The sequence below is a fragment of the Ochrobactrum teleogrylli genome, assembly GCF_006376685.1.
Lineage (GTDB): Bacteria > Pseudomonadota > Alphaproteobacteria > Rhizobiales > Rhizobiaceae > Brucella > Brucella teleogrylli.
On the sequence record NZ_VEWL01000004.1, the window covers coordinates 113,437 to 228,779 of the forward strand.

Here is a 115,343-nt window from a genome sequence, read left to right on the forward strand (position 1 = left end):
GCGCGATAGGTCAAAAGTGCTGCGGCGTCGATATCGGTCGCCATGTCGCCAAGCGTGGCCTGCGTCAGCTGCAAGTCGGCCAAAGCGCCGCCGAACATCGGACGCGACCGCGCATGGGACAGCGCCTCGCTGGCTGCACGGCGCGCAAAGCCAAGTGCTGCTGCCGCAACCGATGCGCGGAAAATATCAAGCGTGCGCATGGCGATCTTGAAGCCTTCGCCCGGCGCGCCGAGGCGGCGCGAGGCCGGGATGCGGCAATTGTCGAAGCGGATCGTCGCCAGCGGATGCGGCGCGATCACATCGATGCGCTCCGCGATGGAAAAGCCGGGATCGGTGGCGAACACGACAAAGGCCGAAATGCCCCGCGTGCCGGGCGCTTCGCCGGTGCGGGCAAAGACGGTGTAGACATCGGCGATGCCCCCATTGGAAATCCAGGTCTTTTCACCGTCGAGCACATAATGGTCGCCATCAGCTTTGGCGGCGCAGCTCATCGCCGCCACATCGGACCCTGCCAGTTTTTCCGACAGGGCAAAGGCCGAAATCCATTCACCGCTTGCCACTTTCGGCAGCACGGCCTGCTTGAGTTCGTCCGATGCGGTGAGGCTGATCGCGCCGGTGCCAAGGCCCTGCATGGCAAAGGCGAAATCGGCGAGACCATCGTGATAGGCCAGTGTCTCGCGGGCAATGCAAAGCTTGCGGGAATCGATCCCTTCGCCGCCGGTCAGGCTGACGGCTGCTTCCAGCAGCCCGGCTTTGCCCAGCGCTTTCACCAAAGCGCGGCAGGCATTGTCCGTGTCGCTGTGATCGACATCGGCCAACGCCGGGCTTTGAGCAAAGGCATCCAGTTTTGCGCCCCAATCGGCATGAGCTTTGTCAAAAAACGGCCAGTCGAGATGCTCCCGCGTCAGCGGCAGTGCTGCGGAACTATCCATCGTCAGTTCCCCTCGAAAACGGGCTTCTGCTTGGCAGCGAAAGCCTCGAAGGCGCGGCGGAAATCCTGCGTTGCCATGCAGATCGCCTGCGCCTGCGCTTCCGATTCCACCAGTTCTTCAATGCCCATGGCCCATTCCTGATTGAGCATGGTTTTGGTCATGCCATGCGCGAACCATGGACCGTCGGCAATATTGCGCGCCAGCGCTTCGGCCTTGCCCAGAAGATCGCCCTGCGGGTGCAGCGCGTTGAAAAAGCCCCAGCGCTCGCCTTCGTCAGCGCTCATGAAACGGCCGGTATAAAGCAGTTCCGATGCCCGGCCCTGACCGATCAGTCGCGGGAGAATGCCGCATGCGCCCATATCTGCGCCTGCGAGACCGACGCGGGTGAAGAGGAAGGCTGTCTTGGCTTCCGGTGTTGCGATGCGCAAATCCGAGGCCATGGCCAGTATGGCGCCAGCGCCAGCGCAAATGCCGTCAACGGCGGCAATGATCTGCTGCGGACATTTGCGCATGGCCTTGACGACATCGCCGGTCATGCGCGTGAAAGCCAGAAGATCGGGCATTGTCATATGGGTCAGCGGTTCGATGATCTCGAACACATCGCCGCCCGACGAAAAGTTTCCGCCAGCGCCGGTCAGCACGATAGTGCGCACGTCGGAGGCATAGACGAGATTGCGAAACAGATCGCGCAGCTCGGCATAGCTTTCAAATGTCAGCGGGTTTTTCCGGTCCGGGCGGTTCAGGGTCAGCGTGGCAACGCGACCGTCTTCGCTTGTTTGCCATAGAAAATGCGTGGCCTGATAGTCCTTGAAAGGCTTCAGATTGCTCGCCATCGAAGTCGTGCCGTCGGTCATCCTGCCATTACCTCCCCACCGGCGATTGCAATCGCCTGTCCAGTTATCGATTGCGCGCCGGGCGATGTGAGCCACAGCACGGTTTCAGCCACCTCTTCTGGCTGTATCAGGCGTCCCTGCGGGTTCGCCTTGACGAATTCTGCCAGAACATCTTCCTCCGACCGTCCGGTCTTGGCGACAATGGCCGCAATCGAGCGTGAGATGATCGGCGTATCGGTAAAACCGGGGCAAACGGCGTTGACCGTCACGCCCTTGCGGGCGAGTTCCAGCGCCAGCGCGCGGGTCAGACCCACGACCCCGTGCTTTGCGGCGCAATAGGCCGAGACATAAGCATAGCCGCTCAGGCCCGCCGTGGAGGCGATATTGATGATGCGCCCGCCTTTGCCGCCCGCCTTGATGTCATCGAGGGTCGCCTGCGTCACATTGAAAACGCCTGTCAGATCGACATCGAGAACGCGGCTCCACATGTCGAGACTGGTTTTCTCAAACGGCGCGCTCGGTGCTTCTCCGGCATTGTTGATAAGAATGCTGACAGGCCCGAATGCGGCGCGCGCGCTGTCCAGCCCGGTTGCGATGGCTTCGCGGTTGGTCACATCGAACCCATCGGCAATAAAGCACCGTTGCCAGTCCAGAAGGGCGGCGGTTGCTTCCAGCGGTTCGCGGCGGCGACCCGCCAGGGTCACATTTGCCCCGGCGCGCGCAAGTCCGACCGCGATAGCGGCGCCGATGCCGCTACCGGCGCCGGTGACCAGCGCATGCTTGCCGGAAAGGGCAAGGCCAACAGCGGCATCGTTCATCGCAATCTCCCGTTACTTCGCACCTTGCGGCGCAGCTGCGGCGCGGGCGAGATTGGCTTCATACTGATATTTGGCGGAGCGATATTGCTTCGGCCATGCGATCGAGTTGATGCCGATTTTTGCCGCTTCATGCAATGCCCAGGACGGGTCGGCAAGATGCGGTCGGGCCACGGCGCAGAGATCGGCGCGGCCAGCCGCGATGATCGAATTGGCATGATCGGCTTCCGAAATCGCACCGACGGCAATGGTCGGAATGTGGATTTCGTTGCGGATCTTGTCGGAGAACGGGGTCTGGAACAGACGGCCATAAACCGGCTTTTCTTCCTTCCAGACCTGTCCTGACGAACAGTCGATCAGATCGGCGCCAGCAGCCTTGAACATGTCGGCAAAGATCGCAGCATCTTCCGGCGTGTTGCCGCCTTCAAACCAGTCGTGACAGGAAAGACGAACCGAGATCGGTTTGTCCTGCGGCCAGACTTCGCGGATTGCGTGGAAGACTTCCAGCGGATAGCGCGCGCGGTTTTCGTAACTTCCGCCATATTCATCCTCGCGCCGGTTGGTGAGCGGCGAGAGGAAGCTCGACAGAAGATAGCCGTGTGCACAGTGCAGCTCCAGCCAATCGACGCCCGCTTCTGCGGCGCGTTTGGTGGCAGCGACAAAATCCGCTTTCACCCGGTCCATGTCGGCGCGGTCCATCGCCTTCGGTGTCTGGCTGTGCTTCAGATAGGGGAGGGCGGAAGCCGACAGCAGTGGCCATGAACCCTCTTCCAGCGGCTGATCGATCCCTTCCCATGCAAGCTTGGTTGCGCCTTTACGCCCGGCATGGCCGATCTGCATGCCAACCTTCGCATTGCTGTTGCCATGGATGAAATCGACAACGCGCTTCCAGCCTTCGGCCTGCGCATCGTTCCAGATGCCGAGACAGCCCGGCGTAATCCGCGCATCGGGCGACACGCAGGTCATTTCGGCAAAGACCAGTCCCGCGCCGCCCATGGCGCGGCTGCCGAGATGCACCATATGGAAATCGTCGATCAGGCCATCGGTCGCGGAATACATGGCCATCGGCGACACGACGATGCGGTTTGGCAATGTCACGCCGCGCAGCTTGTAGGGCGTGAACATCGGCGGCAGGCAACGCTCGTCTTCCGTCACGTTCAGCCCCTGCTTGCGGGCGAACCAGCGCTCATAGCCTTCCAGCCAGCTCTTGTCGCGCAGGCGCAGATTTTCGTGGCTGATGCGTTGCGAGCGCGTCAGCATGGAATACATGAACTGTTCCGGCTCCAGCGTGTCGGCATAACGTTGGCCGACGACCTCGAACCATTCCATGGCGTTGCGCGCGGCGTTTTGAATGCGCGCGACATCGACCCGGCGGATTTCCTCGTAGGCATGCAGGACTTCAGGAATGCCTTCCTTGCCGTGACCGAGCTTCTGGAACTGGTTGGCCAGTTCAATCGCGTCGTCGATGGCAAGTTTGGTGCCCGAGCCGATGGCGAAATGCGCGGTATGGGCCGCGTCGCCCATCAGCACCACATGGGAATTGCCGTTGAAGTGGCTCCACTTTCCGCAAATCAGGCGGTTGAAGTTGAGCCAGGCCGAGCCGCGCATATGGCGCGCATTGGTCATCAGCGGCGCGCCTTCCAGCGTTTCCGCAAAAAGCTTTTCGCAGAAATCGATGGATGCGGTCTGATCCATCTGGTCCAGTCCATGCGCCAGATAGGCTTCCTCGGTAGTTTCGATGATGAAGGTCGAGGTCTTGTCGTCGAACTTGTAGATATGCGCCTGGAACCAGCCGTGATCGGTCTTGCGGAAATCGAAGGTAAAGGCGTCGAACAGCTTTTCCGTACCGAGCCAGATATAGCGATTGGGCCGCACGATCAGATCGGGTTCGAACACGTCCTCATAGCGATTGCGAATGCGGGAGTTCAGGCCGTCCGAAGCGATGATGAGATCGGCGTCCGGGAAATCGAGATCGCTTTCCACGTCGGTTTCAAACTGAAGCTTCACGCCCAGCGCTTCGCAGCGCAGCTGAAGAATGTTGAGCAGGCGCTTGCGCCCGATGCCGACGAAGCCGTGGCCGCTGGTGCGCTGGCGCGTGCCCTTGAACAGAACCTCGATATCGTCCCAGTGATTGAAGGCGTCCTGTATTTCAGCCGCACTTTCCGGGTCCCAGACCTTCATGGATTCCATGGTCGCGTCGGAAAACACCACGCCCCAGCCGAACGTGTCATAAGGGCGGTTCCGCTCCACGACCGTAATGTCATGTTCCGGATGAAGTTTTTTCATCAGAAGGCCGAAATAAAGGCCGGCCGGACCTCCTCCAATACACACGATACGCATGTTGAGTTCCCTTTCCGATATGCTGCCGACCGATATTTGCCGAACGGAGCCGGTTAATTATTTTAAGCTTAAAATATAATTAGGGGTTCTGGCGCGTCAAGCGAAAAAATCATAGTCTTTCCCACATCGCGTTTGGGAGGCGAGAAAATGCGCCCAAACAGAAATATGCAAATGCAATAATTATAATCGTTCTGAAAAGCGCTATTGACACAGTTTAGAATTGGAAAATATGCTGATGCAAATGAATTGATATTCCGGCGAACGGAAAAGGGGAATTGTCATGGCGGAGCGCTCATTCGCCCGTGAGGTCGAGGATCTGAAGCTCGGCGAAGGCGATATTTTCAGTGGCGAGGGCATTCTCGCCATCACCAAGGCGCTGTTGCAGTCAGGCGTGTCCTATGTCGGCGGCTATCAGGGCTCGCCGATTTCGCATCTTATGGACGTTCTCGCCGATGCGAAGGACGTGATGGAAGATCTCGGCGTCCATTTCGAATCGTCCGCATCGGAAGCTGCGGCTGCGGCCATGCTTTCCGCTTCCGTGATGTATCCGGTGCGCGGCGCAGTAACGTGGAAATCGACGGCTGGCACCAATGTCGCCTCCGACGCCCTGTCCAACCTTGCCTCCGGCGGGGTGACTGGTGGCGCGCTGGTCATTATCGGCGAGGATTACGGCGAAGGTTCCTCCATCATGCAGGAGCGCAGCCACGCCTATGCGATGAAATCACAAATGTGGCTTTTGACGCCACGGCCCAATCTGCCTTCGATCGTGGAAGCCGTTGAAAAAGGCTTCGAACTGTCGGAAGCCTCCAACACGCCGGTCATGTTGCAGGTGGGCATTCGCAGCTGCCATGTGCATGGTCAGTTTGTGGCGAAGGATAACAAGCGGCCCGCCCACACGCTGGCCGAAGCGCTGGAAAATCCAAGGCGCGATGTGAACCGCATCGTCCTGCCGCCTGCATCTTTCCTGCACGAGAAGGAAAAGCTCGAAAAGCGCTGGCCCGCAGCCGTCGAGTTTGTCAAAGCCAATCGTCTCAATGAATATTTCGGTCCGCAAGAGGGCGATGTCGGCATCATCCTTCAAGGTGGGCTTTACAACAGCGCTATGCGCGCCTTGCAGCAAATGGGGCTGGCCGATGTTTACGGCGAAAGCCGCGTTCCGCTCTATGTGATGAATGTCGCCTATCCGATGATAGACGATGAAGTCATCGACTTCGTCGCCGGCAAAAAAGCCGTGGTGATGCTGGAGGAGGGCGCGCCTGAATATATAGAGCAGGCGCTGCATACGCTGCTGCGCCGCCGTGATATCCAGACGAAACTGTCCGGCAAGGATGTGCTGCCGCTGGGCGGCGAATACACAACGCCCGTGCTTTTGAAGGGCCTGACGGCATTCTTTGATGCGCATGCGCCCCAATTGCTCGGCAACCGTCCGCCGCTGCCCGATCCATCGCCGGTTCTGGCTGATGAGCGCGTCAAGGCGCTGGCAGAAGTGGTGCCGCCGCGCCCCGCCGGTTTCTGCACCGGTTGCCCGGAGCGCCCGATCTTCGCCGCCATGAAGCTGGTGGAAAAGGAGCTGGGCGAGCATCACGTGTCTGCCGATATCGGCTGCCACCTCTTTTCCATTCTGCCGCCGTTCAATCTCGGTGGCACGACCATGGGTTATGGCCTTGGCCCGGCCTCGGCTTCCGCTTTCAATGTGCCTGCGGGCAAACGCTCCATTTCGGTGATGGGCGATGGCGGTTTCTGGCACAACGGTCTCGCCACTTCAGTCGGCAATGCCGTTTTCAACAAGCAGGATGGCGTCATCCTTGTGGTCGACAATTACTATTCGTCGGCGACGGGCGGTCAGGATGTGATGTCCTCCAGAGCGATCAATCCGCGCCGCAAGACCAACAATTCCATCGTCGATGCAGTCAAGGGAATTGGTGCGGGCTGGGTTCGCCAGATCGACCACACCTATGACGTTGCCAAGATGCGCGACACGCTGAAGGAAGCGCTGACGACGGAAGAAAAAGGCCCGAAGATCATCGTGGCGTCGTCGGAATGCATGCTCAACAAGCAGCGCCGCGTGAAGCCGCAATTCGCCAAGGCCGTCAAGGACGGCAAGCGGATGGTCAAGCAGCGTTTCGGCGTCGATGAAGATGTCTGCACCGGCGATCACGCCTGTATCCGCCTGTCGGGTTGCCCGTCGCTTTCGGTGAAGCATACCGACGATCCGCTGAAGGACGATCCGGTCGCGGCCATCGACAATTCCTGCGTCGGTTGCGGCAATTGCGGTGAAGTTTCGGAAGCGGCGGTTCTGTGCCCGTCCTTCTATCGCGCCGACGTCATTCACAATCCAACGGGTTGGGACAAGTTCATGCATCGCCTGCGCTCCGGTGTCATTGGCTGGCTGCAAAAGCGCCGCCGCGCGTCGCGCATAGTCTTTGCGGATTGAGGAACAGGCCATGGCCACACTGAATGCATCGCCGTCCGCTCTTCTTTCGCAGGACAAACCACTGTCAATTGCCATCCTCGCCATGGGTGGTCAGGGCGGCGGCGTTCTGGCCGACTGGGTCGTTGCGCTGGCGGAAACCAATGGCTGGGTCGCGCAGACAACTTCCGTGCCCGGCGTGGCGCAGAGAACCGGTGCGACGATCTATTATCTCGAACTGTTGCGGGCCCGCGAAGGGGCGCATCCGATCCTGTCGCTGATGCCGACGCCGGGCGACGTCGATATCGTCATTGCGGCTGAACTGATGGAAGCGGGGCGCTCGGTTCTGCGCGGTCTCGTGACGCCAGACAAGACCTTGCTGATCACCTCCACCCATCGCTCCTTTGCGGTGGGCGAAAAGGAAAAGCCGGGCGATGGCATCGGCAATCCGGTGGTCGTCGAGGACGCAACAGCCTTTGCCGCGCGCAAGACCATCGCCTTTGACATGGAAGCGCTGGCAACGAAAAGCGGCAGCGTGGTGTCTTCAGCTCTGTTCGGCGCGCTTGCCGCTTCCGGCGCTTTGCCCTTCGACAAAGCCGCCTTTGAAACGACGATCAAGTCTGGCGGCAAAGGCATAGAGGCCAGTCTCAGAGCTTTTGAAGCTGCCTATCAGCGCGCGCTTGGCGGCGCGAATGACAAGCTAGCGGCAACGCCCGCAAAGCGGCTCGACCCTCTGCCCGAACGGTCCGATCATCCAGCGCTGGATAGGCTTATCCAGCGCATTCGCAGCGAGTTTCCGGGTGAATGCCATCCGATGTTTTTCGCAGGCATCAAGAAACTGACCGAGTTTCAGGACCCGGCCTATGCGGATGAATATTTGACCCGCTGCGCCGCCTTGCTCAAGGCCGATCGCGATAATGGCGGTGCGGCGCATGGTTTTGCCTTCACCGAACAGGCGGCAAAATATGTCGCTGTCGCCATGGCTTATGACGATGTGGTCCGGGTGGCGGATATCAAGGTGCGCGGCTCGCGGTTCGAGCGGGTGCGCAAGGAAATCGGCCTCAAGAAGGACCAGATCGCCTATACGACCGAATATATGCACCCGCGCATGGAAGAAGTGTGCGGCACCTTGCCGAAAGGCATCGGCGCATGGATTGAAAATCGCCCCAAACTCTTCGCATGGCTCGACAAGCGTGTCAGCAAGGGTCGCCGGGTAAACACGGGAACGCTGTTCTGGTTCACCGGGCTTTATGTCGTTTCGGGCCTGCGTCGTTTCCGGCGCGGCAGCCTGCGCCATCAGCGTGAGGTCGAACATCGTGAAGCCTGGCTGGCACAGGCGCTGGCTGTCTTGCCCAAGAACTATGATCTCGCGGTCGAGGTTCTTGGTTGCCGTCGTCTGGTCAAGGGCTACTCCGATACGCATTCGCGTGGCCTGTCGAAATTTGACCGTGTCCTATCCGCCTTGCCTGTTCTGACTGAGCGGGACGACGGCGCGGCCTGGCTCCGGCGTCTGCGGCAAGCCGCCCTGCTGGACGAACAGGGCATCGCGCTCGATGGCGCGCTGAAGACAATCGCGACGCTCTGACAAAGAGCGCGCCTCTCCAATTCAAAATAAAAGGGGAAAGCTATGTCTCAAGCCCAGAGCATAGACGCGCCGGCTGTTGCCGGAAAGGAAATATCGGCAGGCAAAAGCCTGCTCGTCGTCGGCCTGTGCTGGCTCGCGATTTTCGCGGAAGGCTATGATGTCGGTGTCATCGGGGCCATTCTGCCCGCCTTGTCGGTCGATCCGGTCTGGCAACTAACGCCGATAGAGCTTGGCGCCATCGGCAGTTACACGGTGATCGGCATGCTGATCGGCGGCATTCTTGCTGGTACGTTGAGCGAGCTTCATGGACGCAAACCGCTGTTCATCGCCTGCATCACCCTGTTTTCGCTGTGCATGATCGTCAGCGCCATGGCGCCGTCCCCGTTCATCTTCGGATTGAGCCGGTTCATTTCGGGCATCGGTCTTGGCGGGATTATTCCGGTCGCAGCCGCGCTGACAGTGGAATATTCCCCGATCAAGAAGAAGAGCTTCAACTACGGTCTCATGTATTCGGGCTATTCAATGGGATTGCTTGCCGCAGCCTTGTGCGGTCGCGGTTTTCTTGAAGCGCATGGCTGGCGCACCATCGTGCTGATCGGCGCCATCCCGCTGCTGTTTGTCCCGATCTTCCTCGCATTCCTGCCTGAAAGCGTGGAATCGCTAGTCCAGCGCGGCAAGCACGATGCGGCCCGCAAGACGGCGGTACGCATGGGCGTCGGCGTTCCGGCGGCGATTGTCCGCAAGCATGGCAAGGTTGGCTGGCGCACGGTGTTCGGTGAAATCTTCTCCCCGAAAAAGGCGTTCGAAACCGCCTGCTTCTGGATCGCGCTCTTCATGGGTCTGCTGCTGGTTTATGGCCTCGCACAATGGCTGCCGCAGATCATGCGCAAGAACGGTTACGACCTCGGCAACAGCCTGCTGTTCCTCGCAGTCTTCAGTCTCAGCTCGGCAATCGGCGGTATTGTGCTTGGCACTTGGGCGGATCGCTTCGGTGTGCGCCGCACGGTCGCCTGTTCCTATGCGCTGGGTGCGCTCGGCATTGTGGCGCTTGCCTTCAAGGGTTCGTTGCTGATGAATTATGTGTTCGTGGCCATTGCCGGTTTCGGAACCGTTTCCGCGTCGCTGGTTCTCACCGGCTTCCTGGCCCAGCGCCTCGATTCCTCGATCCGGTCGGCCGGTACCGGCTGGGCATTGAGCTTTTCCCGTATCGGCGCCCTGTCGGGCCCGCTTCTCGGTGGACTGATCGCCAGCCTCAATGTCGGTCCGCAGTGGAACTTCTACATCTTTGCCATCGTCGCCGCTCTGGCCGCAGTGGCAACCGCGCTGATCCCGTCGCGTTCGACGGATTGATCGTCTGAAATGCCGGTTCGCCCAGGGCGGGCCGGCATCAAACTTCGTTTTTACGGATGTTTCGCAGCATTTTCTGCAAAGTGCCGACAAAGGCGCGATGTTCGTCCTCATCGATGCCTTCGAACAATTGCAGCAGCAGGTCGTACATCGCGGGCCAGGCTTCATTGAAGACGTTTCGGCCTTCTTCCGTCAGCGAGATGTCACGGATGCGCATGTCTTCGGCGCGGGCCTGTCGGCGGATGTAACCCTGCTCTTCAAGCGAATCCAGTGTGCGGCTCATCGTGGATTGCTCGGTAACGGTAAAGACCGCCAGTTCGTTGATCGTCGCGGAAGGCGTGACGCTCAAAACCGCCAGCGTTCGCAATTTCACCGTCGAGATCTGGCGATCTTTGAGCGATTCCGCGAGATTGGCATTATAGCGCGCCATTAGACGGTTCATCAGGTAGGGCGCAAAGCTGTTCAGGCCGATCTCGCCCAGCGAACGGGCGGGGTTATCCTCCTGATGCTCGGAAGCCAGAACCGTACCTGAGAAGCGTTCCTCCATGAATTCCCTCGTCATAGATCATGGTTGCAACAGTCATGCGCCGGATGCATTTTGGCATCAGGCGCAACAAGGCGCTCTCATCGGTGTTAATATCGGTTGCGGAAAGATGCCAGTGAAAAGCGAGCCTGAAACGACAATCGCATCGACCTTCCCGCCCAGATCTCTGAAAACACCGCCGGTTTGGCCGTCGGATCGCAGGTTGGTGTCAGGGGCAGAGAAATTGGACGGCGCGGCTTTCGGGATCGCAAAGCGTATCGATCACATTGCAATGATGCGTGCCGTCGATTTCCCAGGCGCTGGTCTCGATCCCCAATCCGTACCAGATGTTTGCCAGCAGCGCATTTTGCCGCCTGAATTCCATCAGCTCGTCGCCGCCGACACAGCAATGCACGGCGATGTCCGTACGCGGGCGCTGGAGAGCGGCGCTTTCCGCGACAGCTTCCGCGGCATCCATATGGAAAATATCGTTCATTGCGGTCTTGAGCAGCGGGCGCAGATCATGCAGCCCGCTGATGGAAAGGACACCTTTGATCCGCTCAGCCGTTGCGGCGGCTATGGGCGCGTTTTCGCAGGCCATGCGGCTGACCAGATGGCCGCCTGCGGAATGGCCGGTCAAGGCAATGTCGCCGTCCACTTCCTGCGCCAGATGGTCGAGGAAGCGACCGATTTCCAGCGTGATGCCGGAAATCCGCACTTCGGGGCAGAGCGTATAGCTTGGCATGGCCACGCGATAACCGCGCGCAAGCGCGCCTTGCGCCAGATGCGACCAGAAACTTTTATCCAACCCCTTCCAATAGCCGCCATGGACGTAAACAACGGTGCCCTTGGCCGAGCCGTCCGGCAGGAAAAGATCGTAGTGGTTGCGTGCGCCGTCGCCATAGGCAATGTCGGGTATCAAACGGCCCTGATCGCGCATTTTTTCGCGAAAGCTGGAGGCCAGTTCCGTCCAGCGCGGCGGATAGCTGGCGGAATCGCTGATAGCTTTCATATTGTCATAGGCGGTATCGAAGTCGTGAAGCACTGAATTCTCCTGCATATCCATGCGCAAGCCGCGTCAGGCGCGGGCTTCGCTAGCCGCCTGCGCACGCAGGGCGGATCGCTGCAATTTTCCGGATTCCGTCTTGGGCAGGCTGGAAACCCAGCATATCACGCGCGGATATTTATAAGGCGCGAGTTCGCTTTTGACATGGCTTTGCAGAGTTTCCTGCAAGTTCTGGTCGCCATTATAGCCCTCGTTCAGCACCACATAGGCTTTTACGATGCAGCCCCGTTCGTCATCGGGCGCTGCCACCACGCCGCATTCCGCCACGGCCGGATGCGCGAGCAGGCTGGCCTCGACCTCCGGTCCGGCAATGTTGTATCCGGCGGAAACGATCATGTCGTCATTGCGCGCCTGATACCAGAAATAGCCGTCCTCATCCATGACATAGGTATCGCCGGTGATGTTCCAGCCATTCTCCACATATTTGGTCTGGCGCGGGTCGGCCAGATATTTGCAGCCGAGTGGCCCGCGAACGGCAAGGCGTCCGGGCGTGCCGGGCGCGCATTCCTGCCCGTTGTCATCGATCACGCGCGCTTCATAGCCGGGGATTGGCTTGCCAGTCGCGCCGGGGCGAATATCCTTTTCCGGCGCGGAGATGAAGATATGCAGCATTTCCGTGGCACCGATGCCGTCCGCCAGCGAAAGCCCGGTCGCGCGTTTCCACGCTTCGAAAGTGGGGAGCGGGAGGGCCTCACCGGCTGAAACACATTTGCGCAGCGAGGACAGATCATATTGATCAATTTTCGAAAGCATGGCGCGGTAAGCGGTCGGCGCGGTGAAACAGACAGTCGGCTTATATTCGCCGATGGCGAGCGCCAGATCATGCGGTGCGGTCTTTGCCGGAAGCACTGTGGAAGCGCCAATTCGGAACGGAAACAGGACCAGCCCGCCAAGACCGAAAGTGAAAGCCAGTGGCGGCGAGCCAATGAAGATGTCGTCTTCAGTCGCGTCCAGAATGTGATGCGCATAGCAGTCACAAACGATCAGCAGGTCGCGGTGGAAATGGATGGTCGCCTTCGGCAGGCCAGTGGTGCCGGATGTAAAACCGAGCAGGCAAGGATCATCGCCGCGTGTCGCGACCGCCTCGAAATCGCTGGATGCATCGGCCAGCAATGCGCCAAGTTCTCCGCCTGCATTGCCTTCCCATGTCACCAATGTTTTGACGAAACCTGTCTGCGCCACAGCATTTTGCATTTCGCCGATCAGAGCATGATCGCAAAAGGCAATGCTGATTTCGGCCTTGTCGATGATCTGGACCAGCTCGCGGGCGCGCAACAGCGGCATGGTCGCGACCACAACGCCGCCTGCCTTGATGATCGCCAGATAGAGCGCAATCTTGGTCGGGTTATTGCCCGAGCGAATCATCACGCGATTGCCGGGTTTCATGCCAAGCTTGTCGGTCAGCACATTGGCGATCTTGTTGATCATCGCGGCAAGATCGCGATAGGTCCAGCGCACGCCCGGTGCCTGCAAGGCGATGCGGTCGCCTCTCCCGTTTGCCAGATGGGCGTCCACCAGCTCGGTGGTCGCGTTCAGCTGTTCCGGGTAACCGAGTTCTTCAAGGTTGATGATATCCGGTAGAAGTTCCGCAGCCGGGAGATTATCCAGAACGAATGTGTCCACATGAGCGCTGGGGTGCATGCTCGTCTCCTGTAATGCCAGTAATTTGCGTTCGATTGCATGGTCAAACGTGCAAGTAACGTTCCTTGATGTCCGGGGTGTTCAAAAGGGCGGCGTTGTCGCCGCTCCACACCACACGGCCTTTCTCGATGACCACGTGACGGTCGGCAAAGCGCGCCAGCGCATCGACATTCTTGTCGATGACGAGGATCGCTTCGCCCTCATCCTTGATGTTGCGCAGGCAGGACCAGATTTCTTCGCGCATCAGCGGCGACAGGCCTTCCGTCGCTTCGTCCAGCACAACCATTTTCGGATTGGTCATCAGGGCGCGACCGACCGCCAGCATCTGCTGCTCGCCGCCGGAAAGCTGGTTGCCCATATTGCGCCGTCGTTCTTTCAGGCGTGGAAACATCCGGTAGATGCTCTCCAGCGACCATTTGCAGGAGCGCGCATCCGCGCGCCGGGTGGCCAGTAGGTTTTCCTCGACACTGAGCGTCGGGAATATCTGCCGTCCCTCCGGGACCAGCCCTAGCCCCTCGCGGGCTATCGCATGGGGCGGCTTGCCGGTCACGTCATGACCATTGACGATGACCTTGCCGCCCTTGGGCGGCAGCAAGCCGAAGATCGACTTGATGGTTGTCGTCTTGCCCATGCCGTTTCTGCCGAGAATGGTAACGACCTCTCCCGCGCCGACTTCAAAATCGATGCCAAAGAGAATGCGGGACTGGCCATAGGCGTTCTGAAGCCCTTCAACTTTCAGCATCAGGCGGCCTCCTCTTCACCGAGATAGGCGGCGCGTACGTCCGGGTCGGAGCGTACGGCGGCGGGTGTTCCCGATGCGATGACGCGCCCGTAGACAAGCACGCTCACCTGATCAGCCAGCGAGAAAACGGCATCCATGTCATGCTCGATCAAAACCAGCGTGTGGGTCTGGCGCAGGGAGCGCATCAATTCGACCAGCACCACGGATTCCTCGTGGCTGGTGCCAGCCAGTGGCTCGTCGAGTAGCAACATCTGCGCTTTGGTGGCAAGCGCGATGGCAATCTCTAGCTGGCGCTTTTCGCCATGCGACAGCGCTCCGGCCCGGCGATGGGCGCGGTCGTCCAGCCGCACGCGGGCAAGTGCCGCCATGGCTTGCTCGTTGATTTCGGCCTCCTTGCTCGCCGCCCGAAAGAAGCGGAAGCTTGAGCCTGATCGCGCCTGAACGGCCAGCGCAACATTGTCCAGCACGCTGAAACCTTCCAGAACCGAGGTGATCTGAAAGGAGCGCGCAAGGCCCAAGTGAACACGCGCGGGCATGGCCAGACCGGAAATGTCGCGACCATCAAAGACGACCGAGCCACGGTCACTTTTCAGATTGCCCGAAAGCTGATGGATCAGCGTCGTCTTGCCAGCACCGTTCGGGCCGATCAGCGCGTGAATTTCGCCGCGTTTGACGGTGAGATTGACGCCGTCCGTCACCTTGAGCGCGCCGAAGCTCTTGTGCAGGTCATGGACCTGAAGCAGTTCATCCGACATCGGAACCTCCACGCAGCTTGCGGATCAAGCCGCCAATACCGTCGCGGCTGAAAAGCACGACGAGGACGAGGAAAAGGCCGAGACCGAGTTTCCAATGCTCGGAGAAATGCGCCAGCACTTCTTCCAGTACGATGAAGGCGGTTGCGCCGAGGACTGGGCCAATCAGCGTGCCCATGCCACCCAGCACGACCATGACGATCAGTTCGCCGGAGCGCTGCCAGCTCATGAAAGCAGGTGAAACGAACTGGATCTGGTTGGCGAGCAGCACACCGGCAATCGCCGCCGCCACACCGGCAATCACATAGGCGGTGAGCTGAAACGAGAAGGGCGAGAAGCCGATGGCGCGCATGCGCACCGGATTATCCCGCGTTCCGCGCAACACACGACCGAACCGGGAATGCACCAGCATACGGAAGGTGAGAAACGCACCGACCAGCAGCGCCAGCACGAAATAGAACAGCACCAGATTGCTGGAAAGCAGCGTATTGCCGAACAGCGTGGAACGGGTCGACAGCGTCATGCCGTCGTCGCCGCCAAAGGCCGATAGGGAAACCATGAAGAAGAAAGCCATCTGACCAAAGGCCAGCGTGATCATGATAAAATAAACGCCGTTGGTTCGAAGCGAAATATAGCCCGTGACGAGCGCGAAGAGCGCTGCGACAATGATGGCCGCGACCAGCTGCAAGATCAGATCGTCAATGCCATAGCTGGACAGGATGCCGACTGCATAAGCGCCGATCCCGATATAGGCCGCATGACCAAAGGAAACGAGCGCGCCGTAACCCATGATGAAGTTGAGCGAAAGTGCGGCCAGCGCAAAGATCATGATGCGGGTCACGATTACGAGGAGGAAACTGTCGCCGAGAACGGAGGCGAGAAGCGGAACCACGGCGAAGGCGGCAAAGACCAGCCACGGGCCTGCATCCAGCAAGGGCGAGGTCGGGCGCTTTGCCTTTTCCGGCATGGCGGTATCGCGGGTGCTGTTGTGGGTAATCTCGCTCATCGCGTCCCTCCCTGTGCCGGGAAGAGCCCAGTCGGGCGGAAATAGAGCACGGCCGCCATCAGAATATAGGTGAGCATCGGCACCAGCGTGCGGCCCATTTGCGAGGCTGCGGCGGGGTCGAGCAGATTGCGCAGCAGCATCGGTCCGAAGGTGCGGCCAAGCGTATCGACGAGGCCGACAGTGATGGCCGCAACAAAAGCGCCACGCACGGAGCCGACGCCGCCAATCACGATGACGACGAAGGTGAGGATCAGAATGGAATCGCCCATGCCGGGATCAACCGAGAGGATGGGCGAGACCATGCCGCCAGCAAAGCCTGCAAGCATTGCGCCCAATCCGAACACCACCATGAACAGGCGGCGGATATTGATGCCAAGAGCCGAAACCATGTCGCCATTGGTGGCACCGGCGCGCAGCAGCATGCCGATGCGCGTGTGATTGACGAGGACATAGAGACCAGCCGCTGTGAGAAGGCCAGCCGCGATGATCAGGAGGCGATAGACGGGATAGCGCAGGTTTCCAAAAAGCTGGATGGAACCGGAGAGCGATTCCGGCATCGGCACGCTGAGCGGCGCTGCACCCCAGATGATCTTCACCAGTTCATTCACGATCAGGATCAGCCCGAAGGTCGCCAGAACCTGATCGAGATGGCTTCGTTCATATAATCGTCGAAAGACCAGCACTTCCAGCACGATGCCGATGACAAGCGTGACGGGAAGCGCGATCAAAATACCGTAGAAGAAGCTGCCGGTCATGGCAGTGAAACTCGCGGTCAGATAAGCGCCGACCATATAAAGCACGCCATGCGCCAGATTGATCAGGTCCATGACGCCGAAGATCAGCGTCAGCCCGGCGGCGACGAGAAAGAGCAAAATGCCGAACTGAATCCCGTTAAGGGATTGCAGTAGAAAAAGATTGAGCATGGGGGATGTCCGGAACTCGTTGTACTGAAGCCCGGTTCACGCCAGACGGGCTGGCGTGACCTGTTTCAGACTTGGAAATTGAGAAGACTGGGCTCATCGGAGCGCCCTTCTTCCACCGGGTTACATCTTGCATTCAGCTGCGTAATTGTCCTTGTAGTCGTTGAAGACCGTTTCAACGTAGGACGTGGCGAACTGGCCGTCATCGCGCTTGACGACTTTGGTCAGGTAGAAATTCTGGATCGGAAAGTGGTTGTCGCCAAAGCTGAATTCACCGCGTGGCGAGGTGAATTTCGCGTCTTTCATGGCGGCGCGCAACGCGTCCTTGTCGGTGATATTGCCGTTGACCTGCTTGACGGCCGCGTCGATCAGCATGGCGGCGTCATAGGCCTGCACGGCATAGGTTGCCGGAACGCGCTTGAACTTGGCCTCATAGGCCGTGGCGAATTCCTTGGCGGGTGCGGAATCGAGATCCGGCGCCCAGTTCGAACCGGCGAAGAAGCCAACCGCTGCGTCCTGCTGTGCGGGCAGGGTCGTTTCATCCACGGTGAAAGCGGAGAGGAACGGCGTGCCTTCAAGACCAGCCTGACGATATTGCTTGACGAAATTCACGCCCATGCCGCCGGGCAGGAAAGCATAGACCGCATCCGGCTGTTCAGCGGCGATCTGCGCCAGTTCTGCCGAATAGTCGAGCTGGCCGAGCGGCACATAGATTTCCTGCGCGACTTCGTTCTTGTAGGAATGCTTGAAACCGGCCAGCGCGTCCTTGCCCGCCTGATAGTTCGGGGCGATCAGGAAAACGCGCTTGTAGTTCTGCTTTTCGGCATATTTGCCGGAAACTTCATGCATCTGGTCGTTCTGATAGGAGGTGACGAACAGATTGGCGTTGCAATCCTTGCCAGCCAGATTGGATGTGCCTGCATTGGTCGAGATCAGGAACGCGCCGGAATCGGTCGCAGGCTTGACGATGGCGTTCAGCACGTTGGAGAAAATCGGCCCGACCACAAAATCCACCTTGTCGCGCTGGATCATCTGCTGGACCTTGTTGACGCCGATATCCGGCTTCTGTTCATCGTCCTGAATGATGATTTCCGCATCGAGGCCGCCGAGCTTGTTGCCGAGCTTCTCCATGGCAAGCAGGAAGCCGTCGCGGGATTGTTCGCCCAAAAGGGCGGACGGTCCGCTGAGCGTATAGATCAAACCGATCTTGATCTTGCCGTCTTCGGCCTGCGCGGTTCCGGTTAGCATGGTTGCGGCGAGCAGCGCGAAAGCCGCTTTCGTCGAAATTTTCATAGTTCCACCTCGATTGCAGATTTTTGCTTTGTTTTCTTATTCTTTCGCATTGTCCGATGCTGGAAATGCTTATTACCCGGCAGATGTACTCCCATACCTCTGCCGGGCGGATGCATTATTCTGCTGGCGCAGGCAAAAATTCAACCTCATGTGCCGGTGCAACGCGAACTATTTCGGCAGGATCACCGACATTGTTGATGCGAACGAACAAATCCCAGAGCTTCGCAGTGGGCGAAACCCAGAAAACGCACTTCACCGGCTGTTCGGTCTTGTTGAAAATGCCATGCGACACGTTGCGCGGCAGGCAGACGAGATCGCCAGCCTCTGCAACGGCTTCCTTGCCGTCGAGAAGCAGGTCGAATCGTCCCTCCAGCACATAGATGAATTCTTCCTGGGTGGTGTGGATATGCGGCGGAACGAAGGTGCCGGGAGGAAAGGTTGCATGCCACGACATGGAGCTTTCGCAGACATGCTTGGGTACATAGGTCTGGCCCAGGATGTGCCAGACAACACCGTCCACGGAGGAGCCGGATTTGGTCACGCCAGCTGGAAGATCAGTCACTCTCATTCCCTTTCACAATAATTACAGATGTGAGTTTTCAGGCGGTCGCCCGGGTCATTTCCCGGTTGACCTGCTGCGTTGAAAAGCCAGCCTTTGCGGCATAGCCGCGAACGATCGCCTCGCGCTCGGCAAAGCTGATGACGCCATCCAGATCGGCAACGCCAGACGGTGCGCGGCGTTCGACCTCATCGATGACGCCTTCAGGGCCGCCCAGCCTGTTAAGCCGGACGATTTCCGCCGTCGCGGGCAGGCGGATGGCCTGATAGGCGGCAAGTGCTGCGCGGCCATGTTCGGCGGAGGCCAGATGATCAGCCAGCGTACGGGCGTCGATGATCGCCTGACTGGCACCATTCGACCCCACCGGATACATCGGATGGGCGGCGTCGCCGATCAGCGCCACGCGGCCATCGGTCCACCAGCGGGCGGGGTCGCGGTCGCACATCGGATATTCGAAGAATGTATCGGTGGCGCGCACCAAAGCGGCGAGGTCCACGACATTGATGCCGAACTTTTCGACATGGGGCATCAGCTCTTCATGCGTGCCGCGACGGCTCCAGTCCTCGCGTTTCGGCGCGGGCGATCCATCGGCGCCGGGACGATAGGTGACGACCCAGTTGTTGAGAATCTTGCCGGGCGTGGTGCCTCTGGCAATTGGATAAAGCACCAGCTTATAGGTAAAACCGCCGGCAACGATCATGGTGCGACCGTCAAGGAACGGATCGCTTTCCACCGCGCCGCGCCACATCATGACGCCGTTCCATTTGAGACCGGCTTCGTTCGGGAACATCTGCTGCCGGATGACGGAGTGGATACCGTCCGCGCCGATGATGACATCGGCAGTTGCGGATGCGATTTTCGATCCTTCGGCAAAGTGAATGGTCGCCGAACCTTCATTCTGGGCATAGCCGACGCAGCGCTGGTTGGCGACGATGGCTTCTGGTCCAAGCCGCTCGATCACCGCGTCATAAAGCAGTTTCTGCAAATAGCCGCGATGGATGGAAAACTGCGGCACATCATAGCCTGCATCCATGCCGCGGGGTTCGCGCCAGATTTCCTGGCCCTGCCGTGTGGCGTAAATCAGCTCACGGGTGCGGATGCCCGTAGCGTCGAGCGCGGGCAGGAGGCCGATTTCGGCCAGTTCACGGATCGCGTGCGGAAGAACATTGATGCCAACGCCCAACTCGCGGACTTCTGGCGCTGCTTCGAAAATCTGGCAGTCAATGCCCCGTGCATGCAGCATCAGTGCCATTGTGAGGCCGCCAATGCCTCCTCCGACGATAATCGCTTTCATTCGCGGTTCCCTTTTTCGTGGCTGCTCTCTGGCGCCTGGATCCAACGATAAAAGCGGGAACAATGCTGTCTATCACCAAAACGCCACGCTTAACAGGAAACCGCCAGAAACACGCTTTAGGGCAAAATTTTCGCGATGCTTGCGCTCTCGGCGCAGCGTGATAGTTTAATCTTAAAATAAAACGCTCTCTAAATGAGATACGGGGAATATCGTGATGCCGACTACGAGCTATATGCACCGGCTTTCGCCGTCCATCGATTCGTTCCAGGACACCATGTCCGGGCTGCTCCGGCCTTGCCGCATCTCGAAGAAATCCAGCCGGACCTACCGCACCGAAGTCGCCCACGGGCGCATGCGGCCCTTCGGGCTGACGGCAATCCGCGTCGGCGGCCATGCCCGCATCGAGGTGGACGCGCATAATGATATGACCTTGTTGCAGGTTCCGTTGCAGGGCATCTTCGTTTCGCGCGACCGGCGCGGCGACGAGCTTTTGTATCAGTCGGGCATGAATGCGCAGCTGGTCGATGCGCATTCGGCGATCGACCTTGAGTTTCACCCGTCCACGCGCATGCTGATCTTCAGCCTCAACGATACCCAGATCGATATACTGGGCGGCAAGGAATTCATCGAACAGTTTACCCATAACAAGCGGGTTGTGTCATTCGATACGCCGGTCGGCCATGCCTTCTATCATCTGGCGCATTTCGTCATGAACGAGATCGAGAAGGACAAGGAAGCCTTCTTCCATGGCGGTCTGTCGGAGCGGCTGGAAGACAGCCTGATGGCGTCACTTGCGGCGGCGCTCGATACGCAGCCGCGTGCACGACCGCTGATGAGCGCGGTGCCAAGCTATGTCCAGCGCGCCGAAAAATTCATGCTCGACAATCTCGACAAGCAGCTGACCTTGCAGGAGCTTGTCGATGCAACAGGCACCAGCGCCCGCACCTTGCACCGCACCTTCCGCAGTGTCCGGGGCAACACGCCGCTCGGTGTGTTCAAGAACATGCGGCTGGACAAGGTGCATGCGGAACTTGCCCGCGGATATGCCGGGCCCGGTGATATTACGCGCATCGCCATGGCCTGGGCTTTCAATCATATGGGCCTGTTCTCCGCCGATTACCGCCAGCGCTTTGGCTATCTTCCGTCGGAAACGGTGCGCCGCGCGCAATAGGGTTGCGGTTGCTACACGTGATCCTACCGATAACAAAATGTTGCGCAATTGCGCCGGTCCGTGGCAACGGACCGTGCTTCCGTTGTGGGATCAAGCCCCTTAAAATTGGAGGTTCGAAACTGCTTCGGGAATGAACGAATGACACGACAGTTGCATCTCACCGCCTTCATGCGCCCCGTCAGCCTGCACACTGGCGCGTGGCGATATCCGGGAGCCTATCCCGATGCCAATTTCAATTTCCACCATCTGAAGTCTTTTGCGCAGAAACTCGAGGCCGCCAAATTCGACGCCTTCTTCATGGCCGATCATCTGGCCGTGCTGAACATGCCGGAAGAGGCGCTGAAGCGCAGCCACACCGTGACATCTTTTGAGCCGTTCACCTTACTGTCGGCGCTGGCGGCGGTGACGGATAGGATCGGTCTGGCGGCAACGGCCTCGACAACCTTCGATGAGCCTTACCATATCGCCCGGCGTTTTGCCTCGCTCGACCATATCAGTCAGGGGCGGGCGGCATGGAACATCGTCACGACCTCCAATCCCGATGCGGCGCTCAATTTCGGCAAGGAAGAGCATCTCGTTCATGGCGAGCGCTACAAGCGCGCGCGTGAATTTTTTGATGTCGTGACGGGATTGTGGGACAGTTTTGCCGATGACGCATTTTTGCGCGATCAGCAATCCGGCATCTTTTTCGACCCATCGCGTATGCATGTTCTCGACCATAAGGGTGACGACTTCAATGTGCGCGGCCCGCTCAATATTGCGCGCCCGGTGCAGGGCTGGCCGGTGATTGTGCAGGCAGGCCAATCGGAACCGGGACGCCAGCTGGCCGCAGAGACCGCCGAGGTTGTCTTCTGCGCGCCGCGCGGATTGTCGGATGCAAAGAAACTTTATGCTGATCTGAAGAGCCGCGTTGTAGCCGCCGGGCGAAATCCGGACCACCTCAAAATATTGCCCGCCGCCTTCATCGTGATCGGTGACACGATTGAAGATGCAAAGGAAAAGCGCGCAAAGCTTGATAGTCTGGTGCATTACGACAGCGCCATCGCATCGCTGTCGATTGCCATCGGGCACGATGTATCCGGCCTCGATCCAGATTCATATCTGCCTGAACTGCCCGATACCAATGCCAGCAAGTCGAGCCAGGAACAGGTGTTGAAGCTGGCGCGCGAAGAAAAACTGACGGTTCGCCAGCTTGCGCAGCGCTATGGCGGCTATTCAGGTCTGGCTTTTGTGGGCACGCCCGAAAGTGTCGCCGACGAGATGCAGCAATGGCTGGACGAGGCCGGTTGCGACGGCTTTACGGTGGTGTTTCCGTTCGTGCCGCAAGGGCTGGACGACGTGGTGGAAAGACTGGTGCCGGAATTGCAGCGGCGCAATATTTTCCGCAGCGATTATGAGGGTTCCACTCTGCGCGAACATCTCGGACTACCGCGCCCAAGAAACCAGTTTTTCGGATAGAAAAACCATAACGAAAACACCGCAACCGATCAGGCGTGATCGGCTACGGTGTTGTCAGTTTCGCTCGGCTCGGATCAGTTTGCTGCACCAAAGACGCTGTAGCAATTGCGTCCCTTGCCCTTGGCCTGATAGAGCGCGATGTCGGCATTGCGCGCCAGATCCTGTGGGGTGACGCCGTCACGCGGCGCAACCACCGCGCCGATGCTGGCGGAAACATCGAGAACGATGCCGTGAATGATAAACGGTTCGCGGAATGCGTCGACAATCTTTGCTGCAACGGTTTCAATCTCGTCTGGGCCGCTTAACGTTGGCAGAACGACAGCAAATTCATCGCCGCCAACCCGGACCGGCAGATCGCTGGCGCCAAGAGTGGAGCGCAGACGCCGCGCGGCCTCAATCAGCAGTGCATCGCCCATAATATGTCCATGCGTGTCGTTCACGGCCTTGAAGCGGTCGAGATCGATCAGCAGCGCGCCGACGGATTTTCCCTGCTTCAGCGCATCTTCGATCATCGGGATCGCCAGCTCATAGAGCGCGCCGCGATTATAGAGTTTCGTCAGCCGGTCAGTCAGCGCCAGACGCTTCAGGGCGATGGAATCGTCATTGAGAAACTTGTTGGTCTTTTGCAGGCGCAACAGCCCGCTGGCGATGCTGGCAAAGTCTTCCAGCCTGGCCAGTTCGCTTTTGGAAATCTGCCGGGGCTTGTTGTCGAGAATGCAAAGCGAACCAACGGTCAGGCCCGCATCCACCGAAACCGGCGCCCCTGCATAGAACCGGAAGAGCGGTTCGCCGGTGACATAGGGCATGGTGCAGAAGAAACGGTCTTCAACCATATCCTCGACCACGAAGCTCTTGCCGCTTTCCACCACAAATGTGCAGGCGGTCATCTCGCGCGGGCAGCTATCCACATGCTGACCGGCATTGGCCGCGACGCGTTGCCAGTCCTGATCGATGATGTTGAGCGCGGACGTGCTCGCGCCAAAAGCCTCCTTGACGAGACCGACAAGCGTGTCGAGTTCTGGCAGGCCGATGCTGGACAGGGAGACGAGGCTGCGAACGCTTTCGAGCCGTTCGACTTCATTGGCCGGAATGGAAAAGCTTCGTTCCGGCCGTGTGAAGCCCTGCGCACCTGTATTCATCATCGTCACCATCATGCATTTCTCATCCCGCCCAGATCATAGATAGGCAATACGACAGCAACAGCAAGCAAAGCCTGCCCATGGTGAAGAAGTTTGAACAAAATTTGTAGTGTGCTTATGCCGCCTCGATATCGCGAACCGGCGGATTGCCGTAGAGGCGGCTATATTCGCGGCTGAATTGCGAAGGGCTTTGATAACCCACCCGATGTCCTGCCGTGCCTGCATCCAGTCTTTCAACCAGCATCAGCCGCCGCGCTTCGCTCAGCCGCAGCTGCTTCTGATACTGAATCGGCGTCATGGCTGTGATCGACTTGAAATGGTGGTGGAAAGACGACGGGCTCATATTCACATATTCGGCCAGTTGTTCGATGCGCAGGGGTAGCGCAAAATGCTGGCGCAACCATCCGATGGCGCGCGCAATCCGGTTGGCCTGGCTGTCTACGGTGGCGATATTGATCAGGCGGTCGCCGCTGGGGCCGGTCAGCAGGCGATAGAGGATTTCCTGTTCGATCAGCGGCGCCATGACCGGAATATCCTCCGGGCTGTCGAGAAGGCGCAAGAGCCTGATCACCGCATCGACCAGCCCGGCAGGTGCAGCGTTGACGCTGATGCCCCACTGGTTTTCCGATTGGGAGATGCTTCTGCGAATATCACTGCGGCCAAGCAGATCGACCAGTTTTTCACTGTCGATGGCGAGTGAAACGCAAAGATGCGGCGCCTCCGCGCTGGCTTCGACCACCCGCCACGTGACCGGCAGATCAAGCGAGGTGACCAGATATTCTCCCGTAGCATAATTGATCGTAGCCGACCCAAGGCGCAGCGACTTCGAACCTTGAAGAACCATGGCGAGACACGGGCGATAGCTGCCGTGGCAGGGAACGCTCGGCGTCGAACGCCTGCTCAAGGAGAGGCCGTCGATCGCGGTTCTGCACTCGCCATCGGTTTCGATGAAGCGCTTGGCGAGCGAAGCCAGCTCCCTATATGCATCGACGGGTAAGTTCATGGGCACCTCGGTTTGTCAACGATCCGACATGGTCTTCATTTATCCAGTTCGGAAAACGAAACCAAGAGACAGGGTAGGTCATGCGGGCCAGATTTGCAGGATTATGCAAGAAGCTTGCAGGATCGGTCTACCCTCTTTCCTCAGGTTCACGGCATAGTCAATCATCTCATCCTTCCCCAATTTTCCCTGAAAAACGGAGTTTATTATGGCTATTGCAAGAGGTTATGCCGCCACCGATGCGGATCAGCCGCTGGTGCCGTTCACATTTGAACGTCGTGAACCCAATGCCGACGATGTGGTCATCTCGATCCAGTATTGCGGTGTGTGCCATTCCGACATTCATACGGTTCGCAACGAATGGAAAAACGCCGTTTATCCAATCGTTCCCGGCCATGAAATTGCGGGCGTCGTCACGGCTGTCGGCGACAAGGTGACCAAGTTCAAGGTTGGCGACAAGGTCGGCGTCGGCTGCTTCGTGGATTCCTGCGTTGGTTGCGCAACACGCGACGTTGATAACGAACAATATCTGCCGGGCCTCATTCAGACCTATAACTGCGATGACGCAGAAGGAAAGACGCGCACGCAGGGCGGCTATTCCGACCAGATCGTCGTCAAGGAAGGCTATGTGCTGTCCATTCCGGACAATCTGCCGCTCAATGCCTCGGCCCCGCTGCTTTGCGCCGGCATCACGCTTTATTCGCCGCTCCGCCACTGGAATGCCGGCCCGGGAAAGCGCGTGGCCATCGTCGGCATGGGCGGGCTTGGCCACATGGGCGTCAAGCTGGCCAGTGCGATGGGCGCACATGTCACGGTGCTGAGCCAATCGCTTTCGAAAAAGGATGACGGCCTCAAGCTCGGCGCAAAGGAATATTACGCCACCAGCGATGCTTCGACCTTCGATAAGCTCGCAGGCAGTTTCGATCTGATCATCTGTACGGTTGGCGTCGCCATCGACTGGAATGCATATCTCGGCCTGCTCAAGGTCAATGGAACCATGGTGAATGTCGGCGCGCCGGAACATATGGTGCCGGTCCATGCCTTCTCGCTCATTCCGGGCCGCAAGAGCCTTGCCGGTTCGATGATCGGTTCGATCAAGGAAACCCAGGAAATGCTGGATTTCTGCGGCGAACACAACATCGTCTCGGAAATCGAGATGATCAATATTCAGGATATCAACGAGGCTTACGAGCGCGTTCTGAAAAGCGACGTGCGCTATCGCTTCGTAATCGATATGGCTTCTCTGGCAGCCTGATAAAATAAGAGGCGGGATCTATTGGTCCCGCCTTTTTCATAGCGCCGCAGGAACAGGCTCTCAGAACTGGAGTACCTGACTGAGCAACAGCACCGTGCCGACGGCGCACGAGCAGGCGAAAAGCGTCAGCTCCGATGCGGTCAGCCGGTCGATCCAGATCGGTCGCTTCAATGGTCGGTTTGTTCGCGATGGTGTGTGGGCGTGCAATTCCGCTTTTGCCCCATTATCCTTTTTCATTGAACTGCTGTGCATTTTTCATTTTCTCCCCCATCCAACGCCAACTGCGTTGGGTCGCCGCAAGATCGGCGCATATTTACTAAACATTAACCAATTTTCCGGCGTCGGGAAACAGCGAAATTGGATGAACCAACACGCCCGTTTGGCGAATGACCATGCAAGTCCCGCTACGCTTCAAGCGCGGTAGCTTGTCTGCATGGTTGCAATCGGGCCCGGCTTCTGGTCAAAGCCTGCAACGGTTTGCAGAAATGTCAGAACAAGACCCGAAGCAGGATTTGTTGAACCATGCCCGATAATGGCGCATCCGCACCATTCATTGCTGTCAATGGCGTCGGTTATGCGATAGCCGGGCGGCCAATCCTGCACGGTGTTTCGCTTCACTCCAATGCGCGCAGAATGGGCATTGTCGGCAGAAACGGCTCCGGCAAGAGCACGCTTGCGCGGCTTCTGGCGGGGCTGCTGAAACCAACGGAAGGCGCGATCCGTATCGCTGGCCAGGATATTTATGAAGACCGCAAGGCCGCGCTTTCAACCGTCGGCATCCTGTTTCAAAACCCCGAACACCAGATCATCTTTCCAACCGTCATCGAGGAAATTGCATTCGGCCTGCGCCAGCAGGGCGCGAGCAAAGCCGATGCGCGCATGATGGCGACCAAGGTACTGGCCGATTTCGGCAAGGACCATTGGGCCGATGCTGCCATCCAGTCGCTGTCGCAAGGGCAGAAGCATCTGGTCTGCATGATGGCGGTGGTCGCCATGCGCCCGGCGCTGATCATTCTCGATGAACCTTTTGCCGGTCTCGATATTCCGACACGGCATCAGCTGGCGCGCTATCTGAATGGCGGCGAGGCGCGCCTTCTGCACATTTCCCATCACCCGGAAGACCTGCACGGTTATGAGGAAGTGTTCTGGATCGATCAGGGCCAGATCCGGGAAACCGGGGATGCGCAAACGGTTCTGACCCGTTATGTTGAAGAAATGATCCTTCAGGGCAAGAGCGATGATCTCTCTCACCTCTCCCGTTAAAACACGCGCGCATCAATGGCCGGTGGCGGCCAAGGTGGCCGCACTTTGCATCGTCACAACGACGCTTTTCATGGTCAAGTCGGTCTGGTTCCAGCTTGGCGCGTTGGTGTTTTGTCTCGCGCTCTACGCCCTCCCGGGGCGCGTATTCTTTCGCGCCGGCTTGCAGGCCATGCGGCCGGTTCTACCCTTTGTTGCGGTGATTTTTCTCTGGCATTTGGCTTTCTACACCGCGCTTGAAGGGGTGGAGATCACGGTGCGCGTGGCCACGATGATTGCGCTCGCCAATCTGGTGACGATGACCACGCCGCTTGAAGATTTCGTGCATCTGCTCCGGTTCTTAAACACGCCTATGCGCCGCCTTGGCCTGCCGACGAAAATTCTCGAAACGGCCATCCCGCTGGTGATACGCTTTACGCCGGTGCTGATTGTCCGGGCCAGACAGCTTGTTGAAGCCTGGCGCGCCCGGTCGCGCAGGCGTCCGGGCTGGCAACTGGTGCTGCCGCTGTCGCTGGCGGCGCTCGACGATGCCGATCATGTTGCCGAAGCATTGCGTGCTCGCGGCGGAACTCTCAAGTAAAGGCTCCCCTATGGAAAGAAATGTCGCCCACGTGGCTCTGTTTGCAGCGCTGATCTGCGCACTCGGATTTCTGCCAGCCGTTACGCTCGGCTTCGGCGTGCCGATTACCGCGCAAAATCTTGGCGTCATGCTGGCCGGTGCTGTGCTGGGGCCAAAACGCGGTGTTGCCGCTGTGGCGCTGGTCATTCTTCTGGTGGCAATCGGATTGCCGGTTCTGGCGGTCGGACGCGGCGGTCTCGGCGTTTTTGCCGGCCCGACGGTCGGCTTTCTGCTCGGCTGGATACCGGCGGTTTATGTGACCGGCCTTTTCATCGAGCGTGCACCCATCACCAATCTCGGCGTGTCCACCTTTCTCGGCGCGGTGCTGGGCTGTATCGGGGTGCTCTATCTGTTCGGCGCTATCGGCATGTCGCTGATCCTTGCAAAGCCTTTTCTTGAAGCGGTCAAGCTCCTTGCCATCTTCATTCCGGGCGATCTGGTCAAGGCTGTCATCACCGGTGTTCTGGTGTCGGCACTTGCCAAAATACGACCGCAGGATATTCATCGCGGTCAAACCATACGCTGAAAAGCTGTGCGTTCACGGTAACTTGTATCGCGCCGCAAAGCAGATCGGTATTCCTGATGCTTTCTCCAATTGGAGAGATTACGATAATTCTTCGTAGCGAATCGATGTCGAGCTTGGGAGACATTGCATGGCAGCAGAGACCGGTGCGGCGCGTACCATTCGGACCATTGTTGAAACCATTCAACCGCAGTTGAATGTCAAACTGTGGGACGGCACCCAGATCGGCGCTTTCGACGGGCCAACGCTGGCGATCAAGGACCCCTCGGTCGTGCGTCAGGTGGTGTTGAAGCCGAATTACGATACGCTTATCAGTCTCTGGACCTCCGGCGCGGTGGATATCGAAAACGGAACCATCTTCGATGTCGCAGAAACAAAGATCGACGGTCATCTCAAGGAGCGCATCAAGGCGCTGCCGAAATGGCAGTTGCTGAAAGGCATTCCATCACTGCTCTTTGCCGGAAAGGCGAAGGACCAGGCGAATATCGACGGAAAGTCGCCCTTCGTCAGCGGCTCCAACAAGGAAGCGATCACCCATCACTACGATGTGTCGAACGAGTTCTATCAGTTGTTTCTTGATGAACGCATGGTCTATACCTGCGCCTATTTCACCGACTGGCAGAACAGTCTGGATCAGGCGCAGCACGACAAGCTGGACCTGATCTGCCGCAAGCTGCGCCTGAAACCGGGCGACCGCTTTCTGGATATTGGCTGCGGCTGGGGCGCGCTTTTGATCCATGCCGTTCAGAATTACGGCGTGATCGGAACCGGCGTTTCACTGTCGGAAGCACAGACGGCGCTCGCCCGACAAAGGATCAAGGCCGCCGGGCTGGAAGACAAGATCACCATCCACATCAAGTCTTATACCGAGCTTGATCAGGAGTTCGACAAGATTTCTTCCATCGGCATGTTCGAACATGTCGGCATCGCTAATTACGACACCTATTTCAACGCGGTGCGGCGTCTGCTGCGGCCCGGCGGGCTCTATATGCATCACGCCATCACCCGCCGGATGAAGAAGAACAAGAAGAGCTTCAACCGCAAAAGTGCGGAACATCTGGCGCTGGTAAAATATATCTTCCCCGGCGGCGAGCTGGACCATCTGGGCATGACCGTCGAGAATCTCGAAGGCCATGGCTTCGAGGTGCATGACGTGGAAAATCTCCGTGAGCACTATGGGCGCACCTGCCGCCTGTGGGCGGAACGGCTTCATGCCAATTTCGACAAGGCTGTCGCCGAGGTCGGTTATCCGAAGGCGCGGCTCTGGATACTTTATCTCGCGGGCTGTGCGCTGGCGTTTGAACGCGGAACAGTCCAGATCAACCAGACACTTGCCTCGAAGCGCAAACGCGGCATTTCGGCTGTGCCGCAAACCCGCGCGGATATTTATCAGAGTTAAACAGGTGGAGCAGAAAGCCCCGCCTGCCGCCTGAAGGATTATCGGACTTCGCGGTCGATATCGCGCCGCAGCACGAAGGCCGTGGTGATGTCGTCCACGATATCATGGGCGGCAACGAGATCGCGCACGCGGTTGAGGTCGTCGATTGTCGCCGCTTCCAGCTCGACAACCAGATCAAGCTGCCCGCTGACCGATGAGACGCGGCGGACTTCAGCGTGCTGCGCCAATATGTCGAGAAGCGCCAGCGCAGGCGTGCGTTTCAGGCTTACGAGCAATATGGCGCGGATGAAATTGGTATCGATCTCGCCAATATCCGCGCGATAGCCGCGAATGACGCCGCTGCGTTCCAGATTTGTGACGCGCTCGCTGGTCGCGCTGCGGGACAAGCCGATACGACCGGCCAGCGTCTTCAGCGCGATGCGCGCTTCCTTGGACAGAATTGCCAGTATTTCGCGATCTTTCGCGTCAAGTTCCCGCATCGTTACCCTATACGCATGACCGGACATATGCCGGTCTATTCCGACAAAGTGCCGGTTCTTCCGACAGGATACTTGATGCCCGAAAACGCATTGCGTGCCAAGCTTCTGATAAGAAATCTAAACTGGAAACGCACTATCCATGACCGATCTGTCCCATCCGAACCCGCAGTTTTCCGCAGCCGATGCCGAGAAGCTGGCCATTGAAGTCTTTGGTGTCACTGCCACGGCATCGCCGCTCGACAGCGAACGCGATCGCAATTTTCGTCTGGAGACCGGAACGGATGCCGACTGGATTTTAAAAATCGTCAATGCCAGCGAGCCGCAGGTCGAAAGCGAATTCCAGACCGCGCTTCTGCAGCATCTGGCCAGTGCCGATGCGAAGCTCGCGGTTCCGCATCTGAAGCCAAGCCTTTCGGGCGATGTGCTTGCATCGGCTGTGGCGGGCGGTGGCGAGCGCCATGCCATGCGGCTGGTGGGCTGGCTTCCGGGTGTTCCCCTCGCGGAAGTCAAACGCACGTTTGGGCTGATGCGCAATCTCGGTCGCGCGCTGGGCGAACTGGACCATGCCTTGCAGGGCTTCATCCATCCGGGCGCTGTGCGCGATCTGGATTGGGATTTGCGCCATGCGGCCCGTGCGCGCACGCGCCTGCATTTCGTCGGCGATGCCGACAGACGCGCGCTGCTTGAGCGCTTCATTGTGCGTTTTGAAAATCACGTCGCGCCGAAACTGTCGCGCCTGCGTGCACAGGTCATCCACAATGATGCGAATGACTGGAATGTACTGGTCAGCAAGAGCGACCATGAACAGATTGCCGGATTGATCGATTTCGGCGATGCCGTTCACACGGTTCTGATTGCCGAAGTCGCCATTGCCTGCGCCTATTCCATTCTCGACATGGAAGATCCAATTGGTGCGGCAGCGGCACTGGCCGCCGGATTCCACGAAAAATACCCGCTCAAGGCGGAAGAAATCGACGTTCTGTTCGATCTCATCGCCATGCGTCTTGTCACCAGCGTGACCTTCTCTGCTTCGCGCCACGACAAGACGGACGACAATCCATATCTGGCGATCAGCGAGGCTCCGGCCTGGCGTCTTCTGGAAAAGATGGACGCGATGAACCCGCGTTTTGCGACCGCTATTCTGCGCAAGGCCTGCGGCTTCGACGCTATCGAGGGTGCAGGCGCGGTTCGCAAATGGATTGCGGATAACAGCAAGACCTTTGCGCCGATTGTGCATCCGGCACCGGCGACCATGACCAAGGCGCTGGTGCCATATGGCGATGAAACGCATGTCATGACGGTTGCCTCCGCCGAACAGCGCGCCAGGGAAGCGACGGAATGGTGGGATAATTTCTGCACTGACAACAACGTTCAGCTCGGTATCGGCCCCTGGGGCGAAAAGCGCACTGTCTATACCGACACCGCGTTTGAATCGCGCTTCATCGAAGGGCAGCGCCGCATCCACCATTTGGGCGTCGATCTGTTCATGCCTGCCGGAACGCCGCTTTACACGCCGCTGGCCGCAACGGTCGTCAGCGTTGAAATCGAACGCGAACCGCTCGGCTATGGCGGTCTCGTCAAGCTTGAGCATCGCCCGGAAGGCTGCCCGCCTTTTGTAACCCTGTGGGGGCATATGGCACATGAGGCGCTCGGTCGTCTCAAGCCGGGCGAGAGGCTGGAAGCTGGCGATCTCGTCGGCCATATGGGCGATATTCACGAAAATGGCGGATGGACCCCGCATCTGCATTTCGAAATGACGACGGATATCAATCTGTCGGCAACCGAAATTCTGGGCGTCGGCGAAGCGGCCTATCTCGACGTCTGGGCCGATGTTTTCCCGGATGTGGCGGGGCTGGCGGGCATTCCGCCGGAGACCTTCCATCAGGATGGACGCACCCGCGCAGAAATCATCGCGAAGCGCAAGGAAATCCTGCTTCCGAACCTGTCGATTTCCTATTCCGAGCCGATCAAGTTCGTGCGCGGCGAGGGGACGTGGCTGATCGACAATTACGGTCGCGCCTATCTCGATTGCTTCAACAATGTTTGCCATCTGGGGCACGCCCATCCGGAAGTGGTGGAAGCCATCGCCCGTCAGGCGGCGCTGCTCAATACCAACACCCGCTATCTGCACGACAACATCGTGGCCTATGCCGAACGGCTGACGGCAACCTTGCCGGAAGGACTGACGGTCGCGTCCTTCGCCTGCTCGGGCAGCGAAGCAAACAGCCTGATGCTGCGCATGGCACGCAATCATACGGGCCGCAAGGAAGCCATCGTTCTCGACTGGGCCTATCACGGCACCACGCAGGAGCTGATCGATCTCAGCCCCTACAAATACAAGCGGAAGGGCGGTGAAGGGCGACCGGATCACGTCTATGAGGCGGTCATTCCCGACAGCTACCACGCCCCGGAAGACTGGCCGCTGGAGGAACATGGCAAGCGCTTTGCCGAGAGCATTGCCGAACAGATCGACACCATGCGCAAGCAGGGTCGTGCGCCGGCTATGTTCTTTGCGGAATCGATTCCAAGTGTCGCCGGTCAGGTATTCCTGCCAGAAGGCTACCTCAGGGAAGTCTACGCTATGGTTCGTGCCGAAGGCGGACTTTGCGTTGCCGACGAAGTGCAGGTCGGTTTCGGTCGCGTCGGCAGCCATTGGTGGGCGTTTGAAATGCAGGATGTGGTGCCGGATATCGTCACCATGGGCAAGCCGATTGGTAATGGCCATCCCATGTCGGCTGTGGTGACCACCCGTGAAGTTGCAGACAGCTTCAATAACGGCATGGAATATTTCAACACCTTCGGCGGCAATCCGGTGTCCTGTGCCGCTGGTCTTGCAGTCATCGACGTGATCGAACGCGACAAGCTGCGCGAGAATGCGCTGACTGTCGGAAACTATCTCATCAACGGTTTCCGTAAGATGCAGCAGCGCTTCGATATTATCGGCGATGTTCGCGGTCAGGGACTGTTCCTCGGTATCGAGCTTGTCACGGATCGCAAGACCAAGGCGCCAGCAACGGCGCTGGCCCGCAAGATCAATGACGGCGCGCGCGAACGCGGCATCCTGATGGGGACTGAGGGTCCGCATGACAACGTGTTGAAGATGCGCCCGTCCATGGTGTTCAGCCGCGCCAATGCAGATCATTTGCTCAGCGTTCTGGCCGACAGTTTCGAGGCTGCGTTGAAGTAAAGCCTCCAACATCAGGGCCGATTTTCAAGGCCGCATTCCGATCCGGTTCGCCGGGTGGGAGTGCGGCCTTTTCTTTTAAAATCGCGCCCTCGTCCGCCGACAATATGCCGGTCATTTCCGGCAATGTGTCGGGCTGGCAGTCATATTGCAGGATGCTTGGAAACAAGGCCTGTGCCAAGCTCTGTCGATGAAGGTTGATGGCAAACCATAAGCCTAACAATAAGACCAATCCAGAGGAAACACCAAAGCCATGAATAGCAAGCTCAAGACCATGTTTGCGGCTGCAGCCGTAGCACTCGCCGCCGCCTTTTCCGCCATGCCAGCGCATGCGGATGAGCTGGAAAAGCTCAAGGAAACCGGTGAGTTACGCGTCGCCATGAGTGGCGCCTATCCTCCGTTCAGCTTCACCAATGCCGATAATCAGGTGGTAGGCTTCGATGCTTCGATCGGAACGGAAATCGCCAATCGTCTGGGCGTGAAGGTCAAGCTCGTGACCACGCCATTTGACGGTATCATTGCAGGTCTTCTGGCCAAGAAATACGATGCTGTTGTCGCCTCCATGACCATCACCCCAGAGCGTGAAAAGGCCGTCGATTTTGTGGGACCCTACTACCATGCGGGCCGCACGGTTGTGGTCAAGGAAGACGCCCCCATCCAGAAACTGGAAGACCTCAATGGCAAGACCGTGGGTGTGACCATGGGTGATGCCCATGAGAAGTGGGCCAAGGCACAGGGCGACCTCAATGTTCGCACCTATAAGGGCCTGCCGGAAATGTTGATTGATCTTGATGCAGGCCGCATCGATGCTCTTGTCATGGACAGTATTCCGGTGAAGATCGCGGTGAAGGAAACCGGCCAGAAGGTTCGCATTCTCGATACGCCGAATATCGAAGGCGGTCGTGAGGCGCTCGGCATTGCCATTCGCAAGAACAATCCGGAACTCAAGGCTGCCATGCAGAAGGCACTCGACGACATGCTCGCCGATGGCGGCTACGAGAAGATCTCGATGCAGTGGATCGGTAGCGATATTCGCTAAGCTGGCTTTTAATCCGGCCCGGTTTATCCGGGCCGGTACATGCGATCTTCCGGAGTAGTTCTATGGATCTTGCGTTAATGCGGCACGTCCTCCCGTTTTTTCTGGAGGCGGCATGGGTAACTGTGCAGATTTCCGTGCTTGCTCTTGTGTTGGGATTCGTCATTGCGGGCATTCTGGTCGTCGGACGCCTTTCTAACAGCTTTGTTCTGCGTTTTTTGTCCGGCGCCTATGTCAGCATTTTTCGTGGAACGCCCTGCCTCGTGCAGCTGTTCGTGCTTTATTTCGGTGGCCCGCAGATCGGGCTCGAACTGGAGCCCTATGCGGCCGGTGTGATCGGTCTGGGGCTCAATATCGGCGCTTACATGGCCGAGTCTATTCGCGGCGCAATTGCAAGCGTGGATCGGGGCCAGGACGAGGCAGCCCGCTCGATCGGGTTTGGCCGCGGCCAGACGCTGCGCCTCATCATTCTGCCACAGGCCGCACGCCTGATGATCCGCCCGCTCGGTGTGAATGCGGTTGCTCTGGTCAAGGGTTCGGCGCTGGTATCGACCATTTCCGTGGTTGAACTCACCTATACGGCGCAACGCTTCATCAGCTCGACCTACAAGCCATTCGAGATTTTCGCAGTTGCTGCGGTCATTTACATGCTCATCGTCTATGTGGTGGCGTCGCTTGTCGATCTGCTCGACAAGCGCTTCGCTGCACGCTGAGGGAGGACGCAATGCCAGTTCTCGATTTTAGTATCGTCGCTCCCTATACCGATCTGCTCTTGACCGGATTGTGGTGGACCATCGTTCTTGCGGTCGCATCCAGCGCGCTGAGCTTCATCCTCGGCATCGTCTTTGCGCTGGTTGTGCTTTATGCACCGGCTTTGTTCGCCTATCCGGTCCGCTTCTTCATGTGGCTCTTCATGGGAACGCCGCTGCTTTTGCAGCTCTATCTCATCTATTACGGTCTGGTGCAGATCGGGATCGACATTCCGGCCCTGTTTGCGGGCATTCTCGGATTGAGCCTGCATTTCGCGGTCTATAATGCGGATGTGTTCCGGGCGGGTATCGTCTCGGTCGATCCGGGGCAGACGGAAGGTGCGCGATCCATCGGGCTAAGCCAGGGGCAGACGCTGCGCTATGTCATCATCCCGCAGGCCATCCGCAACACCATCCCGCCCATCGGAAACAATATGATCGTGCTGTTGAAAGATACGTCGCTGGTGTCGATCATCGGCATCGCCGAACTGGTTCACAGCGCGCAGATCGCCATCAGTGAAACCTATAGTCCGTTTGAGTTCTATCTGACTGCCGCCGCACTTTATTACGTGGTCAACCTCATCATGGAAGCGGGCCTGCGGCATATCGAAAGAAAAGTGGAGGTTACGCGATGAGCGCCTTGAAGCCTATGGTTGAAGTGAAAGGCGCCCGCAAAGCCTATGGTGCGCTGGAGGTTCTGAAAGGGATCGATCTTTCTGTATCGCGTGGCCAGATCATCGCGATCATCGGCCCGAGTGGTTCGGGCAAGAGCACATTGCTGCGCTCTATCAATCATCTGGAGACGCTGAATGGCGGCGAAGTCTGGCTCGACGGGTTGCAGGTCAACCAGCCGCTGAGTGGGCAGGCTTTTGAAAAGCACATCAACGCGGTGCGCCAGCAGATGGGCATGGTGTTTCAGCACTTTAATCTGTTTCCGCATCTCACCGTGCTGGAAAACATCACGCTGGGACCGACAAAGCTGAAGGGCATGTCAAAATCGGCGGCCCGCGAACTGGCGCTGGAACTGCTCAACAAGGTGGGGCTCGCCAGCAAGGTGGACGTCTACCCGTCGCGCCTTTCCGGCGGCCAGAAACAGCGCGTTGCCATTGCCCGCGCGCTTGCCATGCAGCCGAAGGTGATGCTGTTCGACGAGGCGACCTCGGCGCTCGATCCGGAACTGGTCGATGAAGTGAATGCGGTCATGAAGCAGCTTGCTGCTGAGCATATGACGATGCTGATTGTCACGCATGAAATGCGCTTTGCCGGTGAGGTTGCCGACAGGATCATCTTCATGGACGGCGGCGTTGTGGTTGAAGAAGGCGCGCCCGCAGACGTGTTGCGCAACCCGCAGCAGGACCGGACGCGGGCCTTCCTGAAAAATTATATCGCTTCTTAAGCGTCACCTCGAAATGAAAGCCCCCGGACCAACCAAGTCCGGGGGCTTTTTCTTGAGGAAAGCAGGGCTTGCGATCAGCCTTCCTTATGCTGTTGCGCGGCCAGTTCCTCGACGCTCATATCCGGCTCGTTGCGGGTCTTGTAGAGCGAGTAGAGCACACCGCTTGCGAGAATGCCGAGCGTTACCACCAGCGACAGCAGTGTGTTGATATGAACACCCAGCGGCACGAGGAAAATCTTGATACCGATCAGCACCAGAATGATCGCCAGCGATACCTGAAGATAGCGGAAGCGGTTCATGGCGGCGGCGAGTGCGAAATAGAGCGCACGCAGGCCGAGGACGGCGAAGATGTTCGAGGTGTAGACGATAAATGTATCCTGCGTGACGGCAAACACGGCAGGGACGGAGTCGACGGCAAAGATCAGGTCGACGGTTTCAACCATGATCAGCGCGACTGCAAGCGGCGTTAGCCAGGTGACGAGCTTGCCGGTTTTCGGGTGTGGCTTCTTGACGGTGAAATGGCGCCCGTGCACCTCGCTGGTGATATTGAAGCGCTTGCGCAGGAACCGGAAAACCGCATTCTGCTCGATATCGGGCGTTTCATCCTGATGGCGGAACATCTTGAAGCCGGTGAAGACGAGGAAGGCGCCGAACAGGAACAGGATCCAGTTGAACTCATGCACCAATGCCGCGCCCAGCCCGATCAGAACCGCGCGGAAGGCGATGACGCCCAGAATACCCCAGAACAGCACGCGGTGCTGGTAAAGGCGGGGGATGGCGAGAAAGCCGAAAATCGTTGCGATGACGAACATATTGTCCATCGCAAGGCTCTGCTCGATCAGATAGCCGGTATAGAATTCGAGGCCCGCCTGCGCGCCGCGTTCCCACCAGACCCAGCCGCCGAAAGTCAATGCGATGACGACATAGAAGCCGTAAAGGAGCAGGCTCTCCTTGGCTCCGATTTCATGTTCGTCGCGATGCAGAATACCAAGATCAAATACCAGCAAACCCACGACGATCGTGATGAATGCCGCCCAGAAGTATACAGGTGTGCCGAGAAAATCGCCCGAAAGGGCTAAAATAAGCGAATCCATCGCCGGACCATCTCCATTTGAACAAGTGGAGCAGCCCCGACATCGCCATAGCGGAAAACCATGACCAGAGGGGCCCGGCGCTGCCTTCTTCAAATGTGTATGTTTTTGCCCGGTTCAAGGGTGGAGTGTAAAATTTTTGTGAGGGGGTGTGGCAGTCTGGAGCGGATTCCCGCTCCAGACGGATTTCGTTGCAATATCAATGTTGTGGCGCGGGCGTTTCTTCTGCGTCCGGTTCCTTGATGCGGAACCATGCCACATAGAGCGCTGGCAGGAACAGGAGGGTGATCGCCGTGCCAGCGATGATGCCGCCCATCATGGCATAGGCCATCGGCCCCCAGAACACTTCGCGGGCAATGGGGATCAGCGCCAGGCTTGCCGCCGCCGCCGTCAGTGCAATCGGGCGCATACGGTGCTGGCTGGCGATCATCACAGCATCCCAGGGCTTCATGCCTTCGGTGATATGTTCCTCGATCTGCACAATCAGGATGACGGAGTTTCGGATCAGAATGCCGATCAGCGCCAGCACGCCCAGAATGGCGACGAAACCAAGCGGTTTGCCGCTTGGCAGGAGTGCTGCAACCACGCCGATCAATCCAAGCGGCGCAACCGCCACCACGAGGAACAGGCGCTGGAAACTCTGCAACTGCAGCATCAGCACAGTCGCCATCACAAACAGCATCAGCGGAACAACGGCTGCAATCGGGCCCTGGCTCTTGCCGCTTTCCTCAACCGTGCCTGCGGTCTGAATATAGTAGCCAGCCGGTAGCTTGTCGGCGAAAGCCTTGATCGCGGGGCCGAGGTCTTTCACGATCGTATCCGGCATGGTCTTGTCGATAATGCCTGCCGCGACCGTGATCGTCGGGATGCGCGAGCGGCGATAGATGACGGGCTGCTCAAGCTCGTAGCGGAAATTGGCGATGGAAGCGAGCGGCACCGAGGTGCCGTTGCCGGTCGCAATTTGCAGGCTCTGCAAGGTGTCGATGGAATCGCGTTCGTGCTTTTGCGCGCGCACGACGACATCGATCAGATAGATCGAATCCCGCACCTGCGTGATGGTGATGCCGCCGACGACACCGTTCAGCGTCGTGGCAATATCCTTGGATGAAATGCCAAGCTTGCGCGCCTTGTCCTGCATGACATCGACACGGATCACGCGGCCGGGTTCATTCCAGTTATAATTGACCACACCCAGTCTTTCGTCGGCGGTCAGGATGCCCGCGAAATCCTGCGCCAGACCACGCAGTTTCTGAATGTCCGGGCCGGAAATGCGGTATTGCACGGGGCGTCCGACCGGCGGTCCAAGCTCCAGGAATTTCACATAGACGTCGGTGCCGACATAATCCTTGCGGAAGACCTCATCAAACTTGGCCTTCAGGCGGTCTCGCGCTTCGACATCCTTGGCGACGACGACCATCTGGCCGAAATAGGGATTGTTCGGCTGCACGTCGAAGGAGAGGATGAACCGGATCGCGCTTTGCCCGACATAGGTGCTCCAATGCTCGATATCGGGATTGCCTTTTAGCATGGTTTCTTCGAAACGCTCCATCTGTGCCCGGGTTTCGGCGATGGAGCTGTTTTGCGGCAAGGTCCAGTCGAGAACCAGTTCCGGACGATCCGACTGCGGGAAGAACTGCTGTTCGATGAAGCGCATCCCGAAAACTGAAACCGCAAACAGAAGGACGGTTGTCACGATGGTCACCCAGCGATAGCGCATCGCCAGCAACAGCGCCCTGGAAAAGGCTTCAAAGAAGCGGCTGCGCTTTTCCGCATGGGGCTTCATTTTCTTGGGCAGGAATGTGACGCCCAGCAGCGGCGCAAACAGCACCGCGACAATCCACGACACCACCAGCGAAACGGCGATCACCACAAAGAGCGTATAGGTATATTCACCCGCCTGACTGGAATTGAGGCCGATCGGGATGAAGCCCGCAATGGTTACAAGTGTGCCTGTCAGCATCGGAAAGGCCGTATGCGAATAGACGTAAGTGGCGGCCTTGTTGATCGGATCGCCGAATTCCAGTCGCGCCACCATCATCTCGACCGCAATCATGGCGTCGTCGACCAAAAGGCCGAGCGCGATGATAAGCGCGCCGAGCGACACGCGTTGCAGTGAAATATCCAGAAGCGACATCGACAGGAAGGTGATCGCAAGCACGAGCGGGATCGATAGCGACACCACGAATCCGGCGCGCAAGCCAAGGCTGACAAAGCTGACCGCAAGCACGATGACCACGGCTTCGAACAGTGCGCTGGTAAAGCCGGATACGGCTTCCTTCACGACATGCGGCTGGTCGGCCACCTTGAACACCTTGACGCCAACAGGGAGTTCCGCCGTCACCTGCTGCATCATCTTGTCGAGCGCCGCGCCAAATTCCAGCAGATTTCCGTTCGGCTTCATACCGATGCCAAGCCCGATGGAATCCGCGCCATTGACGCGGAAGATGGATGTTGGCGGGTCGACATAGCCGCGCGTGATGGTGGCCACATCGGACAAGCGGAAGAACCGGTCATTGACGCGCAGATTGACCGCGCGCAGATCGGCTTCGGAATTGAACTGGCCGCTGACGCGGACACTGATCCGTTCCGGCCCGGCCTGAACGACGCCCGATGGCGTGATCGCGTTCTGGTCCTGCAAGGCCTGAAGCACGGCCTGCTGGTCGAGACCAAGTGCTGCGACCTGCCGCGTCGAAAATTCGAGATAGATCGCCTCGTCCTGCGCGCCGATCAGCTCGACCTTACCGGCATTGGGCAGCGTCAAAATCTTGGCGCGCACATCTTCCGCATAATCACGCAGCTGTCGCATGGACAGACCATCAGCGGTGAAGGCGAAGATATTCCCGAAAACATCGCCGAACTTGTCGTTATAATAAGGCCCATAAACGCCATCAGGCAGTTCCGGCTTGATATCGTCCAGCATATGCCGGACTTCATTCCAGGCGTCGGTGACCTGACGTTTACGCACCGTGTCCTTCAGGAAAACGAAGACGACAGACTGGCCCGCGGTCGTTACGCTGCGCGTATAATCGAGCGTATCGAGTTCCTCGAGCTTCTTCTCGATGCGATCCGTGACCTGATTGAGCGTTTCTTCCACGGAAGCGCCCGGCCAGTTGGCCTGCACCACCATCGTCTTGACGGTGAATTCCGGGTCTTCTTCGCGACCGAGATCGAGATAGGACACGAAGCCTGCGACCAGAAACACGAGCATGAAATACCAGACCAGCGATCTGTGGTTCAAAGCCCAGTCGGACAGATTGAATCCCTTTTTCACAGGCCAGTTCCTTTCTGGTCCAGACGGACTTTCTGTCCTTCTTTCAATTCATAGACGCCAGCAATCGCCACATAGCTGCCGACCTCGACATCACCGGCAACGAAATTGCCGCCCTGCCGCGCGATAACCTGAACATCGTGCAGCGAGACGGTCTGTTTGTCGGGATCGATAATCCAGATGCTTGTCTTGCCGTTGTCCTCGCGCAGGGCCTGGATCGGCAGGCGCACCACATCCTTCTCCGGCGTCGCCAAAGCGGCGCGGATGGTCGCCCCGAGACGGAAACCGTCGGGTGGATTGTCGAGGGCAATTCTGACCCGGCGGCTGCGGGTTTGCGCATCCGCCTGCGGCGCGACTTCCCGCACAGTGCCGGTTCCCGTCACCGACGGATCAGCCTGAAGCTGAACATTGAAGGCAGCACCCGGCGCGAAGTACTGTGTCATGCTGTCGGGAATATCGACCACGGCTTCACGAATGTCCGGGCGCGCCACCGTCATCACTGCCTGACCGGCGGCGACCACCTGTCCAACCTCGGCATTGGTTGCCGAAATTACCCCGTCATAGTCGGGGCGCAACACGGCATAGCTGCGCTGGTCCTGCGCCTTTTTCAGCCCGGCCCGGGCCTTTTCCAGTCCTGCACTGGCGCTGTCGCGCGCCTGTCTGGCGGCATCATAATCGGCCTGCGAAACATTGTTGCCCTGCAGCAAAATGCGCTGCCGTTCCTCACTGGCCGAGGCATTGGCATATTGCGCCTCGGCGCTCGCCAGATCGGCCTTCGCCGACTGGATCGCCAGATCAAGCGTCGACGGATCAAGCGTTGCGACGCTCTCACCCTTCTGCGCCAGATCGCCCACCTGCACCGGACGGCTGATGATGCGCCCAAGCACGCGGAAGGCGAGATCGGTCGAATAGCGCGGCTCGATCGTACCGGCAAACCCCGCCTGCGTGGCCGGCCGCGGTTCAACAACCATGTAGAGAACCGGGCGAACGGGTTCGGCCTCCGCTTCGCTTTCATCGCTCTTGCCGCAGGCTGCGAGCACAAGCGTGGTCATCAGCACCGCGACGCGCATCAGGGGGAGGGCAATGGGCTTTCGGAATTCTCGCATCATTGCGCAACCGCCCCTTCCTGCGTCTGCATGATTTCGGTCGGCTCGCCCGACCGCAGCATCTGCGCGCCTTTCGTGACGATCAGTTCGCCGTCGTTCAAGCCGCCATCCACGATCACCCGTTCCTTTTCATAGGAAAGCACGGTGATTGGAACCAGCGTTGTAACATGGGTATCGTCAGCCACCCGCCAAACGGCGGGGCGTCCCGCGTCGGATGTCATGGCGCTCCATGGCAGCACGATGACTTGACGGCTATCCATATGCACCGTTCCGGTGACGGTCGCACCAAGCGCCATCTGTGGCGGGGTTTTGGCAATGCCAACCTTGACCCGGACCGTGCCGGTCTGCGCATCGACGACCGGAGAGATTTCGCGGATTTGCCCTTCTGCAACAATGGAAGCGTCCGACAGCAGCGCAATTGTCACGCCCATGCCGTCCTTGGCGTGGTTGACCAGCGTTTCCTGCACGTCGAATACGGCATCGCGTGGTCCATCCTCGGCAATCGAAAACGCCGTCTGCGCGGCCTGTATCACCTGACCCGCTTCGATGTTGCGCGCCGTGACGACACCGGAAACCGGGGCGCGCAGTTCGGTGTAGGACAGCTGGTCGCGCGCGTCGCTAAGCTGGCTTTCGGCGCTCGAAAGCGCGCTTTGCGCGGTTTGCAGGGTCTGGTTTGCCTGATCATAGGTGCTGCGGGTCGTGAAACCCTGCGCGAGAAGCGCCTTCTGGCGTTTGAAATTGGCGTCCGCCTGAACGAGCTGCGCCTGCGCAGCATCCTTCGAGGCCTGAGCAACACGCAGATTCGCCTGCTGTTCGGCATCGTCGATGCGGGCGATCAGCTCGCCTTTCTCGACATGCTGGCCGATCTCGGTCTTGCGCTCCACGACCTGCCCGCCAAGGCGAAACGAGGTGTTGACCAGCGAGCGGGCGGCAATCGCGCCGGAAAGCGTCAATCGGGGCTGATAATCGCTTGCCGCCACCTTCATCACCGCAACCGGAACCACATTGCGGGAATCGGCACGGGCCGGAGCGCCAAATGTTATTGCCGAAATGCAGAATGCAAAGGCAGCCGTGGTTCCGAATATGACGCTTCGTCCGGAGCGGAGGAAACGGTAGGAAGGTTTTGCAATCATTGAACGATCCCGGTGGTTCGCATCTGCGGGAGAATGCAATCAAACGGCTTTCAACGAAAGCTTATTTTTTACGTAGGCGTCAATTCAACCGGGTCCATAGCGCACTTTAAAATTGCGAATCTGTAATAGGGCTTGATATCGCCTTTGTTGACACCCGCGCGACCGGATTGCGTCACGAAACCGTCATGAGCCACTTCTAGTATTCCGTGCAATTGTGCGGAGTCGTCGCGGCTTCGGGTGTTATCTTCAGCTTATGGTGTGAACATGTTCGAGAGCAGCCATCTGGACCGTATCAAGGCGGAAATAGCCGACAGTTTCGATGAAGAGCTGGAAATGCAGATCGAGGAAGAGCGGCTCGATGCGCTGGTCGCCGAGGGCATGTCCGGCCCCGCCGAACAAACACTTGAACGCCGCCTTTATTTTCGCGAGCTGTTTCGTCTCCAGCATGAGCTGGTGAAGCTTCAGGACTGGGTGCAGCACAAGAAGCTCAAAGTCGTCGTGCTGTTCGAAGGCCGCGATTCCGCTGGCAAGGGTGGCGCGATCAAGCGCGTGACGCAGCGTCTCAATCCGCGTGTCTGCCGCGTCGTCGCGCTGCCTGCTCCCACCGAACGCGAGCGCAATCAGTGGTATTTCCAGCGTTATGTGCCGCATCTGCCGACCGCTGGCGAAATGGTTCTGTTCGACCGCTCCTGGTATAATCGGGCCGGTGTCGAGCGCGTCATGGGCTTTTGCACAAAGGACGAACTGGAAGAGTTTTTCCGCTCCGTTCCCGAATTTGAACGCATGCTGGTGCGTTCCGGGATCATTCTCATCAAATACTGGTTCTCGATCACCGACGAAGAGCAGGAATTCCGGTTCAATATGCGTATCCACGATCCGCTGAAGCAGTGGAAGCTTTCGCCGATGGACCTCGAAAGCCGCGTTCATTGGGAAGACTACACCAAGGCCAAGGAAGAGATGCTGCACCGCACCCATATTGCGGAAGCGCCATGGTGGGTTGTCGAGGCCGTCGACAAGAAAAAGGCGCGCCTCAATTGCATCGCCCATCTTCTGTCGCAGATCCCTTATGAGGATGTGCCGAAGTCACCCATCCATCTGCCGGAACGCGTGCGCCATGACGATTATGTACGTCACCAGACCCCGTCCGAAATGTATGTGCCGGAAGTGTATTAGAGGCTCGATGCGGGGCCACTTTGTTCCGGGTATTGGTACACGACATTGAACATTATTCACGGTTCGCTGAAGGAACATAGTCCCGGTCTGGTGGGGGCCTATCACAAGCGCCCCGATCATGCGGTTGTGGAACTCAAGGCAGACGAAGTGGATGCTGCGCTGGCCGCTCAAGACGGCTGGGTGTGGCTGCATGTCGATCTGGTCGATCAGCGGGCACAGGGCTGGCTCTCGGAGCGCTGTGCCTTGCCTGCGTCGGCGCGGGCGATATTGGAGGGACATGACGATAGTCTGGTGCTCAGCCATGAGGCCGGAACGATCCATGGCGTCATCGCCGACATGCATCAGGACATGGAGCGCATGTCCACCACAATCGGCCGTCTGCATTTTGCGGTGACGGGCGGGCTTCTGGTAACCGGCAGGCGGCATCCTCTGGAAGCCGTAGACAGGGTGCGCCATTCCTTTGCCAGCGGTTTTTGCCCGGCAACGGCCTATGAATTATTTGAGGCGGTGGTTACGGCCTTCTGCAAGAACACCGCAATCAGGCTCAATGAGGCGAGCAAGATGCTCGATACTGTTGAGGATCGGTTGGTGACCGAGCGGTTGAATGATGAACGCAGGGATCTTAAGGAAGTGCGCAGACTGGCGGTCTCGCTGCATCGTCCGGTGGCCGGTATGGTGGCTTTGTTTGAAGAGGAAGACCGTCTGGACTGGACCTTGCCTGAGATGGGGCATGCCGCGTTGAAGCGGCTTTCCATGCGGCTTGAGCGCCTCGACCGTGAAATCGTCATGGTCAATGATCGTGCGCGGTTGTTGCAGGAAGAGATTGCAGCGGAACTGGCGGATGATTCAAACCGCAGCCTCAAAGTGATGGCGGTGATGAGCGCATTGCTGCTGCCCGGCACGCTGATTGCCGGTATTTTCGGGATGAACACTGCCGGATTGCCCTTCACAGGCGACGGGTCCGGTTTCGGCTGGGCGATTGTTCTGGGTGTCGGCGCGACGGCGCTGTTTTACTGGCTTCTACGCAAGGCTGGTATCAGCTTGCGGCTTTGAACAGCGCTATCCCGAACAGGAGGCACCGTTTCGAAGGGCCTCCTGTTGGAAATATTGTTTACTTCTGGGTGGGCGCCGTAGTTTCTGCGCTTGCCGTTGTTTGCGGCTTTTCCATTTTTGTTGACGATTGCGCATTGTGGTAAGTGCAGTCTGCCATCGCAGCCGTAACCGACAGAGCGAGGACAGCGGTCGTTACAAATACGACTTTCATATCTGTCTCCATTCAGTGTTAGTTTCGTGGGGCATTACACAGACAACTCTAGCAAATGCTGCCAGTCTTGTCTCATCACTTCATATTCTAGTGGATTGAATTTGACGTTTGAATCCCGGCTGACATAGATGCTGTTTCAAACGTCAAATTCGAAAAATCCCCTAGATACATATACTTGCTAGTGGTCTTTTTGATTCCAACATTTGCTCAGCGCGTGAACCGAGGGATGCAAATGTTGGAATCAGACCACTAGTCTCTGGGCAGTTGCCGTGCGCCCCATTCGCTTTCGGGGATGGCGTGGCCGATGGCGTAGCTGAAGGACTGGATCGACATTGCCTCCGCATTGACCTGACATTTGAAATCCACGCCATACCATTGGGCGCGGCTGCGAAAGGCGCCGTTGCTGACCGTCAGGCCGCTGTTGGAAACCGAACCGCCCGCGCGCGCCAGCATGTCGGGAAAAGCGCCGGGCTGCTGGCGGCGGATCTGTTCAAGCGCCTCGATGCTGCAAATCTGGATAACGCGATCCGTCGGTGAGAGTTTGCCGAGCGCCTGTTTCACACGCGGGTCAGACAGGGCATCCTTGGAATAAAGCCTGCGCGCCTGTTTGAAGTTTTCAGCCTTTTGCTCCGAAACGGCCTTGGTGGCCGGCTTTGCCTGTTCCGGTTTGGGCTGCGGAATAGGCGGGTTCTGAATAGGAGGGGCTGCCGCCTCGTTCGCGTTCTCCGCAGTTGCGGATTGAGCCTGCAGCTCCGCCGCTTCCTGTTCTTTGTCCTGCGGCTGCTCGTTCTTGGTCTCGGTTGTCGGGGGCGCAGTTTCGTCGGGCTTTTCGCTTGTTTCTGGTGCGGCGGGCGGAACGTCAGGTTGCTCCGGCGCCTCATCCTTCGGATCGTTGGAAGTGGACTCAAAGGCAAGCTTCTGGGCCTGCGCCTGCTGTTGCGCAGGAGCGGGCTTTTCCTGGTCCTGTTTGGGCTTGTCCTCGGCGGGTGGCGGCGGGGGAACAAGCTCTACATTGACGCTCTGTTCCTGCGCGGTTGGCAATTCCGGCAGGCGGACGAGCAGAACAATGGCCAGCAACAGATGCAGGACGATCGAGCTTGGAATACCCCAGCCGATTTCTGCAAACATTTTTCTGGCCAATTGCTGCATCGCTCAAACGATCATGGATATCCAACTACACCGGCACTCTCACGTGCCGATGGTGATACCACATTGGAGCGCCAACAACAGGTGTCGGGCGGAACTATTCGTTCAGGACTGGATGGAGCGCATCATCGCCGAAGCTTATGCGGCCTCCAGTGCCTGCTCGCATCTAAGCAACATGCCGTAGAGATCGCGCGGTTCATCCGGGTCTGCCAGCATGTCGAGTTCGGCATAAAGGCCGGTCTCTTCCAGTTTGCTGAAGACATAGCGCAGGGCGGAAAAATCTTCGGTTGCAAAACCGACGCTGTCGAACAGCGTGATGGCGCGATCCGATGTTCTTCCCGGCAGTTTACCGGTGATCACTTCCCACAATTCCTTGACCGGATAATCTTCCGGCAATTGCTGGATTTCGCCCTCGATGCGGGTCTGTGGCGGATATTCGACAAAAATATCCGAGCGCAGGAGAATTTCCTTGTTCAGCTCGGTCTTGCCGGGGCAATCGCCGCCAACCGCATTGATATGCACGCCAGGTCCGACCATGTTGTCGCTCAAAATGGTAGCATATTGCTTGTCGGCGGTGACGGTGGTGATGATGTCCGCGCCCTCGACAGCCTCCTGCGACGATGCGCAGATGGTGACCGAAAATCCCTTATCGGCCAGATTGGCGGCGCAACGCTCGCTCGCCGAACGGTCGATATCGAACAGACGCAGCGTGTCGATGCCGAGCAGAGCCTTGAAGGCCAGTGCCTGAAATTCGCTCTGCGCTCCGTTGCCGATGATCGTCAGCGTTTTGGAATCGGGTCGCGCCAGATGTTTGGCGGCCACCGCCGACGTGGCGGCGGTGCGCAGCGCGGTCAGAATGGTCATCTCTGTCAGGAGCAGCGGATAGCCGCTGTCCACATCGGAGAGTACGCCGAAGGCCGCAACCGTCTGACGGCCCGTCCGGTTGTTTTTTGGGTGGCCATTGACATATTTAAAGCCATAAAGCGTGCCGTCGCTGGTTGGCATCAGTTCAATGACACCTTCCTGCGAATGGGAGGCGACGCGCGCCGTCTTGTCGAACTGTTCCCAGCGACGAAAATCTTCTTCGACAATTGCCGCCAGTTCCTTGAGGAAGGTTTCGACACCAACGGTCAGAACCAGCTTCATCATGTGATCGACGCTGACAAAGGGAACGATATTCAGCTTTTCATTGGTCATGGGAGTGAACCTTTATTCAATGGGCGGACGCGCCCGATCAGCGGGCGTTGTTTCCAGCCTTCGCCGCGAGGAATTTTTCAGCGATCATCGAAACGATCTGCGGCAGAACCTCGAAGGCGTAGGGCGCGTGGACGCGCTCCAGCTTCTGGTGGAATTCGCGACCCCATGGGCCGATATTGACCACTGGGAAACGTAGCGCGTTGGCGGCTGGATGATCGACGAGGCGCGACACCGGCGTGTTCTGGGACACTATATCCTGTCCAAGCGTTGCCTGACCGAGAAAGCTCATATCGGAAATGCCCTGGAAATGGGGCTTCCAGACCAGGCTCTGGTCGGGGAAGTCCGCAAAGACCTTGATCGTCTCGTCGATGGCCTCTCTGAAAAGGCGGTCATTGGTTTTGGTGTCGTCAAGATGGCTTGCCGGATAGTGCAGCCCGGCAAAGCCGACGACAATCGCCGGTCCGGCAAGGTGCGCAACACCCACCAGCCATTCGGTCAGCTGGCGGCTGACGGAAAGCGGATTGTCGATGCCGGAAAGGCGCTGTTCCTGTTCGTCATAGAGACGTTCGAAGTCGTCGCCTGCGATCTGTGCTGCCATGGCGCGCAGCTCTGTGAATGTCAAAAGCTTCGGCGCTGGGGGGGTTGCTCCGGCGCGCTTGCCGACCAGCTTGCCATAGGCTTCGGCCTGCGCGGTAAAGCGTGCAACCGCATCAACGGCGCCGGTGCGCACTTCATCCTGAAAGCGCTTGAAGAGCTCTTCCGCAGTCATGCCATGATAGAGCCAGTTGAGCGCGATCCAGAAACGTTCAGGCGTCGTGACTTCATAGCCTTCGCGCAAATCCTTTGCCTCAAGGCAGATGGGCGGCGGGGAAATATCGTTGTCGTCGCGGTCGGCCAGATCGGCATTGCCTTCGAAGCGCGTGAGAATACCAGCCGCCATGGCCTGTGCGCTGACGCCTTCATAAGGGTAGCTGGCGTGGGAGCTGCAACCGATGACAAGCGCGAAAGGCAGGAGCTTGCCGATGGTTCCGGCATAGACGGCGCGGCCTTCGCTGCCATCGCCCTGATCGGACGTTACATCAAGATTGATAGCCGACGAAATATCGAGATCGAAGTCCCGCGCAATATCCGGCAGCGCATTGCGCATCGACCGCATGCCCCGGCTTTCGCGCTCTTCATCCGGTGTTACGATCAAGACCAGATTGCCACTGCGGTCGGGATCGGCCGCAAAACGCTTAAGGCAGGCAATACCGGCGGCGATGCCGCTTTTCATGTCCAGAAGGCCACGGCCCGGCAGGAAGTCGCCGCTCAGAAGATCTTCCAAAGCGCGCTCTTCCTGGGCTGAGCGCGCGCGCTTGCCAAGGTCCTTGATCAGCGCGTCTTTCAGGTTGAGGCTGTCGCAGGAAAGCGATTTCAACTCGTGATAATTGTCGGTCGCGACCGTGTCGAAGTGACCGGCAAGCACCACCGTGTCACGGCCCTTGCCGCGCACCAGCGCCACCACATTATGGGTCAGCGGATCGCCATGGCTGGCAACCGTGCGGATATTGGCCGGGTTCTCCTGGAAATAAGGAATTTCCTTGAGCAATTCGACAAAGCGGCCAGAGAATTCCGCCTCACCGGGCGTACCCGTTTCGCTACGCCAGCTGACCATGCGAAGAGCCAGCTCTTCGACATGCTGCGCATCGATATGGTTGTGCGCCATCGTTACGGCGTTTTGCGCGCCGTTTGAAACATTCGCAGTCATTGAGTAGTCTCCGTAATTTAGAGCGCATCCCGAAAAGTGTGAAACGGTTTTCGGAAAAGATGCGCGTTAAAATAAAGAATTAGAGCGCCGATCTGATCCAATCAGATCGAAACGCGCTCTAGTGCGAAAGATGCTTTCGCAGGAAAGCGCGGGTCCGTTCCTCTTTCGGATTGGACAACATCTGGTCCGGCGGACCCTGCTCGACCACCACGCCGCCATCCATGAACATCACATGGTCGGATACTTCAGCGGCGAAGCGCATTTCGTGGGTCACGATCAGCATGGTCATGTGCTCTCTGGCGAGCTGCTTCATCACCTGATTAACCTCTTCCACCAGCTCGGGATCGAGCGCCGATGTGGCCTCGTCGAACAGCATCACCTTGGGCTGCATGGCGAGCGCGCGCGCAATCGCCACGCGCTGCTTCTGGCCGCCGGAAAGGCGCGCCGGATAGGCATTGCCCTTGTCCACCAGCCCGACCTTCGCCAACAGCGTGTTGGCGCGGTCCAGCGCTTCGGCGCGGGGCAGATGCTTGAGCCGCATCGGACCGATCATGATGTTCTGCAGCACGGTCAGGTGCGGAAACAGGTTAAACTGCTGGAACACCATGCCCATTTCCTGACGGATATGGTTGATGTGCTTTTCGAAGGCATGGCCCTTGAGCGGTTTGTTGACCTGATTGCCATCAAGCCAGATTTCTCCGCCCGAGGTTTCTTCCAGCATGTTGATGGAGCGCAGAAGCGTGCTTTTTCCCGACCCGCTGGGGCCGATGATGGATACGATCTTGCCGCGCGCAACCGTCAGGTCGATGCCCTTGAGAACCTCGTGGTCGCCATAGGATTTCCTGATCTGGCGCAATTCGATCATGGGTGTCTGTGTGTTCATCGGATAGCTTCCGCTTTCTTGGCCGCTTTGCTCAATGCCCATTCCATCAGAAGATTGACGGCATAATAGAGCACGGCGGCGACGAAATAGAATTCGAAGGGTCGATAGGTTTCGCTGATGGCGCGCTGTGCGTTCAGAACCAGTTCCGTGATGCCGAGGACGGACAGCACCGCTGTATCCTTGAGCAGGATGATGCTGTTATTGCCCACCTGCGGCAGCGCGGTCAGGATCGCCTGCGGAATGATGAAATAGCGCAGCGACATGCCCCGGCTGAAGCCCAGCGAACGGGCGGCTTCCATCTGCCCGGCATCCACGGCTTGCAGCGAAGCGCGGAAAATATCGGCGTTATAGGCGGCATAATGCATGCCAAGGCCGAACACGCCCGTCCAGAAGGCCGGAACCATGATGCCGATCTGCGACAGGCCATAATAGAGAAGATAGAGCTGGAGCAGCAGTGGCGTGCCCATGAAGAGGAACACGATGCCGCGCACCGGCAGGCTGACGATCTTGGGCGCGTGCAATGTCACCAGAGCGATGACGACGCCCAGCACCACGCTGATGACACCGGCCAGAACGGTGATCAGCACCGTCCAGAGCAGGCCGATGAAGAGCAGTTCCAGATAGGAGGGAACGACCGTGAAATCGAGGCTCATGCTTCGGCCCTCCGATCTCGGTTGAAGAAGGTTTCCATGCCGCGAACGATCATCGAAATGACGGCAATGATGACGATGTAGGCGATGCCCGCGATCGTGAAGACTTCGAAGGGCTTATAGGTCGAGGTCACGAAACGCTGCGCGGAATAGGTCAGTTCCACCACGCCGATTGTCGAAACAAGTGCTGTACTCTTGGTCAGGATGATCGTGTTGACGCCGAGCGAACGGATCATCAGGGGTGCTGCCTGCGGCAGAATGAAAAGCCGCATGGTGTTGAAGCGTCCAAAGCCGATGCTGCGGGCCGCTTCGTTCTGCCCCTTATCGACTGCCAAAATGGCGCCGCGTATGCCTTCCGACATATAGGCTCCGATGTTGAAGCCCATGGTGATCACGCCAGCCATAAACGGGCTGAATTCCAGACCGAACTGAGGGCCGCCGAAGAAGACCAGAAAAAGCTGCACCAGCAGCGGCGTGCCGCGCATGATGCTGACATAGCCCGTGGCGAACCAGCGGAACGGCTTGAAGCGCGAAAAGCGGGCAATAACCAGAACGGTTGCAACGACCAGACCGCTCAGAAGCGATACGACTGTCAGCTGGACGGTGACCCAGCCAGACTGAACAATGAAGGGAAAAATCCGCTCGATAAGTGCGATATCCATCCTTCAACCTTTCTTCCCCATCGGTGGCTCGTGGAGATGGGCCACCGAATGGCCGGAGGAACCGCGCCGCTGTTCGCCCAAAGGGTGGTGGGCAGAAAGCGAACAGTACCAGATTTGGGGGATCAATTTCGAAGATGGGTTGCTTGTCACAACCCATCTTCCGGAGAGGGAAGATTAGCGGATATCCGCGCCAATCCACTTTTCGGAAATGGCCTTGTAGGTGCCGTCGGCCATCATGTCGTCCAGAGCCTTCTGCATGGCGGCAGCCAGTTCCGGATTGTTCTTGCGTACGGCGATGCCGATGTCGTAGCGGGGCAGTTGGTCATCCTTGACCTGCTTGATCGGCGCATTGCTCTTGGTGATGGCAACCAGAACCGGTACGTCGTCGGCGACAACGGCATCGATACGGCCAGAGCCCAGATCAAGCAGCATTTCCGGCAGGCCCTTATAGGTGCGAACGTCGTATTTGCCCTGTTCGCGGACCCATTTTTCGGAGGTTTCGCCGAGCGTCACGCCGATGGTCTTGCCTTCAAATTCCTTGAGCGAGGTGGCAGCGTCGTCCTTGCGGACGAACAGCGCCAGACCCGAGCGATAGTAAGGGCCGACAAAGGCAATTGCCTTCTTGCGTTCTTCGGTGATGCCCATCGAACCGACAATGGTGTCGTAGCGACCGGTCACCAGACCAGCGATGATGCCGTCCCAGGCGGTCGTGACGATTTCTGGCTCGGCCTTCAGGCGGCGCGCGATTTCAGAGCCGATATCGACGTCGAAACCGACGACCTTGTTGGATTCATCCACAAAGCTGAAAGGAGGAAAAACGCCGGACAGGGCAATCGACATTTTGCCTGCCTTCTGGATCTTTTCCAGATCGTCGGCCTTGGCCGCGTTCATGGAAAAGGTGAGACCGAGCGCCAGAAGCGCCGTGGAGAAAAATTTCGCGGTATTCATGTAGGTCAGTTCCCCATTTGAAGCCCCGGACGCCGGGACCGTGAAATCGCCGTTTGCATGCGCTTGTTTTCGTGACCTTGTGACCGGTCCAAGCCGGGATTGGTCATGGGTTTCCATCGCGATCAACGTCTGGAAACCACCTGGGCAATCCCCTTGCAGAAAATGAATATCTGCAATCAGATTGACAAAAAAGAATATAAAGTGATTATTTTTATAAATTACTGCCGATATAGGTAGTCGCACTTACTAAAAAGAAAGAGGGGGTCATGGACGAGCTTGACAAGAGACTGATCACGGAATTGCGCATCAATGGACGCGCATCGGTGCCGCAACTGGCCGAGCTTCTTGGCGTGGCGCGCGCAACAGCCCAGAAGCGGCTCGACCGCATGGTGGCCAATGGCGACATCAAGGGCTTTACGGTCCGTGTGCGCGACGATATCGGCAAGGACCAGATCAGGGCTTTCATGCTGATCGAAATGTCAGGCTCTTCGCTCAAAGCCACGATCAGCGCCATCAAGCGCGTGCCGGGGCTGACGGGTCTGTTCAACACCAATGGCATGTGGGACGTGATTGCCGAGCTGGAAGTGGCGACGATTTCGGAACTCAACGAGGTGATCTCGACGATCCGCTCGCTTCAGGGCGTCAGCAAAAGCGAGACCAATATCATGCTTGGCCCCGCCTGACGCTGCGTGCTCATTCGCCGTCGAGCCGATCGGCGACCAGATCGGCATAGACCAGATAGCGAAGCGGTCCGGGCGTGATTGCATCGAAGGGATAGCATGTCGCAAGAACGAGGTGTTTTCCCGTGGCCTGCGGGTCGATGGGCGCTTCGTCCCAACGGGCCACAGCCATATGGGTCGTGCGATAGGTCACGATCTTTCCGTCACGGCGCGTGATGCGGATCAAATCGTTCGGCTCGACATTTTTCAGGAAAGCGAAATGGGTATCGCGATGGGCGGCATAGACCGCAGTGCCCTGATCTCCCGCTTCCGGCGTATTATCGAGATGTCCGGGCCCGAAGGCGAGCGCCTGACCGCTCGCGCCTTTCAGCGCAATCGCTGCGGTTTCCAGTCGCGGCACTTCGATGCGGGCCACCGGCCACGTGTCGGCCCAGCTCCACGGCTTGACAGGCGCCCCCGTCTCAACACTCTGCGTGAAAGCGCGCTCCAGCAGGATTTGTGCGGCAAAGGCCTTGGCGTGAATCCAGAAGCCCTGTCCGGCGAGGACCAGACCGCCTGTGATCAGAACGCAGGCGAGAAGTGTCGAGAGGGAGCGCGCAAGCGCGCGCCCCTTCAGGATGGTCTGACGATTACTCATGGCTGCCTGCCTTTTCACGACGCGTGAACCAGAAGAGAAGAGCGCCGATCAGCACGGCCAGCAAACCTTGCAGCATGAGAAGCGTTGCAGGTGTCGCCGTTTGCGGCAGGGCAAGGCTCGGAACGGGTAGGGTCGGAGCGATCTCCTCAGCTTTACTGTCGACACCACTCCAGTCGGCGTTTTCGCTGTCGGCGGGCTGTCCGGTATTCGCGTCGCGCGTGGCGCTGATGCCGAGCAATGTGCGATAGTCCCAGCCAGCGGGCAGATGCAGCGGAATATCGGCCTTGGTCAGCGGTATATTGGCGGCGCGTGATGGCGTGACATCCACGGCGATGAGACTGGTCAGGCGCGTCACCAGATGGTGATCGAGCGCAAGCCGCAGGATACGGGCGTCGGCGGCATCCTGATTGATCTCGCCAAGCGTGGCAGCGACTTCGGCATCGTCAATCTTGCGGCGCGCCCAGATTTTGGAAATGCCATTCGCGTGACTTGCCTGATCAAGCGGCAGTGTCACGGTCCAAGGGTGGTCACCGACCATGCCGCTGACGGTCAGTTCGCCGGTCGCCTTGCCCATGCGGGCCGCAATGACAAGCGGCTCGCCGCGATAAAGATCAGGCAGCAATGTCGGCGTGAGACTGACATTCTTTTCGGTAAATGCGGCGCGGATATCGGTCACGGCTGGGTTTTCCAGCTTGTCGAACAGGGCACGCATGCGCTCGTCGACTTCCGCGGCCGAACCGATATGGGTGAAGCTCCCGCGACCAAGCTCGGCGGCGCGGTTCGTCAGATAGCTGTTCGGGGCTGAACCAATGCCGACCATGAAGATGCGCGAGCGTCCGCGCCGGGCGGCGATTGTATCGAGTAGCTCCAATTCGTTGCTCACTTCGCCATCGGTCAGGAAAACGATCTGGCGCAAGCCCTTGCTCTGATGGCTGTCATCGAGGGCGGCGTGCAGCGGCGGCAGCATTTCCGTGCCGCCAGCGGCTTCAAGCTGGCCGACAAAGCTGCGCGCAGCGGCGACATTTTCGCCGGTTGCGGCTACGCTGTCCGGGAAAAATTTGGTCATTGTGTCATCGAAGCGGATGACGTTGAAATGGTCGTTCGGTTCCAGTCGCGACAGGGCATAATCGAGGCTGGCTTTTGCTTGCACCATGGAGGTGCCGCCCATTGAACCGGAATTGTCGATCACGAAGACAATCTCGCGACCGGTCTTCCTGGCCGGCGCCAGAACCGGCGGCGTGACATAGGCAAGCACAAAGTCTTCCTTGCCGACCCGTTCGCGAAACAGACCGACAGTTGGCGTGTTGCTCGCCGCAGCGCTCCATTCAAGCACGAAGTCGCGGTCGGCAATTGCGTCGCCTTGCAGTGTGATCTGGCGCGCGTCGCCATTCAGCCGGTCGATCTTGACGGGATGGTAGAGGCTTTTCAGTCCATCGACCGAGAACCCCGCATCCAGCTTGATTGCAAGCGTGACCGGGTTGGTCCGTGCACTGTCCGGTCCGATCAGTGCCGTATCGATCGGTGCAGCCTGAGTGTTCTGTGTCGTGCTGGCGGCGGATTGTCCCCAGCCACCATTCAGCTTGGCGCGCTGGTCGATTGCGGCCTTGTCCTGCGGATTATAGCGCGGGGCAACGACCAGCGGCACGCGCAGCGAAAAGCGATTATCGGCCAGACGCACTGCCTGCTGATATTCGATCTGTACAACGACCTTCTCATGCGGACCGATATTGGCGACGGCATTGGTGAAGACATTGAACCGCTGCTGTTCCACGAGTGCGGTTTTTTTGCCTTCGCTGCGGGCCTTCTCATAAATGGCGCGTGCGGCCTGCTTTCCCTTGATATCGGCCACGACGACGCGATTGCCGATGATCAGCTTCAGCGAATGAACGGCGCTGTCTTCAGGCAACGGAAACACATAGAGCGCCTCGACCCAGCCATCGGTGGGGTTTTCGAAAGCCTGTGTGAGACGCGCCCGCGCTGTCGGTCCGCTGACAGTGATATCCACATCGGTGGCGAGCCGCGGGGCCTCGACATATTGCCCGGCCTGTTCGGTCTGCATCAGCAGGCTGCCTGATTCCATTTCATTGGGCGATACGAAAGCGGAGGTTTCCGCGCGCGCCTGCAAGGGGTGAAGCAGGGCAAGGATCACGCCGAGCGCGGGAAGCAAAATTGCATTCCCGAACCAGAGAAACTGGCAGAACCGGACGAGAAAATTTCTCCGGTTCCTTTGATGTGAAACAGTGATTGCGGTGTGCATGACAGGCTCCCTTTCCGTAATGGATGAACTGGAGCGATTGTCTGAAACGCGCTGTTGCCTCGCCAGCGTCAGCTTTGACCTCTTTCGTCCGCATCTTGCCGCAAAGCGTCTTGCCGCTGGCGGATATGTGTGGAATTGTGAAAGAAAGTACGCAATCAGGACATTGGCGCATGGTCCACGGGGACCCTTATCTGTCGGAAAATCAAAGCAGTAGCGTTGCGGCCCGGGTTCGCGAGGAAATCGCGCGGCGGCGTATTTCGCGCCAGCGACTCGCGGACGACGCGCGGATCAGCCTTTCAACGCTAGAAAAGGCGCTATCGGGGCATCGTCCTTTCACGCTCGCCACCATCATCCGGCTGGAACAGGCAATGGGTGTGGCCCTGCGCGAACCGGGCGCGGCGCAGGCGCCCAAGGCAGGCGACACCATCGAGCGCCCTGTTGCGAACGGCACAGGCAGCGGCCATGCGCCGGAGGAGCTGGGCGCCTATTCGCGGCCCGCCGTTGCGTGGCTGGAGGGAACCTATCTGACCCTGCGTCCGTCCTTTGGCGATGCGGATGCGATCTTCGCCTATTGCACGGAAATCGTCTGGGATGACGAGGGAACGCGGCTACGGTTCCGGGAACGGGAGCGCACCGATGCGTCATTCTCCCAGCATGGCTCGGTATCCGTGCCGCATCGGTCGGGGCATATCTATCTTGTCACCAACACATCCGGGCAATATCGGATGGTGGTTCTGTCGCGACCCAGCATTACGGGCGAGATGTTCGGCCTGCTGACGACCTTGCGGGCGGGGCAGGGCGCGCAGCTGACGCCGGTTTCGACGCCGCTGGTGCTTTTGCCGCTATCTGCCTTTGAGGAACCGTCCTTTGGGCGTATCGCCAGGGGCGGCGATCACTACGGCGCTTATTCGGCCCTGTTGGGCAAGGTGCTGGATGAGAATTATGCAGCCTTCATCGGCTGACACTCTATTCGCTTGAACGCCCTTCCGTCTTGTGCCAGCATTCAGGCGGAGGAGGATGGTCATGGTGTCGACACTGTCGCACATCAAGGAGATAGAGCGCGTCGCCATGGGCGGGGCCTCGGATCGTGATCGCCCTGTCATTCAATCCTGGTTGCGCTGCCTCAATGATTATCGGCTTAATCCTGCCCAGACGCAGGAAGCCTATATCGTGCCCGACACATTGCTGCGGGAACATCGCGAACAGTCGGAAGAACTCATCCGCATCGGGCGTACCGGCCTCGAAGCGCTTTTCAGACAAGTCGCCGATCAAAGCTACGTCCTGCTGCTGTCGGATGCGCGCGGCGTTACAGTCGAGTTCATGGGCGACCCCACTTTCGACAATCAGCTGCGCAAGGCGGGGCTTTATCTCGGATCGGAATGGTCGGAAGACAGGGCGGGAACCTGCGCCGTCGGGGCCTGCATGGTTTCAGGCAAGCCCGTCATCATCCATCAGGACGATCATTTCGACGCCTGCCATATCGGCCTGACCTGCACGGCGGCGCCCATTTTCGATACGTTCGGCGATCTGTCGGCGGTGCTCGATATTTCGCAATTGCGCTCGCCGACCGCGAAGGCCAGCCAGCAGCTGGCGCTGCATCTGGTGGCTTCGACCGCGCGGCGGATCGAGCTTGCCAATCTGATGACCAGGGCGCGCGAGGACTGGGTTTTGCGTCTGGCGCGCTTGCCGGATTTTCTCGATGTCGATCCCGATGCCGCGATGACGATTGATGGCAATGGCGTTATCACCGGCATGACACATGGCGGTTTCGGCGCTGTTGCGCGCGGCATGAATCTGAGCACGGTCTCGACGAAGGACTTCATCGGGAAACCCATCTCCAGCGTCTTCGATATCGATATCGATCAGCTTCCGGCCCTGATGCGCGGACGCCCCAATGGCGAGCGTCTGCTCCGGGCGCGCAACGGTCTGGCGCTGTTTGCAAGCGCCATTGCGCCGGTCAGCAGTTTCCGTGCGCCTGCGACCAGCAGCATATCGGTGCGGCTGCCTGCGGCGCTACGCCAGTTGAGTTTCGGCGACCCGGCCATGGAGGCGCTGCAGGCCCGCGCCGCCAAACTGGCGGATCGCCGTCTGCCGATCCTCATCAAAGGCGAAACCGGCAGCGGCAAGGAATATCTGGCGCGCGCCATCCATGATAGCACCGCCAAGCCCGGTCCGTTTATCGCGGTCAATTGCGCGGCAATACCCGAACAGCTGATCGAATCCGAATTGTTCGGCTATGTCCCCGGCGCTTTCACCGGCGCAATGCAGAAGGGGAAGACCGGGCTTATCGAAGCGGCCAATGGTGGCACGCTGTTTCTGGACGAGATTGGCGACATGCCACTCGCTCTTCAAAGCCGGTTGCTGCGGGTTCTTTCGGAAAACGAAATTCAGCCAGTCGGCGCGCTGAAACCGAAGCCGGTCAGGTTCCGGCTTTTGTCGGCATCGCATCGCGATCTGGCTGCGCTTGCTGCCGAAGGCCGTTTTCGCGAAGATTTGCTCTATCGGCTCAATGCCGCGACGCTGACCCTGCCATCGCTGCGACAGAGACAGGATTTCGACAGCCTCGTTGATCACCTTCTGCGCCGTATCGGCGAAGAAGAGGGCGAGACAATCACGCTTGACCGCGCTGCGCGAAAGGCGCTTGCAGCCTATGGCTGGCCGGGCAATCTGCGCGAGCTGGACAATACGTTGCGTGTTGCAGCGGCGGTTGCAACAGACGCCACAATCACCACCGATTGCCTGCCCGAACATTTCCAGACTGTGACCGCGGCGGACAATGACCGTTCCGATCAGCAGGTTTTGCGCCGTCAACTTGACGAGTGCGGCAACAATATTTCCGCGCTGGCCCGAAAACTGGGCGTCAATCGTTCCACGATCCACCGCCGCTTGAAGCCCACACATTAATGCTGCAACAGGTGCAACACCTGTTGCACGATAGCTGTTGCATCATTTGCGGCTGCAATTCTTCTTCTCAATAAAATAATGCAAAAACAATAGCTTGGCGATTGCAAGCCATCTGGCACGCCGTTTGCTCATCCTTCGCTGACGGGCCTTGGGAGAAGTCCGCTATCCACATCCACGGGAGGAAATTGCAATGCTTGAGAAAACACCGACAGTCCGCGTACAGGCCTTTCTCGACAAGTTCGGCGCAGCACTGGAAGGCGGGCGGATCGATGAAGCGGTTTCGATGTTTGCCGATGATTGCTACTGGCGCGATCTGGTTGCCTTCACTTGGAACATCAAGACCGTGGAGGGGCATGATCAGGTGCGCGACATGCTGCAATCCCAATTGCAGCTGGTGAAGCCAACCAAATGGCTCGTGGCCTCTGGTGAAACAGCGACGGAATCCGATGGCGTCACCGAAAGCTGGATATCCTTCGAGACGGAAGTTGCGCGCGGCTACGGTCTCATTCGCCTGAAGGGTGGCAAGATATGGACCCTTCTCACCGTCATGTCGGAATTGAAGGGGCATGAGGAAAAATCAGGCTTCACCCGTCCGCTGGGCGCGAAGCATGGTCACGACCTTGGCGCCAAGACATGGAAGGAAGAACGCGAGGAGGAAGCCCGCACGCTCGGCTATGAAAAACAGCCCTATGTGCTGGTGATCGGCGGCGGACAGGGCGGTATTGCGCTCGGCGCGCGCCTGCGCCAGCTCGACGTGCCGACGATCATCGTCGAACGCAACGAACGACCGGGCGATTCATGGCGCAAGCGCTACAAGTCGCTTTGCCTGCATGATCCGGTCTGGTACGACCATCTGCCCTATATCGACTTTCCGAAAAACTGGCCGGTTTTTGCGCCCAAGGACAAGATTGGCGACTGGCTGGAATTCTACACCAAGGTGATGGAGCTGAATTACTGGACGCGCTCCACCGTCAAGTCCGCGAAATGGAACCAAGACAAGAAGGAATGGTCGGTCGTGGTGGACCGCGACGGCGAGGAAGTCATCCTGCGTCCAAAGCAACTGGTTTTTGCAACCGGCATGTCGGGCAAGGCGAATATTCCAAACGTCAAGGGACAGGATCGCTTCAAGGGCGAACAGCAGCATTCATCCCGCCATCCCGGGCCGGATGGTTACAAAGGCAAGAAGGTCGTCGTCATCGGGTCGAACAATTCGGCGCATGATATTTGCGCAGCCCTTTGCGAGGCGGGTGTCGATGTCACCATGGTGCAGCGGTCATCGACACATATTGTGCGCTCGGAGCCGCTGATGAAACACGGGCTCGGCGCGCTTTATTCGGAAGAGGCGGTGCAAAATGGCGTCACGACGGCCAAGGCCGATCTGATCTTCGCCTCGCTGCCTTATCGTATCATGCATGAGTTTCAAAAGCCCATCTATGACAAGATCCGCGAGATCGATGCTGATTTCTATGCCGCGCTTGAAAAAGTCGGCTTCCAGCTTGATTTCGGCTCGGACGGTTCGGGCTTGTTCCTCAAATATCTGCGGCGCGGCTCCGGCTATTATATCGATATCGGCGCTTCGCAGCTCATCATCGACGGCAAGATCAAGCTCGCTTCAGGGCAGATAGAGGAGATTACCGAAAACTCCGTGCGGCTTTCCAATGGAACCGAACTGCCTGCCGATCTGATCGTCTATGCGACGGGCTACGGTTCGATGAACGGCTGGGTCGCGGATATCATCGATCAGGAAACGGCGGACAAGGTCGGCAAGGTCTGGGGTCTCGGGTCGGAAACGCCGAAGGACCCCGGCCCGTGGGAAGGCGAACAGCGCAATATGTGGAAGCCGACGCAGCAGGAGGCGCTGTGGTTCCACGGCGGCAACCTGCATCAGTCGCGGCATTATTCGCAATATTTGTCGCTGCAGCTGAAAGCCCGCATGGAGGGCATCGATACGCCGGTCTATGAACTGCAGACCGTGCATCATTTGCGATAAAGCGATTGCGGTTTTCACGGATTAAAAAATTGGCCGGGGTTTGTGCCCCGGCCAATCCGTTTGTGTGATGCCTGCCTAAAAATTAAGCGGCAAGCGCTTCGTCTTCCGAAGTCGGAACTTCAGAAATGGTCTTCAGCACCTGGGAGGCAATCTGGTATGGGCAGCCCTGCGAGTTCGGGCGGCGATCTTCGAGGTAGCCTTTATAGCCGTTCTTGACGAAGGAATGCGGCACGCGGATCGAAGCGCCACGGTCGGCAACGCCGTAGGAGAACTTGTCCAGCGGAGCCGTTTCATGCTTGCCCGTCAGTCGCAGATGGTTGTCGGGTCCGTAGACGTCGATATGTTCCTGCAGGTTCTTGTCGAACTGGGCCATCAGGGCTTCGAAATAATCCTTGCCGCCAACTTCGCGCATGAACTTGGTCGAGAAGTTGCAATGCATGCCCGAGCCGTTCCAGTCGGTGTCGCCCAACGGCTTGCAATGGAATTCGATGTCGATTTCATACTGTTCGCAAAGGCGAAGCAGGAGATAGCGTGCCATCCAGATCTGGTCTGCTGCGGTCTTGGAACCCTTGCCGAAAATCTGGAATTCCCACTGGCCCTTGGCCACTTCGGCATTGATGCCTTCGTGGTTGATGCCGGCGGCCAGGCAGAGGTCAAGATGTTCCTCGACGATCTTGCGGGCGACCGGGCCGACATTGCTGGAACCAACGCCGCAGTAATATGGGCCCTGCGGTGCGGGGAAACCATGCTCAGGGAAGCCGAGCGGACGACCGTTCTGATAGAAGAAATATTCCTGTTCGAAGCCAAACCATGCGTCGTCGTCGTCAAGAACGGTTGCGCGGTTGTTCGATGGGTGCGGCGTGACGCCATCCGGCATCATGACTTCGCACATGACAAGAGCGCCGTTCGTGCGGGCCGGATCGGGATAGACCGCGACCGGCTTCAAAACGCAATCGGAGCTGCGGCCTTCGGCCTGCATCGTCGACGAACCGTCGAAACCCCAGAGCGGCAGTTGCTCGAGCGTCGGGAACGCATCGAATTCCTTCACCTGTGTCTTGCCACGCAGGTTGGGTGTCGGAGTGTAACCGTCAAGCCAAATGTACTCGAGCTTATACTTTGTCATCGCCTAGTCTCTTTTATGACGGGTATTGAACCAACGCAGTAGGGCAGCCAACCGTCAATATGCTCTTCCCTGCTTATGTAAAATAAGAAAGCAAGTGTCATGCCAGTTTCGTAAAATGTATGTTTTCTGGCCGCGCCTTTGGCCTAAGGCCTTGAAAAGATAAAATTTATTAAATGGTCAAAATTTGAGGCAGGATTCCGCGAAACGAAGCAAGGTCGTCAGGCGGGCAGTAACTTAACCGGCGCTGAAAACGATTTTGATTATAAAATAGGCATTCGTCTAAATAATCGCCATTTGTCGTTGCACGCACAGCGCATAAAAAAGGCGAAGCCGACACTTCGCCCTTTGTTTCACGCATCATACGGAGACGGTCGCGACCGATCACAGCGTGTTCTTCTGCATGCGGCCATCCTTCATGATGACCGCCAGACTTTCGGCAGGCTTTTCCAGCGCGTGGATATCTTCAAGCGGGTTGGTGTTCACAACAAGCAGATCCGCTAGCGCGTCCTTTTCAATCACACCCAGCTTGCCCGGATAAGGATTACGCAGGTTGGAAAGGGTCAGAAGTTCCGCATTGCCGGACGTCGCCATGCGCAGCGCCTCGGCGTTCGAATACCACTGGCTGAGATGGGTGAGCATGAAGCTCTGCCGCGGAGCCAGTTGGGGTGAAAACAGAATATCTGAACCCCATGCGGTCTTGACCCCGTGCTTGCGGATCAGTTCATACATACGGGGCGTTGCGGCGAACAATTGCTGGGCTCTTTCAGCAGAAGGGCCGGTCAGTGTGCCGGTATCGTCCATGCTGAGAAAGGGCTGCGTGCTGAGCCAGACATTCTTGTCGACAAACATTCGCGCGGTTTCATCGTCCATCAAATGCGCATGTTCAATACAGCCTACACCGACATTCAGCGAGCGCTGCACGGTGTGCGGTGCATAGGCATGCACCGTCATATAGGTGTTCCAGTCACGCGCCACGTCATTGGCGGCGCGTATCTCGTTTTCGTCGAAAGTGGACATATCGAGTGGGCTGCGCGGGGTTGAAACACCGCCGCCACCGACCAGCTTCACCTGCGACGCGCCTTGCATCAACTGCTCACGGACCCGCATCTTGAGGCTGCCCGCATCGTCCACGATGGCCGCGCCGCCGATCTTTTCGCCGAGGCTAAGCTCGTTGCCGCCACGCGGAACCTCGAAAGGCATTCTAAGGTCGCCGTGTCCGCCCGTCGTGGTGATCATCGCGCCGGATGGGTAAATACGCGGCCCCGGAATAATGCCGTTATCAATCGCCTGTTTGAAAGTGAACACCGGCCCGCCCATGTCGCGAACCGTCGTAAAGCCACGCTCCAGCGTGCGCTCAGCCTCCGCCGTCGATGAGGCGAATATGCCCGCAGGATCGCCGGTCAACAGCACATTCAAAGGCACGGCAGCATATAAAGTGTGCCAGTGCGCGTCGATCAGACCGGGCATCAGAACGCGACCGCCGCAATTAACCACCGTGGCGCCTTCGGGCGGCGCGCTGTTTGTCGTGTCCACGGCGACGATCTTGTTGCCTTCGACGAGAATCTGGACATCGGCGCGCAGGCTGTCCGACTTGCCGTCAAACAGGCTGACCTGCCGGAACAAGGTCCTGGCTGATGGACCGGTCGTCTGGGCGTGGAGTTTCTTCGGGGTGGCCGCCGCGATGGCGGTTGCTCCCAGCCCGGCAAGGAAGGAGCGGCGTGAAAAACTGTCCAACCGGCGGGAAACCTGTTGCAAGGCCGGGCTGAAACAGGAGCAGCCGGAGCCATGGACGAAGGATTGATATTTTTGTCCCAGCCGAAACATAACGGTTCCTCCTCTGTTACCGGAATGGTAATTTACAATAGAATTGAACGCTATGCGGATGCTGGAAATTCTATGAAAATAAGTATTGTAGAGTCAATACTTATGAATATTCCTGCATTTTATTCTTGTAATCGCGTCAATGCAAATTTGCGTCTGTTTCCGTTAGAAGTGGCTCGTCATTCGACATCAGCGCGGCGATCCACGCAGCAGAAGGGGCTGCTGCGCAATAGACGATGACGGCGATCAGGATCGGAACGCCGATGAACGCGCCAGCAATGCCCCACATGAAACTCCAAAAGAACACCGCGAATATGACCGCGAAGGGCGAGATCGACAGCGATGCACCGGCCAGCCGGGGTTCAAGATAACTGCCGATCACGAACTGGATGACATTGAGGCTGAGAAACACCACCAGGGCAAATTGCCAGGAGTCGAACTGGACGATGGCGAACAGTGTTGGCAAGGTCGTCGCAAAGAGCGGCCCCAGCACCGGAATATAGTTGAAGGAAAAGGCGATTGCGCCCCAGGCGGTCGCCAGTTCCAGACCTGCACCCAGCGCAAACAACCAGACAATCAGGCCAGTGAGAACGCTGGCAAATGTGCGCACCAGCATATAGCGCCGCAGCTTGGCGCCGATGATGCGGTTGCAGAGCAGGATGGTCTTGCCATAGGGCTGGGCGCGGGGGGAGGTGAGGCGCTTGTTGAAGTCGTCCACTTCCAAAAGGCCCAGCATGAGGAAGATGAAGACGAGAAGCAGGAAGCCGGCAAAGCTGTTCAGCCGTCCCGCCATGCCCTGCATGAAACGAACCGCCCACAGAACATCGAAACGGTCAGCCAATGGCCCGACGAGCGCAATGCCATGCTCCTCAAGCCAGCCGGTCCAGCTGAGATAAATGGCCTGCAAGCGATCAGCATTGATGAAGAACCATTGTCCGAGTTTGCTGACGCCCCAGACCAGCGATGATCCGACGACGATCATCACGGCCATGGAGACCACCAGCGTTATCAGCAGGGCAAGGCCGCGCGGCATATAGCGCTGCAGAACAGACTGGCACGGCCAGACCATGGCGATGATGAACAGCGAAAAGACGAGCGGCGCGAAAACCGACTGCGCCACATACATCAGGGCAAGGACCAGTATGGCTGGTACGATGGCACCGAACGTCCGCGTGCCTCCCGTCATTCGCACGAAACCTCGCCTAGTAGTCCACGGCGTCGCGAATGATGGGGCAGGTCATGCAATGGCCGCCGCCACGACCGCGCCCAAGTTCCGCGCCAGTGATGGTGATGACTTCAATGCCCTGTTTGCGCAGCAGCGTGTTGGCATAGGTGTTGCGGTCATAGGCAAAGACGACGCCGGGCGAGGCGCAGACAAGGTTTGCGCCGCTATCCCATTGGGTGCGTTCACGCATGTAATCATTGCCGCCGGTTTCGACGACGCGCATCTTCTTCAGGCCCAGCGCATCGCGCACCGTATCGACGAAGCTGCCCTTGTCCTTGTGCAGTTCGACGCCACCCTTGCCATCAGGCCGATAGGAAAAGGCATCGATCCCATCGACGATATCCGGATAAATCAGCACGCAATCGCGGTCGGCGAAGGTGAAAACCGTATCGAGATGCATGGCAGCGCGCAGTTTTGGCATAGCGGCGACGATGACACGTTCGGCTCCACCCTTGGCGAACAGGGCTTGCGCGACCTGACTGATCGCCTGCCTGGAGGTGCGCTCGCTCATGCCGATCAGCACATTGCCCTTGCCGATGGGCATCACATCGCCCCCTTCCAGGGTGGCGAGGCCCCAATCCTTTGTCGGGTCGCCCCACCAGACATTGACCTTGCCCGCAAAGTCGGGATGGAACTTGTAGATCGAAGACGTCAGGATCGTTTCTTCATGGCGCGCTGGCCAATAGAGCGAGTTCAGCGTCACGCCGCCATAAATCCAGCAGGTGGTGTCGCGGGTATAGAGAGTATTGGGCAGCGGCGGCAGCAGATATTCATTGGCCCCGGCGGCATCGCGGATCAGCGCCAGTTGTTCGCCGCCGATATCCTCCGGAAATTCCGTCGTGGACAGGCCGCCGATCAGCGTTTCAGCAAGCTCGCGGTTTGACAGGCCTTCGAGATAGGAACGCACTTCATCGATCAGCCCAAGCCCGATCTGGTTGGGCACGATCTGATGATCGAGAATCCAAGCCTTGGCTTCCGGCACAGCCAGCGTCTCGGCGAGGAGATTATGCATTTCCAGAACTTCGATGCCGCGGTCGCGCATCTTGGTCATGAAGTCGAAATGGTCGCGCTTGGCGTTATCGACCCACATGACATCATCGAACAACAGGTCGTCGCAATTGCTGGGCGTCAGGCGCTGGTGCGCGCGTCCCGGTGCGCAGACAAGCACCTTGCGCAATTGACCGACTTCAGAATGTACACCAAGCGGAGTGTCGTTTGTCATGGTGCTTGAACCTCCCTACGCGTGATTATTCGCCGAACATTCAATGGGTGATGAGGCCGGTCAGCAGACCGTAGAAACCGATCAAACCGGCAATCACGGTGATGGCAAAGATGACCAGTTCCACCGTGGTGAAGAGCTGCACCTTCTGTTCCCGCCTTGCCCAGAAATAAAGGATCGTGCCGGGCACGAAGAGCACGGCCACCAGCAGCACATATTTCAGCCCGGCGGCGATGAACATGAAGATGGTGTAGATGGCGGCAATCCAGGCAAAAACCTGATCTCGCCCGCGTCCGCGCGCATCGGCCTCATAACCTTCGCCGCGACGGGTCACCAAAATGCCGTAGCCCGCCACAAGCAGATAAGGCAAAAGCGACGTCACGCTCGTCATGTCGAGCATGAAGTTGAAGGCGTCCCGTGACCAGTAGGTCGAGATGACGAACAGCGAGACGACGATATTGGTCAGCCACAACGCATTGGCTGGAACCCGGTTGTTGTTTTGCGCCGCGAACAGTTTCGGCATGTCGTCCGATTTTGCGGCGGCAAACAAAACTTCGGCGCAGATCAGCGACCATGCAAGATAGGCGCCGAGAACGGAAACCAGCACGCCGATGGAAATGAACACCGCGCCCCAATGGCCAGCCACCACTTCGAGGACGCTGGCGAGCGAGGGTTGCTGAACGGCAGCGATTGCCGATTGCGGCATCACGGCATAGGGCAGCAGCGTGACTGCAACCATCAGGCCCAGCACGCCGACAAAGCCGAGAATGGTTGCGGTGCCCACATCGGAGCGCTTCTTGGCGAAGCGGGAATAAACGCTGGCGCCTTCGATGCCGATAAACACGAAGACCGTGATCAGCATCGTGTCTCGCACCTGCGCGATCAGCGGCTTGGCAGGCATGTCCGGGCCGCCGAAGAAGTTTTCGGCAAACTGATCGTAATTGAATGCGAAGATCAAAATGAGAATGAAGACGATGATCGGCACGATCTTGGCCACGGTGACGATCGTGTTGATGAAAGTCGCCTGTTCCACACCACGCAGGATCATCATGTGAAACGACCAGATACCGATCAGCGAGACGACGATGGCGGGCACGCTGCTGCCGTCGCCGAAGATATCGGGAAAGAAGCGTCCGAGCGTGGAGCCGATCAGCACCCAGTAAAACACGTTGCCGAGGCAACTGCCGAGCCAATAGCCGAAAGCCGATAGGAACGCCATATAGTTTCCGAAACCGGCTTTGGCATAGGCAAAGACGCCGGAGTCGATATCGGGTTTCTTCTCGGCCAGCACCTGAAAGACGCGCGCCAGCATATACATGCCGGTGCCAGCGATCAGCCAGGCGATGATTGCCCCAAAGGGACCTGTGGCCGCGCCAAAACGACCGGGCAGGTTGAAGATACCTGCGCCGACCATCGATCCCACAACCATGGCGGTGAGCGCGAGAAGCGGAAGTTTCTGATTGTCGCCTGATGCCATAGTCCCCTCTCATTACAAAACGAATAAGAACAGATACGAAAGCAGTTCTGGGCAGAATATCGGGTCGTCTGATCTAGATCGGTTTCACTGAGGTTTGAAACCTTGCAAACACTCTAGTTTTTGGTGTTCAACTACATCTTATCCGTCGCAGCTTGGCGTTGAACCCTAGCGACAGTTGGCTAAAATGCTCCCTCTGTATTGGTTGCTCCGAAGCTAATGCATGTCAAATGATAAGTAAACGGGCAAGATGACTGTAGCAGTTGCCAATAAGACATATGTTTCAATTCGATACAGTCAGATTTATATATGCATAGGCGCGAAAAAGGGTTCGTCAAGACCAGTATCCAGAAATAAGTTTTCCAGAACGGATCTCCGAATCTGCTTGATGGGAACCGGTTAGCGGCGCTCAACCATTTGCGATTTGGCGATGACCTTCACGACCCAGTCGGCAAAAACGCGCAGCCGGTTGCTGAGATGCCGGTTTGGCGGGTAGACCAGATAGATCGGCATCGGATCGATCTCCCAGTCTTCGAGAACCGGCCGCAAGGTGCCTTTTTCCAGATCGTCCCGGACCATGAACAAAGGCGCTTGCGCGACCCCCAGACCGGCGCGTACCGCCGCTAGATAGGTGGTCGCTTCATTGGCGGCCACGACATAGCGCCCGTTGACTTCGATTTCCTCGGTGCCACGCCTGAACTGAAATGGCATTTGCTGCCCTGTGGACGGACGGAAATAGCCGACCGCATAGGTGCCGTTGGCAAGATCGGACGGGTGTTGCGGCGTGGAACAGCGATCCAGATATTCGGCGGAAGCGCACGCGATGGAATGCATGTCGCCGATGCGTCGGGCGATCAGCGACTGGTCGGTCAATTCGCCAATCCGAATGGCGCAATCCACATTTTCCGCGACGTAATCGACCGGGCGATCCGATACGCCGAGATCGATCTGGATATCGGGATAGCGCTGGTGAAACTCGATCAGGGCTGGAATGACGATCAAATTGGCGACGGCGCTTGCCATTTCCACACGCAGGCGGCCTTTGGGCAAGGTCTGTGCGCTGGACAGGCTGCCGTCGAGTTCCTGCAGATCGGCCAGCAATCGCGCCGCGCGCTCATAGTAAAGTGCGCCGTCCGGTGTTACGAGAACACGACGGGTGGTGCGATTGAGGAGTTTTGCGCCCAGATGGGCTTCCAATCCCTGAATGAGATTGCTGATGGTTGCCTTGGGCATGCCGAGTGACGCGGAGGCGCGCGTAAAGTTTCCGGTTTCGACAACCCGGAGAAAGGCGCGCATGGCCGAAAGTTGGTCCATTGATCAATAACCGTCATTGTTCGAGATTTTGGATAGTGTAACCAATCTAGGGGGACTATTCCAGATAATAGACAATGCTAATATCTGACCATGGCGGTTTGCCGCTAGACATGAAAGCTAAGAAAGATGTGCGAGAAGTTTACGGTTGAAACAATGCAGGCTGGCAATTGCACCTGCACGGCACGCATTTATCGCGGCGCCAAATTGCTTTCACCGCCGCCTGTGGTGCTGCATCTCCATGGTGGGGCTTTCTCGACAGATTGTCCAGATACCTGCGAGGGTGTTGCCGAAGCTCTTGCCGATGCGGGAGCAGTGGTGGTCTCGCCGGAATATTCGTCGGCCTGTCTCAACCCGTTCCCGGCGGCGCTTGAGGTGGCCTATGCCATTCTGACTTCGATGCGTGCGCGTTGCCCGGAATTTGCACACAAGAAGTCGATGCTGTTCGTCGCCGGTGAAGAGGCGGGCGGTAATATCGCAGCCGGTTTGGCGCTTATGGCGCGAGATCAGAATCTGACGGATCTCAAAGGTCAGATATTGCTTTCGCCCATGCTCGACCCGTGCCTTGCGACGGCGTCTTTCCGCAAATACTGCCCGGAAAGTGCGGTGCAGGCCATGTCGGATGGCTGGCAGCATTATCTGGGTCAGTGCGGAGGGTTCACTCACCCCTACGCTGCGCCTGCGCTGTGTACGCGTCTTGCCGGTCTGGTGCCGACACTGCTCGTTACCAGTGCCGAATGTCCGATGCGCGACGAGACCCAGGCCTATGCCGAGCGGCTGCGTCAGGCAGGCGTCAAGGTTCAGTCCCATGTCCTGCCGGGTCAGGCTAGCTGGATACCGGAAAGTAACGTGGCGGACCGTGAGTGGTCGCCACAGAAAGAAGCTCTTGTCGGCCTGTTTTCGGATTTCTTCCTGCGGGCCGGTGCGAATGCAATAGCAGCATAACGTCAGTTCGAAAGTCCTCCCAAGCTTTCATTTGACGATCAGAATGTAGCCGGCCCTGACCGGCAAGGAGATACAACATGACGTCGATCATTGGACGCCGGGCCCTGTGGGGCGCCGGCCTGAGTATCCTATTGTCTGCAGCTGGCGGTGGTGCCATTCTTTTTGGCGTTCCGCATCTGAAGGCGGATGCGGCGACGGATATTTCCGCGCCGCCTCCTGCCGTGCCGGTATCGGTTGCCAAGGCGGAATCGCGCCGCATCTCGACCTGGGAAGAGTTTTCGGGTCGCCTTGAGGCAATCGAGCGCGTCGAAATTCGCCCTCGTGTCGGCGGAGCCATCCTGAAAGCGCATTTCCGTGAGGGCGCGCTGGTCAAACAGGGCGACTTGCTGGTCACCATTGATCCGGAGCCCTATGCGGCAGCGGTTGAAAAAGCCAGGGCGCAGGTTTCCGCCGAGGAAGCGCGTGTCGCGCTGGCCAAGACGGAACTGGATCGCGGTCGCCAGCTTGTAACCTCACGCACGCTCGCCCAGAGCGGGCTGGACCAGCGGTCAAGCGCCTTTGACGAAGCGCAGGCAAGCTTGCGGTCGGCCAAGGCGGCGTTGCGTTCGGCTGAACTCGATCTCCAATATACGGAAGTGCGCGCACCGATCTCCGGTCGCGTCGGGCGGCTGGAGGTGACAGCCGGTAATCTGGTTGCCGCAAGCTCCGCTTCGCCGGTGCTGACCACGCTCGTTTCGGTCGATCCGATCTATGCAAGCTTCAGCGCCAATGAAGAGGTTGTCACCAAGGCGCTTGCCAAGCTTGCCGCATCGCCGGGCGGCAGCGCCATAGAACGTATTCCCGTCCAGATCGGGACAGCTGCCGATGATGGCACGCCGATTTCCGGCCATATCCAGCTGATCAACAATGAAGTGGATGCCACCACGGGCACGATCCGCGTGCGCGCATCCATCGACAATCCGGATGGCAAGCTCATTCCCGGCCAGTTTGTGCGCATTCGCTTTGGCGAACCGGAACCGGGCGAAAAGCTGGTGGTGAGCGACCGCGCCATTGCCTCCGATCAGGACAAGAAGTTCGTCTTCGTCGTGGGCGCAGACAATAAGGTTGAATACCGGCAGGTGGTGCTCGGTCGCAATTATGACGGCTTGCGCATTGTCGAAAGCGGCTTGAAGGCTGGCGAGAACATCGTCGTCAACGGCCTGCAGCGCATTCGTCCGGGCGTGGTGGTCGCGCCGCAACCCGTAACCGAAACACTTGCCAAGAATTAATTGAAACGGCGCGCCAGACGGCGCGCGCAAATGCAAAAGCTCGGCCTCATCAACCCGCGAAATCGAAGATTTCGCGGACCGGGAGAGTCTTTGCCTTCCCGCTTAAGGGGGATAAACAGATGAACTTTTCACGCTTCTTCGTAGACCGACCAGTCTTCGCTGGCGTTCTGTCGGTTCTGATCTTCGTGGCCGGTCTGATTGGCATGACAGGTCTGCCGATTTCGGAATATCCGGAAGTGGTGCCGCCGCAAATCGTGGTCCGCGCGCAATATCCGGGCGCCAATCCCGCCGTGATTTCCGAAACTGTCGCGACACCGCTGGAAGAACAGATCAACGGTGTTGAAGGCATGCTCTATATGCAGAGCCAGGCGACAGCCGACGGTGTCATGACATTGACCGTCACCTTCGCGCTTGGCACCGATCCGGATCAGGCGCAGCAGCTGGTGCAGAACCGCATCTCGCAGGCTGAGCCGCGCCTGCCGGAAGAGGTGCGGACCCTTGGCGTCACCACCGCCAAAAGCTCACCCGACCTGACGCTGGTGGTTCACCTCATCTCGCCCGATGGCCGGTATGACGTGAATTATCTGCGCAACTATGCCGTTTTGAACGTCAAGGATCGTATCGCCCGTATTCCGGGTGTCGGTCAGGTGCAGATATTCGGCGGCGGCGACTATTCCATGCGCGTGTGGATCGATCCGCAAAAGGCGGCCGAGCGCGGACTGTCGGCCAGCGATATCGCAAACGCAATCCGGCAGCAAAACGTGCAGGCCGCCGCTGGCGTGATCGGTGCTTCGCCGTCTGTTTCCGGTCTTGATCTCCAGCTTTCCGTCAACGCGCAAGGCCGCCTTCAGACACCCGAAGATTTCGCCAATATCGTCGTGAAATCGGGCAATGAAGGCGAAATCACCCGCCTTGGCGACGTTGCCCGTGTCGAGATGGGCGCCGCCGATTATTCGTTGCGCTCGCTGCTCGATAACAAGCAGGCGGTTGGTATGGGCGTGTTTCAGGCGCCGGGTTCCAACGCTTTGCAGATTTCGGAAAATGTTCACGCGGCCATGGCCGATTTGAAGAAGACCATGCCGGAAGGCGTGGATTTCGACATCGTCTATGATACGACCCAGTTCGTGAAGGCCTCGATTGAATCCGTCATTCACACCCTGCTGGAAGCCATCGTTCTGGTGGTGATCGTGGTCATCCTGTTTTTGCAGACATGGCGCGCATCGATCATTCCACTGGTTGCGGTCCCCGTTTCCATCGTGGGTACGTTTGCGGTCATGTATGTGTTCGGCTTCTCCATCAACGCGCTCAGCCTGTTCGGTCTGGTGCTGGCCATCGGTATCGTCGTCGATGACGCCATCGTGGTCGTAGAAAATGTCGAACGCAACATTGAACAGGGACTGTCGCCCGTCGAAGCGACCTATCGCGCCATGCAGGAAGTGTCCGGCCCGATCATCGCGATTGCGCTGGTACTGGTTGCGGTGTTTGTGCCACTGGCTTTCATTACCGGCCTTACCGGCCAGTTCTATCGCCAGTTTGCGCTGACCATCGCCATCTCGACGGTGATCTCAGCCTTCAACTCGCTGACCTTGTCGCCTGCTTTGGCGGCGCTGCTGCTGCGTGGCCATGATGCGCCGAAGGATCGTCTGACCCGCATCATGGACAAGGCGTTCGGCTGGTTCTTCCGTGGCTTCAACCGCTTCTTCGGTGCAAGCTCGAATGCCTATGGTCGCGGCGTGGGCGCAATTCTCTCGCGCAAGTCGCTGGTGATGGGCCTTTATGTCGTGTTGCTCGGCGTCACCTTCGTTCTGTTCCGCGCGGTGCCCGGCGGCTTCGTTCCGGCACAGGACAAGCAATATCTGATCGGCTTCGCGCAATTGCCGGATGCGGCCACGCTCGACCGTTCGGAAGATGTCATCCGCCGCATGACGGATATCGCGCTTAACCAGCCGGGCGTTGCCAATGCCATTGCCTTCCCGGGCCTTTCGATCAATGGTTTCACCAACTCATCGAATTCCGGCATTGTTTTCGTTACGCTGAAGCCGTTCGAGGAACGCAAGACACCCGACCTGTCGGCGGGCGCTATCACCATGCAGCTGAACCAGAAGTTCGGCTCCATTCAAGATGCGTTCATTGCCATGTTCCCGCCGCCGCCCGTGCAGGGTCTGGGAACCACCGGGGGCTTCAAGCTGCAGCTTGAAGATCGCAACGGTCTTGGCTTCCGCGCGCTGGACGATGCCACCAAGGCGTTTCTCGCCAAGGCCTATCAGACACCTGAACTGGCCGGTCTCTATTCGAGCTACCAGATCAACGTGCCGCAGCTTTATGCCGATCTGGATCGTGTGAAGGCGCGCCAGCTGGGTGTGGCGGTGACTGATGTGTTTGAAACCCTGCAGATCTATCTGGGTTCGCTCTATGTCAACGACTTCAACGCGTTCGGACGCACCTACAGCGTGCGCATTCAGGCCGATGCGAATTATCGCAGCCATGCCGAAGATATCGGCAAGCTGAAGGTTCGTTCGCAGTCGGGCGAAATGATCCCGCTGTCGGCGCTGATGAAAGTGGAGCAGACCGTGGGTGCGGAACGCGCCATCCGGTATAACGGCTTCCTGTCTGCCGATATCAACGGCAATCCGGCCCCCGGCTTCTCGTCCGGTCAGGCGCAGGCGGCCATCGAGCGGATTGCGCAGGAAACCTTACCTGCGGGCATCGCCTTCGAGTGGACCGATCTGACCTACCAGCAGATTCTGGCTGGCAATTCAGGCTTCCTCGTCTTCCCGCTGGCGCTGCTGCTGGTCTATCTAGTGCTGGCCGCGCAATATGAAAGCCTTGCTCTGCCCCTGTCGATCATCATGATTGTTCCAATGGGTATCATGGCGGCGCTCACCGGCGTCTGGCTGACGGGAGGCGACAACAATGTCTTCACCCAGATTGGCTTGATAGTCCTTGTGGGGCTATCGGCGAAGAACGCGATCCTGATCGTGGAATTTGCCCGCGAGCTGGAGCTTTCCGGTCGAAGTGTGGTGCAGGCCGCCGTCGAGGCCAGCCGGTTGCGTCTGCGCCCGATCCTGATGACCTCCATGGCCTTCATCATGGGTGTGGTGCCGCTGGTCACATCCACGGGTGCCGGTGCGGAAATGCGCTCCGCAATGGGTATCGCGGTCTTCGCGGGCATGATCGGCGTGACGGCCTTCGGCATCTTCATGACGCCGGTATTTTATGTGCTGATCCGAAAGCTGAGCGGCGAACGCCCGCTCAAGCATTCGGGGGCAAAGATCGAAGCACCGCATCTGGTGCCGGGCGAGTGATCGGAGCCGACAGAAAGATAAAAGGGCCGGAGCAATCCGGCCCTTTTCATATGGGTTATTGATTATCGCTGAAGGCGTGGATGATCGCGTCTTTCGAGCTGCCATTGGCAATAAGCGCCGCCAGCAGAATGCGCGCCTGACCGGGACGAAGTGTGCGGGCAGGGATCGCCCCTGCCGCAGCAAGATCGTATCCGCCGCCACCACCGCCATAGCTTGGCGTCAACAAACCTTCCGGGACGCGGCTCGATACCACGACTGGGATGCCTCTTTCGGTGCAAAGCTTGACGGCTTCGACAATTGCCGGCGTCGCATTGCCGGAGCCAAGTGCCGCCAGAACGATGCCACGCGCGCCTGCTGCAACACTGGCCGCGACATGGGTGGCATCGCAGCCGGGATAAATGGCAACCGTATCGACGCGGCTATCATCAAGCGGTGACGGCAGCTTCACATCCGGCAGCGCAGCTAGCATGCGTGTTGGATGAAACGCATCAGCACTGTCGCTGCTGGCCTTATAAACACCCCATGCAGGCAAAACCCGCCCGCCAAAAGCGATCAGCACGCCGCGCGCGGCATTGGCCGGATCAGTGGCCTGCCTGACCGCATCAGCCAGATTGGCAGGGCCATCGGCATGGGGACTATCCGCTGTAAATTGCGCACCGGTAAAGATAACCGGCTTTGCAAGCCGGTGCTGAAGCTGCACCAAAAGCGCGGTTTCCTCCATGGAGTCGGTGCCATGCAGGACGACAACGCCGTTGATGTCGGGGTTCTCCAGCGCTTCGCCGACTGCATTGCTGATATGCTGCATGTCGGCCAACGTGAGCAGCGAGGAATCCTTCTCCATCAGGTTGATGGGGCGCAGATCGGCCTTGAGATCCGGCAATAGCGCAAGTAGGTCTCCGCCGGATAAGGTCGGCGTGCTCGCGCCATTTTCACCGCGTTTGCTTGCAATGGTGCCCCCGGTGGCGATGACCGCCACCACAGGCTTGATCGGCGATGTGTTCACGTTTCTCTCGCTTGCTGCAGGCTCGAGACCTAGCAATAAAATGGCGCCTGAAATGACCAGAGCTGTCAGAAAAGACGCGAAGAACGGGGTGGTCGCCCCGTTCCCTCTTTTTTGATGAGTGGCTCGACGCAGCGGGTCGCCAATTACGCGTCCCGGCATTTCAGCGCTTGATGGATTTGGTCCATCCACCATGCTCCTGCGTCGAAAAGTTTCGAAAATGAACCACATTTCCTTCGCCTCTATCCTCGTAAAGCGGATAGCCTCTCACCACTCCCATCCAATTAACAGTCCCTGAAACTAGGTACCAGCGTCTATAGCACGCTCGGCGGCAAGTCTATGGATACGGTCGCGCATCAGATACCATCCGATGATGAGGAGGGGGATGATGATCAGCAGCGAGGCGATGGTCATGGTTCCAACCGGATAATCGAACGCCATCAGCACCAGCACGCCAAGCAGGAAAGCAAGCGTCAGGATACCCGTATAGGGCGCGCCGAACATCTTGAAATCAGGCCGTTCGATTTCGCCGCGCCGCGCCAGATACCAGAGCTTCAGCTGGCAGAGAACGATGACGCCCCATGCGGTGATGATGCCGAGCGCGGAGAGATTGAGCGCAATCTCGAAGGCGTCCGAAGGCACGATGGCATTGAGAACGACGCCTATCACTGTCACGACGGCGGTGACCGCGATGCCGATAAAGGGAACGCCGTTCTTGTTCATCTTGGCGAGTGCGGCAGGCGCGGAGCCCGAAACAGCCATGGAGTGCAGAATGCGGCCTGTCGAATAGAGACCAGCATTGAGCGATGAGAGAACCGCCGTCAGTACCACGAGGTTCATGATGATATCCGCACCTTCGAAGCCGATCTTGCTGAAGAAGGTGACGAACGGGCTTTCACCGGCGGAATAGGCCGTATAGGGCAGCAGCAGCGAAAGCAGCAGAACCGAACCGACATAGAAGACGAGCAGGCGGAAGACCACGGTGCGGATTGCGCCGGGCATCACCTTGCGCGGGTCTTCGGTTTCGCCAGCCGTTGTGCCAATCAGTTCGATGGAGGCATAAGCGAAGACGACGCCCTGTATGATCACGAAGGCCGGTAATATGCCGTTCGGAAAGAAGCCGCCGCTATCGGAAATGATGCTGAAACCAGCGGCATGGCCGTCAATCGGCGTGCCAGAAACCACGAAATAAATGCCGACCGCCAGGAATATGACCAGCGACAGCACCTTGACGACACTGAACCAGAATTCCATCTCGCCGAAGACTTTCACCGACATCATGTTCATCGCAAGCACGATGAACAGGGCAGCCAGCGCAAACATCCACTGGTCGACCCCTTGCAGCCAGGGAACATAGTGCTTGAAGAAATTCATATAGAGCGCAACGGCAGTGACATCGGCCACCGAGGTCATCGCCCAGTTCATCCAGTACATCCAGCCAGCCGCAAAGGCCAGTTTCTCGCCGTAGAACTCGCGAGCATAGGAGACGAACGACCCCGAACTTGGCCGATGCATGATCAACTCGCCCAACGCGCGTAAAACCAGAAAGGCAAAGAAGCCGCAGAGCGCATAGATGAAAATAAGCGAAGGCCCAGCCTCTGCGAGCCGACCACCAGCACCAAGGAATAGCCCGGTTCCGATCGCTCCCCCAATCGCGATCATCTGAATCTGCCGAGGCTTCAGCGCCTTGTGGTAGCCGGTGTCTTCCTCAATGAATAATTCACGTTCTGCCGGACTGGCATTAACGGCTTCAATCGACATTGCATCTCCCTGTGCGTGCGTTTCGACAGGACCATTCGCGGCATGAAACGCCACCTATAGGGCATGCTGCGGGTCATCAAATGCGAGAAGGGTGATATTCCACCCAATTTGAAGGGTAATCTGTAAAGCTGTATGACAGGTAATAGGCGCTATAACGCACACTGAAACTGACGCGTCAACCCTCTCAGGAGCACCCCTGCCGACCCGGCTAGGGGTGCGGTGTTTGCTGGAACGCTGAATATCTTTTTGAAAAGAATACGTTAGCTTTCAGCTTTGTCGAAAATTGTTCCGGTGACAATTATCCACAGGCTCGCATAAAAATGAACCCGGTGTCTGATTGCAATCGACGCTGCCGTTTAAGCGGCGCTGTTTCCCGTGATGGCATTCACCGCAGTTTTGACCTTGCTCAGATGCGCTTCCATGGCAGCGCGGGCGTCGGCTTCCGAACCGGCTGCGATGGCGTCGACGATCCGGCGGTGTTCGATATTGGAGGCTTCGCGGCGACCTGCCATGAGATTGATGAGCTCGGATTGCTGGATGAGCGCATTGCGCGCATCGGCGACGATCTTGGCGAAAAGCGTATTGCCGGAGGCAACGGCTATGGCGCTGTGAAACTCGGAATCGAGCAGCTCCCACTTATGTGGATCGGTCTGCCGGTCAAGCCTGTCGCAAAGACCCAGCAGATGGGCGAGCTGCTCTTCGCTACGACGAAGAGCAGCCCAGCCCGCCGCCGGAATTTCGATAAACGGGCGCGCTTCAATCAGGTCGCGCGCGGAATAGCCATCATAGCTCAGTTCCGCTGCGGGCGTTGCGTTCAATATATAGGTGCCGCTGCCAGTGCGGGTTTGTGTGAGGCCGAGCGTTTGCAGCGAGCGGAGAGCCTCGCGCACGATGGGACGGCTGACACCGAACCGGTCCGCCAGTCGCGCTTCCGAGGGGAGGCGCGTGCCGACCTGAAGGCGACCGGATATGATCGCCGACCGTATGTCGTCGAACACGACTTCGGCGGCGTTCTTCCGGTTGACCGGATGTGTTTCCGATAGCCAGTCGGCCAATTCGCTCATGCCCCAGCCTCCATTCATTGTCATGCAACTGTCAAGCCGCTGTCAGTTGCATGACAATTCACCTGCTAGGCAATTTGCGAGGCATTTTCAATCCCGACGGGCGAAACGCGCGGCTGCGAGCGATGCGGCAAAGGCGATGGCCAGCATGGCGAAGGTGAATTCTGTCACCGCGCTCCAGCCACCGGCGATCCAGAAGATACCGCCTGCGGAACCTGCAATGCTGGAGCCGAGATAATAGGCCAAGAGGTAAAGCGATGATGCGTGACCCTTGGTATGAAGCGCCAGCCTTCCGACCAGAGCGCTGGCGACCGAGTGGCTGACGAAGAAGCCGACGGTCAGGAACACGATGCCGGTGATGATGACAGGCAAAGGCGCAAACAGGGTCAGCAACACGCCAGTCGCTTCAATGCCCAAACCGATGGGGAGGACAATGAAATGGCCAAGTCTGTCGCCCATGCGACCCGCGATCCACGATGCCGCGATGCCGAACAGATAGACCGAGAAAATGGCGCCGAGCGCCGTCTGGCTCAGGCTGTAGGGCGCGGCGACAAGCCGGAAGCCGATATAGTTATAGACCGTCACAAACGAGCCCATGACCAGAAAGCCGATGGCGAACAGCAACGGCAGGGCCGGATTACGGAGATGGCCGATCCATGCACTGAGGTGAAACCGCGCATTCAGACCGGGACGCGGGGTAAAATTCTGCGAGGCGGGCAGCAACATCAGAAAGCCGATTGCGGCGGCAAGGCCCAGAAGCCCCATGCCAGCGAGGCCGACACGCCAGGAGAAGAATTCAGCCAGCGTCCCGGTGATGACACGGCCCGCCATGCCGCCAAAGGCGTTGCCGGCGATATAGAGACCCATGGATGCACCAAGGCCGCGCGGGTCGATTTCTTCGGCAAGATAGGTCATGGCGACCGCCGGGACGCCGCCCAGCAGCAGGCCCTGCAAGGCGCGCAGTGCCAAAAGCATGTGCCAGTCCGGAACCAGTGCAGCGGCGATGGTGCAAAGCGCGGAGCCGAGCAGGGAGGCGAACATCAGCGAGCGGCGGCCAAAACGTTCGGAAACGATAGCCGCAAAGAAAATCGCGAAGGCGAGAAAACCGGTTGAAACGGAAAGCGACAGCGAGCTTGCCGCGGGCGTGATGTTGAAATCATGCGCGAAGAGCGGCATCAACGGCTGCACGCAATAGAGAAGCGAGAAGGTTGCAAAGCCTGACAGGAAGAGCGCGACACTGGCATTGCGGAACGCGGGCGTACCCTTGACCAGATATTGCTTTTCTTCCGGTGCCGCTCCGGATGGTGTCGGCGCGGTGACCAGCTTGAGTGTGCTGTCTGCTGTTCTGACGCTATCGAGACTGCGTTCTTGGACGCGGGACATGACTTTGCCTTTTCAAAACCTCCCGAGCCTTGATCTAGTCAAAAGCACATCATTTGTCTAATATATGGAACAGACGATTGTGATATGTTTTGGATATACCGATGGAACTGCGTCACCTCAGATATTTTATGGCCGTCGCCGGTGAGGGCAATTTCACACGGGCAGCGGCCAATCTCGGTATCGGTCAGCCGCCTTTGAGCCAGCAGATCCGCGATCTGGAAAACGAAATCGGTGTGGCGCTTTTTCACCGCGTTCCCCACGGGGCTGAGCTGACGGCGGCGGGCACGGCCTTTCTTGAGGAAGCGAAGGCTGCTGTCGCTGCCGCGGAAAAAGCCAAGCTTGCCGCGCAAAGTGCGGCGCGCGGCGAGACCGGGCGTCTGGCTTTGGGCTTCACCGCGTCGTCCGCCTTTAATCCGGTAGTCAGTGGCACGATCCGGCAGTTTCGCGCCCGCTGGCCGGAGGTGCGGCTGACGCTCACCGAGATGAATACCAGCCTCCTGATGGAAAGGCTTGTGCGCGGCGAGGTTGATGCGGCATTCATTCGGCCCGGTCTGGAAAACCCGAAGGATGTGCGGATGAAGCGCCTGGCCGATGAGCCGATGCTGATCGCCTTGCCGAGCCATCATCCGCTGGCGACCCATGAGATATTGCCGGTTTCGGCGCTGGCGAACGAAGCTTTTGTGATGTTTCCGCGCATTGTCGGCCTTAGTCTTTACGACGACGTGGTTGCCGCCTGCCGCGAGGCTGGTTTTGAAATGATCGTCGCGCAGGAAGCGCCGCAAATGCCATCGGTCGTCAATCTGGTGGCCGCCGATCTGGGCGTTTCCATCGTACCGACCGCTATAGCGCAGATCAGGCTTGCGGGCGTGACCTACCGACCGATTGAAGGCGAACCACTTTCCGCGCGTCTGGCGCTCGCCTCGATGAAGAGCAATCACTCCCCGTTGATCGACAATCTGATGAGCCTTTTGCCCAATCTGTGACGACCTTGGGCTATTAAGTTGACAAAAACGATCACAAATCGGTTGATCGCGCCGGATAAAGAGAAAATAAACGCCGCACTATTCAAAAACTTGCTAACAGGCGTTAGGGAAGGGCGCGTGTCCAAACCTCTTTGAACGCCGCCCCAAAAGTGTAAGCCGAGAATTTCGATGAACAGTTTGCTGAAGCGCTTTGCTGCTTATTATGAACCGCACAAGGGCTTGTTTGCGCTTGATTTCTCAAGCGCCGTTCTTGCAGGACTGCTTGAGCTGGCCTTTCCGGTTGCGGTGACGCTGTTCATCGATCGCCTGCTACCGACCAATCAGCTGGGGCTGATCGCGCTCGCCGTTGCCGGGCTGTTGCTGATCTATATTCTCAATGCCGGTTTGCAGGTCGTCGTGACCTATTGGGGTCATATGCTGGGCATCAAGATCGAAACCGAGATGCGGCGCAAGGCCTTCGATCATCTGCAAAAGCTGTCGTTTCGTTTCTTCGACAATCAGAAGACCGGGCATCTGGTTGCCAAGCTGACCAAGGATCTGGAAGAGATCGGCGAAGTGGCGCATCACGGCCCCGAAGACCTGTTCATCGCCATCATGACGCTGATCGGCGCCTTTGTTCTGATGCTCTGGATTCATGTGCCGCTGGCGCTGATTACGGCGCTGGTTGTGCCGCTAACGGCGTTTGTGAATATCCGCTATGGCAGCCGGATGACCTCGAACTGGCACGCGCTTTATGGCCGCGTTGGCGAGTTCAATGCGCGGATTGAGGAAAATGTCGGCGGCATTCGCGTCGTACAGGCCTTCACCAATGAGGACCACGAACGCAAGCTGTTTGCCGAGAGCAACCGCAACTATCTGACGACCAAATTGCGGGCCTACAAGATCATGGCGGCCTCGATGTCGCTGTCCTATCTTTCGATGCGCTTTGTGCAGATCATCGTCATGCTCGCGGGCGCATGGTTTGTCGTGCGCGGCCAGTTGACGGAAGGCGGTTTCGTCGGCTTCCTGCTGCTCATCGGTGTGTTCTTCCGACCCATTGAAAAGATCAATTCGATCATCGAAAGCTATCCGAAGGGCATTGCCGGGTTCCAGCGCTATTCGGCCTTTCTCGATACGGAGCCGGATATTGCCGACAGGCCGGACGCCATGTCCGTGCAGCGGTTGCATGGCGGCATTGAGTATAAAGACGTCAGCTTCGGTTACCGGTCGGAAAAGCCGCTGCTGGCACATCTGACCCTGTCGATCCGGGCGGGCGAAACGGTGGCCTTCGTCGGTTCATCCGGCGCAGGCAAGACGACGATCTGCTCGCTTCTGCCGCGCTTTTATGAAGTGACCGACGGCGCGATCAGCATCGATGGCACCGATATTCGCGACATGACGCTGAAATCGCTGCGGTCCAATATCGGCATTGTCAGCCAGGATGTGTTCCTGTTTGCCGGAACGATCCGCGACAATATCGCTTATGGCAGGCTGGAGGCTTCGGAGGAAGAAATCCTCGAAGCGGCGCGGCGCGCCCGTCTCGACGGCGTGATTGCCGCCTTGCCCGCCGGGCTGGACACGGTTGTGGGCGAACGCGGCGTCAAGCTTTCGGGCGGCCAGAAACAGCGTCTGGCGATTGCGCGCATCTTCCTGAAAAACCCGCCGATCCTGATCCTCGATGAAGCGACTTCGGCACTGGATACCGAAACCGAACGGGCGATCCAGCAGTCGCTTGCCGATCTTTCGGAAGGCCGCACCACGCTGGTCATCGCGCACCGGCTTGCAACCATCGTCAATGCGGATCGCATTGTCGTGGTGGAGGAAGGCCGCATCATCGAGCAGGGTATTCATGACGAGCTGGTGACCCGCTCGGGCGGGCGCTATCAGCAGCTTCATGCGGCGCAGGCCAACTGATCATTAGGCGGCGAATTATTCCGCTGCCTGTTTAACGCAACTGCGATTTTATCAAAATATCCTGTTCCAGCAGGCCCATTTCGGCGGCATAATCGTTCATCGTATCGGCAGGGAGACCGACATGGATGTAACGATTATAACGGGCGCGTCGGACGGTATCGGTGCTGAAACCGCGCGCCAGATAGCGCAACGTGATCGCGCCGGGGCCGCTCTTGTGCTGGCGGCGCGCAATGTCGACAAGCTCGAAAAACTTGCAGCCGAATTGCGGCAGCAGGGCAGCACCGTGCTTGTGGTGCCGACCGATGTTACCGAGCGCGATGCCTGCATTGCGCTGATCGAAAAGACGGCATCGGCTTTTGGCCGGATCGACACGCTGATCGTCAATGCGGGTATGTCGGCCCATGCCAATTTCGCGGAAATCAAGCCGGAAGATCTGCAATGGATGCATGATCTGATGGAGCTGAACTATTTTGGCAGCGTCTGGCCGATCCATGCGGCGCTGCCTCATCTGGCAATGACCAGAGGGCGCATTGCGGTGGTCTCTTCCGTCGCGGGATTGATCGGTGTGCCGGGACGCTCGGCCTATAGCGGCACAAAATTCGCGCTGTCCGGTTTTTGTGAAGCGCTCCGCTCGGAACTGGAGCCAAGCGGCATTTCCGTGACGATTGTTTATCCCGGCGTCGTGAAAACCGATATTCGCAAGGTCGGCTATGGCGCCAGCGGCGAGGCGCTTGGAACCAGTGGCGTGCGCGAAGACGACATGATGTCGGTGGAAGAAGCGGTGCGTCTGATGCTGAATGGTTTGCGGATGCGCAAACGCGAGGTGTTGATGACCCGGCAGATGCGTCTGGGGCGCTGGCTGAAGCTGATCGCGCCGCGCGTGGTGGACCGCATGGCGCTCAAAGCGCTGAAGCCCGAATTTCGCCCGAAGCCGATCAAACCCGCGCAATAAAAGCTGGCCATTCCGGTTGCGGATTGACCATTTCATCTGTCTGTACTGAATATACCGGCTTCGAATCTGGCCGGAAGGAAGCATCTTGCGATATTTTCCTGCGGCAGCAGATGCATGCTGACAGGTGAACTATGCCAACCGACGACCGTAAGAAAAGCCGGGTTACGCTTCTTGACGTGGCGCGCCATGCGAATGTTTCGCGGGCCACGGCATCGCTTGTCATCCGCAAGAGCCCGCTTGTCGGCGCGGCAACGCGGGAGAAGGTCGAGAAGGCGCTGCAAGAACTCGGCTACGTCTATAATATGGGCGCGGCGAGCTTGCGCGCCGACCGGTCCAACACGGTTGGCGTGATCGTTCCGACACTGGGCAATCCGTTTTATGGCGAGCTTCTGGCGGGCATCGACCGCGTGGTGGGCGAGGCCGGTATGGTCGTTCTTTTGGCCAACAGTCATGAAAATTTCGCCAATCAGAATACGCTGATGCAGCGCATGCGCGAGCATGGCGTCGATGGCGTGATCGTGTCGCTGACGGCTGGAACCGAACCCGGCTTCATCGAGCAGATTGTCGATTGGGGCCTGCCAGCCGTTCAGGTGCTGCGCCACGTAACCGACCGGATTGACTATGCCGGGGTCGATTATGCAGGCGGCATGCGGCAGGCGGTCAATCACCTGTCCGGGTTGGGGCACAAGACCATCGCCTTTGCGGTGCACGGGCCGGTGCATTCCGCCTATCGCGAACGCGTCGAGGGTTTTCGCGAGGCCATGCTGGAAAAGGGGCTGGACCCGGAACTGATCGTGCATCTGCCCAGCACCATGCCGGAAATTGCCCGCGCCGCGCCGCTGCTGTTTCAGCAGGAACCGGAACCAACGGCGGCGATCTGCTTTAACGATGTGATAGCGCTCGGTCTCTCCGCCGGGCTTTATGATTGCGGGCGGAAAATCGGCGAGGATTTTTCGTTGATCGGCTTTGACGATGTCAGCAATGCCGAGGCGACACGCCCGCGCCTGAGTTCAGTCGCGACGCGTCCGGTTACGGTTGGCGAAAACGCGGCCAGAATGCTGCTTTCACGGCTTGCCGAACCGGAAAAACCGGCAGAGCGGATCGTCAGCGAGACCTATTTGCAGGTTCGCCAGTCCTGTGGACGCCCCGTGGGCTGACGGTAAATTTGATCGTCTCATCCGAATTAATGATTGACGAGACGGGTTAAACGAATTTAGATCGATCTAAATTTGGTTGGTCTGGAGGAAGACCAGTCAATTCGCCGACCGGGAGGTTCCAGCATTGTACAATTTCAATTTCGCGCCCGTGTTCGCGTCGATGGACAAGCTGCTTCTCGGCGCCTGGCAAACGATTGAGCTTTCCGTCGCCGCGATGGTGCTCGGGCTGGTCGTTTCCATTGTGTGCGCCTGGGGCAAGACATCCGGCTCGAAGCCGGTGCGCTTCGTCATCGACGCCTATATCGAGATCATTCGCAACACGCCGTTTCTGGTGCAGATTTTCTTCATCTTCTTCGGTCTGCCTTCGGCGGGCTTGCGCCTGTCGCCCAACAGCGCCGCACTTCTGGCGCTGGTGGTGAATTTCGGCGCCTATGGCACGGAAATCATCCGTGCGGGCATCGAGTCCATCCATAAGGGGCAGGTGGAGGCGGGCACCGCGCTCGGGCTCTCGCGCCTGCAAGTCTTCCGTTACATCATCATGAAACCGGCGCTGCGCACGGTCTATCCATCGCTGACCAGCCAGTTCATCTATCTGATGCTGACGTCGAGCGTCGTGTCGGTGATTTCGGCCAATGAACTCGCCGCCGCCGGTAACGATCTCCAGTCTGCGACCTTCGCCAGCTTCGAGGTCTATATCGTCATCACGCTCATGTATCTCGTCATGTCCATCGGTTTTTCGGCGGTGTTTTCGCTGATCGAGAAACTGGCGTTCAAATATCCCCTGAGCCGATAGGAGCAAGGCCATGATCAGACCTTTCGGCTGGAACGAATTTCTCATTATCGTCTATGCGGCACAGTGGACCATCGCGCTTTCGGCCATCGCCTTTGTGGGCGGCGGCATTGGCGGCATGATCGTGGCGCTGATGCGTGTGTCGGATAATCGTGTCCTGCGCTATATCGCGCTTGGCTTCATCCGGCTGTTTCAGGGCACGCCGCTTCTGATGCAGCTTTTTCTGGTGTTCTTCGGGCTCAATATTTTCGGCCTTGGCATCAATCCGTGGATTGCCGCGGCCATCGCCTTGACCCTGCATGCCAGCGCTTTCCTCGGCGAAATCTGGCGTGGTTGCATCGACGCCGTGCCGCCCGGCCAGCGGGAAGCGGCAACGGCGCTCGGCCTGCGCTACTACAACCGCATGCGCTATATCATTTTGCCGCAAGCTGCACGCATTTCGGTTGCGCCAACGGTCGGCTTCCTTGTGCAGTTGATCAAGGGCACATCGCTTGCCGCAATCATCGGCTTTACCGAGCTGACGCGTCAGGGCCAGATCATCAACAATGCAACCTTCAGCCCTTTCATGGTCTTTGGCACGGTGGCGGTTGTCTATTTCATTCTGTGCTGGCCGCTTTCGATACTAGCCCGCAACATGGAAACCAAATTTTCTCGCGCAACCGCTCGGTAATAGGGGGCTTTTGTCGAGATAAGAGCACATCCCGAAAAGTGTGAAACGGTTTTCGGATAAGATGTGCGTCAAAAAGGGATTAGAGCGCGCTCTAATCTGCCGGCGAGGAGTCCGGTCTAACAATAGGGAAGGGAAAAACATGAATATCACCAGACGTATAGCGATGACACTGATCGGCGCGGGCGCGCTTGCCACTGCCTTTGCGCCAGCCGCATTCGCGCAGACCATCGAAGGCATCAAGTCGGCCGGAACGATCAAGATCGGCATGCTGGTCGATTTTCCGCCATTCGGCATCATGAACACCAGCAACGAGCCGGACGGCTACGACGCCGATGTGGCCAAGTTGCTCGCTGCCGAGCTGGGTGTAAAGCCGCAGATCGTGCCGGTCACCGGCCCGAACCGCATTCCATATTTGCAGAGCGGACAGGTTGACGTGCTGGTGGCTTCGCTGGGCATCACCGAAGAACGCGCCAAGAGCGTCGATTTCTCCCAGCCTTATGCCGGTATTTCCATCGGCGTTTTCGGGCCGAAGGATGCCGCAGTCGCCAAGCCGGAGGACCTGTCAGGCAAGACCATCGGCGTGGCGCGTGCCTCGACACAGGATACCGCAGTAACCAAGGTTGCGCCGAAGGATGCCAATATCCGCCGCTTCGATGACGATGCCAGCGCGGTGCAGGCTCTCCTGTCGGGTCAGGTCGATTTGATTGGTCTTTCCAATGTCGTTGCCGCCGAAATCGAAAAGGCAGCACCGGGCCGTTACGAGCAAAAAATCCAGCTCAGCCAGCAGGTGCAGGGCATCGCGGTGCGCAAGGGTTCGACTGAAATGCTCGAATTCGTCAACAAGTTCATCGAGAAGGTGAAGGGCGACGGCGAGTTGAACAAGATCCATGAAAAATGGCTCGGTTCTCCGCTGCCGGATTTCGTTTCCAAGGCGAAGTAATTTTTGACCGGCGCCATGCCCCGCATTGGCCGGGCATGGCCGCAAACGCCGCATCAGGCGGTCACGTTCAGCAAAGCGAGTTCTCGACATGACTAAGACGGCTCAGAACACGGCTCACGGGGCATCGCAGGACTCCGGTACTGCGGTGCTGATGGAAGGCGTCAACAAATGGTATGGCACCTATCACGCGCTGCGAAATATCAATCTGACTGTGGCGCGCGGCGAACGCATCGTCATTTGCGGCCCGTCCGGCTCGGGCAAGTCGACGCTGATCCGCTGCATCAACCAGCTTGAAACCATTCAGGAAGGGCGCATCGTTGTCGACGGCTTCGACCTCACGGCGGGCGGCAAGAATGTCGATATCATCCGGCAGGAAACCGGCATGGTGTTCCAGCAGTTCAATCTTTTCCCGCATATGACCGTTCTGGAAAACTGCACGCTGGCACCGATGAAGGTGCGCGGCGTCGCCAAAGCGGAAGCCGAAAAGACGGCGCGCAAGTTTCTGGAGCGCGTGCGCATTCCCGAACAGGCGGACAAATATCCTGCCCAACTTTCCGGCGGTCAGCAGCAGCGCGTGGCGATTGCACGCGCATTGTGCATGAATCCGAAGATCATGCTTTTCGATGAGCCGACTTCGGCGCTCGATCCGGAAATGGTCAAGGAAGTTCTGGACACCATGATCGATCTCGCCAGAGAGGGCATGACCATGCTCTGCGTCACCCACGAAATGGGCTTTGCGCGACAGGTCGCCGACCGGGTGATCTTCATGGATCAGGGTCAGATTCTCGAAATGGCGGAGCCGGAGGAATTCTTCGGTAATCCGAAGCATGAGCGGACAAGAGCTTTTATCGGCCAGATTTCCTGACCGCCCGAAATGATATGTTCTGACGCATGGCGCGAAAGCTATTTCCCACCTTTCGCGCTGTGTTCCCCCCAATCTGGAACTGGAGTTTGACGTGACGAACGAAATTCTGCTCGTGGAGCCGATGATGCCTGCAATAGAGGAGCGGCTCGATGCGGCTTACAAGGTTCACCGGCTTTACAAGGCGGACGAAAAAGCGGCGCTCGCTGAGGCTTTGGGTTCGATCCGCGCGGTAGTGACCGGCGGTGGCTCGGGCCTGTCGAATGAATGGATCGAGCGTCTGCCGTCGCTTGGCCTGATTGCCATCAACGGTGTCGGGACGGATAAGGTCGATCTGCCCTTTGCGCGTGGCCGCAATGTGCATGTGAGCACGACCCCGGGCGTATTGACCGACGACGTTGCCGATACCGGTATTGCTCTGATGCTGGCGGTCCTGCGCCATGTAGCGCTTGGCGATAGATTTGTTCGCGAAGGCAAATGGGCTGAACGTCAGGCCTTCCCGCTGGGCACTAGCCCCAAGGGCAAGCGCATCGGCGTTCTCGGCCTTGGCCAGATCGGCAAGTCGCTGGCAAAGCGCGCCGAGGCTTTCGGCATGGAGGTGCATTACTGGAACCGCTCGCCGGTGACGGGTACGAACTGGATTGCTCATGCATCGCCGGTGGAACTGGCTCGAAATAGCGATGTTCTGGCGGTTTGCGTGGCGGCCAATGCCTCCACGGCCAATATCGTCAATAAGGATGTGCTGGCGGCGCTTGGCAACAAGGGCTATCTCATCAATGTCGCGCGCGGCACGGTCATCGATGAGGACGCGCTTCTGGCCGCACTCAAGGATGGCGTCATTGCCGGTGCCGGTCTTGATGTCTTCGTCAACGAGCCGACAATCCGCGAAGAGTTCTTCACTGCTCCCAACACCGTTTTGATGCCGCATCAGGGCAGTGCAACTGTCGAAACGCGCATCGGCATGGGTGAGCTGGTGCTTGCCAATTTGCAGGCCTATTTCGCAGGCGATGTTCCGCCGACCAAGGTAAATTGAGTTTTCCGATGATTGTCAGACAGGCTTTCTTCGAAGGCGCTATTCATGCTGGGCGCGAGGATGCGTTCAAGGCTTATGTCGCGAAAACCCTGATGCCGATGTGGCTTCAGTTTCCTGGCATCCTAGATGTGCGCGTGCTTTACGCCGTGGAACGGGACGAAGGCGCGCCATCCTACCCGATGGTGTTATGGACGGTTTATGACAGCCGGGAAGCATTGGCGGAAGCGCTTGCTTCACCCATCCGCTACGAAAGCCGGGAGGCCACCAAGGGCCTTTTGGCCATGTTCGACGGCCATATCCACCACCATGTTTTCGACCTCGCTCTGGTGGGCGAGGTGGCGGGTTAAACCCACTTCGGCCAGCGCTGGATGCGCTGGCCGAGTGAGTCTCTCTCAGCTTTTTTTTATTTGTCCAACCGGTCAAATTTGCAGTTTCGCCCCGATATTCGAGTATATGAGGATGTGATCACATAGATGTGATCACATAGACGATAGCGGGCTGGATTTGGCCATTTTCCGGCATTTGGCGGGCAGTTTCTTTACCGGAGGCGCGGCTTTGCGGCCCTGAATTCCCTCATGTTTTGCACAGCTAGGGTACAAGTTATTTGAACTGTTCTAGTCTGGTGTGTATCGAGCGCTATGTTTTTCTTAATCGCGCCATGCGGTTTCATTTCAGAAAAGCATCCCTCCGTCTTACCCACCTAACTGGCAGGAAACGACAATGACTGACCTCCCCGGATATCCGAGTCGTCGCAGTTTTCTGAAAGCCTCCGCAGCAAGCGTCATGCTTTCAGGACTGGCTGTCTCAGCCCAGGCTGAACCGAAGACGCCCCCGGTTCCGCTCGAAGACTATGAACGCCAATATTTTAACGATCTCGAATGGGCATTTATCCTTGCCGCGACGGCGAGGCTGATCCCGTCGGATGGCGATGGCCCCGGTGCCCTTGAAACCCGCGTCCCTGTCTTCATCGATCTCCAGCTTGCCGGAGATTATGGCCGTGCCGATGACTGGTACATGGTTGGTCCGCACGATCCGTCGGCTGATCCGACCCGCGGCTGGCAGACCCCGCTCAACCCGGCGCAGATTTACCGTCAGGGCATCCCGGCCTTCAATGGCTGGTGCGAGCAGAAATATAGCGCCGCTTTTACCGCTTTGACCCCTGAACAGCAGGACGAAGCGCTGACCGCTCTTCAAAAGGGCGAGGTTGGTTTGCAGCCGGAACTGCGCGAGTTCTTCGCGCTGCTGCTCCAGAACACCAAGGAAGGCTATTTCGCCGACCCGATGTATGGCGGCAATCACGGCATGCAGGCCTGGACCTATATCGGCTTCCCCGGTGCGCGCGGCAGCTACAAGGAATGGGTTGAGCGCTACAATGTGGCCTACCCGCTGGGTCCGGTTTCGATCAAGGGCGAAAGGGCTTAACCATGGCACGTCAGGAAAAGAAGAAAGACGTGGTCATTGTCGGTCTCGGCTGGACCGGCTCCATTCTGGCAATGGAACTGGCGCAGGAAGGCCTTGACATCGTCGCGCTGGAACGTGGCCACGATCAGAATACCGTGCCAGATTTCAAATATCCGAACATGATCGACGAACTGAAATACGGCGTGCGTCTCAAGATGATGCAGCGCGCCAGCCAGCAGACCGTCACCGTGCGCCGCCATGCGGATGAAAACGCGCTGCCTTACCGCAGCTTCGGTTCGTTTCTGCCGGGCAACGGCGTGGGTGGTGCGGGCACGCACTGGAACGGCCTCAACTGGCGTCCGCAGGCCGAAGAACTTAGACTGCGTTCTCACGTGCGCGAGCATTGGGGCGAGCAGATCATCCCGGAAGACATGCTTCTGGGCGATTATCCTGTCACCTATGACGAGATGGAACCCTTCTTCGACCGCTTCGAGCGCGTCGCCGGTATTTCCGGCAAGGCCGGTAACATCAAGGGCAAGATCGTTGAGGGCGGCAACCCGTTTGAGGGCTGGCGTTCGAACGAATACCCAATGCCCCCGATGAAGACGACCTGGGACGGTCGCAAATTTGCCGATGCGGCAAAAGCCGCCGGTTACCACCCGTTCCCATCGCCGGGGGGCATTGCTTCGACGGCCTATGTCAATGAATATGGCATGCAGATGGGACCGTGCAATCATTGCGGTTTCTGCGAGCGCTATGGCTGCTATCAATATTCGAAGTCGTCGCCGCAAACGACGATCCTCGATGCGCTGAAGCGGATGCCAAACTTCTCTTATCGCACGGAATCGGAAGTGTTGCGCGTTGAAATGGCCCCGGATGGCAAGACCGCAACCGGCGTAACCTATTTCGACGACAAGACGCAGGAAGAAGTCTTCCAGCCTGCCGATCTCGTCATTTTGTCGTCGTTCCAGCTGAACAATGTGCATCTGGCGCTGCTGTCGGGCATCGGACAGCCTTACGATCCGGCAACGGGCGAAGGCGTGACGGGCCGTAACTACGCCTATCAGCTGACCGGCGGCGTGACGCTGTTCTTCAAGGATGAGGAATTCAATCCGTTCATCGGTACTGGCGCTAACGGCATGTGTATCGATGATTTCGGCATCAACCAGATCGATTTCGGTCGTGAGGGCTTCATCGGCGGTGCCTATTGGCGCACGGGCCAGACCAACGGCCAGCCGATCCGCAGCATGACGCTGCCCTCCGGCACGCCTGGCTGGGGCGCTGGCTGGAAGAAGGCGATTGCCGAATGGTATGGCCATTCGATGAACATCGGAACGCATGGTTCCGTCATGTCCTACAAGACCAACCATCTCGATCTCGACCCGACCTACAAGGACCCGCACGGTCGTCCGCTGATGCGCATGACCTTCAACTGGAATCCGAATGATATCCGGATGACCCAGTTCATGAAGACCAAGGCGGAAGCGCTGGCCAAGACCATGAATCCGGACCTGATACAGTCCTCCTTCAAGAAGGAAGGTGCGCAGTTCGATGTTCGTCCCTATCAGACGACGCATACGACCGGTGGGCACATCATGTCGGAAAATGCACGTGAGGGCGTCGTCAATCGCTTCTCGCAGGCATGGGACAAGCACAATGTGTTCATGCTTGGCGCGGGTAACTTTGTGCAGAACACTCAGTACAACCCGACCGGCTTGCTCGGCGGCCTTGCTTACTGGACCGCACATGCGATCCGCACGCAGTATCTTTCCAATCCGCGTCCGCTGGTTTGAGGAGAACGGTGATGAAAACTTTTCTTCGCATAATCGGTGTTCTCCTCGTTCTCGGTATCGTCGCGCTGCTGGCATTCCTGTTCGTTCCCGTTCAGCTTACCAAGCCGACGAAGGAACTGGCCGCTGACTGGAAACCGGCCAAGGGGCAGGGCGAATATGTCATGTATGCGTCCGACTGCATGGCCTGCCATACGGCCGATGGCGGCAAGCCGTTTGCTGGTGGTCGCGCCATTGCAAGCCCGATGGGCACTATCTGGACGACCAATATTACGCCGGACAAGGAAAGCGGCATCGGAAACTGGACGCTCGATCAGTTCCGCGCCGCGCTCTATGACGGTATTCGCGCCGATGGCGCGCATCTTTACCCGGCCATGCCTTACGAAAACTATCGCAAGCTGACCGAAGAAGATGTTCGTGCTCTCTACGATTACTTCATGCACGATGTGCAGCCGGTGAAGAACGAGGTCCAGCAGACCGAACTGGGCTTCCCGTTCAATATGCGCTTCGGCATCCGCGCCTGGAACTGGCTCGCGCTGACGCATAAGGCTGGCTTTACGCCCGCAGGCAAGAACGAGGCGCAGGAGCGCGGCCAGTATCTGGTCGAAGGTCCGGCGCATTGTGCGGCCTGCCACAGCCCACGCAACAGCTTCATGGCGCAGGATGGTGTCAGTGCGGGCGACAAGAACTTCCTGTCGGGCGGTGTCATCGACGGTTGGAACGCGCCTGCGCTGCGCGGCCCGCAATCGGCTCCACAGAAATGGTCGGTCGAGGAAATGGCCACCTATCTCGCAACGGGTCGCAATTCCTATTCGACCGCAAACGGCGAAATGGGTCTGGTGGTCGAGCATTCACTCCAGCACCTGACGGATGCCGACAATCTCGCGATTGCTGCTTTCCTCAAGGGTGTCGATGGGGCGACTGTCGAGGTTCCGCAGAGCTTCGCGGCCAAGGTTTCCACGGCGCTTCCGGCAGCACCTGCCGATGCCGCTGGCGAAGCAACCGCGAAGATGCTGACGGAAGCCTCTCCGGACATGCCGGTGGGTGCGCGTCTTTATCTCGACAATTGCGCTGCCTGCCACTTCGTGACCGGCAAGGGTGCGCCGGGAATTTTCCCGGAACTGGCTGACAATGATCTGGTGACAGGTTCGGAAGTGAAGCCGCTGATCTCGGTCATCCTGCACGGTGCCGAAGTGCCATCGACGGCAAAGCGTCCGATGCGTCTTGTGATGCAGGGTTATGCCGATCGCCTGACGGATCAGGAAGTGGCTGACCTTGCCTCCTTTGTTCGCTCCGCATGGGGCAACAAGGCGGGCGCGGTTTCGGCTGGTGATGTGGCTGCGGTTCGCAAGAGCGAAGCAGCAGCGCACTGATCTGTCGCAGAATTTGCAGAAGAATAGGCGGCGGCGCGAAAGCTCCGCCGCCTATTTCTTTCGCGCTGGCTTTGCGCTGTTGAGCGTGATGGCGGCGCGAACGAGCGCGGTGAGCGCATCGGCGTCGATCTCTTCGCCTTCACGAATATCGATGGCCCGGCGCACATTGCCTTCGAGACTGGAATTGAACAGACCGCTTGGGTCGTCCAGCGATGCACCTTTGGCGAAAGTCAGTTTGACGACCTGCTTATAAGTCTCGCCTGTGCAGATAATGCCATCGCGCTCCCATACGGGTACGCCGCGCCATTTCCATGTTTCAATGATTGCCGGATCGGCTTTGGTGATGATGGCGCGAACTTTGGCCAGCGTTTCGCCTCTCCAGTCGGCAAGCTCCGCGACGCGCTTATCGATCAGGCGCGAAGCAGAGATGTTTTCATCAGCTGTCGGCATTTTGTTCATTTTCGGTCCTCCTCCATTCCACCCGCGAGGATGTTAGAACACGGGAAGCCGAAAAATGAAACGGCTTTGCATTAGGCGCCCCTTATGCTTCAGCGCCAGAATTTCTTGGCGTCGAGAACATCGTCGAGCGCCGTCTGCGCCTTTTCGATCAGCTGTTTTTTATCGGCATGGAAGATCAGGTTCTGAGCCTCCGGCGTTTCTTCAATGCCGTATTGTTTCAGCACATCGTGGCCGATGGCCAGATCGTTGAGCGCACCCAGCCGGTCTTGCAGCGCTTCCATTGCCTTGTTGAAATTCTTGTACCGGCGCAGCCCCCGCTTGTCGGCAAAGAGTGGTGCGAAGAATTCTGCCGCATAACGCAATTTCTTCGCGTCTTTTCGAGCCTCATGCCGGTGTTCATCGTCGATTTCAGCAAGGTCGCGACCGTGCTTCTTGAGCTTCTTGCGCATCCGGTCGAGCGCTTTTGCGGCAAAATCTTCGACGGGCTTTCCACCGTCGGGATGTTTGGCATAGTCACCGCAGAGCAGCCATTCGTTGAAGTCGAGCATCAGCGCTCGGCTGCGATCCGACGCAAGTGCTTCGACGATTTCGGCATAGCTGCCCTTGCGGGCGGTCTCCAGTTTTTCCCACAGTTCTCCATCGGCGGCCTTCAGCAGAAGCACATCCAGATTGCGGGCATCGCCAAGTGTGTTGGCCAGCCAGCGGAATTCGTCCGAAAATCGCTTTGCATTTTCATCCAGCAGGGGTTTGAAAAGTGACAGCGCCGAGCGCAGCCGCCGGATGGCAACGCGCGCCTGATGCAGGCTGCCCGCATGTCCCTTTTGCAGCAGCAAGGTCTCGTTCAGGCGAAACTGCCGAAAGCAGGAAAGCGCAATCATGCGGAAACCTTCATCCGCAGTTAGGCGCGGCTCCAGACCGATTGCTTCGGCCTTGGCGGCATTGCGCATGGCCGACAATAAACGGTAGCCGCGTTCCGATTTGGATTGAACGCCAATCTTCACCGGGACGATTGCATTGATCTTGCGGGCGAGGGCGAAAAGCTGGCGTGGATCGCCGCCTTTCAGTTCCAGTTCGATCTCGTGAAAGGGCGCCTGCCTGTCGCCCGCCATGACGATCCCGGTATCGGCAGCCACTTCGATGCTGGAGGTGCCTTCGGTCAGGTTCCAGATGCGGCGGTTGGTGACAACTTCAAACTGCACGACAAGATTGCGTTCGATCGGGCCGAAGCGGTTGAGAAGTGGGCTGTTATAGTCGAACACGGGCGTGTTTGTTCGCGCCGGGGTTTCCCATTCGGAACGGGCGAAAAGCGAGGCGTTGGAGCCGGTCGCCTTTACGGTCTGGATGGTTTTCTCGCCGGAGCGGCGGATGCGCAAGGTGAAACCATTATCGAAAAGCCGGCAATCGCCTGTGTCGAAATAAACCGAGTGCAATTCCCGCGTGGCGGCAGGCTGCCCCAAAAAGCTGGAGAGCGCGATCTTTTCGAGATCGGCAGGGGAAATTTCGAGCTTCAGTTCGATTTCGGTCAATGGCGAACTCCTTATAGCCAGCCCCGACGACGCCTGTTCCGACTAACTAATAGAAACTTCTGTCAGTCTCATGACGAAGATTATGCCAGATTCACTTGAACCTCGCCTATGATGTTCTGTGTATTGGCTCTATCAGCTGTTTTCAGGAACCCGCGTGGCGGAATCTCTTAAGATCAGTTCAACCGGCCAGAGTTCGTGGATATCGGTCGCGGCGCGACCGTCGAGAATGTCCATCAGAAGATCGGCGCAGCGTTTGCCCGCCGCCCGCATGGATGAGCGCGTCGCCGCCAGCGACGGCACCATATTTTCGGCACTGAGGAAGGAGATAACATCGTCATGGGCGATGACTGAGATATCCTTGCCGATGGTCAGCCCGAACGAGCGCGCCGCGCGATAGATGCCAAGCGCCGTCATCATCGACCCGGCAACAAAGGCGGTCGGGCGCGGGTTGCGCTCCAAGAGCTTGAGTGCAAGGCGATAGCCGATTTCGTCGGTAAAATCGCCATGCTCCACCAGATCGGGATCGAAGGGAACGCCTCTGCTTTCCAGCGCCTTGCGATAGCCTTCGTCGCGGTGGAGCGAAAATGTGAAGCCATAGCGCCCGTTGATCATCGCGACACGGCGATGCCCAAGATCCAGCAGATGCGCCGTCGAGCGACAGACCGCGCCTTCATTGTCGATATCCAGCCAGGCATGCGGAATGTCGGTTTCCGAACGTCCATGCACCAGAAACGGCATGCCGAGTTCATGCAGCAGCCGAATCCGCTCATCATTCGGCTTCGGTGAGGTCACGATGATTGCATCGACCCGGCGACTTGTCGCGAGGCGGCGGCAAATCTGAACTTCATCATCCGTACCATTGTGGGAAATTGGGCTGACGAGAATATCCACCTCATCCTGACTGAGCCGCTCGGCCATGCCGCGCATGAATTCTGCAAAATGAAATTCGCTGTTGCGCCCCATCACGACGCCGATGGCTCCGGCACGCCCGGTTGCAAGCCTGACCGCATTTTCATTGGGGCGATAACCGAGACGAACGGCTTCATCCATCACCCGCTTGCGCGTGCTCTCGGCGACTTCAGGATAGCCGCTTAATGCACGACTGACGGTCGTGGCTGAAAGCCCCAGTTGTTTGGCAAATTCACGAAGTTTCATTTGGCATGTCGAGTTGAGAGGCGGGCAAGGCGGCGGGATTATAGCCGCTTCCTTGCGATTAACAATCGGCGTGCCCGTCGCAGAGCGACGTGGCTGATTATCATTGTGCTATAAATCCAAACCGCTTTCAAGTTTGTTTCAAAAAGAAGCATCAAACCGCGTTCGCGTCAGGCGCGCAAGGCCATCGTCCGACGAACGTGTCTTTCTCAAGATATTGAAAGATATAGAAATATATGAAGAGGTCCAAACCCTGTTCATTTTGCGAGAATCTGTTGCTTGACAGAAATGCGGTCCTCTGCAACTTTTTGCTATCCAAACCGTTTTCGATTTTGAACAACCGCTTACAGAATGGATGGGAGGAGGGAACAATGAAATCAATAAAGGGAATGCTCACGGCCTGCGTGGCTTTGGGCCTTGCGACAGTCAGCGCACAGGCGGTGGAAATTTCGCTCGCTGCCAATTCGACGGGCAACAACATCAAGTTCTTGCAGGACCAGATCGTCAAATTCGAGAAGGATACCGGCAACAAGGTCAATATCGTTTCGATGCCGCCGTCATCGAGCGAACAGTTCAGCCAGTATCGCCTGTGGCTGGCGGCAGGCAATGCGGATATCGACGTCTATCAGACCGATGTGGTCTGGGCACCGCAATTGTCCGACCAGTTTGTTGACCTCACCGAGGCAACGAAGGATGTCACTGCTGCGCATTTCCCATCGATCATTGCATCGCAGACCGTCAATGGGAAGCTGGTCGCGCTGCCGTTTTATACGGATGCGCCCGCCTTGTTCTACCGCAAGGATCTTCTCGAAAAATACGGCAAGCCGGTTCCCAAAACCTGGGATGAAATGACGGCGACCGCCAAGGAAATCATGGATAAGGAGCGCGCCGACGGCAAGTCCGATCTCTGGGGGTTTGTCTTTCAGGGCAATGCCTATGAAGGGCTGACCTGCAACGCGCTTGAATGGATCAAGTCGTCGGGCGGTGGTCAGATCGTCGAGGCCGACGGCACGATTTCGATTAATAATGAGAAGGCCGCCGCAGCCATCGACCGCGCCAAGGGCTGGATCGGATCGATCTCGCCGCAAGGCGCGCTGGCCTATCAGGAAGAGGAATCGCGCGGTGTCTGGCAGACCGGCAATGCGGTCTTCATGCGCAACTGGCCCTATGCCTATGCGCTGGGCAACAGCGCCGATAGCGGCGTGAAGGGCAAGTTCGACGTTGCTCCACTGCCTGCTGGCGCCGATGGAGATGCTCCATCCTCCACACTTGGCGGCTGGAATCTTGCAGTGTCCAAATATTCGACCAAGCAGGAAGCAGCCATCGCTCTGGTGAAATATCTGGCCTCGCCGGAAGTGCAGAAGGTGCAGGCGGTCGAGATTTCGCGCCTGCCGACCATCGAAGCGCTTTACGACGACAAGGATGTCATTGCGGCGCAGCCTTTCATGGCCAATTGGAAGCCGATTTTCCAGAATGCCGTGCCGCGTCCGTCGGCTGCGACGAAGGTGAAGTATAATGAAGTGTCGTCAAAATTCTGGACGGCGGTTCACAAGACACTCTCCGGCAACGGAACGGCTGCGGAGAATCTCGAATTGCTTGAGGTCGAGCTGACCGAGCTGGAAGGTTCCGGCTGGTAAGGACCGATCAAGCCGCGTTCGGGTTGTCCTCCCAAGCCCCGCCCATCCCCTAGGTGGGCGACCCGAACGCTCATATTCCTCTGGGCAGGACCAAGAGCTGGATCATGACAGAGACTTCTTCCCATCGTGCGGAGGCCGCGCCGTCAAGGCTGCGCGTGCATTCCGATCTGCGCAGCCAGCGCATCCGGTCTGCATGGGTGTTTCTCGCCCCGACATTGTTCGTGCTCGCGCTGGTGGCCGGTTGGCCACTGCTCAGAACCATCTATTTCAGCTTCACCAATGCCTCGCTGACCAGCCTTGGCACAGCAGAGTTTGTCGGCTTCGACAATTATCTGTCCTGGGTGACGCTCAAGAGCGGCCGTACCGTCTATCGTGGACTTTTGGCCGACCCGGCATGGTGGGGCGCGGTCTGGAACACGGTAAAATTCACGCTGCTTTCGGTCAGTCTGGAAACGGTGTTCGGACTGATCGTGGCGCTGGTGCTCAACGCCAATTTTCCGGGGCGCGGTCTGGTGCGCGCGGCGATCCTGATCCCGTGGGCGATCCCCACAATCGTCTCGGCCAAGATCTGGCACTGGATGCTCAACGACCAGTTCGGCATCCTCAATCACATCCTGCTCAATCTCGGGCTTATCAGCCAGAAAATCGCCTGGACCGCCAATCCGGACACGGCAATGATCGCGGTTTTGATTGTCGATGTCTGGAAAACGACGCCCTTCATGGCGCTGCTTATTCTGGCCGGTTTGCAGATGGTGCCGACGGATATTTATGAAGCGGCCAGGATCGACGGCGTGCATCCGCTGAAAGTGTTCTGGCGCGTGACGCTGCCGCTGATCCGCCCGGCGCTGATGGTGGCGATCATCTTTCGCATGCTGGATGCGCTGCGCATTTTCGATCTTATCTATGTGCTGACGCCCAACAATGCACAGACAAAAACCATGTCGGTCTTTGCGCGTGAAAATCTGTTCGATTTCGACAAATTTGCCTATGGTGCGGCGGCATCGACAATGCTGTTCCTCATCATCGCTGGCATCACCTTGCTCTACATGTTCTTCGGACGTGTGAACATCACCAGCAAGGGAGACTAGAAGATGCGGTACATAAAGTTAGCTGGCTTCTATCTTCTGGTGGCGATCATCATTCTGGTTGCGGTGTTCCCGTTCTATTATGCGATCATTACCAGTGTGAAATCGGGAACGGCGCTATTTCAGGTCGATTACTGGCCGACCAATTTCTCGGTTGAGAATTATACCAGCGTGCTGACGCAGGGCAGCTTTCTGCGCAGTCTCGGCAATTCGCTGCTGGTGGCAACAGTTGTGGTGGCGATCTCGCTTCTGTTGGCGATAACGGCGGCCTATGCGCTGGCGCGGGTGGGTTTTCGGGGCAGGGGGCTTTTGCTGCTCACCATTCTTTCGGTGTCGATGTTCCCCCAGATCGCCGTGCTGGCCGGTCTGTTCGAGCTGATCCGTTTCTTGGGCATTTTCAACACGCCGCTGGCGCTGATCTTCTCCTACATGATCTTCACTTTGCCTTTCACGGTGTGGGTGCTCACCACCTTCATGCGCGATCTGCCGGTGGAGATCGAGGAAGCCGCCATCGTCGACGGCGCGTCGCCTTGGGTCATCATAACGCGGGTGTTCATGCCGTTGATGTGGCCCGCCTTGGTGACGACAGGTCTGCTTGCCTTCATCTCTGCATGGAACGAGTTCCTGTTCGCGCTCACCTTCACCTCGTCCGGCGGCCAGCGCACTGTGCCGGTGGCTATCGCGCTTCTGTCCGGCAGCAGTCAGTTCGAAATCCCCTGGGGCAACATCATGGCGGCTTCGGTCATCGTCACGGTCCCCCTCGTCATCCTCGTGCTCATCTTCCAGCGGCGGATTGTCTCCGGTCTGACGGCGGGTGGCGTAAAGGGCTAGGAGTATAGTCATGGCAGAACTTCAATTGCGCGATGTGCGCAAGTCTTTCGGCAACTTCGATGTCATCAAGGGCGTGGATATGGATATCCGCCCCGGTGAGTTCATGGTCTTTGTCGGTCCATCGGGTTGCGGAAAATCCACCTTGCTGCGTTTGATTGCCGGGCTGGAGGAGATCACGTCCGGCAGTCTTGCCATTGACGGAACCGTGGTCAACAGCTTCACCCCGTCGAAGCGCGGCATTGCCATGGTGTTCCAGTCCTATGCGCTTTATCCGCATATGACGGTCTATGAAAACATGGCCTTCGGCATGCAGCTTGCAGGCAAAAGCAAGGACGAATGCAAGAGCCGCATTCATAAAGCTGCGGAGATGCTGCAACTGACGCCCTATCTGGAGCGTCTGCCGCGCCAGCTTTCCGGCGGCCAGCGCCAGCGCGTGGCCATCGGCCGGGCCATCGTGCGCGATCCCAAGGTTTTCCTGTTCGACGAACCCTTGTCCAACCTCGATGCGGCGCTACGTGTGGCTACAAGGCTTGAGATCGCCAAGCTCCACCAGAGCATGGAAGACACCACCATGATCTATGTGACGCATGATCAGGTGGAGGCGATGACGCTGGCCGACCGCATCTGCGTGCTGCGCGATGGACGTGTGGAGCAGGTGGGGACGCCGCTTGAGCTTTACGAAAAGCCGAACTCGCTTTTCGTCGCCGGGTTCATCGGATCGCCGAAGATGAATTTCCTGACCGGCCAACATGCCGAGCCTTTCGGTGCTCATACGGTGGGTTTGCGTTCGGAGCATCTCGCCGTTGTGTCCGAGGGCGGCCACTGGACCGGTCAGGTGATCCACACCGAAATCCTCGGTTCCGACACCTATGTCTATATCGATCTTGGCCTGGAGGAACCGCTGGTGGTCCGCGAAAGCGGTGTCGCGGTGCGCAAATCCGGCGAGACGCTATCGGTTTCCCCCGCAGGGGACAATATTCATCGCTTCGATGAAAAGGGCCGCGCCGTTTGACGCCGACCTCCCAAGCTCAATGAGATGAAACAACCGGGCCGTCATGCCCGCAGCAAGGAGAATATCCGTGCCTATTCGCACAATCGTCTGGGGTGAGAACATCCACGAGCAGATCAACGAAACGGTGCGTTCGGTCTATCCGAACGGCATGCACAACACGATTGCCGATGCGTTGAATACCGACAGCAGCATTCAGGCAACCACCGCTACCTTGCAGGAGCCGGACCATGGCTTGCCGGAAGCGCGTCTGGCCGAGACCGATGTACTGGTCTGGTGGGGGCACAAGGATCACGGTGCCGTCAGCGATGAGGTGGTGGAGCGCGTGGCCAGGCGCGTCTTCGAAGGTATGGGGCTGATCGTGCTCCATTCCGGCCATTTCTCCAAAATCTTCAAGCGGGTCATGGGCACGCCCTGCGCGCTGAAATGGCGTGAGGCGGGCGAGCGCGAGCGCGTCTGGGTTGTCAATCGCGGCCATCCAATCGCGCAGGGACTTGATGAGAATTTCGTGCTCGAGAACGAAGAAATGTATGGCGAACAGTTCTCCGTGCCGGAGCCGCTGGAAACGGTGTTCATTTCGTGGTTCGCGGGCGGCGAAGTGTTTCGCTCCGGCATGACATGGCGGCGCGGCGCGGGCAATGTGTTCTATTTCCGCCCCGGACATGAAACCTACCCGACCTATCACGATGCCAATGTGCAAACCGTTCTGCGCAATTCGGTCAAATGGGCGTACAATCCGCAACCGTCATGGACGGGCATCCACGCCGCGCCGAATGTTCCGGTCGAAAAAGCGCTGGAGCCGATTGTCGAGCGTGGACCCAAGCTGCACAAGGCCGGTGAAGCCGGTTATCGCTGAGGTGCATGATGCGTCTTCTTATTCTGGGTACTGGCGGCATGGCGAAAAACCATGCCGAAGCCTTCGGGGCGATCCATGGCGTCGAGGTTGTCGCGGCCTGTGATGTGTCGGCAGAGCGCGTCGATGCCTTTTCGGAAAACCACGACATTCACAACCGCTTCACGCGGCTTGAGGATGCGCTGGAATGGGGCCGTTTCGATGCGGTCGCCAATGTGACGCCGGACGCCATTCATCACCCGACCACGCTGGCGCTGGTTGGCGCGGGCAAGCACGTCTTTTGCGAAAAGCCGCTGGCGGAAAGCTATGAAAAGGCCGCCGAAATGGCCGATGCCGCCGAGCAGGCCAATGTCGTCAATATGGTCAATCTGACCTATCGCAATGTTGCGCCCTTGCAAAAGGCGCGCGAAATGGTGCTGGCCGGAGAGATCGGGCAGGTGCGCCATTTCGAGGCGTCCTATCTGCAAAGCTGGCTGGTGTCGAAGACATGGGGCGACTGGAAGACCGAGAGCAAATGGCTCTGGCGGCTTTCCACGCGCCATGGGTCGAATGGTGTTCTGGGCGATGTCGGCATTCATATCCTCGACTTCGCATCCTATGCCATCGGCAGCGATGTGCAGCGGGCGTCCGCTCGGCTCAAAACTTTCGACAAGGCGGAAAACGACCATATTGGCGAATATGTGCTGGATGCCAATGACAGCTTCGTCATGATGGCGGAGTATGCCAATGGTGCGCTGGGTGTCATTCATGCCAGCCGCTGGGCGACCGGCCATTTGAACGAGCTGCGCCTGCGCATCCATGGCGACAAGGGCGCGCTGGAAGTGCTCCATACACCCACTGGATCAAGCCTGCGCGGTTCTATCGGCGAGGATATCGAAACGCCGGTCTGGCGGGATATCGATGCCGGTATCGTTGAGACGAACTATCAGCGTTTTGCCCGTGCCGTGGCTGACGGTGTCGGGCTGGAGCCGAGTTTCCGCCATGCCGCCAACCTGCAACGCGTGCTCGATCATGCCATGGTCGTGGACAAGCCCTTGCCAGAAGTGGTCGAAAACTGACCATCGTAACGCCGGTCTGTCGCAAACAGGCCGGCGTTTTGCGCCTGGCAATCTCTCTACCGTAGAGTGCGGGATATTTCCGCCTGTGCCGCTTTCAGCGCGGGAAGGTAACGTGTGATGACGTCGGCCATCGGTTCATCGGTCAAAGCCAGACCGACATTCAGCGCCGCAACCACTTTGCCATGAAAATTGGTGAGCGGCACCGCCATGGAGCGCAGGCCGATTTCCACTTCCTGATCAATGCCTGCATAGCCTTGCTCGCGGACGCGGGCCAGTTCTTCCATGATGCGCGCCAGATCAGTTTCCGTCCGGGGCGTGCGGGCGATGCGCTGGCTCGCATTCAGCGTTTCAAGCGCCTCTTCATGAGGCAAGGCCGCCAGCAGCACCCGCCCCATCGAGGTGCAATAGGCTGGCAATCGCGATCCCGGCATCAGCATCACCGACATGACGCGCTGCTGCGCCGCACGGGCGACATAGACGATTTCCGTCTCATCAAGAATGGAAACGGACGTGCTTTGGCGGATTTCGTCCGACAGGCGGTCGAGAAAAGGCTGCACGATACGCGGAAGCGGCATCGAGGCGAGGCATCCTGTGCCAAGCCGCAGGATGCGCGGTGTCACCGTAAAATATTTGCCGTCATAGGCACAATAACCAAGCTCGGCCAATGTCAGCAGGCAGCGCCGCGTCGTGGCGCGATCATAACCGGAAATCTCCGCTGCATCGGAAATGCTGAGCCTCGGATGATCGAAGGTGAAAGCCTCGATAACCTTCAGGCCTTTGGCCAGCCCGCCCATCATGTCGCGATCCTTGATCTGCACGCAGGCAATCTCCGTATTTGTGCGATTATCGAACAAAGTAAGCATAACGCACAAAATCATTGTGGTCGAGGGGGCATCGTTTTATTCAATCTCGAGCGCATTTTTGAAAGACGGTTCCCCAATTTTCGGCATGCGTACTGCCCGGCCCGAGTTTGGCGCTGCGGTCGTCTGAGGAGAAAAATATGGACAAGACAATAGGAAGCCTTGCGGAAGCGGTTGCTGGGATCGGCGATGGCGCGACCGTGATGATCGGCGGGTTTGGTGGATCGGGCGCGCCGATTGAACTCATTCACGCGCTCATCGACAAGGGGCCGAAGAACCTGACGGTCATCAACAACAATGCTGGTAACGGTCGCATCGGCATTGCCGCCATGATCGACGCGGGACTGGTCAGGAAGATGATCTGTTCGTTTCCGCGTTCGTCCGATCCGCGCGCCTTCACGGACAAATATCTGGCTGGTGAAATCGAGCTTGAGCTGGTTCCGCAGGGAACGCTCGCCGAACGCATCCGCGCTGGTGGCGCTGGCATCCCGGCCTTCTATACGCCAACTGCCTATGGCACTGAGCTTGCCGAGGGCAAGGTGATCGCTGAATTCGATGGCCGCCCTTATGTGCAGGAACGCTGGCTGAAGGCCGATTTCGCGCTGATCAAGGCGCATGTGGCTGATATTCACGGCAATCTCAATTACCGCATGGCGGCGCGCAACTTCAATCCGCTGATGTGCATGGCTGCCGGCAAGACCATCGTGCAGGCGTCGCAGATCGTGCCGCTCGGCGGCATCGAGCCGGAAAACGTCATCACGCCGGGCATCTTCGTCGACAGCATTGTCGAGGTTACAAACCCGCAGCAGGAAGAAGAACTCATTCGGGCAGGAGTGGCCTACGTATGACCGTCGATACTCGTGAGGACATCAAGCTTTCCAACGCCCAGATTGCCTGGCGCGCGGCGCAAGATATTGCCGACGGCGCTTATGTGAATCTTGGGATCGGTTTTCCCGAAATGGTTGCCCGCTATCAGCCGGAAGGCCGCGAGGCGATCTTCCACACCGAAAACGGCATTCTCGATTTCGGCGAAGCGCCGCCGGAAGGTGAGGAAGACTGGGATCTCATCAACGCAGGCAAAAAGGCTGTGACGCTGAAGCCAGGTGCTGCCTTCTTCCACCATGCCGACAGCTTTGCCATGGTGCGCGGCGGCCATCTCGATGTGGCGATCCTCGGCGCTTATCAGGTTGCGCAAAACGGCGATCTCGCGAATTGGCGCGTCGGCGCCAAGGGTGTGCCTGCCGTCGGCGGCGCGATGGACCTTGTCCATGGTGCCAAGCAGGTGGTGGTCATCACCGAGCACGTCACCAAAAAGGGCGAGCCGAAGCTGGTGGAAAAATGCGCTTTTCCGCTGACGGGCGTCGGCTGCATCACGCGCATCTACACCAGCCATGCGGTGATTGACGTTGATAAGGGCCGCTTTGTGCTGCGCGAAAAGCTTGCCGCGATGACGCTGGAAGAGCTACAGGCTATGACCGGCGCTAAGCTGCATATCGATGGCCCTGTCGCCGATCTCGTTGTTCCAGAATTGTGAGGCCTGTCATGACCGAAGCCTATATTTGCGATTATATCCGTACTCCCATTGGTCGTTATGGCGGCGCGCTTTCTGCAGTCCGTGCCGACGATCTCGGTGCCGTTCCGTTGAAAGCACTCATGGCGCGCAACACGTCGGTCGATTGGGAAGCCGTCGATGATGTCATCTTCGGTTCGGCCAATCAGGCAGGCGAAGACAACCGCAATGTCGCGCGTATGTCGCTGCTGCTGGCCGGTCTGCCGGTTGGCGTTTCTGGCACCACGATCAACCGTCTGTGCGGTTCGGGCATGGATGCGGTCATCGCAGCTGCACGCGCGATCAAGGCAGGCGAAGCGGAACTGATGATTGCCGGTGGCGTCGAAAGCATGAGCCGCGCGCCTTTCGTCATGCCAAAGGCTGATAGCGCCTTTTCGCGCAAGGCGGAAATCTTCGATACCACCATCGGCTGGCGCTTCGTCAATCCGTTGATGAAGAAGCAATATGGCGTCGATTCCATGCCGGAAACCGGCGAGAACGTTGCCGAAGACTATAAGGTCTCGCGCGCCGATCAGGATGCATTTGCCGTTCGCAGCCAGAACAAGGCCGCTGAGGCGCAGGCCAATGGCCGTCTGGCCAAGGAAATAGTGGCGGTCACCATTCCGCAGCGCAAGGGTGATCCTGTCGTCGTGGACAAGGACGAGCATCCGCGTGCCACCAGCATCGAAGCGCTGGCCAAGCTGCCGACGCCTTTCCGCGAAGGCGGTACGGTCACGGCAGGCAATGCGTCGGGCGTCAATGACGGTGCGGCCGCATTGATCGTTGCTTCGGAAGCAGCGGTGAAGAAATATGGCCTCACGCCTATCGCCCGCGTTGTGGGTGGTGCGACGGCTGGCGTGCCGCCGCGTGTGATGGGCATCGGCCCGGCTCCGGCAACCAGGAAGCTCAGCGCCCGTATCGGCATTGCGCCCGATGCTTTCGACGTGATCGAGCTGAACGAGGCGTTCGCTTCGCAGGGCCTCGCCGTGCTGCGCGAACTGGGCATTGCCGACGACGACAGCCGCGTCAATCCGAATGGCGGCGCGATTGCGCTTGGTCACCCGCTTGGCATGTCGGGTGCGCGCATTGCGGGCACCGCGGCGCTGGAACTGTCGCTGAACGGCGGCAAATATGCGCTGGCTACCATGTGCATCGGCGTCGGTCAGGGCATTGCCATCGCGCTCGAACGCGTTTGATCGAACTTCTTCATCTCCAGCGAGGTTGTGAAGCAGCTTTGCTGGAGATGTGCGGGAATGATGGCGGAAGGAAATGGGGGTCGAACCCACCAGAGACCGTCTATCAGCCCCTCCCGGATTTGAAGTCCGGACATGCCACCGGGCATGCATCCCTTCCAGATATTGAATTCGTCCCATACTTTCGCACGGGCTAACTGTAGTAACGGGTTATCACCGCGTCAATCTGCGCCGCAGCGTTGGGTGCTATTTGTGCTAGTGCCTTCGCGATAGATAGCAGCATGGAATATTCAGAAGATGGAATGGATTCCTGTATTCTTGATAGCGTTCAAGGTTCTCGTGTTGGGCGTGGCCATGTTCTTCGCCATCAAGTTTCACTACGACGAAGATAAAAAAAAGAAGAATAGCGAGAAAGGCGGGACCTAACGCCCACTTCAGCCGGGCTTGCCCGGTTTGTCTCAATCACTGAATGATGCACGTCCCCGGCCAATCGCGGCACGAGCGATTGGCGCATCCGGTGAGGGCTGCCGCCACGATCAGAATGCAAATAGCTGTCGCCAGTGTCTTCATGTTTCGTCACTCATGATCGCTGGGGGTGATCGCTGCCAAACCTCATTGCCAGACTTCGCTGACACTGGGCGTAACGCTACACCAAGCAAGCGTTCCCACCAAGTCTTGATGGCACCCGCGCAGTATGGAAATGTCTGGCTTAAGGACCCCGCGCTGCCCACTCAATCATTCGAACGGTCGGGATAAGGTTCTTTGGGAACCTTGATATGAGGATTGCCCGGCGCATTTGATTGTTCGTGAGTAGGCTTTTCCTGATGGTCACTCGGTTCCACAGGAGATGGATCGATAGCTTCTTTCTCTCGTACCAGATCCGGGTCGGACCACGGATTTCGCTTTTGTGCCATTTTCTTCCCTCCTGGGTCATTGGTCTTGCTGGTTGACGTCGACTTCTTGTTGTCGGGACAGATATCTGGCGCTTGCAATGCCCGCTGCCAGATCAGCGATATATGTCTGATTGCGCAGTCCGCTCTGGTAGAGACTGATGATACTGGATGCCAGGTCCGACGCTGAATAGGCGTTGCCGCCTGCCTCGAGCTTCTCGCTCGCTTCGGTAAAACATCTGCGCATCAAATCGACTTCTCCCGGCGCGTATATACGGCTCGCTTCATTGAAGAGCGGCATAGAACCCTCCTTTCAGCCACCAATCAAAAGCCTGCAAGATGCAGTAAAACGGCGATTGAATGCACCAGAGCAAAAATGGTTCCGTTAAAAATGCCCTGTCTTGCGTGGGCAAGACAGGGCGGGTGCCAACTTCCCGAGCTTGGTCTGAGCGGCAATTGACACCAACGACACCGAACTTCGGACGCAAGCGAAAGTTCCCCGCCTTTTGGTTCCAGCTATTCGTCGGCCCGGATTTGGGCGTGCGAAATCAGCCCGAAGATGAATGTGCCCCCGACGATGTTACCAAAAAGCGTGGGCAGCCCGAATTTGAAGATGCTGTCGAAAGCAGAAACTTCGCCGATGAACAGCAAGAAGAGCACTTCAATCGACCCGACCACGATATGGGTGAGGTCACCGATTGCAATGAGATAGGTGATCAGGAAAATAAGAAAAATATGGCCTTGCTTGGTGCTGTGCAGCATCCAGACCAAAGTCGCAATCAGCCATCCAGACATGATGCCTTTGCTGAATAGCTCATTACTTGTTTTCTCCATAAGATGCTTGCCCATATCTGTAAATGTGCGCGTAACCTCAACGGAGAAGATGGGCATCAAGACTATGACGAGGGCGGCAATCGCTCCTCCAATCAGATTGCCCAAAAGAACGATGCTCCACAGTCGTATCATCTTGAAAAAGTGAGACGCTGTCGGCTCTGTCATAAAAGGCAGAACCGGGGTGATCGTGTTTTCGGTGAACAATTGCTGGTTGGCGATGATCACGATTATAAAGCCCACGGTATAGCCGGCTGAACTGAGCAGAAAGAACAGGTTCCCGTCGGGAAGGTAGGCCTCCAGAATGCCCCGGGCGATCATCGAGGTACTCATCGAGATACCACCGGCGATTGCCGACCAGAACAGCGCCATCGCCTCTCTGTTCATTTCCTTTTCGCCTTCGCGGCGAATGAGTTCATGAATAGCAGCGGCTTTGGAGGGGAGATTTTCCTTCAGGACCTCCGCTGATTGGCCGTCTTCTTTCGGTTCAGGCATGAAGGCGTCTCCTCGTTGCGCCCTGTTGTTGCGTCATTTTGGAACGCATAGGTGGGTAAAAACTAACTAGGGCGCGGATTTTCTGCGTCCAGAGCGCTCAGCCCCCCCCGAAATACGACAGATGCCGTATAGCGGCCGGGCAAAATCTACCGTTTCCTGAGGGGGGATTGTGTAACAACGCCTGCATGATCTCATCAAATTTCGGCGTCCATACTGGCGAGACCAGTAGAGGAGGAATGATGAAGACCATAGCTGTGTTAGCGATTGGAGCATTCATGGTGTCGGGAACAGCATTTGCGTCAGCGCCCGCTGTATCGACCACCAAGCAGACTATCAAGCAAGATCAGGTATCCGGCCCGGTGGTGGCAGGTGGCCCAGGCAAATTGGGTCGCGTTTCTACATCGACCAGTGGCAAGCGCTTTATCTTTTAAGGCGGATGGTTTGCCCCGTTCAGGCGGGGCATTCATCCGTGAGTCGGGTCTCAGCGAAATCGCCGAACAAGTCCAGCTTGCGACGGTTTAGCCGTCGCAAATCTCCGCGCCGGATTGTGACGCTGTTGCGATCAAAGAACTCAAGGATCTGGATCGCCACCTTGCGGCCACTGTCCACACGGTCGCGAAAACGCGCGGCGATAAACCAGCCGCTGTCGAATTCTTCATCCATCACCGAGAGTATGCCGATCATCTCGGCAATCGTATCACGCTTGAAAAAATGATCGTGCGCCACTTCATGCACACGACCCATCCGACCGCCAAGCTTGAGAATGCGACGGATGTCTTCCTCCTTTTCGCCCACCAAACCGGCAATGTCGCGCACGCGCGGCGGGCGAAAGCGCGCTTCGCCGCCAAGCATCGGCGCGATCCGCTCCCACAGTGCCGCGTCGGCGTCACTCATCGTCACCTCATGCTCGCTGAGCCGAAGCCAAGCGCCGTCGAGCTTCACCAGTTGCAAATCCGTCAACGCGGCTATCGCAGCCCGGAAGGCGCTTGCAGGCAGGCGCGGTTTTAAAAGCAGACGCAGTCTTTCCACGCCCATGCCGATCAGGTCCGGGTTCTCGTCATGGAAAATGCCGAGCCGCTCAAGAATGGCATTCCGCAATGCATCCCAGCGCTCCGGCAACAGCAGCAACTGCGCCTGTCCTTGCGGCAGAACCGTCGCATCGAGCGCTTGCGCCAGATATTGCGGTCCATGGCTCAAAGCACGGTCGCGCAGAAAAGCGGTTGCATCCAGATAAAACGGATCGACGGACAGCAGCGCCCGTGCCGCTTGTACTGGGTCATCAATGGCATGGGCGTCGAGTTGAGCCATGCGTTCAGGGCTGCGGCGCTTGCGCTGCGGCGGGCGCAGATCAAGAAAGCGACCACCGCCGATTGTCCGCTGCGCGGAGACATCGCGAATGACAAAACGATCACCCGATGCGGCTGCAATCGGGCGATCCAGCACCAGTTGCACACGTCCATGCGCGCCCGGCGCGAGCGCCTCGTCCTGCAAAAGCACGATGCGCGCACCCACTTCCGCCGACGCATGGTGCAGCCGTACTGGAAACCACTGGTCTATCGGCTTGCGTTCCGATGGCAGGATTGAAAGCGAGGCGTCGATACGATCTGTCGGCAGGTGCAAGTCGGGCGACAACACCATGTCGCCACGACTGACAGCGTCCTTGGAGATGCCCTCGCCTGCCAGATTGAGCGCGCAACGGTCGCCCGCCTGTGCAGTTTCGCTTGGCCGGTTTTGCGCATGGATTGTGCGCACGCGCACCGGTTTTCCCGAAGGGCTGATGGTCAGTTGATCGCCGATCCTGGCCGTGCCGGAAAGGACGGTGCCTGTCACGACAGTCCCCGCACCCTGGATGGTGAAGGACCGATCCACAGCAAGGCGAAAGCGTCCATCGGCAGGGCGATGCGGAAAGCTTCGCGCCTCGGTTTCGAGCGTCGCTTTAAGCTGGTCCAGTCCTTCACCGGTGGCCGTGGACACCGGCAATATGACAGCATCGGCAAGCGGTGTTGTAGCCAGAATGTTGCGGATATCGGCTTCCAGCTCACTCACGCGCGCGGCTTCGACAAGATCGCACTTGGTGATCACAACGATGCCGCGTTTGATCCCAAGCAGATTGACGATGGCCAGATGTTCGCGTGTTTGCGGCATGATGCCGTCATCTGCCGCCACCACCAGCAGAACGAAGTCGATGCTGGCCGCGCCCGCCAGCATGGTATGCACGAATTTTTCGTGCCCCGGCACATCGACAAAACCGAGGATTTCTTGTTCGTCGCCTGTCAGGGGCAGATAGGCAAAGCCAAGATCGATGGAAATGCCGCGTGCCTTTTCCTCCTTGAGCCGGTCAGTGTCGATTTGCGTGAGCGCACGGACGAGGGACGTCTTGCCGTGGTCGATATGTCCCGCCGTGCCGATAATCATGGGCGGCGGCCTCCGGCAGCGCGCGTTTCCGCTGTTCTGCGCTCATCGTCATCCAGCTGTTCGCGAGCCGCTTGCAGAAAGGGCTCGGCAAGGGCGCTGCCTTGGGAACGAGCGCGTAACAGGCGTTCATAAGCCGACAAAGCATTTCGCTCCACACCCATGCCGAGATGCAGCGCGGCACCCAGCATGGCTTCGCCATCGGCATCGCCAGCGTCTGCCGCTTTGCGCCACCAGAACACGGCTTGCGCTGGATCGCGCGGCACACCAAGTGCGTTATGATAGATCATACCAAGCCGCGTCATGGCGGCGGCAGCATCGCTTTCGGCGGCTTTCAGCGCCCATTCGCGTGCTTCCACCGGGTCGGCGGCAATGGCGTCGCCTTCCAGCAGCATCCAGCTCAACATGTCCTGCGCTTGCGCGTCGCCCTGCTCGGCGGCCAGCCGATAGAGCCTTGCCGCTTCCGGATAGTTGGGGTCGATGTCCTCGCCCTTGAACAGAAGCGAGGCGAGATTGCGCTGGCCGGAGGCGTCACCCGCCTTTGCAGACAAGGCCAGCCATTGATGCGCGAGATCGATATTTCTTTCGACCCCCATGCCGCCCGCAAAACAGGCCCCTATATTGTTCTGGGCGCGGGCATTGCCCTTGCGCGCCAACGGCTCCCATATCGACAGGGCGGTGGCGTAGTCCCCTGATTTCGCCGCGACGAGCGCCAGTTCCAGCGACTGCGCGTCACTGTCTGGCTTTGGCTTGCGGGAGAAAAGATCAGCGAGCCGCATAGGAAGCCAGGTTTCTGACGAAGCGGGTCTCATCATCAAGGCAGCGCAGATCGAGAATGAAAGCGCCTTTTTCGATGCGCCCGATCACCGGCAGCGGTAATTGTCGGAGCGCGGTGGCCAAAGAGGTGAGCGCGGAGCCACTGCCGTTTTTCGGGGCGATGGACAATCCGGCGCTTGGAACTGTCGATAATGGCAGAGCGCCGGAGCCGATCTGGCTGGCGCAATTCGTCACTGTCACATCAAAAGCTGAACCGAGCGCGTTTTGCAGTTCCGGCTGCAATCGGGTGGCTTGAATGGCAATGTCGCTTTTCGACCGCGCCAGATAGCGCAGCGTCGGCAGCTTTTCGGCCAGACGTTCGGGATTGCGATAGAGCTTCAGCGTTGCTTCCAGCGCGGCGAGCCTGATCTTGTCCACGCGAAGGGCGCGCTTCATCGGGTTCTTGTTGATGCGGGCGATCAGATCGCGCCGGCCGACGATGAACCCGGCCTGCGGTCCGCCGAGCAGCTTGTCGCCGGAGAAGGTAATGATATCGGCCCCTTCGGCCACCGCTTCGCGCACGGTCGGCTCATACGCGAGACCGAAAGCGGTGAGGTCGGCAAGTGTGCCGGACCCAAGGTCGTTGACCAGCGGCACACCACGCGCCTTGGCGATTGCGGCAAGCTCTGTCGCCGATACCTCGCGCGTAAAGCCTTCAATGCGGTAATTCGAGGTGTGGACTTTCAAGATCAGCCCGGTATCCGGTCCGATAGTGCCTTCATAATCGCGCGGATGGGTGCGGTTGGTGGTGCCAATCTCAACCAGTCTGGTGCCTGCGCGGGTCATGATATCCGGCATGCGGAACGCGCCGCCGATTTCGATCAGTTCGCCGCGTGAAACGACCGATTCCTTGCCCGCCGCAAGGCTGTTCAGCACGATCAGCACGGCGGCGGCATTGTTGTTGACGATGGTCGCATCTTCCGCGCCGGTTAGTTCGCAGATCAAAGCGCGCAAATGGTCGTCGCGTTCGCCGCGTGCACCGGTGGAAAGATCAAACTCCAGCGAAACGGCTTCGCGCATGGCTGCCGTCGCAGCTTCGATGGCCGCTTCGGCCAATATGGCGCGTCCGAGATTGGTGTGCAGAACCGTTCCCGTCAGATTGAACAGTGGGCGCAGGCTCGATTGCTCAGAGGCTTCAAGCAAATCAATAACGCGTTGGGTAATCTCTGCGCTGTAGGACGGTGCAGCACCGGATTTCACGGCTTCGCGCACTTCGGTCAGAACAGTGCGGATGGCTTCGGTCAGCGCCGGGCGACCGAAGCGTTCGAGCGCGGGACCAAGTTCCGGCATTTGCAGGAGTGCATCGACGGAGGGCAACTGCCGCAGGTGAGACCGGGTCTGATCCATCGTGCCTCACAATCCTGCAAGCAAGGCTGCAAAACCGCCGCGTCGATAGGGCGTTTCGCGCATCAGCATATCAAGGCCGAGGCTTGCCACATCGTCGGTCATCGGGTCTGCATCGGTGGATTGCTGCTGGTAGATGATCTTGGTCCAGCTTTGGCATTCGTCGCAGGTTTCCGCCTTGATGACGCCGCCGCCGTCTTCAACTTCCTTATAGCCGACGCCCTTGGTGGAGCCGCAGCAGACGCACTTGATGCGGACATAGTGCCAGAGCGTGTTGCAAACCGAGCAGGAACAAAAGCGCGCACCATGTGCGCCTTTCCAGCCCACCACGATTGACCCGGATGGCATGCTGCCGCAAGTGGGGCAGACGCCATCGGCAACGGGCTGCACGGCTTTCGGATCAAGCGCGGATGCAAGCCGCGTGAAATGCAGCTGAAGCCCTGCCCAGATATAGATATGTTCGGCAATCGCATCCGGCGGCAGCATACCGGTAAACACCGCATCAATCATGCTGCGGCGCTCTGCCGGGCTGGCTGCGGCCACACGTGCCAAGGCATCGGCGGCATCCTGCGGTTTGGCGATATGGTGCACGCGATCAAACAAGTTGTCGAAGGTTGAATTCAGGGTGCCATCCGATGCTGCCGCATCGCGGTCAACGCAGGGCATTTCGGGTTTCCGGCTGGTGTCGCTTGGCGAAACCGGCCCAAGCTCTTTTTGAACCGCAGCCTGCGCACCGCTCAGATCGGCCAAAAATTCGAGATAGGGTTTGAGTGGGCTGACCGACCCCAGCAGCCGCAGGCGCGCGGCTCTCCGGGAAAACAGGTCGTCGGGATCAGGCAATCGTACAAAGGGTGGAGACGATATTTCGCCAATCGCCGTCGGGTCCGGCGCCAGATCTGTCTTACCTGCCATTCTACTCCCTCACGAACCCGCCGGGCCACGTGGACCAGTGCAACCATATTCAATCTCGGTCGATCGCCAGATTTTTCAACCCGGCGATGCGTAAAATCATGCTGCCGGTTTGCCGCTTGCCTGTTTCGCCTTGCGCTTGGCGTTCAACTCGCGCAGCCATTTGCGATGGTGCCGCCATGCCCAGCCGCCGGTCACCGTGCCGCGCGTCATGGCGCTGAACGTGCCTCTG

At 58.3% G+C, this 115,343-nt stretch carries 100 protein-coding genes and 1 tRNA gene (2 of these 101 only partly in view); 47 read left to right on the forward strand and 54 right to left on the reverse strand.

The window, feature by feature from the left end:
* The 4 genes in view from FIC94_RS09015 to FIC94_RS09030 are tightly spaced (at most 12 nt apart) and all read right to left on the reverse strand, a layout consistent with a single transcriptional unit that may run on beyond the window.
* Positions 1–932 carry the 5' portion of an acyl-CoA dehydrogenase family protein gene (locus tag FIC94_RS09015; RefSeq protein ID WP_140024630.1) on the reverse strand. It extends 244 nt beyond the left edge of the window, so 932 of the gene's 1,176 nt are visible here — the first part of the coding sequence; the start codon lies at positions 930–932; the stop codon falls past the left edge of the window.
* 2 nt (positions 933–934) lie between these two features.
* Positions 935–1,786 carry an enoyl-CoA hydratase family protein gene (locus tag FIC94_RS09020; RefSeq protein ID WP_109366835.1) on the reverse strand — a complete coding sequence of 284 codons (852 nt, stop codon included), beginning with the start codon at positions 1,784–1,786 and terminating at the stop codon, positions 935–937.
* Complete coding sequence (locus FIC94_RS09025) at positions 1,783–2,583, reverse strand: SDR family NAD(P)-dependent oxidoreductase (protein WP_140024631.1); 801 nt, start codon at positions 2,581–2,583, stop codon at positions 1,783–1,785. Before FIC94_RS09025 ends, FIC94_RS09020 begins: the two co-directional genes overlap by 4 nt.
* A 12-nt stretch (positions 2,584–2,595) precedes the next feature.
* Complete coding sequence (locus FIC94_RS09030; protein WP_140024632.1) at positions 2,596–4,920, reverse strand: bifunctional salicylyl-CoA 5-hydroxylase/oxidoreductase; 2,325 nt, start codon at positions 4,918–4,920, stop codon at positions 2,596–2,598.
* A 280-nt stretch (positions 4,921–5,200) separates the two neighbouring features.
* Between FIC94_RS09030 and FIC94_RS09035 the strand changes: the two genes are divergently transcribed.
* The 3 genes from FIC94_RS09035 to FIC94_RS09045 are packed head-to-tail and all read left to right on the forward strand — an operon-like array spanning position 5,201 to position 10,265.
* Positions 5,201–7,354, forward strand: a complete 2,154-nt coding sequence (locus FIC94_RS09035; RefSeq protein WP_140024633.1) for a ferredoxin family protein — start codon at positions 5,201–5,203, stop codon at positions 7,352–7,354.
* A 10-nt stretch (positions 7,355–7,364) separates the two neighbouring features.
* Positions 7,365–8,915: an indolepyruvate oxidoreductase subunit beta family protein gene (locus tag FIC94_RS09040; RefSeq protein ID WP_140024634.1), complete on the forward strand. Its 1,551-nt coding sequence runs from the start codon at positions 7,365–7,367 to the stop codon at positions 8,913–8,915.
* Between the two features lie 42 nt (positions 8,916–8,957).
* Positions 8,958–10,265, forward strand: coding sequence for an MFS transporter (locus FIC94_RS09045; RefSeq protein ID WP_140024635.1), 1,308 nt, complete (start codon positions 8,958–8,960; stop codon positions 10,263–10,265).
* A 37-nt stretch (positions 10,266–10,302) separates the two neighbouring features.
* On the opposite strand, the gene FIC94_RS09050 is transcribed toward FIC94_RS09045, so the two are convergent.
* The 10 genes from FIC94_RS09050 to FIC94_RS09095 all read right to left on the reverse strand — a co-directional run bounded on the left by FIC94_RS09050 (position 10,303) and on the right by FIC94_RS09095 (position 20,058).
* Positions 10,303–10,809: a MarR family winged helix-turn-helix transcriptional regulator gene (locus tag FIC94_RS09050; protein WP_140024636.1), complete on the reverse strand. Its 507-nt coding sequence runs from the start codon at positions 10,807–10,809 to the stop codon at positions 10,303–10,305.
* A 205-nt stretch (positions 10,810–11,014) separates the two neighbouring features.
* Positions 11,015–11,830 (reverse strand): hormone-sensitive lipase, encoded by an 816-nt coding sequence (locus FIC94_RS09055; protein WP_140024637.1) that lies wholly within the window; start codon positions 11,828–11,830, stop codon positions 11,015–11,017.
* Between the two features lie 33 nt (positions 11,831–11,863).
* Positions 11,864–13,492 carry a benzoate-CoA ligase family protein gene (locus FIC94_RS09060; RefSeq protein ID WP_140024638.1) on the reverse strand — a complete coding sequence of 543 codons (1,629 nt, stop codon included), beginning with the start codon at positions 13,490–13,492 and terminating at the stop codon, positions 11,864–11,866.
* 43 nt (positions 13,493–13,535) lie between these two features.
* Complete coding sequence (locus tag FIC94_RS09065; protein WP_109366844.1) at positions 13,536–14,234, reverse strand: ABC transporter ATP-binding protein; 699 nt, start codon at positions 14,232–14,234, stop codon at positions 13,536–13,538.
* Positions 14,234–14,989: an ABC transporter ATP-binding protein gene (locus FIC94_RS09070; protein ID WP_109366845.1), complete on the reverse strand. Its 756-nt coding sequence runs from the start codon at positions 14,987–14,989 to the stop codon at positions 14,234–14,236. The genes FIC94_RS09065 and FIC94_RS09070 overlap by 1 nt, the downstream gene beginning before the upstream one ends.
* Entirely contained in the window at positions 14,979–15,992 is a 1,014-nt protein-coding gene (locus FIC94_RS09075; protein ID WP_140024639.1) for a branched-chain amino acid ABC transporter permease, read from the reverse strand. Before FIC94_RS09075 ends, FIC94_RS09070 begins: the two co-directional genes overlap by 11 nt.
* Positions 15,989–16,915 carry a branched-chain amino acid ABC transporter permease gene (locus FIC94_RS09080; RefSeq protein ID WP_140024640.1) on the reverse strand — a complete coding sequence of 309 codons (927 nt, stop codon included), beginning with the start codon at positions 16,913–16,915 and terminating at the stop codon, positions 15,989–15,991. The genes FIC94_RS09075 and FIC94_RS09080 overlap by 4 nt, the downstream gene beginning before the upstream one ends.
* Before the next feature lie 120 nt (positions 16,916–17,035).
* Complete coding sequence (locus tag FIC94_RS09085) at positions 17,036–18,205, reverse strand: ABC transporter substrate-binding protein (RefSeq protein ID WP_140024641.1); 1,170 nt, start codon at positions 18,203–18,205, stop codon at positions 17,036–17,038.
* 115 nt (positions 18,206–18,320) lie between these two features.
* Positions 18,321–18,767, reverse strand: a complete 447-nt coding sequence (locus FIC94_RS09090) for a cupin domain-containing protein (RefSeq protein ID WP_109367937.1) — start codon at positions 18,765–18,767, stop codon at positions 18,321–18,323.
* A 37-nt stretch (positions 18,768–18,804) separates the two neighbouring features.
* Positions 18,805–20,058, reverse strand: coding sequence for a flavin-dependent oxidoreductase (locus tag FIC94_RS09095; RefSeq protein ID WP_109366849.1), 1,254 nt, complete (start codon positions 20,056–20,058; stop codon positions 18,805–18,807).
* Positions 20,059–20,272: 214 nt separating this feature from the next.
* On the opposite strand from FIC94_RS09095, the gene FIC94_RS09100 reads away from it, so the two are divergent.
* Positions 20,273–21,229: an AraC family transcriptional regulator gene (locus FIC94_RS09100; protein WP_109366850.1), complete on the forward strand. Its 957-nt coding sequence runs from the start codon at positions 20,273–20,275 to the stop codon at positions 21,227–21,229.
* Between the two features lie 138 nt (positions 21,230–21,367).
* The gene (locus FIC94_RS09105; RefSeq protein WP_140024642.1) at positions 21,368–22,687 is read left to right on the forward strand and encodes an LLM class flavin-dependent oxidoreductase; all 1,320 of its coding nucleotides are present in this window, start codon (positions 21,368–21,370) and stop codon (positions 22,685–22,687) included.
* A 74-nt stretch (positions 22,688–22,761) separates the two neighbouring features.
* On the opposite strand, the gene FIC94_RS09110 is transcribed toward FIC94_RS09105, so the two are convergent.
* Positions 22,762–23,841, reverse strand: a complete 1,080-nt coding sequence (locus FIC94_RS09110; protein ID WP_140024643.1) for a sensor domain-containing diguanylate cyclase — start codon at positions 23,839–23,841, stop codon at positions 22,762–22,764.
* A 100-nt stretch (positions 23,842–23,941) separates the two neighbouring features.
* The gene (locus FIC94_RS09115) at positions 23,942–24,829 is read right to left on the reverse strand and encodes an AraC family transcriptional regulator (protein WP_140024644.1); all 888 of its coding nucleotides are present in this window, start codon (positions 24,827–24,829) and stop codon (positions 23,942–23,944) included.
* A 205-nt stretch (positions 24,830–25,034) separates the two neighbouring features.
* On the opposite strand from FIC94_RS09115, the gene FIC94_RS09120 reads away from it, so the two are divergent.
* Entirely contained in the window at positions 25,035–26,081 is a 1,047-nt protein-coding gene (locus tag FIC94_RS09120) for an NAD(P)-dependent alcohol dehydrogenase (RefSeq protein ID WP_140024645.1), read from the forward strand.
* 60 nt (positions 26,082–26,141) lie between these two features.
* Here FIC94_RS09120 and FIC94_RS09125 read toward each other — a convergent pair whose 3' ends face one another.
* Positions 26,142–26,333, reverse strand: a complete 192-nt coding sequence (locus FIC94_RS09125) for a hypothetical protein (protein ID WP_140024646.1) — start codon at positions 26,331–26,333, stop codon at positions 26,142–26,144.
* Positions 26,334–26,603: 270 nt separating this feature from the next.
* Between FIC94_RS09125 and FIC94_RS09130 the strand changes: the two genes are divergently transcribed.
* From FIC94_RS09130 to FIC94_RS09145, 4 genes are all read left to right on the forward strand, one after another.
* A complete protein-coding gene (locus FIC94_RS09130; RefSeq protein ID WP_140024647.1) occupies positions 26,604–27,344 on the forward strand; it encodes an energy-coupling factor ABC transporter ATP-binding protein in 741 nt (246 codons plus the stop codon).
* On the forward strand, positions 27,319–27,921 hold the full coding sequence (locus FIC94_RS09135) for an energy-coupling factor transporter transmembrane component T family protein (protein WP_140024648.1): 603 nt from the start codon (positions 27,319–27,321) through the stop codon (positions 27,919–27,921). Before FIC94_RS09130 ends, FIC94_RS09135 begins: the two co-directional genes overlap by 26 nt.
* Before the next feature lie 10 nt (positions 27,922–27,931).
* On the forward strand, positions 27,932–28,486 hold the full coding sequence (locus FIC94_RS09140; protein ID WP_109366857.1) for a biotin transporter BioY: 555 nt from the start codon (positions 27,932–27,934) through the stop codon (positions 28,484–28,486).
* A gap of 127 nt (positions 28,487–28,613) precedes the next feature.
* A complete protein-coding gene (locus tag FIC94_RS09145) occupies positions 28,614–29,882 on the forward strand; it encodes an SAM-dependent methyltransferase (RefSeq protein WP_140024649.1) in 1,269 nt (422 codons plus the stop codon).
* Between the two features lie 38 nt (positions 29,883–29,920).
* Here FIC94_RS09145 and FIC94_RS09150 read toward each other — a convergent pair whose 3' ends face one another.
* Entirely contained in the window at positions 29,921–30,361 is a 441-nt protein-coding gene (locus tag FIC94_RS09150) for an Lrp/AsnC family transcriptional regulator (protein WP_078338226.1), read from the reverse strand.
* A 139-nt stretch (positions 30,362–30,500) separates the two neighbouring features.
* Here FIC94_RS09150 and FIC94_RS09155 point away from each other — a divergent pair, with 139 nt between their 5' ends.
* The 5 genes from FIC94_RS09155 (at position 30,501) to FIC94_RS09175 (ending at position 36,726) form a co-directional block, all read left to right on the forward strand.
* Positions 30,501–33,548 (forward strand): aminotransferase class III-fold pyridoxal phosphate-dependent enzyme, encoded by a 3,048-nt coding sequence (locus FIC94_RS09155; protein WP_140024650.1) that lies wholly within the window; start codon positions 30,501–30,503, stop codon positions 33,546–33,548.
* Between the two features lie 250 nt (positions 33,549–33,798).
* On the forward strand, positions 33,799–34,584 hold the full coding sequence (locus tag FIC94_RS09160) for an ABC transporter substrate-binding protein (RefSeq protein ID WP_109366860.1): 786 nt from the start codon (positions 33,799–33,801) through the stop codon (positions 34,582–34,584).
* A gap of 62 nt (positions 34,585–34,646) precedes the next feature.
* On the forward strand, positions 34,647–35,294 hold the full coding sequence (locus FIC94_RS09165) for an amino acid ABC transporter permease (protein WP_109366861.1): 648 nt from the start codon (positions 34,647–34,649) through the stop codon (positions 35,292–35,294).
* Between the two features lie 11 nt (positions 35,295–35,305).
* Positions 35,306–35,965, forward strand: coding sequence for an amino acid ABC transporter permease (locus FIC94_RS09170; RefSeq protein WP_140024651.1), 660 nt, complete (start codon positions 35,306–35,308; stop codon positions 35,963–35,965).
* The gene (locus FIC94_RS09175; RefSeq protein WP_328592132.1) at positions 35,962–36,726 is read left to right on the forward strand and encodes an amino acid ABC transporter ATP-binding protein; all 765 of its coding nucleotides are present in this window, start codon (positions 35,962–35,964) and stop codon (positions 36,724–36,726) included. Before FIC94_RS09170 ends, FIC94_RS09175 begins: the two co-directional genes overlap by 4 nt.
* A 74-nt stretch (positions 36,727–36,800) precedes the next feature.
* Here FIC94_RS09175 and FIC94_RS09180 read toward each other — a convergent pair whose 3' ends face one another.
* The 4 genes from FIC94_RS09180 to FIC94_RS09195 form a co-directional block, all read right to left on the reverse strand.
* The gene (locus FIC94_RS09180; protein ID WP_140024652.1) at positions 36,801–37,820 is read right to left on the reverse strand and encodes a TerC family protein; all 1,020 of its coding nucleotides are present in this window, start codon (positions 37,818–37,820) and stop codon (positions 36,801–36,803) included.
* A gap of 196 nt (positions 37,821–38,016) precedes the next feature.
* Positions 38,017–41,088 carry an efflux RND transporter permease subunit gene (locus FIC94_RS09185; RefSeq protein ID WP_124915314.1) on the reverse strand — a complete coding sequence of 1,024 codons (3,072 nt, stop codon included), beginning with the start codon at positions 41,086–41,088 and terminating at the stop codon, positions 38,017–38,019.
* On the reverse strand, positions 41,085–42,155 hold the full coding sequence (locus tag FIC94_RS09190; RefSeq protein ID WP_180917944.1) for an efflux RND transporter periplasmic adaptor subunit: 1,071 nt from the start codon (positions 42,153–42,155) through the stop codon (positions 41,085–41,087). Before FIC94_RS09190 ends, FIC94_RS09185 begins: the two co-directional genes overlap by 4 nt.
* Positions 42,156–42,190: 35 nt before the next feature.
* Positions 42,191–43,324: an efflux RND transporter periplasmic adaptor subunit gene (locus FIC94_RS09195; RefSeq protein WP_140024653.1), complete on the reverse strand. Its 1,134-nt coding sequence runs from the start codon at positions 43,322–43,324 to the stop codon at positions 42,191–42,193.
* A gap of 264 nt (positions 43,325–43,588) precedes the next feature.
* Here FIC94_RS09195 and ppk2 point away from each other — a divergent pair, with 264 nt between their 5' ends.
* Both ppk2 and FIC94_RS09205 read left to right on the forward strand, forming a co-directional pair.
* Entirely contained in the window at positions 43,589–44,497 is a 909-nt protein-coding gene (ppk2, locus tag FIC94_RS09200) for a polyphosphate kinase 2 (protein ID WP_140024654.1), read from the forward strand.
* A gap of 45 nt (positions 44,498–44,542) precedes the next feature.
* Positions 44,543–45,550, forward strand: a complete 1,008-nt coding sequence (locus FIC94_RS09205) for a transporter (RefSeq protein WP_140024655.1) — start codon at positions 44,543–44,545, stop codon at positions 45,548–45,550.
* Positions 45,551–46,010: 460 nt separating this feature from the next.
* Here FIC94_RS09205 and FIC94_RS09215 read toward each other — a convergent pair whose 3' ends face one another.
* The 7 genes from FIC94_RS09215 to FIC94_RS09245 form a co-directional block, all read right to left on the reverse strand.
* The gene (locus tag FIC94_RS09215; RefSeq protein WP_235891978.1) at positions 46,011–46,889 is read right to left on the reverse strand and encodes a DUF930 domain-containing protein; all 879 of its coding nucleotides are present in this window, start codon (positions 46,887–46,889) and stop codon (positions 46,011–46,013) included.
* Between the two features lie 156 nt (positions 46,890–47,045).
* Positions 47,046–48,104, reverse strand: a complete 1,059-nt coding sequence (gene ocd, locus FIC94_RS09220; protein WP_140024657.1) for an ornithine cyclodeaminase — start codon at positions 48,102–48,104, stop codon at positions 47,046–47,048.
* A 37-nt stretch (positions 48,105–48,141) separates the two neighbouring features.
* The gene (locus FIC94_RS09225; RefSeq protein WP_140024658.1) at positions 48,142–49,851 is read right to left on the reverse strand and encodes a M20/M25/M40 family metallo-hydrolase; all 1,710 of its coding nucleotides are present in this window, start codon (positions 49,849–49,851) and stop codon (positions 48,142–48,144) included.
* A 118-nt stretch (positions 49,852–49,969) separates the two neighbouring features.
* On the reverse strand, positions 49,970–50,734 hold the full coding sequence (locus FIC94_RS09230; protein WP_140024659.1) for an amino acid ABC transporter ATP-binding protein: 765 nt from the start codon (positions 50,732–50,734) through the stop codon (positions 49,970–49,972).
* A complete protein-coding gene (locus tag FIC94_RS09235; protein ID WP_140024660.1) occupies positions 50,731–51,387 on the reverse strand; it encodes an amino acid ABC transporter permease in 657 nt (218 codons plus the stop codon). The genes FIC94_RS09230 and FIC94_RS09235 overlap by 4 nt, the downstream gene beginning before the upstream one ends.
* Entirely contained in the window at positions 51,384–52,046 is a 663-nt protein-coding gene (locus FIC94_RS09240; protein ID WP_140024661.1) for an amino acid ABC transporter permease, read from the reverse strand. Before FIC94_RS09240 ends, FIC94_RS09235 begins: the two co-directional genes overlap by 4 nt.
* Positions 52,047–52,220: 174 nt before the next feature.
* Positions 52,221–52,994, reverse strand: coding sequence for a transporter substrate-binding domain-containing protein (locus tag FIC94_RS09245; protein WP_109366873.1), 774 nt, complete (start codon positions 52,992–52,994; stop codon positions 52,221–52,223).
* A 266-nt stretch (positions 52,995–53,260) separates the two neighbouring features.
* On the opposite strand from FIC94_RS09245, the gene FIC94_RS09250 reads away from it, so the two are divergent.
* Positions 53,261–53,677, forward strand: coding sequence for an Lrp/AsnC family transcriptional regulator (locus FIC94_RS09250; RefSeq protein ID WP_109366874.1), 417 nt, complete (start codon positions 53,261–53,263; stop codon positions 53,675–53,677).
* Between the two features lie 10 nt (positions 53,678–53,687).
* Here the strand turns inward: FIC94_RS09250 and FIC94_RS09255 are convergent, their stop codons facing one another.
* Together FIC94_RS09255 and FIC94_RS09260 are read right to left on the reverse strand one after the other, a co-directional pair.
* Positions 53,688–54,311 carry a class GN sortase gene (locus FIC94_RS09255; protein WP_109366875.1) on the reverse strand — a complete coding sequence of 208 codons (624 nt, stop codon included), beginning with the start codon at positions 54,309–54,311 and terminating at the stop codon, positions 53,688–53,690.
* Complete coding sequence (locus FIC94_RS09260) at positions 54,304–56,478, reverse strand: marine proteobacterial sortase target protein (protein WP_235891979.1); 2,175 nt, start codon at positions 56,476–56,478, stop codon at positions 54,304–54,306. Before FIC94_RS09260 ends, FIC94_RS09255 begins: the two co-directional genes overlap by 8 nt.
* A 260-nt stretch (positions 56,479–56,738) precedes the next feature.
* Between FIC94_RS09260 and FIC94_RS09265 the strand changes: the two genes are divergently transcribed.
* The 3 genes from FIC94_RS09265 to FIC94_RS09275 all read left to right on the forward strand — a co-directional run bounded on the left by FIC94_RS09265 (position 56,739) and on the right by FIC94_RS09275 (position 61,462).
* Positions 56,739–57,530: a helix-turn-helix domain-containing protein gene (locus tag FIC94_RS09265; RefSeq protein WP_140024663.1), complete on the forward strand. Its 792-nt coding sequence runs from the start codon at positions 56,739–56,741 to the stop codon at positions 57,528–57,530.
* Between the two features lie 61 nt (positions 57,531–57,591).
* Positions 57,592–59,472 carry a sigma-54-dependent Fis family transcriptional regulator gene (locus tag FIC94_RS09270; RefSeq protein WP_140024664.1) on the forward strand — a complete coding sequence of 627 codons (1,881 nt, stop codon included), beginning with the start codon at positions 57,592–57,594 and terminating at the stop codon, positions 59,470–59,472.
* 190 nt (positions 59,473–59,662) lie between these two features.
* Positions 59,663–61,462, forward strand: a complete 1,800-nt coding sequence (locus FIC94_RS09275) for an NAD(P)/FAD-dependent oxidoreductase (RefSeq protein ID WP_140024665.1) — start codon at positions 59,663–59,665, stop codon at positions 61,460–61,462.
* Between the two features lie 82 nt (positions 61,463–61,544).
* Here the strand turns inward: FIC94_RS09275 and FIC94_RS09280 are convergent, their stop codons facing one another.
* From FIC94_RS09280 to FIC94_RS09305, 6 genes are all read right to left on the reverse strand, one after another.
* Positions 61,545–62,585 carry a glutamine synthetase beta-grasp domain-containing protein gene (locus FIC94_RS09280; RefSeq protein ID WP_140024666.1) on the reverse strand — a complete coding sequence of 347 codons (1,041 nt, stop codon included), beginning with the start codon at positions 62,583–62,585 and terminating at the stop codon, positions 61,545–61,547.
* A 381-nt stretch (positions 62,586–62,966) separates the two neighbouring features.
* Complete coding sequence (locus FIC94_RS09285) at positions 62,967–64,409, reverse strand: metal-dependent hydrolase family protein (RefSeq protein ID WP_140024667.1); 1,443 nt, start codon at positions 64,407–64,409, stop codon at positions 62,967–62,969.
* A gap of 136 nt (positions 64,410–64,545) precedes the next feature.
* Positions 64,546–65,592 (reverse strand): AI-2E family transporter, encoded by a 1,047-nt coding sequence (locus FIC94_RS09290; protein ID WP_140024758.1) that lies wholly within the window; start codon positions 65,590–65,592, stop codon positions 64,546–64,548.
* Between the two features lie 16 nt (positions 65,593–65,608).
* Positions 65,609–66,853: an arginine deiminase gene (gene arcA, locus FIC94_RS09295; RefSeq protein WP_109366884.1), complete on the reverse strand. Its 1,245-nt coding sequence runs from the start codon at positions 66,851–66,853 to the stop codon at positions 65,609–65,611.
* A gap of 40 nt (positions 66,854–66,893) precedes the next feature.
* Positions 66,894–68,327 carry a basic amino acid/polyamine antiporter gene (locus FIC94_RS09300; RefSeq protein WP_140024668.1) on the reverse strand — a complete coding sequence of 478 codons (1,434 nt, stop codon included), beginning with the start codon at positions 68,325–68,327 and terminating at the stop codon, positions 66,894–66,896.
* Positions 68,328–68,723: 396 nt separating this feature from the next.
* On the reverse strand, positions 68,724–69,638 hold the full coding sequence (locus FIC94_RS09305; protein ID WP_140024669.1) for a LysR family transcriptional regulator: 915 nt from the start codon (positions 69,636–69,638) through the stop codon (positions 68,724–68,726).
* 126 nt (positions 69,639–69,764) lie between these two features.
* On the opposite strand from FIC94_RS09305, the gene FIC94_RS09310 reads away from it, so the two are divergent.
* From FIC94_RS09310 to FIC94_RS09320, 3 genes are all read left to right on the forward strand, one after another.
* Positions 69,765–70,580, forward strand: a complete 816-nt coding sequence (locus tag FIC94_RS09310; protein WP_140024670.1) for an alpha/beta hydrolase — start codon at positions 69,765–69,767, stop codon at positions 70,578–70,580.
* Positions 70,581–70,657: 77 nt separating this feature from the next.
* Positions 70,658–71,848 carry an efflux RND transporter periplasmic adaptor subunit gene (locus FIC94_RS09315; protein ID WP_109366888.1) on the forward strand — a complete coding sequence of 397 codons (1,191 nt, stop codon included), beginning with the start codon at positions 70,658–70,660 and terminating at the stop codon, positions 71,846–71,848.
* A 119-nt stretch (positions 71,849–71,967) separates the two neighbouring features.
* Entirely contained in the window at positions 71,968–75,153 is a 3,186-nt protein-coding gene (locus FIC94_RS09320; RefSeq protein WP_109366889.1) for an efflux RND transporter permease subunit, read from the forward strand.
* A gap of 55 nt (positions 75,154–75,208) precedes the next feature.
* On the opposite strand, the gene FIC94_RS09325 is transcribed toward FIC94_RS09320, so the two are convergent.
* The 4 genes from FIC94_RS09325 to FIC94_RS09340 form a co-directional block, all read right to left on the reverse strand.
* Complete coding sequence (locus FIC94_RS09325; RefSeq protein WP_140024671.1) at positions 75,209–76,156, reverse strand: asparaginase; 948 nt, start codon at positions 76,154–76,156, stop codon at positions 75,209–75,211.
* A gap of 297 nt (positions 76,157–76,453) precedes the next feature.
* Positions 76,454–77,914: an amino acid permease gene (locus FIC94_RS09330; protein WP_140024672.1), complete on the reverse strand. Its 1,461-nt coding sequence runs from the start codon at positions 77,912–77,914 to the stop codon at positions 76,454–76,456.
* Positions 77,915–78,270: 356 nt separating this feature from the next.
* Positions 78,271–78,978 (reverse strand): FadR/GntR family transcriptional regulator, encoded by a 708-nt coding sequence (locus FIC94_RS09335; protein WP_140024673.1) that lies wholly within the window; start codon positions 78,976–78,978, stop codon positions 78,271–78,273.
* An 87-nt stretch (positions 78,979–79,065) separates the two neighbouring features.
* Complete coding sequence (locus FIC94_RS09340; RefSeq protein WP_140024674.1) at positions 79,066–80,358, reverse strand: MFS transporter; 1,293 nt, start codon at positions 80,356–80,358, stop codon at positions 79,066–79,068.
* 101 nt (positions 80,359–80,459) lie between these two features.
* Here FIC94_RS09340 and FIC94_RS09345 point away from each other — a divergent pair, with 101 nt between their 5' ends.
* The 13 genes from FIC94_RS09345 (at position 80,460) to FIC94_RS09405 (ending at position 94,202) form a co-directional block, all read left to right on the forward strand.
* The gene (locus FIC94_RS09345) at positions 80,460–81,341 is read left to right on the forward strand and encodes a LysR family transcriptional regulator (RefSeq protein ID WP_140024675.1); all 882 of its coding nucleotides are present in this window, start codon (positions 80,460–80,462) and stop codon (positions 81,339–81,341) included.
* Between the two features lie 168 nt (positions 81,342–81,509).
* Complete coding sequence (locus FIC94_RS09350) at positions 81,510–83,234, forward strand: ABC transporter ATP-binding protein (RefSeq protein ID WP_140024676.1); 1,725 nt, start codon at positions 81,510–81,512, stop codon at positions 83,232–83,234.
* A gap of 121 nt (positions 83,235–83,355) precedes the next feature.
* Complete coding sequence (locus FIC94_RS09355; RefSeq protein ID WP_140024677.1) at positions 83,356–84,186, forward strand: SDR family oxidoreductase; 831 nt, start codon at positions 83,356–83,358, stop codon at positions 84,184–84,186.
* Between the two features lie 131 nt (positions 84,187–84,317).
* Positions 84,318–85,343 (forward strand): LacI family DNA-binding transcriptional regulator, encoded by a 1,026-nt coding sequence (locus tag FIC94_RS09360; RefSeq protein WP_109366897.1) that lies wholly within the window; start codon positions 84,318–84,320, stop codon positions 85,341–85,343.
* A 124-nt stretch (positions 85,344–85,467) separates the two neighbouring features.
* Positions 85,468–86,136, forward strand: coding sequence for an amino acid ABC transporter permease (locus FIC94_RS09365; RefSeq protein ID WP_109366898.1), 669 nt, complete (start codon positions 85,468–85,470; stop codon positions 86,134–86,136).
* 10 nt (positions 86,137–86,146) lie between these two features.
* Positions 86,147–86,803, forward strand: a complete 657-nt coding sequence (locus FIC94_RS09370; protein WP_109366899.1) for an amino acid ABC transporter permease — start codon at positions 86,147–86,149, stop codon at positions 86,801–86,803.
* 139 nt (positions 86,804–86,942) lie between these two features.
* Entirely contained in the window at positions 86,943–87,743 is an 801-nt protein-coding gene (locus FIC94_RS09375) for a transporter substrate-binding domain-containing protein (RefSeq protein ID WP_140024678.1), read from the forward strand.
* An 88-nt stretch (positions 87,744–87,831) separates the two neighbouring features.
* Complete coding sequence (locus tag FIC94_RS09380; RefSeq protein ID WP_109366901.1) at positions 87,832–88,608, forward strand: amino acid ABC transporter ATP-binding protein; 777 nt, start codon at positions 87,832–87,834, stop codon at positions 88,606–88,608.
* A 79-nt stretch (positions 88,609–88,687) separates the two neighbouring features.
* Positions 88,688–89,638 (forward strand): 2-hydroxyacid dehydrogenase, encoded by a 951-nt coding sequence (locus FIC94_RS09385; protein WP_140024679.1) that lies wholly within the window; start codon positions 88,688–88,690, stop codon positions 89,636–89,638.
* Positions 89,639–89,646: 8 nt separating this feature from the next.
* The gene (locus tag FIC94_RS09390; RefSeq protein ID WP_140024680.1) at positions 89,647–89,985 is read left to right on the forward strand and encodes an NIPSNAP family protein; all 339 of its coding nucleotides are present in this window, start codon (positions 89,647–89,649) and stop codon (positions 89,983–89,985) included.
* 373 nt (positions 89,986–90,358) lie between these two features.
* The gene (locus tag FIC94_RS09395; protein ID WP_140024681.1) at positions 90,359–91,060 is read left to right on the forward strand and encodes a gluconate 2-dehydrogenase subunit 3 family protein; all 702 of its coding nucleotides are present in this window, start codon (positions 90,359–90,361) and stop codon (positions 91,058–91,060) included.
* Between the two features lie 2 nt (positions 91,061–91,062).
* The gene (locus tag FIC94_RS09400) at positions 91,063–92,832 is read left to right on the forward strand and encodes a GMC family oxidoreductase (RefSeq protein ID WP_109366905.1); all 1,770 of its coding nucleotides are present in this window, start codon (positions 91,063–91,065) and stop codon (positions 92,830–92,832) included.
* A gap of 11 nt (positions 92,833–92,843) precedes the next feature.
* A complete protein-coding gene (locus FIC94_RS09405; protein ID WP_140024682.1) occupies positions 92,844–94,202 on the forward strand; it encodes a cytochrome c in 1,359 nt (452 codons plus the stop codon).
* Positions 94,203–94,253: 51 nt separating this feature from the next.
* Here FIC94_RS09405 and FIC94_RS09410 read toward each other — a convergent pair whose 3' ends face one another.
* The 3 genes from FIC94_RS09410 to FIC94_RS09420 form a co-directional block, all read right to left on the reverse strand.
* A complete protein-coding gene (locus tag FIC94_RS09410) occupies positions 94,254–94,661 on the reverse strand; it encodes a DUF1801 domain-containing protein (RefSeq protein ID WP_140024683.1) in 408 nt (135 codons plus the stop codon).
* 89 nt (positions 94,662–94,750) lie between these two features.
* Positions 94,751–96,187 (reverse strand): CYTH and CHAD domain-containing protein, encoded by a 1,437-nt coding sequence (locus FIC94_RS09415; protein ID WP_235891980.1) that lies wholly within the window; start codon positions 96,185–96,187, stop codon positions 94,751–94,753.
* 132 nt (positions 96,188–96,319) lie between these two features.
* The gene (locus FIC94_RS09420; RefSeq protein WP_109366909.1) at positions 96,320–97,342 is read right to left on the reverse strand and encodes a substrate-binding domain-containing protein; all 1,023 of its coding nucleotides are present in this window, start codon (positions 97,340–97,342) and stop codon (positions 96,320–96,322) included.
* A 368-nt stretch (positions 97,343–97,710) separates the two neighbouring features.
* Here FIC94_RS09420 and FIC94_RS09425 point away from each other — a divergent pair, with 368 nt between their 5' ends.
* From FIC94_RS09425 to FIC94_RS09450, 6 genes are all read left to right on the forward strand, one after another.
* Entirely contained in the window at positions 97,711–98,976 is a 1,266-nt protein-coding gene (locus tag FIC94_RS09425; RefSeq protein WP_140024685.1) for an ABC transporter substrate-binding protein, read from the forward strand.
* Positions 98,977–99,080: 104 nt separating this feature from the next.
* Entirely contained in the window at positions 99,081–100,064 is a 984-nt protein-coding gene (locus FIC94_RS09430) for a carbohydrate ABC transporter permease (protein WP_140024686.1), read from the forward strand.
* A 3-nt stretch (positions 100,065–100,067) separates the two neighbouring features.
* Entirely contained in the window at positions 100,068–100,892 is an 825-nt protein-coding gene (locus tag FIC94_RS09435; protein ID WP_140024687.1) for a carbohydrate ABC transporter permease, read from the forward strand.
* Between the two features lie 10 nt (positions 100,893–100,902).
* Positions 100,903–101,904 carry an ABC transporter ATP-binding protein gene (locus FIC94_RS09440; RefSeq protein ID WP_109366912.1) on the forward strand — a complete coding sequence of 334 codons (1,002 nt, stop codon included), beginning with the start codon at positions 100,903–100,905 and terminating at the stop codon, positions 101,902–101,904.
* Between the two features lie 67 nt (positions 101,905–101,971).
* Positions 101,972–102,757 carry a ThuA domain-containing protein gene (locus FIC94_RS09445; RefSeq protein ID WP_140024688.1) on the forward strand — a complete coding sequence of 262 codons (786 nt, stop codon included), beginning with the start codon at positions 101,972–101,974 and terminating at the stop codon, positions 102,755–102,757.
* Positions 102,758–102,765: 8 nt separating this feature from the next.
* Complete coding sequence (locus FIC94_RS09450; protein ID WP_140024759.1) at positions 102,766–103,812, forward strand: Gfo/Idh/MocA family protein; 1,047 nt, start codon at positions 102,766–102,768, stop codon at positions 103,810–103,812.
* Between the two features lie 56 nt (positions 103,813–103,868).
* Here the strand turns inward: FIC94_RS09450 and FIC94_RS09455 are convergent, their stop codons facing one another.
* Positions 103,869–104,606 carry an IclR family transcriptional regulator domain-containing protein gene (locus FIC94_RS09455; protein ID WP_371830825.1) on the reverse strand — a complete coding sequence of 246 codons (738 nt, stop codon included), beginning with the start codon at positions 104,604–104,606 and terminating at the stop codon, positions 103,869–103,871.
* Positions 104,607–104,812: 206 nt separating this feature from the next.
* On the opposite strand from FIC94_RS09455, the gene FIC94_RS09460 reads away from it, so the two are divergent.
* From FIC94_RS09460 to pcaF, 3 genes are read left to right on the forward strand one after another with little or no spacing between them, the layout of a single operon-like run.
* A complete protein-coding gene (locus FIC94_RS09460; RefSeq protein WP_140024689.1) occupies positions 104,813–105,520 on the forward strand; it encodes a 3-oxoacid CoA-transferase subunit A in 708 nt (235 codons plus the stop codon).
* A complete protein-coding gene (locus tag FIC94_RS09465; protein WP_109366917.1) occupies positions 105,517–106,206 on the forward strand; it encodes a CoA transferase subunit B in 690 nt (229 codons plus the stop codon). The genes FIC94_RS09460 and FIC94_RS09465 overlap by 4 nt, the downstream gene beginning before the upstream one ends.
* 8 nt (positions 106,207–106,214) lie before the next feature.
* Complete coding sequence (pcaF, locus tag FIC94_RS09470) at positions 106,215–107,417, forward strand: 3-oxoadipyl-CoA thiolase (RefSeq protein ID WP_140024690.1); 1,203 nt, start codon at positions 106,215–106,217, stop codon at positions 107,415–107,417.
* A 61-nt stretch (positions 107,418–107,478) separates the two neighbouring features.
* Here pcaF and FIC94_RS09475 read toward each other — a convergent pair.
* From FIC94_RS09475 to FIC94_RS09490, 4 genes are all read right to left on the reverse strand, one after another.
* Positions 107,479–107,574, reverse strand: a tRNA-Sec gene (locus FIC94_RS09475).
* A 571-nt stretch (positions 107,575–108,145) separates the two neighbouring features.
* Positions 108,146–108,328, reverse strand: coding sequence for a hypothetical protein (locus FIC94_RS09480; protein WP_140024691.1), 183 nt, complete (start codon positions 108,326–108,328; stop codon positions 108,146–108,148).
* Positions 108,329–108,344: 16 nt separating this feature from the next.
* Positions 108,345–108,605: a hypothetical protein gene (locus tag FIC94_RS09485; RefSeq protein WP_140024692.1), complete on the reverse strand. Its 261-nt coding sequence runs from the start codon at positions 108,603–108,605 to the stop codon at positions 108,345–108,347.
* A gap of 215 nt (positions 108,606–108,820) precedes the next feature.
* The gene (locus FIC94_RS09490; protein WP_140024693.1) at positions 108,821–109,630 is read right to left on the reverse strand and encodes a formate/nitrite transporter family protein; all 810 of its coding nucleotides are present in this window, start codon (positions 109,628–109,630) and stop codon (positions 108,821–108,823) included.
* Between the two features lie 236 nt (positions 109,631–109,866).
* Here FIC94_RS09490 and FIC94_RS09495 point away from each other — a divergent pair, with 236 nt between their 5' ends.
* On the forward strand, positions 109,867–110,061 hold the full coding sequence (locus tag FIC94_RS09495) for a hypothetical protein (protein ID WP_140024694.1): 195 nt from the start codon (positions 109,867–109,869) through the stop codon (positions 110,059–110,061).
* Positions 110,062–110,080: 19 nt separating this feature from the next.
* Here FIC94_RS09495 and selB read toward each other — a convergent pair whose 3' ends face one another.
* From selB to FIC94_RS09520, 5 genes are all read right to left on the reverse strand, one after another.
* On the reverse strand, positions 110,081–112,045 hold the full coding sequence (gene selB, locus FIC94_RS09500; RefSeq protein ID WP_140024695.1) for a selenocysteine-specific translation elongation factor: 1,965 nt from the start codon (positions 112,043–112,045) through the stop codon (positions 110,081–110,083).
* The gene (locus FIC94_RS09505; RefSeq protein WP_140024696.1) at positions 112,042–112,821 is read right to left on the reverse strand and encodes a tetratricopeptide repeat protein; all 780 of its coding nucleotides are present in this window, start codon (positions 112,819–112,821) and stop codon (positions 112,042–112,044) included. The genes selB and FIC94_RS09505 overlap by 4 nt, the downstream gene beginning before the upstream one ends.
* Complete coding sequence (gene selA / locus FIC94_RS09510; protein ID WP_140024697.1) at positions 112,808–114,205, reverse strand: L-seryl-tRNA(Sec) selenium transferase; 1,398 nt, start codon at positions 114,203–114,205, stop codon at positions 112,808–112,810. The genes FIC94_RS09505 and selA overlap by 14 nt, the downstream gene beginning before the upstream one ends.
* Positions 114,206–114,211: 6 nt before the next feature.
* A complete protein-coding gene (fdhE, locus tag FIC94_RS09515; RefSeq protein ID WP_140024698.1) occupies positions 114,212–115,114 on the reverse strand; it encodes a formate dehydrogenase accessory protein FdhE in 903 nt (300 codons plus the stop codon).
* Between the two features lie 96 nt (positions 115,115–115,210).
* Positions 115,211–115,343, reverse strand: partial view of a formate dehydrogenase subunit gamma gene (locus FIC94_RS09520; protein ID WP_109366927.1) — the 3' end only. 575 nt of this gene lie beyond the right edge of the window; the window shows 133 of its 708 coding nt (coding positions 576–708); the start codon falls outside the window, past its right edge — the gene reads right to left on this strand; its stop codon occupies positions 115,211–115,213.

What these genes read in the sequence shown, in the direction of transcription:
- FIC94_RS09040 (WP_140024634.1), top strand. Translation starts at nt 7,365, where the DNA reads ATGGCCACACTGAATGCATCGCCGTCCGCTCTTCTTTCGCAGGACAAA.
- FIC94_RS09235 (WP_140024660.1), bottom strand. Translation starts at nt 51,387, where the DNA reads ATGAGCCTCGATTTCACGGTCGTTCCCTCCTATCTGGAACTGCTCTTC.
- fdhE (WP_140024698.1), bottom strand. Translation starts at nt 115,114, where the DNA reads ATGGCAGGTAAGACAGATCTGGCGCCGGACCCGACGGCGATTGGCGAA.
- FIC94_RS09050 (WP_140024636.1), bottom strand. Translation starts at nt 10,809, where the DNA reads ATGGAGGAACGCTTCTCAGGTACGGTTCTGGCTTCCGAGCATCAGGAG.
- FIC94_RS09450 (WP_140024759.1), top strand. Translation starts at nt 102,766, where the DNA reads ATGCGTCTTCTTATTCTGGGTACTGGCGGCATGGCGAAAAACCATGCC.
- FIC94_RS09100 (WP_109366850.1), top strand. Translation starts at nt 20,273, where the DNA reads ATGCCGACTACGAGCTATATGCACCGGCTTTCGCCGTCCATCGATTCG.
- FIC94_RS09140 (WP_109366857.1), top strand. Translation starts at nt 27,932, where the DNA reads ATGGAAAGAAATGTCGCCCACGTGGCTCTGTTTGCAGCGCTGATCTGC.
- FIC94_RS09505 (WP_140024696.1), bottom strand. Translation starts at nt 112,821, where the DNA reads ATGCGGCTCGCTGATCTTTTCTCCCGCAAGCCAAAGCCAGACAGTGAC.
- FIC94_RS09035 (WP_140024633.1), top strand. Translation starts at nt 5,201, where the DNA reads ATGGCGGAGCGCTCATTCGCCCGTGAGGTCGAGGATCTGAAGCTCGGC.
- FIC94_RS09255 (WP_109366875.1), bottom strand. Translation starts at nt 54,311, where the DNA reads ATGAGTAATCGTCAGACCATCCTGAAGGGGCGCGCGCTTGCGCGCTCC.
- selB (WP_140024695.1), bottom strand. Translation starts at nt 112,045, where the DNA reads ATGATTATCGGCACGGCGGGACATATCGACCACGGCAAGACGTCCCTC.
- FIC94_RS09480 (WP_140024691.1), bottom strand. Translation starts at nt 108,328, where the DNA reads ATGGCACAAAAGCGAAATCCGTGGTCCGACCCGGATCTGGTACGAGAG.
- ocd (WP_140024657.1), bottom strand. Translation starts at nt 48,104, where the DNA reads ATGACCAATGAAAAGCTGAATATCGTTCCCTTTGTCAGCGTCGATCAC.
- FIC94_RS09195 (WP_140024653.1), bottom strand. Translation starts at nt 43,324, where the DNA reads ATGATTGCAAAACCTTCCTACCGTTTCCTCCGCTCCGGACGAAGCGTC.
- FIC94_RS09170 (WP_140024651.1), top strand. Translation starts at nt 35,306, where the DNA reads ATGCCAGTTCTCGATTTTAGTATCGTCGCTCCCTATACCGATCTGCTC.
- FIC94_RS09435 (WP_140024687.1), top strand. Translation starts at nt 100,068, where the DNA reads ATGCGGTACATAAAGTTAGCTGGCTTCTATCTTCTGGTGGCGATCATC.
- FIC94_RS09065 (WP_109366844.1), bottom strand. Translation starts at nt 14,234, where the DNA reads ATGCTGAAAGTTGAAGGGCTTCAGAACGCCTATGGCCAGTCCCGCATT.
- FIC94_RS09265 (WP_140024663.1), top strand. Translation starts at nt 56,739, where the DNA reads ATGGTCCACGGGGACCCTTATCTGTCGGAAAATCAAAGCAGTAGCGTT.
- FIC94_RS09120 (WP_140024645.1), top strand. Translation starts at nt 25,035, where the DNA reads ATGGCTATTGCAAGAGGTTATGCCGCCACCGATGCGGATCAGCCGCTG.
- FIC94_RS09115 (WP_140024644.1), bottom strand. Translation starts at nt 24,829, where the DNA reads ATGAACTTACCCGTCGATGCATATAGGGAGCTGGCTTCGCTCGCCAAG.
- FIC94_RS09270 (WP_140024664.1), top strand. Translation starts at nt 57,592, where the DNA reads ATGGTGTCGACACTGTCGCACATCAAGGAGATAGAGCGCGTCGCCATG.
- FIC94_RS09440 (WP_109366912.1), top strand. Translation starts at nt 100,903, where the DNA reads ATGGCAGAACTTCAATTGCGCGATGTGCGCAAGTCTTTCGGCAACTTC.
- FIC94_RS09250 (WP_109366874.1), top strand. Translation starts at nt 53,261, where the DNA reads ATGGACGAGCTTGACAAGAGACTGATCACGGAATTGCGCATCAATGGA.
- FIC94_RS09230 (WP_140024659.1), bottom strand. Translation starts at nt 50,734, where the DNA reads ATGAACACACAGACACCCATGATCGAATTGCGCCAGATCAGGAAATCC.
- FIC94_RS09125 (WP_140024646.1), bottom strand. Translation starts at nt 26,333, where the DNA reads ATGCACAGCAGTTCAATGAAAAAGGATAATGGGGCAAAAGCGGAATTG.
- FIC94_RS09350 (WP_140024676.1), top strand. Translation starts at nt 81,510, where the DNA reads ATGAACAGTTTGCTGAAGCGCTTTGCTGCTTATTATGAACCGCACAAG.
- FIC94_RS09355 (WP_140024677.1), top strand. Translation starts at nt 83,356, where the DNA reads ATGGATGTAACGATTATAACGGGCGCGTCGGACGGTATCGGTGCTGAA.
- FIC94_RS09290 (WP_140024758.1), bottom strand. Translation starts at nt 65,592, where the DNA reads ATGACGGGAGGCACGCGGACGTTCGGTGCCATCGTACCAGCCATACTG.
- FIC94_RS09320 (WP_109366889.1), top strand. Translation starts at nt 71,968, where the DNA reads ATGAACTTTTCACGCTTCTTCGTAGACCGACCAGTCTTCGCTGGCGTT.
- FIC94_RS09490 (WP_140024693.1), bottom strand. Translation starts at nt 109,630, where the DNA reads ATGCCTGAACCGAAAGAAGACGGCCAATCAGCGGAGGTCCTGAAGGAA.
- pcaF (WP_140024690.1), top strand. Translation starts at nt 106,215, where the DNA reads ATGACCGAAGCCTATATTTGCGATTATATCCGTACTCCCATTGGTCGT.
- FIC94_RS09465 (WP_109366917.1), top strand. Translation starts at nt 105,517, where the DNA reads ATGACCGTCGATACTCGTGAGGACATCAAGCTTTCCAACGCCCAGATT.
- FIC94_RS09285 (WP_140024667.1), bottom strand. Translation starts at nt 64,409, where the DNA reads ATGTTTCGGCTGGGACAAAAATATCAATCCTTCGTCCATGGCTCCGGC.
- FIC94_RS09310 (WP_140024670.1), top strand. Translation starts at nt 69,765, where the DNA reads ATGTGCGAGAAGTTTACGGTTGAAACAATGCAGGCTGGCAATTGCACC.
- FIC94_RS09280 (WP_140024666.1), bottom strand. Translation starts at nt 62,585, where the DNA reads ATGACAAAGTATAAGCTCGAGTACATTTGGCTTGACGGTTACACTCCG.
- FIC94_RS09165 (WP_109366861.1), top strand. Translation starts at nt 34,647, where the DNA reads ATGGATCTTGCGTTAATGCGGCACGTCCTCCCGTTTTTTCTGGAGGCG.
- FIC94_RS09020 (WP_109366835.1), bottom strand. Translation starts at nt 1,786, where the DNA reads ATGACCGACGGCACGACTTCGATGGCGAGCAATCTGAAGCCTTTCAAG.
- FIC94_RS09305 (WP_140024669.1), bottom strand. Translation starts at nt 69,638, where the DNA reads ATGGACCAACTTTCGGCCATGCGCGCCTTTCTCCGGGTTGTCGAAACC.
- FIC94_RS09460 (WP_140024689.1), top strand. Translation starts at nt 104,813, where the DNA reads ATGGACAAGACAATAGGAAGCCTTGCGGAAGCGGTTGCTGGGATCGGC.
- FIC94_RS09080 (WP_140024640.1), bottom strand. Translation starts at nt 16,915, where the DNA reads ATGCTCAATCTTTTTCTACTGCAATCCCTTAACGGGATTCAGTTCGGC.
- FIC94_RS09245 (WP_109366873.1), bottom strand. Translation starts at nt 52,994, where the DNA reads ATGAATACCGCGAAATTTTTCTCCACGGCGCTTCTGGCGCTCGGTCTC.
- FIC94_RS09380 (WP_109366901.1), top strand. Translation starts at nt 87,832, where the DNA reads ATGACTAAGACGGCTCAGAACACGGCTCACGGGGCATCGCAGGACTCC.
- FIC94_RS09180 (WP_140024652.1), bottom strand. Translation starts at nt 37,820, where the DNA reads ATGGATTCGCTTATTTTAGCCCTTTCGGGCGATTTTCTCGGCACACCT.
- FIC94_RS09215 (WP_235891978.1), bottom strand. Translation starts at nt 46,889, where the DNA reads ATGTTTGCAGAAATCGGCTGGGGTATTCCAAGCTCGATCGTCCTGCAT.
- FIC94_RS09345 (WP_140024675.1), top strand. Translation starts at nt 80,460, where the DNA reads ATGGAACTGCGTCACCTCAGATATTTTATGGCCGTCGCCGGTGAGGGC.
- FIC94_RS09075 (WP_140024639.1), bottom strand. Translation starts at nt 15,992, where the DNA reads ATGAGCGAGATTACCCACAACAGCACCCGCGATACCGCCATGCCGGAA.
- FIC94_RS09420 (WP_109366909.1), bottom strand. Translation starts at nt 97,342, where the DNA reads ATGAAACTTCGTGAATTTGCCAAACAACTGGGGCTTTCAGCCACGACC.
- FIC94_RS09485 (WP_140024692.1), bottom strand. Translation starts at nt 108,605, where the DNA reads ATGCCGCTCTTCAATGAAGCGAGCCGTATATACGCGCCGGGAGAAGTC.
- FIC94_RS09375 (WP_140024678.1), top strand. Translation starts at nt 86,943, where the DNA reads ATGAATATCACCAGACGTATAGCGATGACACTGATCGGCGCGGGCGCG.
- FIC94_RS09315 (WP_109366888.1), top strand. Translation starts at nt 70,658, where the DNA reads ATGACGTCGATCATTGGACGCCGGGCCCTGTGGGGCGCCGGCCTGAGT.
- FIC94_RS09155 (WP_140024650.1), top strand. Translation starts at nt 30,501, where the DNA reads ATGACCGATCTGTCCCATCCGAACCCGCAGTTTTCCGCAGCCGATGCC.
- FIC94_RS09045 (WP_140024635.1), top strand. Translation starts at nt 8,958, where the DNA reads ATGTCTCAAGCCCAGAGCATAGACGCGCCGGCTGTTGCCGGAAAGGAA.
- FIC94_RS09190 (WP_180917944.1), bottom strand. Translation starts at nt 42,155, where the DNA reads ATGCGCGTCGCGGTGCTGATGACCACGCTTGTGCTCGCAGCCTGCGGC.
- FIC94_RS09370 (WP_109366899.1), top strand. Translation starts at nt 86,147, where the DNA reads ATGATCAGACCTTTCGGCTGGAACGAATTTCTCATTATCGTCTATGCG.
- FIC94_RS09110 (WP_140024643.1), bottom strand. Translation starts at nt 23,841, where the DNA reads ATGATGGTGACGATGATGAATACAGGTGCGCAGGGCTTCACACGGCCG.
- FIC94_RS09085 (WP_140024641.1), bottom strand. Translation starts at nt 18,205, where the DNA reads ATGAAAATTTCGACGAAAGCGGCTTTCGCGCTGCTCGCCGCAACCATG.
- FIC94_RS09175 (WP_328592132.1), top strand. Translation starts at nt 35,962, where the DNA reads ATGAGCGCCTTGAAGCCTATGGTTGAAGTGAAAGGCGCCCGCAAAGCC.
- FIC94_RS09410 (WP_140024683.1), bottom strand. Translation starts at nt 94,661, where the DNA reads ATGAACAAAATGCCGACAGCTGATGAAAACATCTCTGCTTCGCGCCTG.
- FIC94_RS09425 (WP_140024685.1), top strand. Translation starts at nt 97,711, where the DNA reads ATGAAATCAATAAAGGGAATGCTCACGGCCTGCGTGGCTTTGGGCCTT.
- FIC94_RS09095 (WP_109366849.1), bottom strand. Translation starts at nt 20,058, where the DNA reads ATGAAAGCGATTATCGTCGGAGGAGGCATTGGCGGCCTCACAATGGCA.
- FIC94_RS09105 (WP_140024642.1), top strand. Translation starts at nt 21,368, where the DNA reads ATGACACGACAGTTGCATCTCACCGCCTTCATGCGCCCCGTCAGCCTG.
- ppk2 (WP_140024654.1), top strand. Translation starts at nt 43,589, where the DNA reads ATGTTCGAGAGCAGCCATCTGGACCGTATCAAGGCGGAAATAGCCGAC.
- FIC94_RS09145 (WP_140024649.1), top strand. Translation starts at nt 28,614, where the DNA reads ATGGCAGCAGAGACCGGTGCGGCGCGTACCATTCGGACCATTGTTGAA.
- selA (WP_140024697.1), bottom strand. Translation starts at nt 114,205, where the DNA reads ATGGATCAGACCCGGTCTCACCTGCGGCAGTTGCCCTCCGTCGATGCA.
- FIC94_RS09160 (WP_109366860.1), top strand. Translation starts at nt 33,799, where the DNA reads ATGAATAGCAAGCTCAAGACCATGTTTGCGGCTGCAGCCGTAGCACTC.
- FIC94_RS09240 (WP_140024661.1), bottom strand. Translation starts at nt 52,046, where the DNA reads ATGGATATCGCACTTATCGAGCGGATTTTTCCCTTCATTGTTCAGTCT.
- FIC94_RS09335 (WP_140024673.1), bottom strand. Translation starts at nt 78,978, where the DNA reads ATGAGCGAATTGGCCGACTGGCTATCGGAAACACATCCGGTCAACCGG.
- arcA (WP_109366884.1), bottom strand. Translation starts at nt 66,853, where the DNA reads ATGACAAACGACACTCCGCTTGGTGTACATTCTGAAGTCGGTCAATTG.
- FIC94_RS09360 (WP_109366897.1), top strand. Translation starts at nt 84,318, where the DNA reads ATGCCAACCGACGACCGTAAGAAAAGCCGGGTTACGCTTCTTGACGTG.
- FIC94_RS09430 (WP_140024686.1), top strand. Translation starts at nt 99,081, where the DNA reads ATGACAGAGACTTCTTCCCATCGTGCGGAGGCCGCGCCGTCAAGGCTG.
- FIC94_RS09495 (WP_140024694.1), top strand. Translation starts at nt 109,867, where the DNA reads ATGATGAAGACCATAGCTGTGTTAGCGATTGGAGCATTCATGGTGTCG.
- FIC94_RS09300 (WP_140024668.1), bottom strand. Translation starts at nt 68,327, where the DNA reads ATGGCATCAGGCGACAATCAGAAACTTCCGCTTCTCGCGCTCACCGCC.
- FIC94_RS09130 (WP_140024647.1), top strand. Translation starts at nt 26,604, where the DNA reads ATGCCCGATAATGGCGCATCCGCACCATTCATTGCTGTCAATGGCGTC.
- FIC94_RS09060 (WP_140024638.1), bottom strand. Translation starts at nt 13,492, where the DNA reads ATGCACCCCAGCGCTCATGTGGACACATTCGTTCTGGATAATCTCCCG.
- FIC94_RS09150 (WP_078338226.1), bottom strand. Translation starts at nt 30,361, where the DNA reads ATGCGGGAACTTGACGCGAAAGATCGCGAAATACTGGCAATTCTGTCC.
- FIC94_RS09400 (WP_109366905.1), top strand. Translation starts at nt 91,063, where the DNA reads ATGGCACGTCAGGAAAAGAAGAAAGACGTGGTCATTGTCGGTCTCGGC.
- FIC94_RS09330 (WP_140024672.1), bottom strand. Translation starts at nt 77,914, where the DNA reads ATGTCGATTGAAGCCGTTAATGCCAGTCCGGCAGAACGTGAATTATTC.
- FIC94_RS09135 (WP_140024648.1), top strand. Translation starts at nt 27,319, where the DNA reads ATGATCTCTCTCACCTCTCCCGTTAAAACACGCGCGCATCAATGGCCG.
- FIC94_RS09070 (WP_109366845.1), bottom strand. Translation starts at nt 14,989, where the DNA reads ATGTCGGATGAACTGCTTCAGGTCCATGACCTGCACAAGAGCTTCGGC.
- FIC94_RS09390 (WP_140024680.1), top strand. Translation starts at nt 89,647, where the DNA reads ATGATTGTCAGACAGGCTTTCTTCGAAGGCGCTATTCATGCTGGGCGC.
- FIC94_RS09225 (WP_140024658.1), bottom strand. Translation starts at nt 49,851, where the DNA reads ATGACTGCGAATGTTTCAAACGGCGCGCAAAACGCCGTAACGATGGCG.
- FIC94_RS09025 (WP_140024631.1), bottom strand. Translation starts at nt 2,583, where the DNA reads ATGAACGATGCCGCTGTTGGCCTTGCCCTTTCCGGCAAGCATGCGCTG.
- FIC94_RS09275 (WP_140024665.1), top strand. Translation starts at nt 59,663, where the DNA reads ATGCTTGAGAAAACACCGACAGTCCGCGTACAGGCCTTTCTCGACAAG.
- FIC94_RS09340 (WP_140024674.1), bottom strand. Translation starts at nt 80,358, where the DNA reads ATGTCCCGCGTCCAAGAACGCAGTCTCGATAGCGTCAGAACAGCAGAC.
- FIC94_RS09030 (WP_140024632.1), bottom strand. Translation starts at nt 4,920, where the DNA reads ATGCGTATCGTGTGTATTGGAGGAGGTCCGGCCGGCCTTTATTTCGGC.
- FIC94_RS09455 (WP_371830825.1), bottom strand. Translation starts at nt 104,606, where the DNA reads ATGGGCGGGCTGGCCAAAGGCCTGAAGGTTATCGAGGCTTTCACCTTC.
- FIC94_RS09405 (WP_140024682.1), top strand. Translation starts at nt 92,844, where the DNA reads ATGAAAACTTTTCTTCGCATAATCGGTGTTCTCCTCGTTCTCGGTATC.
- FIC94_RS09395 (WP_140024681.1), top strand. Translation starts at nt 90,359, where the DNA reads ATGACTGACCTCCCCGGATATCCGAGTCGTCGCAGTTTTCTGAAAGCC.